This is a genomic window from Streptomyces sp. NPDC041970 (assembly GCF_055588985.1).
Map to the genome: position 1 here is coordinate 1 of NZ_JBVJCD010000024.1, position 89,476 is coordinate 89,476.

General features: G+C 71.4%; 40 protein-coding genes, 1 tRNA gene and 2 pseudogenes. 21 read left to right on the top strand and 22 right to left on the bottom strand.

The window, feature by feature from the left end; genetic code table 11:
- Nucleotides 1-133 precede the first annotated feature (133 nt).
- Nucleotides 134-2,320 carry an alpha/beta fold hydrolase gene (locus ACZ6EJ_RS14385; RefSeq protein WP_469267240.1) on the bottom strand — a complete coding sequence of 729 codons (2,187 nt, stop codon included), beginning with the start codon at nt 2,318-2,320 and terminating at the stop codon, nt 134-136.
- A 291-nt stretch (nt 2,321-2,611) separates the two neighbouring features.
- Here ACZ6EJ_RS14385 and ACZ6EJ_RS14390 point away from each other — a divergent pair.
- A pseudogene (locus tag ACZ6EJ_RS14390) lies at nt 2,612-2,903 on the top strand (transposase); the annotation flags it as partial.
- Between the two features lie 21 nt (nt 2,904-2,924).
- Here ACZ6EJ_RS14390 and ACZ6EJ_RS14395 read toward each other — a convergent pair.
- The 12 genes from ACZ6EJ_RS14395 to eccD all read right to left on the bottom strand — a co-directional run bounded on the left by ACZ6EJ_RS14395 (nt 2,925) and on the right by eccD (nt 31,396).
- Entirely contained in the window at nt 2,925-3,725 is an 801-nt protein-coding gene (locus tag ACZ6EJ_RS14395) for an SAM-dependent methyltransferase (RefSeq protein ID WP_469267241.1), read from the bottom strand.
- Between the two features lie 150 nt (nt 3,726-3,875).
- A complete protein-coding gene (locus ACZ6EJ_RS14400; protein ID WP_469267242.1) occupies nt 3,876-5,579 on the bottom strand; it encodes a hypothetical protein in 1,704 nt (567 codons plus the stop codon).
- 98 nt (nt 5,580-5,677) lie between these two features.
- Nucleotides 5,678-23,389 (bottom strand): glycosyltransferase, encoded by a 17,712-nt coding sequence (locus ACZ6EJ_RS14405; protein WP_469267243.1) that lies wholly within the window; start codon nt 23,387-23,389, stop codon nt 5,678-5,680.
- A 33-nt stretch (nt 23,390-23,422) separates the two neighbouring features.
- Complete coding sequence (locus ACZ6EJ_RS14410) at nt 23,423-23,734, bottom strand: hypothetical protein (protein WP_469267244.1); 312 nt, start codon at nt 23,732-23,734, stop codon at nt 23,423-23,425.
- Complete coding sequence (locus tag ACZ6EJ_RS14415; RefSeq protein ID WP_469267245.1) at nt 23,727-24,191, bottom strand: YbaB/EbfC family nucleoid-associated protein; 465 nt, start codon at nt 24,189-24,191, stop codon at nt 23,727-23,729. The genes ACZ6EJ_RS14410 and ACZ6EJ_RS14415 overlap by 8 nt, the downstream gene beginning before the upstream one ends.
- Nucleotides 24,191-24,835: a type VII secretion system-associated protein gene (locus ACZ6EJ_RS14420; protein ID WP_469267246.1), complete on the bottom strand. Its 645-nt coding sequence runs from the start codon at nt 24,833-24,835 to the stop codon at nt 24,191-24,193. Before ACZ6EJ_RS14420 ends, ACZ6EJ_RS14415 begins: the two co-directional genes overlap by 1 nt.
- Nucleotides 24,832-27,102, bottom strand: coding sequence for a hypothetical protein (locus ACZ6EJ_RS14425; protein ID WP_469267247.1), 2,271 nt, complete (start codon nt 27,100-27,102; stop codon nt 24,832-24,834). The genes ACZ6EJ_RS14420 and ACZ6EJ_RS14425 overlap by 4 nt, the downstream gene beginning before the upstream one ends.
- 4 nt (nt 27,103-27,106) lie before the next feature.
- A complete protein-coding gene (locus tag ACZ6EJ_RS14430; RefSeq protein WP_469267249.1) occupies nt 27,107-27,484 on the bottom strand; it encodes a hypothetical protein in 378 nt (125 codons plus the stop codon).
- A gap of 34 nt (nt 27,485-27,518) precedes the next feature.
- A complete protein-coding gene (locus tag ACZ6EJ_RS14435) occupies nt 27,519-27,818 on the bottom strand; it encodes a hypothetical protein (RefSeq protein ID WP_468700321.1) in 300 nt (99 codons plus the stop codon).
- A gap of 64 nt (nt 27,819-27,882) precedes the next feature.
- Complete coding sequence (locus tag ACZ6EJ_RS14440; protein ID WP_469267251.1) at nt 27,883-28,233, bottom strand: hypothetical protein; 351 nt, start codon at nt 28,231-28,233, stop codon at nt 27,883-27,885.
- A 256-nt stretch (nt 28,234-28,489) separates the two neighbouring features.
- On the bottom strand, nt 28,490-29,935 hold the full coding sequence (gene eccB / locus ACZ6EJ_RS14445) for a type VII secretion protein EccB (RefSeq protein WP_469267253.1): 1,446 nt from the start codon (nt 29,933-29,935) through the stop codon (nt 28,490-28,492).
- Nucleotides 29,936-30,013: 78 nt separating this feature from the next.
- Complete coding sequence (gene eccD / locus ACZ6EJ_RS14450) at nt 30,014-31,396, bottom strand: type VII secretion integral membrane protein EccD (protein ID WP_469267254.1); 1,383 nt, start codon at nt 31,394-31,396, stop codon at nt 30,014-30,016.
- A 265-nt stretch (nt 31,397-31,661) separates the two neighbouring features.
- On the opposite strand from eccD, the gene eccCa reads away from it, so the two are divergent.
- Nucleotides 31,662-35,588 (top strand): type VII secretion protein EccCa, encoded by a 3,927-nt coding sequence (eccCa, locus tag ACZ6EJ_RS14455; protein ID WP_469267255.1) that lies wholly within the window; start codon nt 31,662-31,664, stop codon nt 35,586-35,588.
- Between the two features lie 366 nt (nt 35,589-35,954).
- Here the strand turns inward: eccCa and ACZ6EJ_RS14460 are convergent, their stop codons facing one another.
- Entirely contained in the window at nt 35,955-37,238 is a 1,284-nt protein-coding gene (locus ACZ6EJ_RS14460) for a S8 family serine peptidase (protein ID WP_469267256.1), read from the bottom strand.
- A 191-nt stretch (nt 37,239-37,429) separates the two neighbouring features.
- On the opposite strand from ACZ6EJ_RS14460, the gene ACZ6EJ_RS14465 reads away from it, so the two are divergent.
- Nucleotides 37,430-40,729, top strand: a complete 3,300-nt coding sequence (locus tag ACZ6EJ_RS14465) for a right-handed parallel beta-helix repeat-containing protein (RefSeq protein ID WP_469267290.1) — start codon at nt 37,430-37,432, stop codon at nt 40,727-40,729.
- 46 nt (nt 40,730-40,775) lie between these two features.
- Here the strand turns inward: ACZ6EJ_RS14465 and ACZ6EJ_RS14470 are convergent, their stop codons facing one another.
- A complete protein-coding gene (locus tag ACZ6EJ_RS14470; RefSeq protein ID WP_469267257.1) occupies nt 40,776-41,663 on the bottom strand; it encodes a LysR family transcriptional regulator in 888 nt (295 codons plus the stop codon).
- A 96-nt stretch (nt 41,664-41,759) separates the two neighbouring features.
- On the opposite strand from ACZ6EJ_RS14470, the gene ACZ6EJ_RS14475 reads away from it, so the two are divergent.
- From ACZ6EJ_RS14475 to ACZ6EJ_RS14485, 3 genes are all read left to right on the top strand, one after another.
- Entirely contained in the window at nt 41,760-42,125 is a 366-nt protein-coding gene (locus ACZ6EJ_RS14475) for a YybH family protein (protein ID WP_469267259.1), read from the top strand.
- 260 nt (nt 42,126-42,385) lie between these two features.
- Complete coding sequence (locus ACZ6EJ_RS14480; protein WP_469267260.1) at nt 42,386-43,615, top strand: hypothetical protein; 1,230 nt, start codon at nt 42,386-42,388, stop codon at nt 43,613-43,615.
- The gene (locus tag ACZ6EJ_RS14485) at nt 43,599-44,369 is read left to right on the top strand and encodes an alpha-ketoglutarate-dependent dioxygenase AlkB (protein WP_469267261.1); all 771 of its coding nucleotides are present in this window, start codon (nt 43,599-43,601) and stop codon (nt 44,367-44,369) included. Before ACZ6EJ_RS14480 ends, ACZ6EJ_RS14485 begins: the two co-directional genes overlap by 17 nt.
- A 208-nt stretch (nt 44,370-44,577) precedes the next feature.
- Here ACZ6EJ_RS14485 and ACZ6EJ_RS14490 read toward each other — a convergent pair.
- Nucleotides 44,578-44,696, bottom strand: a pseudogene (locus ACZ6EJ_RS14490) (IS110 family transposase); the annotation flags it as partial.
- Between the two features lie 365 nt (nt 44,697-45,061).
- On the opposite strand from ACZ6EJ_RS14490, the gene ACZ6EJ_RS14495 reads away from it, so the two are divergent.
- The 3 genes from ACZ6EJ_RS14495 to ACZ6EJ_RS14505 all read left to right on the top strand — a co-directional run bounded on the left by ACZ6EJ_RS14495 (nt 45,062) and on the right by ACZ6EJ_RS14505 (nt 50,717).
- Entirely contained in the window at nt 45,062-45,478 is a 417-nt protein-coding gene (locus ACZ6EJ_RS14495) for an effector-associated constant component EACC1 (protein WP_469267262.1), read from the top strand.
- 5 nt (nt 45,479-45,483) lie between these two features.
- Nucleotides 45,484-48,522: a caspase, EACC1-associated type gene (locus tag ACZ6EJ_RS14500; RefSeq protein WP_469267264.1), complete on the top strand. Its 3,039-nt coding sequence runs from the start codon at nt 45,484-45,486 to the stop codon at nt 48,520-48,522.
- A gap of 1,340 nt (nt 48,523-49,862) precedes the next feature.
- Nucleotides 49,863-50,717: a tyrosine-type recombinase/integrase gene (locus ACZ6EJ_RS14505; RefSeq protein ID WP_469267265.1), complete on the top strand. Its 855-nt coding sequence runs from the start codon at nt 49,863-49,865 to the stop codon at nt 50,715-50,717.
- Nucleotides 50,718-50,730: 13 nt separating this feature from the next.
- Here ACZ6EJ_RS14505 and ACZ6EJ_RS14510 read toward each other — a convergent pair whose 3' ends face one another.
- Together ACZ6EJ_RS14510 and ACZ6EJ_RS14515 are read right to left on the bottom strand one after the other, a co-directional pair.
- A complete protein-coding gene (locus ACZ6EJ_RS14510; RefSeq protein ID WP_469267267.1) occupies nt 50,731-51,873 on the bottom strand; it encodes a Fic family protein in 1,143 nt (380 codons plus the stop codon).
- Between the two features lie 149 nt (nt 51,874-52,022).
- Entirely contained in the window at nt 52,023-52,994 is a 972-nt protein-coding gene (locus tag ACZ6EJ_RS14515; protein ID WP_469267269.1) for a serine/threonine-protein kinase, read from the bottom strand.
- A 245-nt stretch (nt 52,995-53,239) separates the two neighbouring features.
- Here ACZ6EJ_RS14515 and ACZ6EJ_RS14520 point away from each other — a divergent pair, with 245 nt between their 5' ends.
- The 4 genes from ACZ6EJ_RS14520 to ACZ6EJ_RS14535 all read left to right on the top strand — a co-directional run bounded on the left by ACZ6EJ_RS14520 (nt 53,240) and on the right by ACZ6EJ_RS14535 (nt 66,136).
- A complete protein-coding gene (locus tag ACZ6EJ_RS14520) occupies nt 53,240-58,513 on the top strand; it encodes a DEAD/DEAH box helicase (protein ID WP_469267270.1) in 5,274 nt (1,757 codons plus the stop codon).
- A 100-nt stretch (nt 58,514-58,613) separates the two neighbouring features.
- Nucleotides 58,614-61,577 carry a helicase-related protein gene (locus tag ACZ6EJ_RS14525; RefSeq protein WP_469267271.1) on the top strand — a complete coding sequence of 988 codons (2,964 nt, stop codon included), beginning with the start codon at nt 58,614-58,616 and terminating at the stop codon, nt 61,575-61,577.
- Nucleotides 61,574-65,731, top strand: a complete 4,158-nt coding sequence (locus tag ACZ6EJ_RS14530; RefSeq protein ID WP_469267273.1) for an Eco57I restriction-modification methylase domain-containing protein — start codon at nt 61,574-61,576, stop codon at nt 65,729-65,731. Before ACZ6EJ_RS14525 ends, ACZ6EJ_RS14530 begins: the two co-directional genes overlap by 4 nt.
- 150 nt (nt 65,732-65,881) lie before the next feature.
- Nucleotides 65,882-66,136 (top strand): ATP-binding protein, encoded by a 255-nt coding sequence (locus ACZ6EJ_RS14535; RefSeq protein WP_469267274.1) that lies wholly within the window; start codon nt 65,882-65,884, stop codon nt 66,134-66,136.
- 19 nt (nt 66,137-66,155) lie between these two features.
- On the opposite strand, the gene ACZ6EJ_RS14540 is transcribed toward ACZ6EJ_RS14535, so the two are convergent.
- A complete protein-coding gene (locus ACZ6EJ_RS14540) occupies nt 66,156-66,635 on the bottom strand; it encodes an ASCH domain-containing protein (RefSeq protein ID WP_469267276.1) in 480 nt (159 codons plus the stop codon).
- The gene (locus tag ACZ6EJ_RS14545) at nt 66,632-68,689 is read right to left on the bottom strand and encodes a GNAT family N-acetyltransferase (RefSeq protein ID WP_469267277.1); all 2,058 of its coding nucleotides are present in this window, start codon (nt 68,687-68,689) and stop codon (nt 66,632-66,634) included. The genes ACZ6EJ_RS14540 and ACZ6EJ_RS14545 overlap by 4 nt, the downstream gene beginning before the upstream one ends.
- Nucleotides 68,690-68,864: 175 nt before the next feature.
- Between ACZ6EJ_RS14545 and ACZ6EJ_RS14550 the strand changes: the two genes are divergently transcribed.
- Both ACZ6EJ_RS14550 and ACZ6EJ_RS14555 read left to right on the top strand, forming a co-directional pair.
- On the top strand, nt 68,865-71,045 hold the full coding sequence (locus ACZ6EJ_RS14550; protein WP_469267279.1) for a UvrD-helicase domain-containing protein: 2,181 nt from the start codon (nt 68,865-68,867) through the stop codon (nt 71,043-71,045).
- Between the two features lie 143 nt (nt 71,046-71,188).
- Nucleotides 71,189-73,210 carry an HsdM family class I SAM-dependent methyltransferase gene (locus tag ACZ6EJ_RS14555; protein ID WP_469267280.1) on the top strand — a complete coding sequence of 674 codons (2,022 nt, stop codon included), beginning with the start codon at nt 71,189-71,191 and terminating at the stop codon, nt 73,208-73,210.
- A gap of 31 nt (nt 73,211-73,241) precedes the next feature.
- On the opposite strand, the gene ACZ6EJ_RS14560 is transcribed toward ACZ6EJ_RS14555, so the two are convergent.
- A complete protein-coding gene (locus ACZ6EJ_RS14560; RefSeq protein ID WP_469267282.1) occupies nt 73,242-74,807 on the bottom strand; it encodes a serine/threonine-protein kinase in 1,566 nt (521 codons plus the stop codon).
- Between the two features lie 215 nt (nt 74,808-75,022).
- On the opposite strand from ACZ6EJ_RS14560, the gene ACZ6EJ_RS14565 reads away from it, so the two are divergent.
- The 4 genes from ACZ6EJ_RS14565 (at nt 75,023) to ACZ6EJ_RS14580 (ending at nt 84,967) form a co-directional block, all read left to right on the top strand.
- A complete protein-coding gene (locus ACZ6EJ_RS14565) occupies nt 75,023-76,801 on the top strand; it encodes a PD-(D/E)XK nuclease family protein (protein WP_469267284.1) in 1,779 nt (592 codons plus the stop codon).
- A complete protein-coding gene (locus tag ACZ6EJ_RS14570; RefSeq protein WP_469267285.1) occupies nt 76,794-78,065 on the top strand; it encodes a pPIWI_RE_Y domain-containing protein in 1,272 nt (423 codons plus the stop codon). Before ACZ6EJ_RS14565 ends, ACZ6EJ_RS14570 begins: the two co-directional genes overlap by 8 nt.
- On the top strand, nt 78,058-81,816 hold the full coding sequence (locus ACZ6EJ_RS14575; protein WP_469267286.1) for a pPIWI_RE_Z domain-containing protein: 3,759 nt from the start codon (nt 78,058-78,060) through the stop codon (nt 81,814-81,816). Before ACZ6EJ_RS14570 ends, ACZ6EJ_RS14575 begins: the two co-directional genes overlap by 8 nt.
- Before the next feature lie 82 nt (nt 81,817-81,898).
- Nucleotides 81,899-84,967, top strand: coding sequence for a pPIWI_RE module domain-containing protein (locus ACZ6EJ_RS14580; protein WP_469267287.1), 3,069 nt, complete (start codon nt 81,899-81,901; stop codon nt 84,965-84,967).
- A gap of 401 nt (nt 84,968-85,368) precedes the next feature.
- Here ACZ6EJ_RS14580 and ACZ6EJ_RS14585 read toward each other — a convergent pair.
- Nucleotides 85,369-85,441: transfer RNA gene (locus ACZ6EJ_RS14585), tRNA-Arg, on the bottom strand.
- Nucleotides 85,442-85,743: 302 nt separating this feature from the next.
- On the opposite strand from ACZ6EJ_RS14585, the gene ACZ6EJ_RS14590 reads away from it, so the two are divergent.
- A complete protein-coding gene (locus tag ACZ6EJ_RS14590; RefSeq protein WP_469267288.1) occupies nt 85,744-87,387 on the top strand; it encodes a dynamin family protein in 1,644 nt (547 codons plus the stop codon).
- Nucleotides 87,384-89,285, top strand: coding sequence for a GTPase (locus ACZ6EJ_RS14595; protein ID WP_469267289.1), 1,902 nt, complete (start codon nt 87,384-87,386; stop codon nt 89,283-89,285). The genes ACZ6EJ_RS14590 and ACZ6EJ_RS14595 overlap by 4 nt, the downstream gene beginning before the upstream one ends.
- The last annotated feature ends 191 nt before the right edge of the window (nt 89,286-89,476 follow it).

The window sequence follows — 89,476 nt, forward strand, 5'->3', positions numbered from 1 at the left end:
TCGGGCTGGTGGTGTCTCGCCGCAACACAAAGCCGGTTAGGATCCCCCCTCCCCCCCCCCCCCCCCCCCCCCTCCTCTCCCCTCCCCCCCCCCCCCCCCGCCCCCCCCCCCCCCGGGAGGGGACCGGATCGGGTCAGGGCTTGGGCAGGGTGCATCCCTGGCGCTCGAGGTCGACGGTGTTGCCGGCGCCGATGCATCCGGTGATCGCCGCGGTCTGGGTGGCGTATCCGCGTCCCCGGTGGACCGTGGTGCCCGTCTCGTCGATCTCGCACGGATTGTTCAGTTCGCACGTCCCGCCGTCACGGTTGCTGGTGCTGTTCACCGCGACGAGCTCCCCGGTCTCGGTATCGACGACGGCTGAACCCGAGCTGCCAGGCTGAGTGTTGCACTCCTTCGCGTACCGGATCGCATGGGTCGATGTGTAGTCGCCTTCCTTGAGCGTCGGAACCACGGCCTCGGCCCGGCACGACCAGACACTCTCCAGGTGACTCGACGCCACCTTGATCCCCTGCCCGGCGACAGGGCCGGTCGAAGCCAACGGGAACGCCTCGATCCCGTACTTCTGCCGGATGTCCGCGTACGTGGCATCCAGCTCTGCCAGCGCGATGTCGGTTCCGGTCATCGTCGCGTAGACGACCCGCCCCGTCACCGGCCCGAGTTCGCGGCCCGCCGGGCTCATCACGCTGCCTTCGATCGGGGCGCCCGGTCCGGTGATCACCTCACCCGGCTTCGGCCGTCCCTCGGGGTGGCAGTGCCCGTTCGTGAGCAGCAGCGCCTTGTCCTCGTCGCGGGCGGTGCGGGGGCGGACCAGCGAAGCGGAGCAGTTCGGGAGCTTCACGGTCCCCGCCAGATTGCCGGCAGGTCCGGGGGGACCGGTCTCCTCGGCGGGGAAACCGGGGCAGCTCCCCTTCGCCGGCGTGCCGTCCCGGAAGAAGTCCACCACCTTGGAGCCACATGCGAGTTCGTTGGACTTCATGGTGGAATGCGTCGCATCCGTGACGGTCAGCAGCGATCCGCCGATCTTCTTGTGCATCATCTTCGCCCACACGTAGGGTGTGACGGTTTCGAACTCGTGGCCGGACATCTGCAGTCGGCTCTTGCCGGGCTTCAGGTCCCACGGCTTGCCCGCCGGCCAGCCGGCGCAGTACGTGATGGGCTGGTCGTTGAAGTCCGCAGAGAACGGGTACTTCGCCTGCCGCTCCTTCCTCATCCTGACGAGATCGGCATAGGTCCGGCCGTCGGCGCTCGCATTGCACATGAAGGCGTCATGGGTGAAACCGTAATTGTGCCCCATCTCTCCGAGGCCGAAGGACTTCCGCTTCCCGTCCTTCTGCTGGGGGACGGCCTTGCCTGCCCCCTCATTCCGCAGTTCCAGCAGCTTTGCGGCGGATCGCTCCCACCGGTCCGGTATGGCTTCCAGGTTGGGGTCGAGGAAGGTGGCGAACTCGTCCCTTCCCACCTTCGTCTGCAACGCCTTCAGCGCGGATTCGACCTTCTTGGGCGAGTTCCCGAAGTGGTACGTCGCATCCTTGCCGGCCAGCCATGCGAAGAACTGCCGGTACCCGGCATGGTAGTGCGCGACCTCTGCGGTGACCGCTGCGTTCTGGCCGACCGGGGACATGATCGAGTCCAGCCACATCCGGTCGACACGGCTGTCGAACATGGAGCGGTAGACCGCGCCCAGCGCCGTTCCGCCGGAATTGCCGTAGAAGTTCATCGTGCGGAAGCCCAGCACCTGCCGGACGCGGTCCATGTCTCGGGACGCGTTTTCCATGCTGATGGAGAGCGCCAGCTCCCGGTCCTTGGCGATGCATTGGCGCTTCGCGTCCGCCTCACGCTCGAAGGCCTCCCTCTCGCTCTCCCCCTCCCGGAAATCGGGCGTGTCGCAGGAGATCTGGGCGCTGTAGCCCGTACCCCGCGTATCGATACCGATGAAGTCCCATTCCTTGTTCATCGGCGCCAGCCGGCTGCTGAGCAGACCGTACGGGGACGGCGTGCCGGCCAGGCCGGGTCCCCCGGGGTTGCCGAACAGGGCCCCCGTGCGCTTTCCGGTGGCCTTGATCCTGCTCACCGCGATGGTGATCTTCCTGCCCGCAGGCTTGGCGTAGTCCACCGGAACGGGAATGAGCGCGCATTCGCTGCGGCTGTCGTCGCGATTCCAGTCCGCCGCCGCGTCCCGGCAGAGCTCCCACTTCACGCGTTCCGGGGTGGCACTTGGAGCCGCAGCGGCGGGAACGGCTGCCAGGGACATCAGCGAGGCGGCGACGCTGATTCCGACGGCAATCGATGGGACGGTCACATACCGCAAGATGATCTGCACCTCTTCGGTGGGAAACGGCGACTTCGTCTGTCATGGAAGCGACCCAGCAGACATCTCGTCGTGCCGGCGCCTCCTCACACAGGCGGCAGACAGGAGACGACTCCCCCTGCGCCGCTGCTGGACAAGACTCGCCGCCGAAGGTCGCAGCCGTCCGTCGATGATGTTTCAACCAGCACGCGGTGGAGTTCGAAAAGCACGGCAGGCCACGGGAAATGGCGCGACCCGCCCGCACGAGGTGGTGTTGCGGTGCGCAGCCTTGCCCGAGTGAACCGGGACCGTGCGCATCGTGGTCTGCCGCCGCCGGCTCCCGACACCCGTCCGGCCGCTCCTGATCTGCCGATCGGTGGATACGGCCCGTACCCGGAGCGGTTGAGTAAGCAGGTCGAAGGCGTGATCCGGCGGTTCCGCTCCAGTCATCACTGGCGGGAGACGCCGGCCGAGTGAGGCCCTGGGCCACCGTCCACAGACGCTTCCGCCTCTGGCGGGACCGTGGTGGAGTCCAAGTTGACCAGCGACAGATCAGCCCTCCTGCTCCTGCGCCGGAGTCTTCACCGCCCTGCTGGAGGGCCTGACCGCCCAAGGGCCGTCGCCGCAAGGGGCGCGGTCAGGGCTTGCGCGCCACCGCTCCGTACATGGCGATGGCCCCGTCGTCGATGCCGGCCTGCTCGGGACCGGGCCGCCACTTGTGGACCTGCGCCACGCCGGGGCCGACCAGCTCCAGCCCGTCGAAGAGCGAGGTGGCCGTGGCCAGGTCGCGCAGGACCATGGGCATCCCCTGGCGCTCGTACTCCTCGGCCACCCGGCCGACCTCCGCCGGTGCGAAGTCCGCCGTGCCGACGGTCATGGCGAGATGGCTGCCCGACGGCAGGGGGTCCAGGAGTCGCCGCACCAGGTGCCGGTCGTCCGGCTCCAGGATGAAGTGCAGAATTCCGATGATCATCAACCCGACCGGCTCGCCGAGATCGATCAGGGAGCGGAACTGCTCGCTGTCCAGGATGGCGTCGGGGTCGTGCATGTCGGCGTCCACGTACGCGGTCGCCCCCTCCGGCGAGCTCTGGAGGAGGGCGCGGGCGTGGGCGAGGACGATCGGGTCGTTGTCGACGTACACCACGTGGGAGGACGGGATCTCGCGCTGGACCACCTCGTGGAGGTTGGGAGCGGTCGGCAGCCCCGTCCCGATGTCCAGGTACTGGCGGATGCCCCGCTCCCGCGCCAGATAGCGGCCGGCCCGGTGCATGAACCGCCGGTTCTCCTTCATGTGGACGGGCAGCGCCGGCCAGTGCCGGCACATGGCGTCACCGGCCTCCGCGTCCACGGGGTAGTGGTCCTTGCCGCCGAGGATGTAGTCGTACACCCGCGCCGAGTGGGCCGTGGACGTGTCGATCCGACCGGACGCGCCGTGCATGTTCCGCTCCGTCTTCCGTGGTTCTGGCTGGTCGTTCCAGGTGGGTGCCGGGGCCCGGCCCGCCCGCGGCCCCTCCGCCGTGTGCACGGGGGAGGGGCGCGGGCGGGCCGGACCGCCGGCCGGGTTCTCCGGGGCGCCCGTACCGGCTGCTCAGCCGGTGCAGGTCACCTTGAGCGCGGAGATCGCGTGGTGCTCGTAGTTGCTGTCCTGGCCCCGGTCGTGCAGCCGTACGGAGAGCTTCTTGGCGTCGACCGGGAAGGTGCCCGGCACGTTGTACCACGTGCCCTTGCGGTTCTGCTGGTTGACGTAGTAGGAGCCGACCAGGTTGCTCGTCCGGGGCAGGAAGCGGTCGTACACGGTGTAGTAGCTCGGGTTGCCGCCGACCCGCACGATGTTGGAACTGCCCGGCACATGAACGGAGATGCTGCACTTGCGGGCGCTGGCCGGCAGGTCGAACAGCCAGGTCGCCGATCCGCCCGAGTCCTTGGAGGAGTAGCCGGACATGGGCATGGACAGGTACTTCCCCGCACAGCCGTAACCACCGAAGCCGCCGCTGTGGGTGGCCCACCCCTCCTTGCCGTCGCTGTAGTAACCCGACTTCTGGAAGCGCTGGGTGGGGCACTCCGGTCCGGACACGCCGCTGTACACCACGGTGGGCGTCGACTTGGGCGCCGAGTCGGCCGCGGGGGCCTTCGTCGGGGTCTTCGAGCCGGTGTCGGCGGGGGGCTTGGCGCCGGAACCGCTCTTGTCCGCCGTGCCGGGCGCTCCCGCGGTGCTGTCCTTGGCGCCGTCCCGCGTGCCGCCGGGGGTCCTGGTGTCCTTGGCGCCCTTGGTCCCGACCTCGGTCGACCCGTTCGCGGGCTTCTTCCCGTCCTTCGTCTCCGCGGGCCTGCGCTCGCCGCCGGCGTCCGCGCGCACGTGGTTGGCGGGGCCCTTGTCGCCGCGGGGCGCGGTGGCGCCGGCCCCCGACTTGCCGCCGCCGACGGGCCGTACGCCCTGGGGGCGGTCGGGGTCGGTGCCGGGGACGTAACCGCCCTCCTGGCCCGCCTCCTTCCACGCCGCAGCCGCCTCGCGGCGCTCCGGCCCGGCCTCGTCCCCCTGGGCCCCCGCCACGACGAACGGCGCGCCGAGGAGCAGCGCTCCGGCGAAGGCGGCCGCCACCACCATGGGGCGCGAGACCCGGCCGGGGCGCTCCGGGGCCCCGCCCTCCGTGGCCGTGGCGCTGCCGGGCGGGCCGGCCGACGCCGTGGCGGAGACGGTGGCCGTGGCGGTGGTGGCGGCACCGGCCGTGGCGGCGGCGGCCGGTTCGGCCGCGCTCCCGGTGGAGGCGGCGGCCGCGGCCGCCGCCTCCGCGGAAGCCGTCGTCCCGGACGCGGCGGACGGCGGCGTGCTCGGCGCGGCGGCGGTCTCCGTCGCGCCGGAAGGGGCCGCGGAGGCGTCGTCCGCCGCGGCCGTGGCGGCGGTGGTGGTGGCGGCCACCGAGGCCGTGCCGGACGCCGGAGCCGCCTCGTCGCGGGCGACCGCCGTTTCCTCGCCGTCCGGCCCGCTCTCGGGCTCGGCGGTGGTCCTGCCGATGGAGACCCCGACCGCGTGCGCCGACGCCGGGGCCCCGGCCGCCCGCTCCCCGGCCTCCGCCGGGCCGGAGGCGGACGAGGTCGGCGTCCGGGCGCCGCCGTCCCCGTCGCCGGTCACCGACGTGTCCCCGCCCTGCGTCGCCGTCCGGGACGACGGCGCGGACGGAGCGCCTATGCTCCCCGGACCCGCGCCCTGCGCGCCGTCCGGAGCCGTCTCCCCCGAGGCCGCGCCCCGGCCGTCGCCGGGCTCACTCTCCCCGCTGGACCGCTGTTGCTTCACGGATCGCCCCTCTTTCCCTGCCATGGACTCTCTTCGTCCTCTTCGATTGCCGCGGGGCGGGTTCGGTTCCCCCCTGCGCCGAGCAATATGACGTGGCGTCACGGCTGCTCGTAGGCCTGGTTCTCGCTCTCGGGCGTCAGCCAGTCCAGGGTTTCGTGGAAGCGCCTCCCCTGGCCCTGGAAGTAGGCGAACTCGCCGCGCGCCGGGGCCTCCACCCCGAACTCCTTGAGCAGGTGATCGCTGAGCACCTGGAGCAGGGGGAACGGCCCCGAGGCCGCCGCGCCCGCGTACTTCATCTCCTCGGCGTCCGTGAGCAGGGGGAGTCTGTCGACGACCTTCTTGATGAGCCGGTCGATGAAGGACGCGTCCTTCTGCGCGACGATGAAGTGGTTGCCGTAACCGCCGGTGTCGAGCAGGTGGTCGACCGCTCGGCGGACCCGCTCCTCGGCCGTCGTCGCCTGGGTGGCGCCATCCTCCGCCGCGACCTCCTTGAGGACCGCGTCCAGCCCCTTCTGGTCACGGAGGAGCGGGCCGAGCACCGGCACGTCGTTCTGCCGGAGCCGGGGGGCTTCCTGGGCCGAGAACTCGAAGCTTCCGGGGCCCAGGTCCACGTCGGCGTACACCCCGCCGTGCTCCTTCAGGATGCTGTACCGCGCCAGGTCGGAGGCGAACGGATACGCCTGGACGTCGCCCGCGGGGTCGGTGGCGATCTCGAAGGCGTCCTTGAGGTCCCCATGGATGACGGGCTCGAGCGGCATCCGTATGAGCCCCCTCGTGAACTTGATCTTCAACAGCGTCGTGGGGCTCAGCTTCGTCCGGGAGTCCGTCCACAGGTTCACCGTCCAGTTGGCCTTGTGGGCCTTGGCGGCCCACAGGGTGATGTTCGTCAGCGCGGCCGCGGGGAGGTCCTTGCCGAGCCAGATGAAGTGGAGCTGCCTCGGGACGGGGGGAGCGGCGTCGATGGACGCCATCAACTCGGTCTCGAGCGCCCGCAGATCCGCCAGGTAGGGCGGCGGAGGGGTCAACGCCTCCAACCGGTGCAGCATGAGCCGCATCGCGTCGTAGTCCCTCTTGACATGCGAGGTGATGATGTACGCGCGCACCCCCTGGGCGTCGTCGGCGCCCAGCTCCCGCAGGGTCGCGCCGGCTCCGTCGCCCTCCTTGAAGGTGATGTTCAGCGGTCGTCCGAGGGCCGGCTGGACGACGGGCGCCTCGGCCTGCGCGGGTGGCGCGGGTTCCGTCTGCTCGGTCTCCGCGTCGCTCGGAGCCAGGTGGTCGGCGACCGCCTGCTCCGCGCTGCTGGACGAGGCGGAGTTGAGGGTGGCGAAGATCATGTCCGAGAACGAGACGGTGTGCGGCTCCGCTTCCGTCCGCGGGGCGGGGGGCGAAGCGGCGTCCGTCTCCACCCCGTCGTCCGCCGGGGCCCGCGCGCCGCCCCGCTGTGCGACGGGGCCGTCGTCGGCCTGGCGTGCCGCCGGGTCGTCGCTCAGGGAGTTGACCCGTGTGCGCATGGGGCGGAAGCGGGTTCTGTCCTCGCCGCCCTGCGTACCGAAGGCGTCCTTCACATAGGAGTTGAAGAGGATGACCTGGAGGTCGCGTTCGTAGACCTCGTCCAGTGCCCGCTTCTGCTCCTCGTCGATCTTCCGCTGCTTCGTCCTCCATTCGTCGGTGTCGGGCACCCTGGGGAGGTTGTCGAAGTCTGCCTGGGTCCGCACCGTGTACGTCTTCACGTGCTTCAGCCCGTTGCGCGTCTCACCGGGAGCCGCCGTGTAGACGAGGACGTCCAGGCTGCCGATCCTGCCCTCTTCGATCCGCTTCTTGGCCTCGGGCCACTCCGTGGTGGTGAGGACGCTGCTGTCGTGGATTCCGTCCAGCACGTGCGCGGTGACCCGGTGCGTGAGGCCCTGGGCGTAGGTACGGGACAACTGGTGCCACAGTTCGCCCATGGTCGGGGAGTCGTCCCAGCGGGGGAGCCCGAAGGCGAGGCCGTTGAAGATGTAGCCCTGGACCGACGATTCCAAGGTCACGCCGGCTCCGACGTAGCCTGCGCTGACCGCTTCGGCCGCGCCCATCTTCGACCAGATCTGGCCGTGTTCGGCCGCGGCCGCGGCGCGCGTCGCCACAATGTCCCCGAACCCCGCTGTGTCCTGCTGCTGGATGAACCACATGTAGTTCAGTTGGTGGCCCAGCACCTCATCGGACTGGAAGCCCTTCATGATCGCGGCGACGGCGGACCGGTCGACCTCGTTCCTGCCCTTGTGCCCGGCCAGGGCCATGTCCAGGTCCGCCTCGACGGTCCTCAGCCAGGAAGCCACGCCCTGACGGAACTCCTCGTTCCCGGCCAACGGCCTGATGCCGTTGATCCGGTTCCAGAGTTCTTCCCTCTGCTGGTGGAAGTCCTCTCTCGCTTTCAGCGCGACCTCTTCGTCCGCTTGCCTGGACGACGTGGACGCGTCCTGGGGGGCCGCGTGGGACACGCCGGTCGCCTCCGCCACGGGCGACGGTCCGGCGGGCGGCTGGTTCGTCAGCAGCTCGTCCGGGCTCCGCAGCGGGTCGGGGCCGTTCAGAGGCTTCGTCACGCCGCCGGCGACCGCGTCGCCGTCCTCGGCTCCCTGCTTGAGCAGGGCGTCCAGTGCGTCGGTCTCGAACGCGGTCACCCACTGGCCCTGGCGTCCGGTCGTCCGGTCCTGGAGCAGGGCCAGTACGCCGGTGGCCCCGCCCGCGGCTCCGGCCGGCGGCATCGCGTGGCCGACCGCGACGTCGGGGGCGTACCAGCGGCGCCCCGGCACCGCCCGTGCGGCGTCCTTGATGACGCTCCCGCCGTCCGTGGCGCGGGTGGCCGCGGTGTCGCAGGCCACGAGGACCACCGGGGCGGGGGGCTGGTCCGGGTCCGTGAGCGTTTCCATGAACCGCGCGAACTGGGCGCCGTCCACCTCCAGGGGGAGGCCGCCGTCCACGTGGAGCTTGACGCCGTGCTGGGAGCCGTGGGCGTCGAAGAAGATCGGCTTGGGCGTCTGCTGCCCGGTCGGGGCCCCGGCGCCGGCGCCGGCCCGCCAGGGCACGGTGCGGGGTGCCGCCGCGTCCTCGGGCACGGGGACGAACGTCTTCTCGCCCGCCGCCCGGTAGGCCCGGTAGGAGGTCTGGTCGGCCCGGTAGTTCGCGTAGAAGTCCCGGCGCGGCGCCCAGTCCTTGTCACTGTGCGACGCGTATCCGATGACCTCGCCCTTGGCGTCCTTGATGGTCCGCAGGCTCCGCCGCATCTCCTCGTAGGAGACCTTCCGGCCGTCCCTGCCGACGAGTTCGTCCTTCGGCGCGCCGCCGGGCTGCTCCAGCCCGTCGACCACCGGGTCGAAGCCGGCCAGCAGGGTCCCGTCGTTCGACAGCAGACCGCTGCTCGAGCCGGACCTGCCGCTGCCCCACCGGATGGACCCCTTCAGATTCTTTACGGAGTCGCCCAGGCGTTTGGTCAGCGTCGCCTTTCGGGCCGGGGCGGATGCCGTCGCTGGGGCCTCCTGGTTCTCGCTCTCGGGGGTCACCCATTCCAGACGCGTCCAGTCCGCCCACTTGTCCAACGGAACGCGGTACTTGTTGGGCGGCGGCGCCAGGGCGCCCTTCTTCGCGGTCCCCGGAATCGCGGGCGGGAAGTTCTTGGCGTGCTCGTCGAACTGCCGCACGAGGAAGTTCGGGCCTGTGTAGCCGGCCACGTTCTTCGACTGCATGGCCGCCAGGAGGAGGCCCTTGGCCAGCTTGTCCTTGACGGTGGCGTCCGGCAGGTTGTCGAGAACCTGTCTCAGGAAGCGGCTGCGGGGGTGCGCGACGATGAAGTGGTTGCCGAACTCCCCCTGCCCGTAGACGTTCACGGCGGCCTGATGGATTTGCTCCTGGGAGGGCTTGGGCGCGGTCTCCGGGAGGCGGAGAGCCTTGCGCACGCTGCCCTCGTCCTGGAGCAGAGGTCCGAACATCGGCAGGGTGTCGTCACCCTGCGGCATCCGCACGCCCTCGGGACGCAGCACTACCTCGCCCGGACCGAGGTCGACGTCGAGGTAGACCCCGCCGTGCTGGTAGAGGAGGGCGTAGCGGGCGACGTCGGAGGCCATCGCGTAACTGCTCTCCTTGAGGGCGGTGTCGAACAGCTTCTTCACCCTGGAGGGGATCTGCGCCGCCTCGTCCGTCTTCTTGCTCTTGGTGAACAGGCCGCCCTTCTTGTCGCTGGTGAACAGGCTGTCGACGTGGCCGTGCTCCAGGACGCCCGCGGTCTCCATCTTCTGCAGGAACGCCTCATTGGCCTGCCGGCCGCCGTCGTCCGTCCAGATCTTCAGCTTCCACTGCGACGTCTGCGCCTTGTCCGCCCACGCCGTGATGTTGTTGAGGGCGTCGTCCTTGAGTTCTCCGCCCAGCCAGATGAAGTTGAGCTGCTTGGGCACCGTGGCGTCCTGGCCGGTGCCGGCGCCGAAGTAGTAGGTCGCGCCTTCACCGCGCTCCTTGAGGAGCCGCGCGGCCAAGACGCTCTGCTCGGGGACCGGCTGGACCGGGTGCTCGGTGATCTCGGACTGGACCGGGTGCTCGGTGATCTCGGACTGGACCGGGTGCTCGGTGATCTTGGAGGAGTTCTGCGGGGCGTCCTCCGTGTCGGCGTTGAGCAGCAGGTCGTCCGTGGCGGAGGGCACGGCCAGCCGGTACCGGTCGTCCGCGCGGTGCAGCACCACGTCCGACCGGGCGCCCGCCGCCGCGTCCGTGCCGGGAGGGACGAACGTCAGGTGGTTCAGGTCCGACTGGACCACGGTGACCGGCACGCCGAGGACGCGGGCCGCGAGCAGGGCGGCCAGGTCTCCGGCGGAGTGGTTCCAGCCCGCGTCCTTGCGGTCGCCGATCTGCTGGTCCCCGGAGCGCAGCAGGGTGGTCCGGGCCAGCTCCATGCGCTGGTCGACGGTCAGCCGGGCGGCCACGGTGTCCGGGAGGCGGTGGCGCGAGGCGGTGTGCTCGGCGGCCTCCGCCGGGCTGAGCACGATGCCGGCGTCGGCCAGCTCCCGTGCGGTGAACCGCTCTTGGGGGTCGATCGCGAGGAACGGGGCGAGCTCGTCGCGGTCCGCCGCCAGGCGGTCGGCCAGGCGCTGCTTGAGGTGCTGGACGTCGGCGGCGGAGAGGTCCCGGCCCCGCGCGTGGAGCCCCAACTCGGCGAGGAGCCCCGGATGGGCGCGCCGGACCGCGTCGAGGAGGGCCCGGTGGAAGCTCGTGCCGAGATCGACGTGCACGGGCCCCGTGGACGGCGGGTCCAGGAGTTCGAGGACACGGCCGTCCGGCGACTTCAGGGAGACCGGCCGCCCCTCGGCGTCCTCGCCCTGGGAGGTGTACGGGTCCGGGGCGGTGGTCGCGTCGGCCGGCCGGACGTAGCCCTCGGGTTCCGGCACGGGGTGCCAGGGGGCGACGACCAGGGGGGCGCTGCCCTCGGTCCGCGGGGCGGTGGTCCGGGGCTGGGCCTGGGTCTGGCTCTGGGCCTGCGCTTGGACCTGGGGCTGCGCCTGCGCTTGGGTCTGTGCCTGCGCCTGGGTCTGCGCCTGTGCCTGTGTCTGCGCTTGGGCCTGGGCTTGGGTCTGCGCCTGCGCTTGGGTCTGCGCGTGCCGCGCCGCCGCGTCCACCGCCGAGAAGTTCGTCTGCACCAGGCCGAGTTCGCGGTAGTGCGCGGTGAGGTCCGCCACCGCCTTGTCGTACGCCGACCGCGCGTCGCGGACGGCGGTGTCGACCGCGTCGAACCGCCCCGAGGTCGCCTTCCGCGCTCGGGCCTCCCGGAGCTGGGCGGCGTCCAGGTCGTTCCGGGCGGCCCGGACGGTCTCCAGCGACGCCCGGTAGGCGGCGTCCGCCGTCCGCAGGCGCTGCGCCCAACCCGCCGCCTTGGCCTGTTCCCGGCGTACGGCGTCCGTCTCCGACAGCGGCGCCGTGTCGTGCAGCCAGAACTCCGTGCGGGCGTGGACGTCCTCCGGCGTGAACAGGTGCGACGGCCCGGCGAGGTCGTCGGCGGGGGCCGCGTGGGGCTCCGCGCCGTCGAGGAGGTCGGCGAGCGGCGGGTAGCCGGTGACCGTGTCGGGCGCCTCGCCTGTGGTCGTGGTCGTGGTCGCGGGCGGCTCGGTCCACGGGACCGGCGGCGTGCCGGAGGGGCGGTCGCCGGTGATCGTGTAGTACTCGACCGCCTTCCAGGCCGCCTCGGAGGCCCCCGCGAGGCGCCCCTCGGCGGTGGCGAGGTCGCGGCGGTGGTTGACCAGGTCCTGGTGGGCCTCGGCGTACCGGGTGCGGGCCGAGGCCAGCCGCTGCCGCGCCGCGGCCACGTCCGCGGCGCTGGACTCCGCGGTCTCCAGCAGGTGCTGGAGCTCCGTCCGGGAGGAGGAGACCTCGGCGTCGAGCGCGCGCAGGCGCCGCTCGGTCGCCTCTGCCTTCTGGGCGGCCGCGGTGTACTTCTTGGTCTGCGCCTTGACGACGTCCGCGGCGGCCTCGACCTCGGGGGGCAGCAGTCCGTGCTCGCGGGCGACGTCGAACGACACCCACATGGTCACGCCGTCCCGCACGGTGTGCTCGACGGTGGCCGGCGTCCGGGAGCCGGACTGGAACGCGGAGGGGACGAACGGGAGGTCCCCGATGCGGTGGGTGGCCTTCGCCGTCTGGACCACGTGCAGCGGCGCCTGGATGAGCACCGCGCCCCCGGCGAAGGGCTTGAGCGTGGTCAGGGCGGAGGTCCTGCGGTCGGCCGCGCCGCCCGCCGCGTCCGAGTCCGCCCAGCCCGGCACGGCCGCCGTGGACTGGACCACGGGCTGTGCGTGGAAGCCCGGACCCGCGGTGATGCCGGGCGTGTGGGAGTCGGTCGTGTCGCCCGTGTACGTGTCGTTGTCCGAGGTCCGCCGGCTGCCGCCGAGCCCCGCCTGCGGGTCCACCGCCAGCAGGCGGGCCTGGGACAGGTCGACGTCCGCGGTGATCTTCAGGGTCGCGTCCGTCCCGCCGACCGTCGAGGCGGTGTCGTGCAGCGTGACGGTCAGGCTGTCGCGGATCATCTGCGGCAGGTAGGCGCTCAGCACGTCGGTGCTGACGCCTCCCTTCAGGGCCTCGCCGGCCGGGGTGCCGGGCTTCGTCAGCGCGGTCTTCCGCACGTAGCGGCCCCGGCTGTCGGTGGGCATGGCCGTGGCGGGGCCGCCCTTGGCGCCGCGCCCCTTGACGGCGACGTCGACGGCGTACGCGGCGGCGTCCCGCAGGGCGGTGATGCCGCCGACCGTGGTGACGACGACGCTCTCCGGGCCGGCGGCGAACAGCTTCTTGCCCGCCGTGCCGCGCTCCCGCAGCGCCATGGCCTGCTGCTGGTCCGGCGGGAGCAGCATCGGGCGCGCCGTCTGCCCGGGCGCCTGCCGCGGGGCGGTGGCCGGCTGCGCGGTCGTCTCCGGTCGGGCGAGGCTCAGGGGCAGCACCACCTCGGCGTCGCCGACCGGGTACGTGTGCGTCACCACCGTGCCGTCGGGCAGCTCCAGGGTGAAGGTGACGTCGAACGTCGTACGGCTGGAGACCACCGGCCCCTCGAAGGCCACCTGGGCGCTGACGGCGTCGGTGACCGCGTGGGCCAGGGAGGACGAACGGGCGGACCCGACCCGGTCGTCGAAGGTGACGCCGCCGTTGCGGACCACGGGCTGGTTCTGGGTCATGGGCATGACGCCGACCCGGTACCCGGCCTCGTACCCCCGTGCCAGCTTCTCCGTGACGGTCTCCGCCGTGGACGTGGGCCGGGTGATCGTGGGCTTCACGTCGTGGCGCAGCGCGCCGGGGGTGGAGCCGGACCGGCTCAGGGTCACGGTGAGGCTGGCGTCCTTGGACGGGCCGATCTTGTTCCGGGCCAGGCGCAGGGAGGCGCCGCCGTTCTCCATGCCCGTCTGGAGCGCGCGCATACCGGACGGGGACAGCGCGGTCATCTGCCGCGCCAGGCCGCCGAGCTGGTCGGCGAGCAGGCTCTTGGGGCCGAGCCAGCTCTTGTGCTGGGGCAGAGCCTTCAGCAGGCGGTCGGTGAAGGCCTTGACCGCCGGGGCCATGTCGATGCGGCCGACCGTGAGCGTGCCGTGGGCGGCCGCGCCGGTGGGGTTGAAGAGCTGCGAGGCCGGCGGCGGGGTGAGGCCGTCGTCGAAGAGCCCGGCCTTCCTGGCCTCGGCGAGCGGCACCCATACGAGCACGCCGTCGGGGATTTCCACGATCCGGCCCTGCGGCGCCCGCCCGCGCGCCAGTTCCATGGGCCCCTGGAGCAGCCCGGAGGGCTGGGAGCGGGCCGCGAGGTGCCAGGCCACGTCGGCGCTGACCAGGGCCATCGGCCCGGTGTACTGCACGGTGTGCGCCGGGTTCGCGGAGAAGGTCTCGGCCTCGGTTTTGGTCGAGGTGCGCTGGAACGGCGTCCAGGTGAGGCCGTAGGTGCCCGCCGTCTCGTACGCGTCGGTGTGCTTGGCCCGGAACGCGCCCAGCAGGGAGAAGGTGTGGCTGCGGACCTGGGCGACCGAGTGCCCGGCCCCGCTGGTGCCCGAACCGATGTGGGAGAGGGCCAGGTCGCTGGAGTCGACGACGGCGACGACGCGCGGCCGGCGCATCTCGGGCCAGGCGCTGACCGACGCGGTGATGTCGGTGACGGCCGTCCGCCCGAAGAGGTCGCTGACGTGCTTGCCCGTCTGCGCCGCGTCGCTGAAGTCCGCCTCGTTGCGGCCGACGGCGAACGCCTCGGCCAGGGCGCCGGAGGCGGGCGTCCCGTCGGTCCCGTAGACCCAGGAGTTGCCGGAGACGGAGGCGAGCAGTTCCTTGAGGTGGTGCTGCACGAGCTGGGGCGAGGTGACGCTCTGCACGGAGTGCAGCCCGTCGAAGAGCGCGTGGGGCGTCCACGCGTCGGTGGGGACGGGCTTGCCGGAGGAGAGCAGCTCGGCCGTGGCCGGGTCCATCGGCACGAACGCCGGGAGGGTCGCCGGCCGGGTGACGGGCAGGGCGGACGGCACGGACAGCGACGCGGGCACGGCGAGGGTGACCCGGCCGGTGACGGGGGCCTGCGCGGCCGCCCCGCCGTCCTGCTGCCCGGTGTTCAGGACGTCGACGCTCCCGGCGGTCTGCTTCACGAACCACCGGGTGCTGAGCAGTTCGCCGGTCAGGGTCCGCGCGATCTGGCGCGGCCGGGTGAAGCTGGTGGCCTCCGCGGTGAAGGCCAGGTCGTACGACCACAGGTGCTGCGACCCGGTGCTGGTGAGGCCGCCGTCCGGGGTCACCGTCGGGCCGTACGTCATGCCGTAGGCGGTCTGCTTGCCGTACCGGTAGCCGACGGTGCCGGCGCCGCCGAAGCGCTCCAGCCCGGTCAGCCCCACGTCGACCCCGGCCGTCCAGCCGTGCGTCCGGGTCGTCGCGCTGTCCGCGCGGCGGGTCGACAGGACGTTGTTGGCCAGGCCCAGGTCGTGGTGGGTGCCCATGAACCGGCGGTCCGTCGCCCGGGCGCGCACGGTGACCACGACGTACCGCTTGTTGACGGTGTCGAGCCGTTCCAACTGGATGCGCAGTCCGGTGCTGGTCAGGCGGTCGAGCGAGCCCTCCAGCACGGTGCGGGTGAGCGCCTGCCGCAGGAGGTGGGTGTTGCGCACCGCGTTGTTGTACGTCCGGTCGCTGCCGCGGTCGCCGGTGGCCGCGGCGTCCGACCGGGGCGGGAGCACGAGGTCGGGGTAGGCCCGGTGCAGGCCCTCCTGGATGCGGTCGACCAGGTGGTCCGCGAGCGAGGTGTGGGGCTGGGCCGCCTGCGTGTCGCCGGTCGGCGCGAGGTCCACGACCGCGTGCAGGCCGAACGTCGCCGGGTTCGACGGGGTCAGGTATGCCGGGGCGGGGGGCGCCTCGGCGTCCGGCAGGGGCGTGATGCCGTCGTCCCAGCCCGCCAGCCTGCGGGCGTCGGCCCGCGGGAGCTGCACGGTGGCGGTGAGGAACGAGCCGTTCCCGGCCGGGGGGTTCCCGCCGGTCTGCTGCCCGGTCTGCCCGGTCGTCTGCGCCGGGACCGGCGCGGGCGACTCCCAGGCGCCGCCCTGCCGGCGCAGCTCCAGGCGGAAGCGGACGTCGTAGAGCCCCGAGTGGCCGCGGCTGTTGAGCGTCCGCACGGACTCGGCCGTGTTGCCGCTGTAGCTGCTCTCCGCGCGCTGGGTCGTCAGACCGCCCGCCGCGGCCACCTGGAGGTTCAGGGAGCCCGTGGTCGGGAGCAGCGAGAACTGGGGGCCGACCGTGAGCCCGACCCCGGCGCCCTGGGTGTTCTTCTTCTCCGTGGTGCCGGTGGAGCGCTGGGCGTCGGCCTTCTTGACCTCGGTCTTGTCGGACGCCTGGACCAGGGTGGCGTCGATGGGGGTCAGCCGCAGCTCGACGGAGCCCAGTGACCGGCCGCCCAGGCCGGCGAAGAGCGGTGCGGTGACCACCGTCTCCCCGGAGCTCTGCGCGATCATGGTGCGCAGGCTCTCGTCCCCGAACAGGTCGGCCAGTTGGCGGCGGAGGAAGCTGCCGGGGACCGCCTCGGGGAAGTTCCTGAGCGCCCAGTCCAGCAGCCGGGTCTCCGTGCTGACGCTCAGCGGTGCGAACAGGTGCGGCCGGGCGCCGGGAGCGAAGGTGAAGGCGGTGGGCAGCCGGTCCGGGATCGCCGGGTCGGTGACGCTGTCCGGGACCCGCCAGGTGACGCCGTCCTGGATGCGGAAGCGCGTCCGGTCGGCGGCCCGGGGCTGCTGCTGGTTCGCGGGCCGCTCGCGGCCCTTCTTGTCCCAGACGCGCGACGACTCGACGACGACGTGCAGGTCGCTCGCGTGGAGGTGGCTGCCGTCCTTGCCGACCGCCGTCACGCTGCTCTGGGCGCGGTTCTCCTGGGTGTACGTGTAGGCGGCCTCCATGCGCTTCCCGCTGAGGGTCACCGACCCGAACGCGCCGACGGGCGTCCCGGCGGGACCGATCGGGACCGCCAGCCCGAAGGCACGGGAGGTGGAGAGGGTCTTGGTCTCCGTCGCGCCGGGGCGGGTGCGGAGTTCGGTCTCGACCTTGACGGGTGCGTCGGTGGCCTTGGCCTTGGCCTCGGTCTTCGTCTTGGCCGTGGACGCGTCCTTCGCGGAGGTGTCGGTGGCGGGCGCGTCGGTCTTCGCGGCGTCCTTCGCCGGCGCGTCCTTCGCCGGCGCGTCCTTCGCCGGCGCGTCGGTCGCGGGCGCGTCCGTCGTGGCCGGCACGGTCGTGGAGGTGTCGGGCGCGGCCCCGGTCGTCTTCGGCGTGCCGGTCTTCGGCGCGGTGGTGTCGGGCGCGTCGGTCTTGGGGGCGGTCGTGGAGCCCTCCGTCTGCGGGTCCGTCGCCTTCGGCGTGGTCGGGACGTCCCCGTTCTTGGCGGCGTCCTTGCCGCCGTCCTTCGCCGGTACGGCCTCCGTCGCGTCGTCCTCGGGGGCCAGCGGCGCGGGCTCGGCGAAGCGACGCCAGTTCCCGTAGCTCTCCAGCGAGAGGGATATCTCGCGGTGGCCGCCGTCCAGGGTCGGCAGGACGAAGGTGCGCGGGGTCAGCAGGGTGTGCGGGCTCTGGGTGAGGACGAGCTTCACCTGGTCGAGCCCGTCGGGGTGCAGGCGCCACCGCATCATGAGGGAGTCGGCCAGCCGGTCGACGCCGCGCAGGGTGATCCGGCCGTGCCCGTGCCCCTGCATGGACGTGGGCAGCATCGCGTTGTCGTCGAACGTGACGAACGCGTCGGACCGCGGCGCGGGCAGCGGCTCCACGCCCTCGCTCAGCAGCGGAGGGGCGAGGGCCACCACCTTCTCCACCTTCACGCCGGGGTTCTCGATCCGGCGGTACACCTCGTCGCGCAGGGCCTCCTGGGTCGTCAGGTCCGGGCGGTCCCGGCGCACGCGGTACATCCGCCGCTCGAACTCGTCCGCCGAGAGGGCGTTGAGCGCCTTGTCACGGGCCGAGAGCTGCTGCTGCGCGTCCGACGGACCGGCCGGCTGGTCGCCGCCACCGGCCGGGCCGTCCTTGGCCGGGTCGTCCTTCGGCTCGTCGCTCTCCTTGGCGGGGTCGTCCTTCGGCTCGTCGCTCTCCTTGGCGGGGCCGTCCTTCGGCTCGTCGCTCTCCTTGGCGGGGCCGTCCTTCGGCTCGTCGCTCTCCTTGGCCGGGTCGTCCTTCGGCTTGTCGCTCTCCTTGGCCGGGCTCGCGGCGTCATGGGGGACGGAGACCACGGAATCGGCGTCGTCGTCCGTCGTCCGGTCGGACGCGGCGTCCGTGTCGCGGTCGCCGCCCTGGCCGGTCCCGTCGTCGGACGAGTGGTCGGACGAGTCGTCCGACGAGTGGTCGGACGGCTCGTCGGCCTTCGGCCCGGCGGTCTTGTCGGAGGCGTCATCGGACATGCGAGGGGCCTCGCCGGCCGGTTCGGAATCCACAGGCGTACGGGTGTCGTCCCCGGTCTCCGTGCGTACGCGACGACGCTCCGACGACGGCAGGTCGTCGCGGTCCCGTCCGGGGCCGCCGCCGTCCTTCTCCTGGGACTTCGCCGCGTCGTTCCGTTGCCGCGGAGCCTCCAGCACCTGCTCGCCCGGTGCCGCCGGGGCGCGCCGGTCCCGTTCGGGACCGGTCGGGCGCGGGGTCTTCCCCGCGTCGCCAGCGCCCTGGTCGGCGTTGGTCTTGGGGGCCGGGGCCGGGGCCGGGGCCGGTGCCGGGGCCGGGTGCGGCCCGGCGGTCGGCGGTCCGGTCTTCGCGGGGCCGGATGCGTCGGCCAGGTCGGTGTCCGGCGCGTCCGCGCCCTTCTCCGGCACGGCGTCGTCCGTCGTGGGCGCGTCGGCCCCCTCGGAGCCGGCGGCCAGGCTCCGCAGGCGCTCCACGAGGGTACGGGCGTCCCGAGCGGCCTGGGCGCGCGTCTCCTCGGGCAGCTTGTCGAGCGAGCGGTCGATACGCCGGTCGAGGTCGCGCAGGCGGTCCGGAGCGCGCAGTTCCTGCTCCAGGCGCTCCCGTCCCTCACGCCGCAGCTCCGCCGTCTCCGCGTCGTAGTCGTCGAGGACCCGGTCGACGGCCTGCGGGTCGTCCCCGGCCTCGTCCAGCCTGCTCTGCCACGCCGCGCGGCGCTCCGGGCTGCGCCGCGCCCCCTCGGGGCCGCCCTCCGAGACGGCCGTCAGGCGGCGGTCGCGCTCCACTTGCGCCATCCGCTCGGCGTGTTCCCGCTCGACGGCCCGCTTCGCCGCGTCGTCCTCGGCCCGCGCGTGCCGGTCCGCCCACTGCTGCTGTTCCTCGCGCGACAGCCCGGTGTGGTCCGTGCCCTCGTGCAGCTTCTCCAGCCGGTCCTCCAGGGACGCCGGGGCGTTCTCCGCGTCGGAGTCGCCCGACCGGTCGCCGGCGGGGGCGTCGTCGGCGTCGGAGCCGTTCCGCGGCGGGGGCGGCGGCTGCGGGGCGTCCGGCTGGGGGCCGCCCGCGCCCAGGTCGTCCAACCTCTGCTGGAGGGCGGCCAGATCCGCCTCGCCACTGAGGGTCTTCGTACGGCGCTCGTACTGGGCGTCCAGGTCGCTTCCGCGCTCCGGCCCCTCGAACCGGGCCTTCCAGGCCGCCAGTTCCTTGTCGGACGCCCCCAACTCCCGCAATGTCGTGAGCCGCTGCGCCGTCTCCAGCTCCGCCTGGTAGCCGGCCAGCACCTCCCGCAACTCTTCGGTGGTCGCCGCCCGGTCCCGGCGGTCCTCCCATGCGAGGAACCGCTCGCGGTCCATGCCCGCCGCCTCGGCGTCGTCCCACCGGCTGTCGGCGAGCCGCTTGCGCATCGCCTCGGGGGAGTTGTCGGCGCTGGTCCTCAGCTCGGCCCCGAGGGCGCCGAGGCGGTGCTCGAAATCGTCCAGCAACTGGGTCGTACGCCGCGGGTCGCCGCCCAGGGCCGCCTCCTCGATGGCGAGGGCGTGGCGCAGCCACTCCGTACGGCGCATCCCCAACTGCGCGGCGCGCTGCTCGTATCCGCCGTCCATGTGGCGGCGGAACTGCTGGAGGCGTTCACCGAGGCCGTGCAGGGCGACGAGGTCGCTCAGCTCCCGCAGGCCCTCGGCGGCCTCGGCGTGCCGGCCGGCCCGTGCGTCGTCCTGGATCCGCTGGCTCAGCCGCTGCCGCGTCTCCTGGTCGACGCCCACCCGCCGCGCGTCCGACAGCAGGGCGTCGGTCTCCCGCTGCACATCCCTGACCAGCTTGCGCTGCTCGGCGGAGGTCAGGGCCTCGGGCACGTCGGGCAGGTCCCGCAGCAGCGGGTCGTCGGCGAGGGCGCTCGCTTCCTCCAGGCGCGCCAGCAGCGCGTCGAGGTCGTCGCCGTCGTCGAAGCCGTCGCGGAAGGGCAGCTCGTCCAGCGACTCGGTACGGGGAGGGGCCGGCGAGTCGTCCGTGACCGGTGCCTGCCCGTCGCCCTCGCTCTCGGTCCGCGCCGCGTCCGGCACGTCGCCGGGCCGCCCCTGCGGGACGTCCGGGAGCACCAGGTCCGACGCGTCCCCGGTGTGGGGCTGCGCGCCGGGCCTGTGCCGGGGGACGTCGGGCAGGTCGAGGTCCGTCTCGCCCCCGGCGAGCGGCCGGCTGCCGGGAGGACCCTGCGGGACGTCGGGATAGGGCGTGCCGGGTCCGTCCGGGTTCCTGCCCGCGGGGGAGTGCGGTCGCGAACCGGCGGGGGCGTTGGTGGAGTTCGGGGCCGTGGAGAGGGTCGGCACGGGGCGCGGCGGAGCCGCCGCGCCGCCCGCGACGCTGTGCGGGAGCGCGGCCCCGTCGCCGTCGGAATCCGTCGCCGTGGCGTCGGACTTCGAGGGGGCCAGGCCCTCCTCCACCAGGGCGGCGCGGTACTGCTCCCGGAGTTCGTCGACCCGTGCGGGCCTGCCGTGGTCGTCGGAGCCGCCCTCGCGCAGCTTCGCCAGCCGGGCGGCGAGGTCGGAGTCCGAGACGCCGGAGTCCTGCCGGCTCTTGAGCCGGTCCAGGCGGTCCTGGAGGCGGCGGTCGGGGTCGTTCGGGGCCCGGTTCGCCTGCTCCGAGTCGCCGGAGCGGCTGGACGGCGTCGTCGCCGATCCGTCGTCCGGCGTCTGCGTGAGGTCGTGGCGCGGCACCGGGGGGAGGTCCGAGAGAAGCCGCTCGACGTCCGGCGTGAGCACGGGGCCCAGCGGGGTGTCGGGGACCGGGGGCGCGTCCGCGAGCAGTTGCTCCGCGTCCGGTGACGGCTTGGGGCCGAGCGGGGAGTCGGGCAGCGGGGGCAGGTTCGCGAGGTCCGCGAGCAGTTGCTCCGCGTCCGGTGACGGCTTGGAGCCGAGCGGGGAGTCGGGCAGCGGGGGCAGGTTCGCGAGGTCCGCGAGCAGTTGCTCCGCGTCCGGTGACGGCTTGGAGCCGAGCGGGGAGTCCGGCAGCGGAGGCAGATGCGTCAGGGGGGAGTCCGGGGCCGCGAGGTCCTGCGGCGCGTTCTCGTGGACCTGGTCCAGGGGAGGCAGCGGGTCCGGCACGTCCGGCAGCCTGTTCCACAGCAGGTCCGTCTCGGACAGCGCGTCCGGCGGCACGGGGGGCTCGGGCGTGGGGGGCACGGGGACCGGGTCGGGGGAGCCGGTGGCGGTGTCGGTGCTGCCGGAGCGGTCGGTGGTGTTCGGGCCGGTGGCCCCGTTCGGGTTGGTCGTGGTGCCGTCGCCGTCGGGGGTCCTGCCGTTGCTCGGGGCGTCGCCGTTGCTCGGGAGGTCCGACCCGCCCGAGCTGGTGGCGAAGGAGGGGGCGGACGCCGTGGGCACGTCGTACGGGGCGGCGTTCCCGTCCCCGTCGTCGCCCCCGTACAGCGTCCCGCTGTCCGAGAGGTCGTCCACGTCCAGGTAGTACAGGCTGTCGCCGTCCGAGGCGTCGTCGCCCCGCAGCGACGCGCTGTCCGTAAGGGAGTCCGTGAGCGTGCGGCCGTCGGTGTCGGACTTCGGGTCGGAGCCGTCGCGCACCGTCGTGCTCGACTCGGTGCTGGGCCTCGGCGCGGCGGTCGGCGGGGCCGGGGCGTCGGACGAGAAGGCCGGGGGGCGCGGCGGCGCGGCGGCCGGGGGACCCTGGACCATGTTGTGCACGGACTGGAAGCCGTAGGCCACCCCGCGGCCCAGGACGCCGCCAGCCGCGCCCGCGGCCGCCGTCCAGCCGCTGACCGTGAACTGGTGCTCGGGCCCGAAGATCAGGTTGTACATGCCCTCGGTGACCACGGCGTGGGCCGAATCGCCGGCGACCTCGCCGACGAAGTTGCCGATGTGGAAGCCCATGTTCCCGCCGACGGTCCGGACGAACGAGCCGGGCAGGTCGTGGGAGAGCGCCCGTACGCCGTTCTCCCCCAGCTCCTTCGCGAACGGCTTGACCGCGTCGTCCAGCGCGTGGGTCAGCCCCTGCCAGTCGGCCTTGCCGGCCCAGTTCTTGACCAGTGCCTCGCCGTACTCGCGGCCCAGGTTCCGAGCGGTCTCATTGCCGAGGGCCTCCCCGAGGCTCTTCTCGAAGGCGTTCGCGAAGTCCTTGACGACCTCCCGGCCGACCGCCCCGGCGGCCGCGCCGCGCGCGCCGTCCGCCCCCAGGTGGTTCAGGGACTCGTTGGTCCGGCCCATGATGTTGCCCAGGCGCTCGCCGAGCTCGCGCGCGGACCCCTCGGAGATCGTGTTGCCCGCCGCGCCCGCTCCGGTCCGCCCGCCGGCTCCGACCACCCCGTCGCCCGCGCCGCTGACGCCCTTGCCGAGACCCGCGCCCGCGCCACCGGTGCCGACGTCGCCGGCGGTCCCGAGCCCCTTGCCGAGCCCCGTACCGGCACTGCCTGCGCCCTTGCCCGCGCCTGCTCCTGCGCCTGCGCCCGCGCCTTTGCCCGCGCCGGCTCCTGCGCCGCCCGCGCCTTTGCCCGCGCCGGCTCCTGCGCCGCCGGCGCCTTTGCCCGCGCCGGCTCCTGCGCCGCCGGCGCCTTTGCCCGCGCCTGCTCCCGCGCCGCCTGCGCCCTTGCCCGCGCCTGCTCCCGCGCCCCTGCCGAGGCCGCCCGCGCCCTTGCCGGCGCCCGCTCCCGCGCCGCCCGCGCCCTTGCCACCCCCGGCCAGACCCTTGGCCAGCACGTTCCCCGCGTCGTTGCCGAGCAACTTGCCCAGCGCCTTGCCGCCCAGGGTGCCGAGCAGCTTGCCGAACGCGCCGCCCAGCAGAGCGAACGGGCCGCCGAGCACACCGCCGATGACCGCGAACTTGGCCGCGTCCGCGGTGAAGTTCGTGTTCCACTCCGTACGGTCGCCCCGACCCATCTGGGTGAGCTGGAGGATGGAGTCGAGCAGCAGGCCGCCGGCGAGGCCGGTGATGGTCTGCATGATGATCTGGCCCAGCAGGAACTTGAGGATCAGCATCGCCATGGCGCGGAACGCGGAGATCGCCGCGGCCGCCCAGATCTCCGACAGCCCGGCGGTCACCGGCATGAGCGCCTGGGCCAGGGCTATCTGCGCGACGAGCAGGGCCAGTTGGCCGAAGATCATCCACTTGGTGTACTCGATGTCCGCGGCGGTCTTGTGGGCGTTCTTCGACAGCTTCATGGCGTCCTCGTGCGCCCTGTCGAGAATGCTCTGGTTGCCGTTGGTCCGCTCGACGAACTGCCGCGCGTACGCCACGAACTTCGTCGCCGTCTCGCCCTCGAAGTCCTCGTCGACGCGGCTGACGACCTGCCGCAGAAGTTCCTCCACCTCTTGGAACTTCTCGGCCATCTGGCGATATTCGTCACTGACCAGCCGCAGGGTGTCCTCGTTCGCCTGCGGGAAGGGCATCCCGGTCAGGGTCTTGAGGAGTTTCCCCCACCCTTCGGAAACCTCGATCGCCATGGTGTGGTGCCGCGTCTTCGGAGTACGGCCGGCTCAGCCGGCGGCGATGTGGTTGGCGTCGTCCTCGGCGTCGTTCAGGATGACCGAGGCCTTGTTGCCGCTGATGCCGACCATTTCGAGCAGCTCGGAAAGCCCTTCGAGGCCGTAGGTGAGCCCCTTGCCCGTCGAGTCGACGAACTTGTGGTACTCCTTCGCGTACACGTCGTCCGTGCCGCCCGCGGTCCGGTTGGCCACGTTGATACGGTCGTTGAGCGTCCCCAGCTCGTTGACGATCCGGGAGATGTCGCCGAACTGGGTGAACCGCCGCGGAAGGTCGCCCGGCACGGACAGGATGCCGTCAGCCATAGAACTCGTCCTCCTCGCCGCGCTTCGCGGACGTCTTGCGCCCACCGCCGAGCACCGTCTCCGTCAGCCCCTCGGGCTGCATCGCGCGCAGGGGGGCGAGCAGGTCGTCCAACTCGCTGCCACCCCCTCCGAAGAACCCGTCCGCCAACTCCTCCTGCGCGCCCATCAACGGCCGCACGGTGCCGCTGACCTTGGAACTCATCTCCGCGCGCGCCGCGTTGACCGTGGTCTTCAGCACCTCGGCGAGCTGGGCCGCCGGCATCGTGCGGTAGCCCTCGGTGTGGAACTTGAAGGAGACGATCTCCCCGTGGGCGTTGACCGACGCCGTCACCATCCGGTCCTTGGAGGTCGCCGAGGCGGAGGCCCTCGCCAACTCCTCCTGGACCTGCTGGATCTTCTTCGTCTGCTCGGCGAGGCCGGCCATGGCCTCCGCGAGCTGTTCCTGGAACGACGCCATCAGTCCTGCTCCTCCTCGGCTGCTGATTCCGCGGCCGCTTCCAGTACGTCGACCGCGCGGGACAGGTCGTCCTCGGACAACCGCAGGGCGACGGGGCCCGTCGGGTTGAGGTAGAGGTCCTGGCCCTCCGGCACGAGGGCGAACGCCTCGGAGACCGGCAGCACCCGATGGGCGAGCGCCCCCGCCCGCCGGAGATGGTCGGGCGAGGTGAACACCGGGACGACCGGGTCGCCCTCCGGAGTGCAGGCGCTGACCGCGCCCCCGTCGGGAGCGGTCAGCACGGCCAGTTCGGCCGTGACCACGGCCAGGGCGACGCCCTCCAACGGGCCGTAACCGGTCGCCGCGAGCTGCATGGCGGCGTCCACGTCGTCGGTCGGTTCGGGCCAGCCGAGCATACCGGGGGACGGCCGGTACTCCTCGTTGCGCTGCCACTCGACGATCTCGCCGCGGGCGTCGGAGCGCCACTGCCCGATCACCGCCCACAGCGGCGGCTCGCCCTCACCGCGCCAGGCGGGGTCCACCGTGCCGAACCAGTGCTCGGGCGCGGTCCGCGCGGCCGCGCGGATGTCGTCCGGCACCGGCGGCATGGCGGTGTCCACCGCCCCGGCGGGTGCGCCGCCCGCTGTCGCCCCTGGGGAACTCATCGTCCGATCACGCCCGTTCCGGCGCCGGGCTCGGTGCCCCACACCTCCTCGTCCTCCGACAGCCATACGTTGCGCTGCCGGTCCCCGCCGTTGCCGCCGCCTCCCGGAGCGCCGCCGCCACCGCCCATGCCCATCGGCGGCATGAAGGGCATCCCGCTCCCCGTGCCGCCGCCCACTCCGCTCCGCCCGAGGGCGTTGACCGACTGGGTGGCCAACGTGCCCTGCGTCGGAGCGGCGGGGACCGCGGGCAGCCCCATGGCGAGGCGGGCGCGGCTGCTGAGACCGGAGGTCCCGGAGGTCGGCTCGAAGACCTTGTTGCCGTTGCCGTCGACCCTGCGCAGCATCTCGTTGCCCGCCTTCGAGTTGCCGAAGAGGTCGCCGGAGCCCTTCAGGTTGTTGAAGAGGTCGCCGGTTCCCTTCGAGTTGCCGAAGAGGTCGCTGTTCCATGTGAGCGGTGTGCGCTGACCGGTCGGCAGGTCGTACGACGTCCTGGGGACCTGCACCTTCAGCTTGTCGCTGGTTTCGGTGATGTGCTTGCCCTGCGGGTCGCTGATGGTCCCGTCGGCGTTGATGCGGGAACCGGGCGGCACGGTCAGTTTGCCCCCGTACGCGTTGGTCAGGGGCTTGCCGTCCGCGCCGATCAGGTTGCCCTTGGCGTCCACCGTGGTGCCCTTGGGGACGACGACGTTGCCTTCGGAGTCGACCTGGTAGCCGCGCAGCGAGTCCCCGACGCTGTTGCCGTTCGGCAACGACGGCAGCTTCGGGCCGCTGTTCGGAGGCGGGACGATCCTGCCTCCGGGGCCGATCGTGGAGCCCGGCGGCACGATGAGGGGCTTGCCGTCGGGGCCCATGACCGCCTTGCCCTTGGAGTCGGTGACGGCGCCGGTCTTGGGGTCGACGCGCGAACCGGCCGGGACCGTAAGGGAGTTGCCGCCCGTGCCGTTGTTGGGACCGGTGGCCGGAGGCGGGGTGAGGCCGAAGTCGGTCTTCGGCAGGGTGGTGCCGCCCTTGCCGCCGTTGGGGCTGCTGACCGGCGGCGGGGTGAGCGCGAAGTTGCTGGTCTTCGGGGGGTTGGAGCCGCCCGTGCCGCCGTTGGGGCCCGTCACCGGAGGCGGGGCGCCGAGGTCGATGTCGTTGCCGCCGCCCTTGCCGCCCGTGCCGTCACCGCCGCCGTTGAACATCTCCTTGAACTTGTTGAAGAAGTCGTCGGTCCCGCCCGCTCCGCCGTCGCCGGTGCCCGAGGAACCGTAGAACTCCTTCTGCTCGTCCGCGGTCAGCGAGATGGTGAACGTCGGCTTCACGATGCTGTTGGCGTCGGACAGTTTCGTGGCCGCCCCCTCGTAGGCCTGCGCCAGCTTCGCCATCGTGCTCGCGGACGCCTCGTCGAGCCCCTTCTCGACCTGAGTGATCCAGCTCTTCTTGGCATTGCCCTCGATGGCGGCCCAGTCCAGCCAACTGTCGTCCTTGGTGAAGTCCGAGGTGGGGATCCTGGCGCTCATCGCCTTCAGGAACTCGGCGTTGAGGTGCGTGAACGCCATGGCGACGGAGCCGGCCTCCCGCTTCTCGACCTCCGAGCCCCCCACGACCTCCTTCGTGTCGAACCACTTCCACGCGTTGTTGCGCAATTGGTTGATGGTGTCCGTCAACTGGGTGCTGACCGTTTCGAGCTGCCTCTGAATGTCCCCGTTGAGGTAATAGGAGTACGTCTCCTGCAACCCGCGCTTCACCGCCAGGAGAGTCGCTTCGAAGAGCTCGGCGGTCTCCCCCTTCAGTTGGTCCTTACCGCTGCCGACGTTTTCCGCCCAGGTGTTGAACTGGGTGATCCAGCCGTCGGTCCAGTCGTCCATGTTGTTGAGGATGGTGGCCGCTTTGCCCGACGACAGCGGATTGGCGTCCTTGTTCTTCCCGGAGAGCACCGATTCCAGGATCGGGGCGGTCGCTCCGGTGAATTCAGCCAGTGCCCCGCCGTTGTTCCCGAAGTCGGTCCAGTTGTAGCCGAAGCCGAACAACAGGCGATCCGTGCGGGTCGGGAACGAGAACGCGTACCAGCCGTCCAGTTGCCATCCCTTGGCCTCCGTCGCGGGATCGCCGTCGATCCATTCACCGCTGACCGTCTTGGTGATCCACTGCTTGGAACCCGGACCCGCCACCGCGTTCCGGTCCGGGAGCTTGGTGACGCCGTCGTGAAACATGGCGAGGATTTCCTCCCACTTGGCCGGCATCCCGTCAGGCACCTGGACGGGCGCCTCGGGGGTCACCTCAGCCATGGTTTCACTTTCCCTTCGGGGTCAGGATCGCGGAGAACTCGTCGGCGAGAGTGCCGGCGACGGCGTCGGAGTCGTCCTCGGCTTCCCGGTGCTTGATCTCCACGTCCCGCAGGCCGGTCGAGAGGTTGTTCAGCAGCGTGATCGCCGTGTCGTACCGGTTGCGCATGTTGGTGCGGTAGGTCTCGAACTGGGCGTCCAGTGCCTTGGCCTGCAGGCTCAGCTCGGTGCGCCCGAGGCCGAGGGGAATCTTCGATCCCATGCTGACGTAGTGCGGGTTGACCGTGAGATGACGGCGGAAGGTGGGGAGCTTCTCGTTCGCGTAGTTGAGGTAGACGCCTTCGGTCGACTGGTAGATGTCGCCCGGGATGTCGCCTTCGGCCATGCGCGCGCCTCCAAGTCGGTGCGGTCGGTCGTGGTCAGCTTCCCTGGGCGTTCTTCACGGTGCGGCCGCCGTCCTGGTCTCCCTGGATCTGCCGGGCGTGCATCTGCTGAAGAGTCGTCTGCGCGGTGCCGTACTGCTCGTTGAGCTTGGTCTTGAGCTGCCCCAACTCGGTCTGGAAACCCTCCCAGGCGACACGGGTCTCACCGGTCAGGGTCTCGCGCAGCGCGCCGAAGTTCTTCTCCATCCAGACGAGCGCTTCCTGCATCTCCGTCTGGGCGGCGCCCATGTTCCTGATGGCTTCCTGAAGCGCTTGGTGGCTGATCGCTACGGACATGAGAGAACTCCTCGGGGAACGGTGGCGGGAGGGGGAGGAAAAGCGGGAGGCGGGCCGGTGCCGATTACTTGGGAGGGTTGATCGTGCCGGCCATGTGGAGGGCGTAGGTGTTCGACTGGTCCTCGGCGTCCTCGAGGAGGTTCTTGGCCATCTTGGTGCCTTCGAGGAAGAACCGGGTGCGCTCCATGATGCGGGCGTGCGTCCGGAGCCAGTCGTCGATGCCCGCCGCGTGGGTCGCCGAGGACCGGGCCCGGTAGGCCTCGCTGACCTGGCCCTGGATCTTCCTGACCGTCTGGCCCGCCGTTTCCATGTCGCCGAGGTGCTTGTCCAGCGTCTGCAGCGTCTGCAGCATCGCCGTCTCGTCATTGGACAGACCGTCGGACGAGTTGATGTTGAAGCCGGAGACATCGAACATGGGAGTCCTCCTGGACGCTGCGGGAACACGGCGGCACCACGGGTGCACGGGGGGCCGACCGCGCCGGGAATGGCACCCTCCGGGGGTCGGTGACCATCAGATTAATACGCGCCAGGGCGACTTGGAACCAAAGGGCCCCACTTATCTGAGAGTTCACCTTCGATACGCGTGTGAGCTGCGGAAATGCCGGGAAGCAGTGTGCTTCCCGGCCTTCTTTCCTCAAAGGAACCTCAATTGTTCTGAGCCATGCGAGCGCTTATCCGGGCGTGGTGTTCCGCGACGCTTCCACCAGTCCCCGCGCCAGCAGGGCCGTGTCGTCCAGCGCCGGTCCCGACGCGAGCATTCCGAGGACGCCCGAGGGGACGGGCACGGACTGGTCGGCCCGGTATCCGAGCCGCTGGAGCCCCTTCTCGCCGCCGGGGATCGGGTACTTGGCGCCCGATTCGGTGACCAGGTGGTAGGCCGTACCGGTGCCCGCCGAGGAGAGCGCAGTGACGAGCGCGCCGCCCTCCGGCCGTACGGCGAACAGGTCGGCGGTCCCGGAACCCGCGTGGATGCCGGGCTGGTTGGAGACCGGCCGGCCCGTCACCGCTCCCGCGCGGGGCAGCACCACCGAGACCGTCGGCCGGCCGTCCGCGGTGCCGACGACGGCGCAGACGCCCTCGCCCGCGCGGACCGGTCCGGGCTCGGGAAGCCCGGTCGGGACCGTGCCGCCCCCGGTCCCCACGAGCCGGCCCGCCTGGGCGTCCTGGTGGTGAGCCAGGTCGTCCGGGCCGATCTTCCGCAGGGTGACGGCCTCTCCCGCGTACGCGGTCCGCTGGGTGCGCGGGTCGCCCTTCAGCAGCGCCTCCTCCAACGCGGTGACCCTGGCCAGGCCGCGCGCCGTCAGCAGGTAGTGGCCGCCCGGTCCGTCGAAGAGCTGCCCGATCCGGGTGGGCAGACCGGCCAGCGAGGGGCCCGCCTTGCCGCGCCCCGCCACCTCCGGCACCGCCAGGTCCGGGCCCGGCGGCAGCGCGTTGAGGAACGCCTCCGGGACCGGGAACGCCGCGCTCCCGTCGTACCCCAGCGCCTGGACCGCGTAGTTGGCGGTGTCCAGCCGCATACGGGTGCCGTGCCACAGGAGGTAGGTCGCGTCGCCCGGAGCGGTGCGCACCAGGGTGGCCCGGTCCGACGTGACGGGGCGGCCCTCGGCGGTCAGGCCGACGGCCAGTGTGAGGAGCGGATCGGCGGCGGCGTCGGGCCGGGTGGCGCACACCGACCAGGCGTCCCGGCTCAGCGAACCCGGCTGCGGCAGCGGGTCCGGCGCGCCGACGATGCCGAGGGTCGCGCCGCGCGGCGCGTCCTCGATGGAGGCGGGTTCGACGCTCACCACCTTCATCCGGTCGCCGGCCAGCAGCTTGGCCGAGGTCTCGTTGAGGACGGGGTGGAGGACGCCGCCGACGGTGAGGTAGCGGGCGCCCGAGCGCTCGTCGAGCACCAGCGTGCCGGTGGCCTTCCACGCGTTGGAACCGCCGGGCACCACCAGCCCGTACACCGTCACGACGAGCGCGGCCAGAACGGCGACCGCGAGGCCGATCACGAACCCCTTCGTGGTCCGCCGGTGCGCGGACTCGGGGGCGTCCGGGTCGTCCCGGAGCATTCCCAGCGACAGCCGGCTCATGACGAACATGTGCGCGTGGACCTGGTCCCGCCTGGACTGCATTCCTTGCCTTTCCGGCCGGGTACCGCCCCGGCGCGCGAGGGCCCGTGCGCCGGGGCCTTCGGCCACCGGTCGCCGGGCTCAGCTGTTGAGGCCCCGCAGGTATCCGTAGAGACCGGTGACGAGCAGGGCCAGCGGGACGAGGGCGATGGCGAAGAGCAGGTGGAGCAGGTCGACCGCGCGCCCCCAGTAGGGCACCAGGCGCCGGCCGGGCAGCGTCCATCCGGTGATGGCGAGCACGGCCGCGGCGGCCAGCAGGCCGGCGAGCAGCAGCGGCCGGGACCCGGCGTCCGTCCGCAGGACCCACTGCACCGTCAGCAGGACGGAACCGTACGCCGCCGGCAGGACGACGGCGAGCCGCTGCCAGGCGCCGCCGATGCCCCGCGCGTGGGTGAACATCAGCGCGCACAGGACCGCGGCCAGCGTGAGCGGCGCCCAGGACCGCTCGAACGCCAGGACCGTGAGGCAGCCCGCGGACACCAGTCCGGTGGCGCCGTAGAGGGCCGTGAGGTAGCTGTCGGCGATGGCGCCGCGGGCGGCGATCCGCTCGTCCGGCGTGGGGTCGATGCCCTCCTGGAGCTGGTCCGTGTTGGTGGGCAGCAACGGCACCTTCAGCCCCGACAGGCGGAACGCCAGGGACGGCAGGAAGTTCCCCAGCAGGACGACCGCCAGGATCAGCGGGGCGGCCGTGCCGGGGGCGGAGACGCCGAAGAGCATCACGGCTCCGCCGATCGCCCCCAGGACCGCGGTCAGGGCGGCGGCCAGGAAGAGCGGGGCGCACGCGCCCACCGCGGCCAGGGCGAGTACGGCGGCGCCGGCCGCCGCGGAGCAGCCCGCGAGCAGCCGGGCGCCCAGGTCCGCGTCGGACGCGGCGCCCTCGGGCACCAGGGAGCCGGCCAGGGCGAGATAGGGGACGGCCGCCGCGCCGAGCGAGGCGCCCGCGCCGACGTCGCCGACCGCGCGGGAGGCCGCCGCGGCGCCGGCCAGCAGGAGGATCGCGGTCACCGCCGCGCAGACCGCCCTGAGCCCGGTGGGGCCGGGCTGCAGCAGGAGCAGCAGGCCGGTCGCCAGGGTGGACAGGGCGAGCCCGGTCATGAGGTGGTGCGACCACACGGGCCGCCAGGAGTCGGCGCGTTCCCGCAGCCGGCTGGAGAGCCCGTCGACGAGGTCGTCGTAGTGGATCTCGGGGAGGGCGTCCCCGCGCAGGCGCAGATGCACCGTCTCGCCGTCGTGCAGGCCGAGGTCGCCGAGCGTCTTCTCGTCGTCGAGGGGCTCCCGGCCGAGGCGCTGGAGCATCCAGCCGCCCGCCTGCGCGCCCCGCTCGTAGAGGTCGCTGCCCCCGTGGTCGACGATGGTCGGCAACAGATCGGCGAGCACGATGTCGGACGGTACGGCGAGTTCGACGGAGCGGTCGGGCGTCATCACCGTGAGGCGGCACAGGGGTGCCGCGGATATGTCGGTCAAGCGCGTTTCATCGCCTTCCAGGACAGTGGTCGACGCGGTCAGATTGATCACATTAACTTGTGCGTGCAGTCTGTACGTTGTGGGGTGCCGCCGGGATCGGCGGCCCCGCCCCCGCCCACCAGCCGGCGCCGCCGGCCGTATCGTCGGCGTTCGGCGTCCGGTCATCCCGCAGACGCGTCACGGCCACCCCCGGCACCATTCAGGAAGGCGATTCCCTTTGAGCGTGGTCCTCTTCAAGAGGCCTCCCCGGCGTCTTGGCCCCGAGATGCCCCAAGGCGAACTGAGTCTCCAGGAACCGCCCACGGTGCCGGAGACGCAGAGCGCGATGGGCAACATGATCACGTACATGCCGATGGCGCTCAGCTCCCTCGGCATGGTGCTCATCTTCCTGCGCCCCGGCAGCGGCGGCGGCCCCATGATGTACGTCGCCATCGGCCTGATGGCGCTGTCGGCCATCGGGATGCTGGTCTCGCAGATCATCCGGGCCTCCGGGGACCGCAAGCGGGCGCTGCTCGGCGAGCGGCGCGACTACATGCGGTACCTGTCGATCAGCCGCCGGCGCATCCGCAAGGTGATCAACCAGCAGCGGGAGGCGCAGGCGTGGTCGCACCCGGACCCCGAGGCCCTGTGGAGCCTGGTGCCCACCAGCCGGCTGTGGGAGCGGCGGGCGGCCCACGCGGACTTCGCCGAGGTGCGGATCGCGGTGGGCGAGCAGCAGTTGGCGACGAAGCTGACCCCGCTGAGCACCAAGCCGGTGGAGGACCTGGAACCGCTGTCCGCGCACGCCCTGCGCCGTTTCATCAAGGCGTACGGCACCGTCCCCGACCAGCCGGTCGCCCTGTACCTGCGCACCTACGCGCGCGTGCTGCTCCAGTCCGACGACGAGGAGGCCGCGCGGGCGATGGTGCGGGCGCTGCTGGCCCAGGCGAGCGTGTTCCACGCGCCGCAGGACCTGCGGGTCGTGGTGCTGGCGGACCATGACCGCCGGGACGCCTGGGAGTGGGTGAAGTGGCTGCCGCACAACCAGCACCCGACGGACGTCGACGGCGGGGGCCCCGTACGGCTGGTCACCGACTCCGTCCTGGGCCTGGAGACGCTGCTCGGCGACGAGCTGACCGGCCGGCCCGCGTTCGAGCCGGACGCCGCGCCCAGCACCGAGGAGCCGTACTGCGTCGTGGTGCTGGACAGCGCGCGGACGCCCGCCGACTCCCGGCTGGCCACCGACGGCTACCGCAACACCGTGACGCTGGACGTGTCCGCCTCCCTGCCCTGGCGCCCGTCCCGCCACACGCTGCGGCTGCGGATCGCCGGGCGGCGGTTGGAGCTGGTGAGCACCGACCGGTCGGGGAAGGAGACCGCCTCCCCGCTCGGCCGGCCCGACGCGCTGGGCCCCCGGCGGGCCAGGGCGCTGGCCACCGTGATGTCCCCGTACCGGATGGGCGTCACCACGGACAACGGCGAGGCCCTCACCACCGACGTCCAGTTGACCACCCTGCTCGGCCTGCCCGACCTGCACACCGTCGACCTGGACGCCGTGCGCGCCGAACGCAGCGATCGCGCCAGGCTGCGGGTGCCGCTGGGGCTCGCCGCCGACGGCTCCCCGGTGGAACTGGACATCAAGGAGGCGGCGCAGGGCGGCATGGGCCCGCACGGCGTGCTGATCGGCGCGACGGGCTCCGGCAAGTCGGAGCTGCTGCGCACTTTGGTCCTGGCGCTCGCGCTCACCCACTCCTCGGAGAAGCTGAACTTCGTCCTGGTCGACTTCAAGGGCGGCGCCACCTTCCTCGGCCTGGAGGAACTGCCGCACACCTCCGCCGTCATCACCAACCTCGCCGACGAGTCCTCCCTGGTGGACCGGATGCAGGACGCCCTGCACGGCGAGCTGATGCGCCGTCAGGAGCTGCTGCGGAGCGCCGGGAACTACACGTCGGCGTACGAGTACGAGACGGCGCGGGCGGCGGGGACCGACCTGGAGCCGCTGCCCACGCTCTTCGTCGTCGTCGACGAGTTCAGCGAGCTGCTCTCCGCCCACCGCGACTTCATGGACCTGTTCGTGATGGTCGGGCGGCTGGGCCGCAGCCTCGGCGTGCACCTGCTGCTCGCCTCGCAGCGGCTGGACGAGGGCCGGATGACCCAGTTGGAGTCCCACCTGTCGTACCGGATCGCCCTGCGCACGTTCTCCTCGATGGAGAGCCGCGGCGTCCTGGGCGTGCCGGACGCCTACCAACTGCCCTCCGTCCCCGGCAGCGGCATCCTGAAGAAGGACACCGGGACCCTGGTCCGGTTCAAGGCCGCCTACGTCTCCGGGCCCTACCAGGGCGTCCGCAGGGTCGGCGCGTCGGTCGCCGCCGGCCAGGTCGTCCCGTACCGCACGGAGTGGATCGAGCCCCGGCTCCCCGCGCCCGTGCCGGAGCCGGAGGCGCAGGAGGAGACGAGCGAGGAGACCCTGCTCGCGCTGGCCGTGTCCCGGATGCGGGAGGGCGGCCGGCCCGCGCACCAGGTCTGGCTGCCCCCGCTGGACACCCCGCTGTCGCTGGACGTCCTGCTGATGGGCGTGGCGCCGCACGCCGAGCGCGGCCTCACCGCCCTCGACACCGGCCTGCACGGCCGGCTGACGGTGCCGGTCGGCATCATCGACCGGCCCTTCGACCAGTCCCGCGAACCCCTGATCGCCGAGCTGTCCGGCGCGGGCGGGCACGTCGGCATCGCGGGCGGTCCGCAGAGCGGCAAGTCCACCCTCGTACGCGACCTGATCATGTCGCTGGCGCTCACCCACACGCCGCGCGAGGTCCAGTTCTACTGCCTGGACTTCGGCGGCGGCTCCCTCGGCGCGCTGCGCGACCTGCCGCACGTGGGCGGGGTGACGGGCCGACTGGACCTGGAGCGGGTGCACCGCACCCTGGCCGAGGTCCACTCGCTGGTGGCCAGGCGCGAGAAGCAGTTCGCCGACCTGGGCATCGACTCCATGGCCACGCTGCGCGCCCGCCGGGCCGCCGGCGACCTGGCGGACGACCCCTACGGCGACGTGTTCCTCGTCGTCGACGGCTGGGGCACGGTCCGCCAGGACTTCATGGAGATGATGGACGCCTTCACGGCGTTGGCGGCACGGGGCCTCAACTACGGGGTGCACCTCATCCTGGCGGCCAGCCGCTGGTCGGAGATCCCCACCGCGCTGCGCGACCAGCTCGGCACCCGTTTCGAGCTGCGGCTCGGCGACAGCATGGACTCCATGATCAACATGCGGGCCGCCGCGACCATCCCCAAGGCCCCCGGCCGCGGCATGACCGAGACCAAGCACCACTTCCTCACCGCCCTGCCCCGGTTGGACGGCGGCGAGAGCGCCTCCGACCTCGGGGAGGGCGTCGCCGACGCGGTGGCACGGGTGGCCACCCACTGGCAGGGCCCGCCCGCGCCCCCGGTGCGCACGCTGCCCGCGATCCTGGAGCCCGCCGAGCTGCCCGACGCCGAGGTCGGCCCGGACGGCGACCTGCGGGTGCCGCTCGGCCTGGAGGGCAACCACCTCGACGTCATGTGGCACGACTTCGCGCAGACCGCGCACCTGGTCGTGGTGGGCGACGCGGAGACCGGGAAGACCAACATGCTGCGCTCGGTCTGCCGGGCGATCACCGACCGCTACACCCCCGACGAGGCGCGCATCCTCCTGATCGACTACCGCCGCGGCCTGCTGGAGAGCGTCCCCGAGTCGCACCGGCTGGGGTACGCGGTCTCCGTCGACGTGCTCAAGCAGGCGGTGGACGGCGTCGCGCGGGCCATGAAGGAGCGCCTGCCCGGCGCGGACGTCTCGCCCGCCCAACTCAAGCGGCGGGACTGGTGGGCCGGCCCGCGGGTCTTCCTCGTCGTGGACGACTACGACATGGTGTCCAGCGGCAACATGAGCAACCACTTCGGGCCGCTGCTCGACTTCCTCGCCCAAGGCGCGGAGATCGGTCTGCACCTGATCGTGGCCCGCAGCGCCAACGGTGCGGCCCGTGCGATGAGCGACTCGCTGCTGCGGCGGCTGATGGAGGTCAACACGCCTGCCGCGCTGCTCTCCTGCCCGCCCTCGGAGGGGTACCTGTTCAACGACACCAAGCCGAAGCAACTGCCGCCGGGCCGTGCGCAGTTGATCACCCGCAGGGGTGTGGTGCAGGTGCAGACCCCGCTGCTGCCGGAACCGGCGGCCTCGGCGTAGCGGTCGTACCGCCCGGCCGCCCGCCCGGACCTCGGACGGGCGGCCGCGCGGGCTCTCCCTGCGGCCGGGGCGGCGGGGGCCGCCGGTCGCGCGGGCTCTCCGCCCGCGCGACGGGCGCGGGCCCGGCGGGGAGGCGCGCGCCGCCCTCCCCGGCCGCCGTCGTACGCGGTGGGCGGCCGGGGGATGCGCGCGCCGCCCGTTCCCGGCCGCGTACGCCGCGCGCGACGCGCGTGGGCAAAAGCGCCGGACCGGCAGAGGAGAACCGCGAAAGCCCGACGAGCCGCCCGGCAGCCGCGGGCCGGGGAGCGGGCCGCCGTACGCCGGCGCCCCGGCCCGCGGGTCACCGGCTGAGGGGCGCCGCCGGGGTCACTCCGCCCCTGCCACCGGCCCCCCGGCCCGGCCCGCCCGCCATCCCCGGCGGCGCCCTCGGGGCAGCGTGAACGCGAGGAAGGCGATGAGCAGCGTGACCCCGACCGCCCCGCCCGCCACGGCCAGCGCGTGATCGCGCGCCTCCGGCGGGTTGAGCGCCGGGACGGCCGGGGCCGAGGCCCGGCGCGTTCCGGCCGGGGCCCCCGCCCGCTCCTCGGGGAGCACGGCGGAGAGCGCCCGCACCGGGTCGACGACGCCCAGCCCGACGCCGGGGTCGGGCGCGTCGCCCACGGCCCCGTAGGCGGTGGACTCCAGTCGGTGCGCGACCTGCTCGGCGGTCAGCCGGGGGTGGTAGGAGAGGACCAGCGCCGCCGTACCGGCCACGAACGCGCCGGCCACCGCGTCGCCCCGGCCGGTGAACTGGCCGCCGCCGCCCGGCCCCGGCCCCGTCACCGAGACGCCGGGGGCGCTCAGCCTCGGCTGCGTACGCCGCCCCTTCGCCGCGGCCGGGGCCTCCGGCGCGCCGCCCGGACCCACCGAGGAGACGGCGAGCACACCGGGCAGCGCCGCCGGGTAGGCGGGCCCGTCCACCGCCTGCGACGCGGCCGCGCCGCCCTCCCACTCCCGCGCCGAGGCGGGCGCCACCACCAGCGCCCCGGCCCGCTGCGCGGCGGCGACGGCGTCCTTCAACGACTTCGGCGCGGAGGGGACGGCCAGCGCCGCGTGGATGACCCGCGCCCCGGACGCGGTGGCCGCCCTGATCCCCTCGGCCAGCTCCTCGGGCGTCGTCGCGCCCTGCCGGTCGGTGGCCCGGACGGCGACGACCTCGGCCTCCGGGGCGACCCCGGCGGCGCGCAGCCCCTGCTGCCTCCGGCCCGCGACGATGCCGGCGAGGAACGTCCCGTATCCGACGCAGTCGTCCGACACCGTCCCGCCGGCCACCGTGTCCGGGCCCGAGACGACCCCGCCCGCCAGCGCGGGCACCCGGCGCAGGTCCGCGCCGGTGCTGACGACGGCGACCTTCACCCCCGCGCCCCGGCTGAGCTCCCAGGCCCGGTCGACCCCCAGGAAGCTCTGCGCCCAGGGGAGTCGGGTCGACTTCTTGGCCGACGCCGGGGTGCACGGGCGGCCGTCGGAGAGCGTGGCGGGCACCCCCGGCAACGAGGGGCTGTCCGCGTGCGGCGCCGCGCCCGCGGGGGCCGCCGCGCCGGGTATCAGCAGCAGGGCGGCCAGCGCCGCCGGTCCGAGGGCGAGGGACACCGGGGACCTCGAAGATCGCATACGCCGATGGTATCGACGCTCCCGCGCCCCCGGTACCTGCCCCGGCCCCCGGAACCCCCGACCGCGATGGCGGACGACCTGCGGCAACAGGCATGATGGGAACAGCAGTTTCCCCTCGCCCTACATGTCGCGCGTCTCCGCCCCGTAACCACGGCGCAGGGGGTTCGGGAGGTCAGAACGTGTCACGCCAGATGCTCATCGTCGCCGCCGACGGGACGGGCGACCACCGCACCGTCGCGGAGGCCGTCGCACGGGCCCGTGCCGGAGCGGTCGTCAGCATCGCTCCGGGACGGTACGAGGAGAGCCTGACGGTCTCCGCGGCGATCACCCTGGTCGCCTCCGAGGGGTCCGGGACGGTCGAACTGGCGCCCCGGCGCGGTACGGCGCTGACGCTCCTCGGGGACGCGGTGATGGTCAGGGACCTCGTGCTGCGCGGGCACGACGACGAACTGCCCGTGGTCGACGCGCCCCGCGGCGAGCTCGCCATGGACCGCTGCGACATCCACGGCTCGGCCTGGTCGGCGCTGTACGCGCGCGAGGGCGGGGCGCTCGTGCTGCGGCAGTGCCGGATCAGCAACCCGGTCGGCGCCGGCGTGGTGACCACCTCGACGGTCGAGAGCTTCCTGGAGAACTGCGTCGTCGAACACCTCGGGACGTCCGCCGTGGTGGCGGGGGAGCGGGGGAGGATCACCGCGCGCCTCAGCCGGCTCAGGGACACCAAGGGCAACGGCGTCCTCGCCAACGGCCAGGCGCACGTCCTCCTGGAGGACTGCGCGATCTCGGCGACCGGCAAGCCGGGCGTCGCCGTCGAGGAGGAGAGCTCGGTCCGGATGGCGCGCGGCACCGTCCGCAAGTCCGTCGTCGGCGTCTTCGTGAACAGCACCGGACCGGTCGTCCTGGAGGACGTCGCCGTCAGCGACACCAGCGGGCACGGGTTCGTCCTGGGCGGCGGCGGCTCGCCGACGCTGAACCGCTGCACCGCCGAACGGACCGGAGGCCACGGCCTGTTGGTCGCCGAGCGCAGTCGGGGCACGTTCGAGTCGTGCGCGTTCACCGCCGCCGAGGAACCGGCCGTACGGGTCACCGGCTTCTCCTCGCCGACGCTGACGGACACCGTCGTCCGGGACGCCAAGGGGACGGGCGTCCTGCTCGACGAGGACTCGTCGGCCGAGTTCAACCGCCTGGAGGTGCGCGACAGCGCCGGGTCCGGCATCCTCATCCGCACCGGCGCCAACCCGCTGCTGCTGCGGGCCTCGGTCGTCGGGGCGGGCGGACACGGCGTGGAGGTCGTCAAGGACGGCCGGGGCCGGTTGGAGGAGTGCGCCGTCGAGCGGTCGGGCGACTCGGCGGTCCATGTCTCCGGCCACGGCAACCTGTTCGTGGGCAAGGGCCGGCTGCGCGCCTCCACGGGGGCCGGCATCCACCTCGGGGCGCTCGGCACGCTCACGCTGCGGGACACCGAGGTGACGGAGTCCGGCAAGGCGGGCATCCACGTCGAGGCCGAGGGCGACCTGGCGGCCGTGCGCGCCGTGGTGACGGACGCCGCCGAGTGCGGCGTCCTGGTGGCGGCGGGCGCCCGCGCCTCCCTCAACGGCTGCGAGGTGACGGGCTCGGGCGCCGACGGCATCCGCGTCGAGGGAGACGACGCCGTCTCGCTGGCCGGCTGCACCGTCCGCTCCAACCGGGGCAGCGGGGTGCGCCAGACGGTGGCCGGCGACCGGCTCTCCGTCGAGGGGCTGGCCAGTGCGCAGAACGGGTCCCCGGACGCCTGGGGCACCGCCGAGGACGCGGAGGCGGCGGGCGACGGGCGGCTGCCCGGCGGAGCGGCCCCGGCCGGGTCCGCCGCCCCCTCCGACTCGGGCCCGGTGGCCGAACTGGAGTCGCTGATCGGCCTCGACGAGGTCAAGCAGCAGGTGCTGACGCTGATCAACCTCAACCGCATGGCGCAGCGCAGGGCGAGCATCGGGATGCCCGCGCCGCCGATGAGCCGCCACCTGATCTTCGCGGGCCCGCCCGGCACCGGCAAGACCACCGTCGCCCGGCTGTACGGCTCCATCCTCGCCTCGCTCGGCGTGCTGCGCTCCGGGCACCTGGTGGAGGTGTCCCGCGCCGACCTGGTGGCGCAGATCATCGGCGGCACGGCCATCAAGACCACCGAGGCGTTCACCAAGGCGCTGGGCGGCGTGCTGTTCATCGACGAGGCGTACACCCTGCTCTCCGACAGCGGCGGCAACGGCGCCGACTTCGGGCGCGAGGCGATCGACACCCTGGTGAAGCTGATGGAGGACCACCGCGAGGACGTGGTGGTGGTGGCGGCCGGATACCCCAAGGAGATGACGGACTTCCTGGCGTCCAATCCGGGTCTCGCCTCGCGGTTCACCCGCAGCGTCGAGTTCAGCGACTACACCTCGGAGGAGCTGGTCACGATCGTCGAGCGGATGTGCACCGGCCACCGCTACGAACTGGACCCGGCGGCGCGGACCGTCCTGCTCACCCGCTTCGAGCGGATCCCCCGCGACGCGGGCTTCGGCAACGGCCGTACCGCCCGCAAGGTCTTCGAGGAGATGGTGGACCGGCAGGCGTCCCGGCTGGCCGCCCTGCCGGAGGCCGACGAGCGGCAGTTGGCCGTGCTGACCGCCGAGGACGTGGGCGCCCCGGAGGGCGGCGCGCCGAAGGAGGGGCAGGACGAGGACCCGCTGCTGCGGCTGGAGTCCCTGATCGGCCTCGCCTCCGTCAAGCGGGAGGTGGGCGACCTGGTCAACCTGCTCGCCACCGCGCGCCGGAGGAAGGAGGCCGGCCTGCCCGCGCCCCGGATCAGCAACCACCTGATCTTCTCCGGCCCGCCCGGCACCGGCAAGACGACCGTGGCCCGGCTCTACGGCGAGATACTGGCCCACCTGGGCGTGCTGCCGCGCGGCCAGCTCGTCGAGGTCTCCCGGGCGGACCTGGTGGGCCGGTACGTCGGGCACACCGCGCAGTTGACCCGCGAGGCGTTCGAACGGGCGCTGGGCGGCGTGCTGTTCATCGACGAGGCGTACACCCTGACGCCGCGCTCGGGCCCCGGCTCCTCGGACTACGGCCAGGAGGCGGTGGACACCCTGCTGAAGCTGATGGAGGACCACCGCGACGAGGTGGTGGTGATCGCGGCGGGGTACACCGCCGAGATGCACCGGTTCCTGGACTCCAATCCGGGCCTCGACTCACGCTTCCCGCGCCGCATCGAGTTCCCCGACTACTCCTCGGACGAACTGGTCACGATCGTCTCCCTGCACGCGGCCGACAACGGCTACGAGTGCGCGCCCGGCACGGCCGAGGCGCTGCGGGCCCACTTCGACTCCCTCCCCAGGGGGGCGGCGTTCGGCAACGCCCGGTTGGCCCGCCAGACGCTGGAGCAGATGATGACCCAGCAGGCGGGACGGCTGAGCACCGTCGCGCTGCCGAGCCTGGACGACCTGCGGCTGCTCCTGCCGGAGGACCTCTCCCCGCGCTGACGCGCCCGGCGCCGAGGCGCTCGGTCGCTCCCGCGGGGACGCCGTCCTACGCGGGGGCGGGCGCCGCGAAGGCCCGTCGGCCGTGCACCAGCAGCTCGCGGAGCGCGGGGCCGGGCGTGCTCCTCCAGACGAGGGCGAGCAGGGCGGGCGTTTCGGCGTCGTCGATGGGCCGGGCGACGACCCGGTCGCGGTAGTGCGCCGCCATCGAGTCGCTGAGGACGGCGACGCCGAGGCCGCGGGCGGCGAGGTCGGCGACGGCGTCCGGGGCGCTGGCCTGCAGCGCGATCGCGGGGCGCAGGCCCTGCGCGGCGCAGGCGCGGTCGAACACCGCGCGCAGACCGGTGCCGGGCGGCATACACACGATCGGGTGGGCGACCAGGTCGCGCAGGGTGACCCGCCGCCGCTCCGCCAGCGGGTGCCCGGCCGGAACCGCCGCGACCAGCGACTCGCTGATGATCGTCAGCGTCTCCAGCCCCTCGGGGGCGGCGGTGGTCCCGATGAGAGCCAGGTCGACCGCGCCGGCGCGCACCCCCTCCACGAGCCGGTCGGAATGGTCCTCCAGCAGGGTGATCTCCACGCCGGGGTGCGCCTGGTGGAAGGCGGAGAGAGCGTCGAACAGCGGCGTCACCGTGCAGCCGATGACCATCCCGACCGTGAGCCGCCCCCGGATCAGACCGGTCACCTCGCTCACCGCCTGGCCCATCGCCTCGGCCGCGGCGAGCGCCGCGCGGGCGTGTTCGAGCGCGGCCTCGCCCGCGACGGTGAGGGTGGCGGTGCGCGCCGACCGGTCGAACAGCTCGGCGCCGAGCTCCCGTTCCAACTGGCGGATCTGAGCGCTGACGCCGGACTGGCTGATGTGCATCCGCTCGGCCGCCCGCGTGAAGTTCCGCTCCTCGGCGACCGCGACGAAGTACGCCAACTGCCTCAGCTCCATGACTGGGGATTCTAGTTGCCATGAGAATCATCTGTTGGACTTCTGATCAGGGCCCGAGCAGGCTGGGAGGCGTCGAAGCCGAGCGAGGAGGAAGCCATGCCGGAGCACGAGAAGGCCATGCGCCCCGAGGACATCACCCGCCTGTTCGTCGAGCGGTCCAACGCCGGTGACGCGGCCGGGGTCGCCGCCCTCTACGAAGAGGACGCGGTGCTGGCCTACCCGCCCGGCGAGCGGACGGTGGGCCGGGAGGCGATCCGCGTGCTGTGGGAGAAGGTGCTGGCCGGCAATCCCCGGTTCGAGCTGGAGGATTCGCTGCCGACGCTGGTCAGCGGCGACATCGCCCTCACCTCGACCCCGCCGCGGGACGGGTCGGGCGCTCGGGCCCAGGTCGTCCGGCGCCAGGCGGACGGCAGTTGGCTGCGCCTGCTCGACCAGCCGGAGTTCACCCCTCCCACCCGCTGAGACCGGCGGTCGGGCCGCTCGGCGCACGTCGAGCGGCCTTGCCGGCGCAGGCCCCGCCGAGCGGCCCGGCGTACCGCCCGTACGGCGCGTACCGCCGCCGCCAGAACCCCGTTGCCCGCCGCAGGGCCCCGTGAGAGCATCGAATCCCCCTGGTCCGACACCCTTCGCCGCGGTGCGTCACGCGGACGGAGGGGCCGGGCCGTTGCCATGTCCACCGGTGTGAGCCGCGCACCGCGATACGCGAACGGCGAGTGGTACCGATGCGCACGACAGAGCTGACGGAAGCCCGCATCGAGGATGCGGACAACCTCCTGGTCGCGCCGTCGACCCTGCGGGGCGACGCGGTGGTGCGGGACTTCTTCGGGACGGTGCTCACGCCGGAGGACCTCGCCTCCGGCGCGCCCGACCTCACGGGGAGGACCGTCTACCTGTGCGGCGACCTGTCCGGGGCCGACCGCGGCCGACTGGCGGCGGCCGACCGGGTGTTCGTCGTCCGGGAGCTGTCCCGCGGCTACCGCGAGGACGCCGACGAGCCGTGGACCGTCGTCGGCGTCGGCCGCGTCCCCCTCCGCGTCCACGGCGTCGGCGTGCACTACCGCCGCTTCTTCGAACGCGACGCGGACCACTTCGGACGGATCCGCGCGGAGCACGCGTTCCAGTCCCTGACGGAGTCCACCAAGCCGGGAACGGCCCACCGCAGCGGGATCTACCTGACGCCCGTCACCCGCAGCGGCGACGCACTGAGCTTCCGCCTGCTCCGCTGCTCCACGAACCTCTCGGGGCCGACCGAGAACTTCCGCCCCACGGACACGTACATCGTGGACGCCCTCAACCGCGAGGCCGCCGCCGTCTTCCGCGACCAGGCGCCGCTGAACCACGTCCTCGCGCAGACCTACCACAACACCCGTGCCACGGCGGAGCGCAAGCAGTCCAAGGCGAGGATCTCGGCCCACGCCGACAAGACCAAGGACATGCCGGCCAACGGCGTCATGGCCTTCTGCACCTTCTACGACCGGCTCGACGGGCTGGAGCCCCTGGCCGAGGACGCCTTCGACTACGGGATGAAGGGCGTCAGCGCGCTGACCCGGCTGCGCTTCCGCCTCAAGGAGCCGGCCCAGGAACACGCCGGGGCCCCGCTCCCCCCTCATTTCACCGTGACCCTCCACCCCGGCTCGGTGTTCTTCATGCCGCTGTCCACCAACCGCCTGTACACGCACGAGATCCGGCCCTCGGCACTGGACGCCGACGTGCTGCCGACCCGCCTGGGGTACGTGGTGCGCTGTTCGAGCGCCGAAGCCGTGCACAGGAACGGCCGCACGTTCCTCAGGACGGCAGAGGGCCCGGTGGAGTTGGGGCCGCCCACACCGGACGGCGTGGCGGAGCTGCGCAGGCTGTACGCCGAGGAGAACAAGACCTCGTCCTTCATCGACTACGGCGACGCGTTCCCCTTCAGCATGAACACCGGAGACTACGTTGCCCCTCGGGTCTAGGCTCCCGGACGGCGTCCTCTCGTTCGCCCTGCCGGCCGAGGAGGACTCCTTCACGGAGCTGTCCGCGGCGACGCTTCTGGAAGACGTCGGGAAGGGCCGGCGGGGCGCCGTGCTCACCAGGATCGACGGGACGGGCGGTGTGCCTCTCGTCCGTACCACCACGCGCTACGGCAACCCGGCGCAGCGCTTCCGGCCGGTGCACGAACGGCTGGCGCGGCGGGTGCGGGAGCGCGCGGCGCTTCCGGCGGGCTTCGACAACGCTCTCGTCGAGTGCTACACGAACGCCTACAGGAATATGGGCGGCCATTCCGACCAGGCCCTCGATCTGGCCGACGACTCGTTCATCGCCGTCTTCTCCTGCTACGCCCGTCCCGAGGCGAGCCCGTCGAGAAAGCTGGTCTTCGAGACGAAGGAGCCCGGTGGCGAGACGTTCGCGATCCCTCTCGCCCACGACAGCGTCGTCGCGTTCTCCCTCGCCGCGAACCGGCGGCTCAGGCACCGCATCGTCTGGGACGCGCCCGTCGAGGCGGCGGACAACCCGTGGTTGGGGGTGACGCTGCGCACGTCGAAGACCGTCGTGCGCTTCCACGACGGAGAGGTACGCCTGCCGGGCGGCGCGCGCCTGACGGTGGCCGACGAGGAGCAGAGGCAGGAGTTCTACGCACTCCGGCGCCGCGAGAACAGGGAGACGGACTTCCGCTACCCCCTGCTGACGTACACCGTCAGCGAGAGCGACCTGCTGCCACCCGTCTGACCCGCACACGGGCGCCCGGCGCGTACCTTCCAGGCGGCGGGACCAGTGCAGGTGGGCGAACGCGATCCCCGCGCCCCAGCGTTGGGTGCCGAACCCGGAGCCGTGCTCGGCGCCCACGGGCGGTCTGCGGCTGCACGCCGAGAGCCGGGACCAGGCGGCGGTACTCGTCGTGGTCGCAGCCGCGGTCGGCCGGTGCCGTGGCCGGCCGTTTGGGCTCGCTTTCGGGCAGCGGCTCGTCGAAGGCGTTCTTCCCGGACGACGTCAGACCGTGACCGTGGTGCGTGCTCCTGCCGACATCCGGGCCAAGGGACACGCCACGTCTTGGATCTCGAAATTGTGCCGCCTACCGGGCGTTTACGGTGCCGGCCTCGGCTCGTGTGGTGTGCTCGCGCGCGGGTCCCCTTGTTCTGGTGGCTGCGCCGACATGGATACCGCCGGTTGCATCCTCACACGAGGGATGAGATCGGGCCACTTTGACGCACATCTATTGCCGATGAATCGCCACCCAGGCCTGAAACGATCGTCATGAGGTAACGCTACGAGCGTGAATCCGCAAGTCACCTCGTGCGCAACTGTTCTCCCGCTAATGTTGGCTCTCCGGCAAGGCATCTGAGTGGGCACAGCGACAGCGCTGTCTTCGCCTGCGGATGGACCTGGCCGTCATGCTCTACGGATTGCAGGGGGAGCGAAGAATGAACGTGACAGTCGCGATCACGGCAGCAGGAATGGCGGATGAGCTGCGTTCCCTGCATGAGTGGCTGAATGTCGAGGGGGAGCTCCGGGGCCGGGTGCGGCTGATGCAATCGCCGCCGCCGGCCGGTGCTCTTGGTGCGGTCCCGGAAATGCTCGCCATCGCCCTGGCCCCGGGCGGGGTGTCGGCGGTGCTGGCCAGTGCCGTCATCGCGTGGATGCGGCATCGCACCGGTGAGGTGACGTGCAAACTGACCCGGCAGGACGGGACCAGCGTGGAGGTCTCGGCCCAACGGGTGCGTGGAACGGACGTGGCAGAGGTGCGGGAGCTGGTCTCCGAGTTGGCCCGGACACTGGAGGGCGGCCCCGCCACCGTCGTGGGCGATGAGGTCGAGCCGGCTGTGTCGCCTCGACAGTAGTCTCGATGACCAGTTTGAGCGCGCCCGGTACGCGAGTGCTTCTGATCGGTACCAGTTCGCACAGCGAAACTTCCGGCCTGCCGCCGGTGCCGGCAGTGACGGGCACCTTGGCCGATCTGGGGCAGGTGCTGGTCGAGCGCTGCGGACTGGCTGAGGAGAACCTGCGCGTGATCCGCGACCCGGCGAACCCGACGGAGCTGGGGATCGCCATCGCCCAGGAGGCCGAACGTGCTGAGGGCGTGCTGTGGATCTACTACGTGGGCCACGGGCTGGTCAATCCCGCCGGCGAGCTGTATCTGGCCACCGTCGCTACTGACGCACGCCCAGGCTGGGTGGCCTACACGGCGCTGGCCTACACAGCGGTGCGTGCGTCCCTGCTGCAGACGGGCGCGCGCTCCATCATCGTCGTGCTCGACTGCTGCTTTTCGGGGCGGGCCGTGGGCGTCCTGGGAAGCACCGAAGATCAGGAGGTGGACCTGGCTCGGGTTCACGGCGGGTACGTCCTGGCCGCGGCGGCCAGGGACGAGCTGGCGCTGGCCACACCGGGGGCCCCGCACACCGCCTTCACGGGTGAGTTCATCCGCCTGCTCTCCGAGGGCGACCCGGAGGGCACGCAACAGTTGACGCTACGTCACGCCTACCGTTACCTGGACCGAATGCTTCCCGCGCGGGGCTTTCCCCGCCCCCGTCACCGCGCGAGCGAGTGGATCGACGACTTGGTGTTGTGTCCGAACCCCGCCTACCGGCCGCCTCTTCCGCCGCCCGTCCTGCCGGTGCCGGTCCGCGCTCGTGAGGATGTGACACCGCAGACGTGCCCCTACCCGGGTCTGGCCGCGTTCGGTCCTAGCCAGGCGCAGTGGTTCTTCGGTCGAGAACACGTGGTCACCGAGCTGGCCGGGAGGCTGGCTGGGTGTATGGACGCCACCGACCCGCTGGTCCTCATGGGTCCCTCCGGGGCCGGCAAATCCTCCTTGCTGGGCGCGGGTCTGCTGCCCGCTCTGAGCAAGGGGGCGATGCCGGCACCCGGATCCAGAACGTGGCCGCACTTGCTCATGACCCCGACCGAGCACCCGTTGACGGAAGTGGCCACCCGTCTGGAGCGGCTCGGCGGAGGTCCGGGCGCATTGCTGCGCGAAGAGCTCGAAAGGGACCCGCTTCGCCTCGCCGCGGTCATCCGCGAGATGCTGCGGGCCCGAGCCGGCCGGACGGCGATCACCGGATCACGCCTGGTGCTGGTGGTGGACCAGTTCGAGGAAGTCTTCACCCAGTGCGTCGACAGACGCGAACGCCAGCTATTCGTCAGTGCTCTGTGTGCCGCCGCCGGCGGAGGTGGAGACGAGCCGCCCGCACTGGTGGTCCTGGGCCTGCGATCGGACTTCTCCGACCACTGCGCCGCCTACCCTGAACTGCGGCGCGCTGTACGCGACAACCCCTTCTTCCTCGGGGCGATGACCTCCCACGAATTGCGAGAGGCCATTTCGGAGCCTGCTCGGGTCGCCGGACTGGAACTGCAACCGGGGCTGGCTGAGATCCTGCTGCGCGATCTTGGTGTCGACGACACGGCGCAAGGCTCCGACCCGGAGTCGCTGCCGCTTCTCTCCCACGTTCTGCGTGCCACCTGGCAGCATCGCGAGGGACGCTCCCTGACCGTGGCCGGATACGCGGCCGCAGGCTATGTTCGCAACTCGGTCGAGAACACCGCTGAGGCGATCTACGGTCACTTCGACTCCACCGACCAGCAAATAGCCCGGTCCTTGCTACTGCAGTTGGTCCACATCGGAGAAGGCACCCAGGACACCCGCCGTCGAGCCAATCGCGTCCGGCTGTTCCACGACTCGACCCGTCCGGAGAACGCGGCTGAGGTTCTGGAGCGCCTGGTCGACGCCCAGTTGGTCACCGTCGAGGCGGGAACCGTCTGCATCACCCACGAGGTGTTGCTTCACGCCTGGCCGCGGATGCGCCAGTGGATCAACGATGACCGGTCCGGACTGCGTATTCACCAACGGCTCGCACAAGACGCCGACGTCTGGGATCGGAACGACCGTAACCCTGCTCACCTGTATCGCGGGTCGCGCCTCGGTCTGGCCCAGGAATGGGCCGCGAGCTCCACCCGGCACAGCCACCCCACGCCCCTGCAGAGCAAGTTCCTGAACGCCAGCACCCAAGCCGCCCGCCGACGGAACAAAGCAATGGGCCTGCCTGCTGTCGCCCTGGGCTCGGTCCTGCTGCTCACGGCCGGCTGGCTCGCATGGGACGGCGAGTCCAGGGGCGAGTCAGAAGCGTGGAAGGTCTCGCACCCTCTGTTGCGCATCGGCATCCAGGGGGATCAACCCGGCCTGAGTGTGTATGACCACAAGACGAAACGTTTGTCGGGCTTCGAAGTCGATATGGCCCGCCAGATCGCCCGAAGAATGGGATACGGAAACGCCGAGGTCGAATTTTCCCCTGTGTCGAGCGGTAATCGGAGCAGCGCGTTGCGCTCCGGGCAGGTTGACCTCGTCATCGCTTCCTATTCCATCACGGGTGACCGAAGTCGGGGCATCCACTTCGCCGGCCCGTACTACGAGGCGGGCCGAAGCTTCCTGGTCCGCGAGGAAACGGGCAAGTACACGATCAACGACTCCAGCGCCCTGCGTTCCCTGGGCCTTGGCGTGTGCACCGTACGTGGCTCCACGTACGAGATGGAGCTGCCGAAGCAAGCTTTCACCCTGGCGAAGTCACAGCCCACCCTCCAGAACTGCGTGGACGAGCTGGTGGACCCGAAGTCCGATGTGTACGCGGTGGCATCGGACGACATCCTCCTCGCCGGGTACGAGAGGGCCAACCCGGGCAAGGTGCGGCGGCTGGAGAATCTGGAGGGCGTGGGGAACTACGGCGTGGCCATGCGTCCCGAGAAGCCGTCTTTGAAAGTCGAGGTGTGCTCGGCGCTTCGGAAGATCATGGCCGGTGGCGACTGGCAGGAGATGTACAGGAAACACCTGTCCGGTCTGATGGCGGTCGAACACGCGCCGGCGCCGCCGGAGCTGACGGAGTGTCAAGGCTGATCGCGCACGCTTCTTGTCGTGGGGTCGGGCAGGTGGGTCGTTGGCCCGGTCCTGGGTGACTGCTCCTCGCTGCCAGTCCCTGCCGGCCCGTCGAAGAGTGCTTCGCGAGGCCCAGAGGACACGCTCGGGCCGGTGACCGCGCTGCGCACGCCTCTGCCGGTCCACTTCGAACCGGTGAGGGTTTGCGCGGCACTGCGCGAATGCACGCGTGCACGACCTGCGGCACGCCTGCTGGCGACCTGGCTCAACAGCGGCCTCCCGCGGGCCCGGGTTGCCGCATGGGCCGGCAGCGGCGTGCCCGTCCTTGTGCCGGCGTCGAGAGCGGCCCCTGAGCCTTGCGCAGGGCGGGTTCCGGGGCGGCTTCGCCGAGCATGGGGAGCGTCTGGAGGGGCTTCCCGGGGCCCTGAGCTTGTGGGACGCGCGGGGGGACCCGTAGAACGCCGGTTCCGGCGGGCGCCAGCCGGACTCGGCCCCCAGCGGCGGGGAAGGGCCCGGTGTGCCTCGGAAAGCCATCAGGCGCAGTCTGACCTGCGGAAACGTCGCTCAGTTGCTGCGGCGTCGGTGGCGCCCCCGGCAGGACTCGAACCTGCGGCCAAGCGCTTAGAAGGCACTTATTCTAACGTTATCTCTACCGTCCTGACCTGGCATTTTATAGCTCAGTGACGCATCGTCAGCTGTTTTGGGGGACGCATTTGGGACGATCTTGCTTGCTGACTGGTGGTGGGATCATGGAGGGAGAGTCCGTAGCGATTCAGGAACCCGTTTCCTTGACTACGGGCGCCACGGGCGAGACCTGATCGAGGCGCTGACCATGGATACCACCTTTGACGTAAGGGTCTGGCAGATCGAACGGGGCTCCGGGAAGCTGCGCGAGTCCTACGGGGTCCGCTGGTCCGTCGGTGGAAAGCGCCATCGCAAGACGTTCCAGACGTTCGCGCTGGCCGACGGTTTCCGAGCGGAGCTGGTGACCGCGACGCACGCCGGAGAGCCGTTCAGCATGTCGACCGGCTTGCCGGACCGGCATGAGCCGAGAGCTTCCTCGGTCGGCTGGTATCAATTCGCCGTCCAGTTCACGGACGCCCAGTGGCCGCGTGTGTCGGCGAATCACCGGAAGAACACGGCTCGCACGCTGATGATCGTCACCACTGCGCTGATGGACCGGGATCCACCGGGCGTCCCTTCCCGCCGGGTCCGTACGGCCCTGAGCGATTGGGCGTTCAATACCAAACGCCGCGGCGAGGCCCCGGATGACGTGGTCGCAGTGCTCGGCTGGGTGCGACGGCACACTCCGACCATGGACGCCTGGACCGATCCGCTCATTGTCCAGGACGTGTCTACTGGTGCTGGGGACGCTGCTGGACGGGAGACGGGCGGCCGCTTCGTCCGTGAAGCGGCATCGACGGGTCCTGCATCTGTTGATGAGGTATGCGATCGTCCGCGGCATTCTGATGGCCGACCCTGTTCCCGAGTCGCGGAACCTCACACAGCGGTCTGCCAGTGCGATCGACCGACGCCGTCTGCTGAACGAGCGGCAGGCGGCGCAGCTGCTCGACTGGATCCGCGGCAGGCCGCGCAGCGGGCAAAGACTGCAAGCATTCTTCGCCACGTTGTACTTCACGGGGCTACGTCCAGAAGAAGCGGTCGCGCTGCGTGTCTCGGACCTTGTCCTGCCTGCCTCGGAGGTAGGGCGGTGGGCCGACATCGTGGTCCACACCGCAGAGCCCGAGATCGGGCGCACGTGGACCGACAGTGGAACCCGGCACGATCAGCGACGTCTGAAAGCCAGAGCAGAGGGTGAAACGCGCATAGTGCCGTGCCCTCCGACCTTGTCCACCCTCTTGCGGGCGCGTATCCAGGAGGCGAGCCTGCTCCCCGACGATCGGCTCGTTCCCGGGGAACGCGGCGGAGTTCTCGCCGGTTCTGTCTACCGCCGTATGTGGGATCACGCCCGTAGGGCAACTCTGCCACCCCACGTATACGCGTCACCGACAGGACAACGCGTGTACGACCTGCGGCACACCAGGCTGACGATGTGGCTGAACAACGGCATTCCGCCTGCTCAGGTGGCCGAGTGGGCCGGCACCAGCGTTGCCATGCTGTTCGCCACGTACGCCCAATGCATCAGTGGTCAAGAGCAAGATCTGCGGCAGCGACTCGACGAGATGCCGGACGTCTCGACCACCCTGATCGCGTGATCGTCGGTGAGGGTCACCGCTCCCGCCGGTAGGGGTCGGTGTACGGCTCCATGGACTGGCGGACCTCGTCCCGGACTGGCTCCATGAGGGGCCCGGGGGCGTAGTAGCGGGCGCGGGCCTTGCCGTGGGGGACGAGCCAACCACGGGCCACGAGCTCACGGATATCGCGGATGGCTTGCTGGTCGCTGAGATCGGCGTCCTGCTGGTAGACGGTGCGGCGCACCTTCGCGTCCGAGAACGCGGGCAGCAGGGCATAGACCACCCGCTCGTCCAAACCGGCGGCCTCGACACCTTCGACCAGACGGGTCCAGGCTTGCGACATGACGTCGAAGCGGCGCTGGGCCTGCTGGGCCTGGCGATGGTGGGCGGTCAGGCAGAACCGGATCCAGGGGCGGGTATCCCGCTCGGGGCTCCAGTGCGGGCCGCCCACGTCCTCCAGGATCTGGTAGTAGGCGTACGTGTTCTGTCCCCGGCCGAGCCATTCCTCGATGGAGGAGAATTCGGGCGGCATCAGAGCCTCGCGGGAGAACACCAGAGTGGACAGGGCGCGGGACATGCGCCCGTTGCCGTCCTTCCACGGATGGATCTTGACGAGGTTGAGGTGCGCCATGGAGGCGCGGACGTGGACGGGTGCGTCGAGGTCGCCCTCGTTAAGCCAGTCGATGAACTCCGCCATAAGGGCGGGGACGTCCGCCTGGTCCGGTGCGGTGTAGGCGGGAACCAGGGGGTCATCGGGGCTGGTGACGTAGACGGGTCCGTCGCGCCAGCGGCCGGGGCGCTTGTCGAGGTGGTGGCCCTGGAGCATGAAGTGCAGCCCGTTGAGCAGGCCGGCGTCGTACCGGAAGTCGTCTCCGGCGTCGGCGAGGGCCTGGATGTAAGTCATGCCGCGCTGGTAGCCCTCCAGCTCGGCACGCGTCCTATCCCCGGTCTCCAGTGGTTCCTCACCGGACATGAGGGCTTCTACGTCGTCGACCGTCGCCGCGTACCCCTCGATGGTGTTCGATCCGGCGATCGCGCGGGCGGTGAGGTTGCGGCGCAGCTGGCGGGTCCAGCGTGGGGTGGCACGGAGCATGTGGCGCAGGGAGCGGCGCATGCTCTCGATCTCGTCGAGGGCGCAGCGGTCGTCGGCGTCCAGGGAGGGCGTTACGTACAGCATGACTTCATGACACGATAATTATGTCATGGAGTCAACCTGGCGCTGATGTGATTCCTTGTCCTTGCCCGCAGCTCCGTCGCTGCTGTGGGCTTTTTGGCCGTGACGTGCAGCCTCCCGCTCTTCCGCAGCGCAGCTGGTGGGTGCAGGTATCAGCCCGGCCGCCCCGGTCGTGAAGGTCTCGCCCATGAGCGGACCGGGCGTGCATCCGGTCCCATCGGGTGCCGGAAGGGGCGCAGTGGGTCGACCTCGGCCCAGGGGGTGAGTGCAGCTGCCGGGTCGCCGCGTTCGGGGAGCCAGGCGGCGAGCCGCCGCCAGACCTCGCCGGCGTGGGCCGGGCGGTCGTTCGGTGCCTTTGAGAGGAGTTCAAGCACGAGGGTTTCCAGGTCCGAGGGGGTGTCGGGACGCAGGTCGCGCAGAGGGGTCGGCGGGTGGTCGAGGATCAGGCCGGGGAGCATGAGTTCCGAGCGATGCTCGAAGACGGGTTCGCCGGTGAGCATCTTATGGAGCAGGCAGCCGAGCGCGTACAGGTCCGTGCGGTGGTCGACGGGTTTGCCCAGGATCTGTTCGGGTGTCATGCATTCCAGGCTCCCCGGCCGCTCGCCCGTAGTGGTCAGCTTGGCGGTGCCGGGTTCCAGGAAAGCGGCGACGCCGAAGTCGAGGACCTTGACCACGCCGTCGGTGCGGATGATGACGTTGCGGCCCTTGAGATCGCGGTGGACCACGTCGCGAGCGTGTACGGAGCCGAGGACGGAGGCGATCTGCACCCCAACCGAAGCGGCTTCCTCGATGCTCAGTCGCTCCTGCTCGGCGATCCGGTCCTCAAGGTCGATGCCGGTCACGTACTGCATGACCAGGAAACGTGTGCCGCGTTCCTCGCCGAGGTCGTAGACAGTCGCGATGCCCGTGTGGTCGAGGCGCGCGGCGGCGCGGGCCTCGCGTCGGAAGCGTTCGGCGTCCCGGGCACGCTGGTCCTGAGTCAGGCCAGGGAGAGTGTTCATGGTCTTGAGTGCGACGTCGCGGCCGAGGTGTTCATCGTGGGCGAGCCAGACGACCCCCATGCCGCCGGAGCCGATCTCCCGCTTGATCCGGTAGCGCTTGGCGATCACAGGTCCGATGTCCATGTGCGGGGCGACTCCGTCCGCGTCCGTCTTCGAGGCTCGACGCGCCTGCACGGGCGGGCGCGTCGGACAGAGTGTGGCATGGGCGCGTCGTTCCGTGAACTGACATCTTCGTAACTGAGATTCATTGACTAAGTTCACAGTCGCGTGTTGTGATGTGCGACGTACGATTAAGGGGAGTGTGGCGCACCGCGGTCGGCGGGTGGCTACCGTTGCTCCGTACCGCCTCGGGAACAAGTGGGGAACACGTGGACGTCTTCAAGGTGCACCAGCGGCTCATCCGGGACTACAAGGAGTACACATCCGGATCGGTGGTGATCGACGACGCCCGCATCGACGCCCAGGTGGCGAAGTCGCTCGCCGACGGAGACCAGTGGCCCGACCCTTATCTCTCCCTCAACCCGAGCTTCGCGTCTGGTGGTTCGGTCGAGGATCTCGCGCGGCCGGGGGGGCTGCTGCACCCCGCGTGCGCGGACATCTTCCGTACGGGCAAGGACGAGCGGGGCGCCTCCGTCCGTCCGATCCGCTTCCACCAGCACCAGCTTGAGGCGATCGAGGCGGCCGGCTCCAGGGAGTCGTACGTCCTGACCACCGGTACCGGCTCCGGTAAGAGCCTCGGCTACATCGTGCCGATCGTCGACCGGGTGCTGCGCGAGAAGGAGGCCGGCGCCGCGCCCGGCATCAAGGCGATCATCGTCTACCCGATGAACGCCCTCGCCAATAGCCAGGAGCGTGAGCTGGCGAAGTTCCTCACCGCCGGATACGGCGAGGGGAACGAGCCGGTCACCTATGCCCGCTACACCGGTCAGGAGAGGGAGGGCGAGAAGGAGGCCATCCGCGAGTCCAAGCCGGACATTCTGCTCACCAACTACGTGATGCTGGAGCTGATGCTCACCCGGCCCAAGGAGCGCGAGAAGCTCATCGGGGCTGCCAAGGGCCTGCGCTTCCTCGTCCTCGACGAGCTGCACACCTACCGGGGGCGGCAGGGAGCCGACGTCGCCGTGCTGGTGCGGCGCGTACGCGAGGCATGCGAGTCACCCAGCATGCAGTGCGTGGGCACGTCCGCGACGATGGCCACCGAGGGCACCCCCACCGCGCGCCGCAGCGAGGTCGCCCGTGTCGCCTCCACTCTCTTCGACACGGAGATCTCCCCGGATAGGGTGGTCGGCGAGACCCTGGTGCGGGCGACTGGCGACGCCGTGCCCACACCATCCGAACTCTCCGCGCGGGTGAGGGAGAACAACCCTCCGGCTGAGTACGGGCGGCTGGCCGCCGATCCGCTGGCCCGCTGGATCGAGACCGCCTTTGGCCTGGTCGAGACCGAGGACGAGGACGGCAGCACGCTTCTGGTCCGCGCCGAACCGCTCACCGTGGAGGCCGCTGCGGTGCGTCTGCGCTCCGAGGCGTTCGGTATCGAGGAAGACGACCCGGAGGAACGTTGGTACGCGGCGTGCGCTGAGGCCATCCGGGCCACCCTCCAGGCGGGAGTGGCCGCCCGCGGCGCGGAGGATAACCGCCCGTTGTTCGCCTTCAGGCTGCACCAGTTCCTGTCTAAGGGCGGATCGGTCTACGTCTCCCTGGAGGGAGAGGCCGACCGCCACATCACCCGTACCTATCAGCAGCGCGTCCCGAACGCTCCTGAGAAGCTGCTGCTGCCGCTGTCCTTCTGCCGTGAATGTGGGCAGGAGTACCTGATGGTCGCCCGCGACGAGCGGGACGACGGTTCTGTCGCCTTCCGCACGCGCGAGGACGAGGACGACGAGCAGGGGTATCTGTACATCTCGGCCGTCAACCCGTGGCCGGAGCAGGTCGGCGACGCCATCGAGCAGCGGCGCTTCCCCGACAGCTGGCTCACCTTCGACGAGCGCAAGGGCGCCCCGGTGCTCACCGCGAGCCGTAGGAAGCGGGCGCCGCAGCCGGTGTGGGTGCGCCCGGACGGCACCGGGGGCGGAAGGGTGAACGGCGGCATCTATGCGGCTTACCTGCCTGCTCCGTTCCTCTTCTGCCTGGAATGCGGCGTCGGCTATGAGCAGGTCAAGGAGCGGGACTTCGCCAAGCTGATGACCCTCGACCAGGAGGGTCGCTCGACCGCCACCTCCGTCGTCAGTGCCTCGATCGTGCGTCACCTCAAGAGTATTCCCGAGGGTGAACTCGGTAAGGATGCACGGAAGTTGCTGACCTTTGTCGACAACCGGCAGGACGCGAGTCTGCAGTCGGGCCACTTCAACGACTTCGTCATGGTCACGCAGCTGCGCGGTGCCCTGTACCGGGCGATGGTCGCCGCCAGTGACAAGGGTCTGCGCTGGAAGCGGCTCGGCGAGGACGTGGTGGCGGTGATGGGGCTCTCCCCGCACGAGTACGCGGCCAAGCCCACCGAGATCGAGGAGCTGGCGGAGAGCACGCTGGAGGCGCTGTCCGCGGTCGCCGAATACCGTCTCTTCCTCGACCTGGAACGCGGCTGGCGCGTCACCATGCCCAACCTGGAACAGACCGGGCTGCTCGGTCTGGAGTACGGGGGGCTCGACGCCATCGCCGGCGACGAGGACCGGTGGCGGGACACCGTGGGTCCGCTGCGCACGGCCACTCCCGAGGCACGCCACCGGCTCTCCAAGGTCCTCATGGACGAACTGCGGCGCCAACGGGCCGTGGACACGCCCTACTTCACCGAGGCCAAGTTCGCCGAGCTCCGCAAGGAGTCGGCGCGGCTCAACGACGCGTGGGGGATCGCCGACACGGAGGCGGCACCGCCGCCGGCCAGGTTCGCCGTGGCCCGTCCCGGCCGTCCCGGCCGCACCGGGCGCGGCCGCAGCGAGCTGAACCTGACCGGCCGCACCGCGTTCGGCCGCCATGTCCGCAAGGACACCACCTTCCCCGACTGGGGACAGGGGCTCTCCCTCGACGAGGCCCAGGACGTCATCCGCGACCTGCTCCGTGTGCTGGCCGACGGCGGAGTCCTGGCCGAGGTCTCCCAGGGGCGGGGCGAGGAGCCCGGCTACCGGATCAACCACACCGTCATCCGCTGGCACGCCCGCGACGACGACCACGGTGCCGTGGACCGCCTGCGCCGTACCTACCGTGGCGAGCGTGGCCCTCGCGTCAACGCCTTCTTCAAGCGGCTCTACCAGGACATCGCCGCCACCTTCGCCGGTCTGCACGCCGCCGAGCACACGGCTCAGGTCCACCCCGACGTCCGCCAAGAACGCGAGGATCTGTTCGGCGAGGGCACCCGGCTTCCCCTCCTGTACTGCTCGCCGACGATGGAACTCGGCGTCGACATCAAGAACCTCAACGCCGTCAACCTGCGCAACGTGCCGCCGACCCCTGCCAACTACGCGCAGCGCTCCGGCCGCGCGGGCCGCAGCGGCCAGCCCGCGCTCGTGACCACGTACTGCGCGACCGGCAACAGTCACGACCAGTACTACTTCACCCGGCGCCAGCAGATGGTGGCCGGCCGGGTCGCCCCGCCCCGGCTCGACCTGGCCAACGAGGATCTGCTCGCCTCCCACGTGCACGCGATCTGGCTCGCCGAGACCCGGCTCGATCTCGGCACCAGCATGGCTCGGCTGATCGATGCCGACGGCGACCACCCCTCGCTGGAACTGGCGTCGTCGGTGGCCACGGCCATCGAGGAGCCGGCTGCCCGCCGCCGCGCCCTGGCGCGCGCCCGTACTGTCCTGGACGGCTGTGGCGATCTGCTGCGCACCACGTCCTGGTGGCACGAGCGGTGGCTGGAGCAGACCGTCGAGGCCGCGCCGGGCAGCTTCCGCAAGGCGTGCGGGCGCTGGAAGAACCTCTTCAGGCAAGCCCTCGAAGAACGCGAGATCCAGCACCGCAACATCCTCAACCGCACCGCCACGGGCCGCTCCAAGGACCAGGCCAAGCGCCGCCGCGCGCAGGCCGAGAGCCAACTCTCGCTGCTGCGCAACGAACAGGGCGGCGAGCGGACCGTGATGTCCGACTTCTTCCCCTACCGCTACTTCGCCTCCGAGGGCTTCCTGCCGGGCTACTCCTTCCCCAGGCTGCCGCTCGCCGCGTACATCCCGGGCACCGGCCGCACCAGCCGTGGCGGCTACGACGGCGACTACCTGCAGCGCTCCCGGTTCATCGCGATCCGCGAGTTCGGGCCCGGCGCGCTCATCTACCACGAGGGCAGCCGCTACAAGGTGGACCGGGTGCAGCTGCCGCCGGACACCGCGGGTGAGCTGACCACCGAGAGCGCGAAGGTGTGCGGGGCCTGCGGCTATCTGTCCCCGGAGGAGCAGCACGAGGACGTCTGCACGGGCTGCGGCAGCGGCCTCGGTGACGCGCGGACCGGTCTGCTGCACCTGCACACCGTCTTCACCCACCGCCGAGACCGGATCTCCTCCGACGAGGAGGAGCGCCAGCGCACCGGTTACAAGGTGGAGATCTCGTACCGCTTCAAGAAGCACGAGGACGGTCGCGACGGATCACTGCGTGCCATGGCGCAGACTGCCTCCGGCCGCGCCCTCGCCGAGCTGGCGTACGGAGACAGCGCTACCATCCGGCTCACCAACCTCGGCTACCGTCGTTCCGTCGCCAAGGGCGAGATCGGCTTCTGGATGGACCCGATGACGGGGGAGTGGCTCGCGGGCGGCGCGGCCAAGAAGGGTGGCAGGGAGACTCCCCAGGAGCAGGAAGGACTCGCGGACGCCGAGAAGGCCCACCGCAAGATGCCGGTGATCCCGTACGTGCAGGACACCCGGAACATTCTCGTCCTCCACTTGGCCGAGCCGGTCGACCGGGACACCGCCGTCACCCTTCAGTACGCCCTGGAGCGGGGCATCGAGGCAGAGTTCCAGTTGGAGGACTCCGAACTCGACACCGAGGAGCTGCCGCCGCACGACGGGCCGCGTGAACGCCTCCTGCTCATCGAGAGCGCGGAGGGCGGCGCGGGTGTCCTGCGGCGTCTGCAGGCCGAGCCCGGAGCTCTGGCGCGCGCCGCGCGCAAGGCTCTGGAGATCGCCCACTTCGACCAGCTGGGGCGTGACCGCGGCGACGAGAAGACCAACGGCGACCCGTGTGAGAAGGGTTGCTACGACTGTCTGCTGTCCTTCGCCAACCAGCGTCACCACCGCGTTATCGACCGGCAGCTCGTGCGCGACCTGCTCCAGGCGTTCGCGGACGGCACAGTCGGCGAGTCCACCCCGGGCCGTTCGCGCGACGAGCACGCCGACGTGCTGCGCCAGGGCGCCGACTCCACCCTGGAGGAGCGTTTCGTCGAGTACCTGAGGTCGCACGGCCACCGGCTCCCGGACCACCAGCAGATTAAGGTGCGCGAGGCGCTGTCCAAGCCGGACTTCGTGTACGACACCGGGTTCGGCCCGATCGCGGTCTTCGTCGATGGCCCGCACCACGACCACGACGACATCGTGCTGCGCGACGAGGAGGCGGAGGAACGGCTGAAGGACTTCGGCTGGGAAGTGGTCCGAGTCCGCTACGACGACGACTGGTCCAAGAAAGTTGCCGAGTACCCTCAGGTGTTCGGCGAACCCCGCCGCTGACCTGCGACCGGACGCCTCGCCCAGCAGCGTCGGCCGATGGCCTCCTCCTCCTCGCCCCGTGCGTACGCCAAGCACGCCCGCACCCACCCGGAAGGCCCGTATGACCACCGCCGCCGCGCCGGCCCCGAAGTACGCCGTCGGCTCTCTCGTCCATGCCCGGGGCCGTGAATGGGTGGTGCTGCCGGACTCCACCGAAGACCTCCTCGTGCTGCGCCCGCTGGGCGGCGCCGATGTCGACATCGCGGGGGTGCTGCCGGGCCTGGAGACCGTGGTGCCTGCCACGTTCGCCCCGCCCACGCCCGGTGACCTCGGCGACCAGCACACCGCCGGTCTGCTGCGCACCGCCCTGCGGATCGGGTTCCGCGCAGGGGCGGGCCCCTTCCGGTCGCTCGCCTCGATCGCCGTGGACCCACGCCCGTACCAGCTGGTGCCGCTGATGATGGCGCTGCGCCAGGACACGGTGCGGCTGCTGATCGCCGACGACGTGGGCATCGGCAAGACTGTCGAGGCCGGCCTCATCGCGGCAGAACTGCTTGCCCAGGGCGATGCCCGCGGTCTGGTCGTGCTGTGCTCCCCGGCGCTAGCCGAACAGTGGCGGGCCGAGCTGCGCGGCAAGTTCGGTATCGACGCGCGGCTGGTACTGCCCGCCACTATCGGCCGCCTTGAGCGCGAGACGCCGTACGGGCATTCTGTGTTCCGCTCCGACGGCGCCTACGTCGTCTCCACAGACTTCATCAAGTCGCCCCGCTACCGCGAGGACTTCCTGAACAACTGCCCCGACCTGGTGATCGTCGACGAGGCGCACACCTGTGTCGCGGACTCCACGGCGCAGGTCTCGGCGCGCACGTCGCAGCAGCGCTACGGACTGTTGCGCGCGCTCGCCGACGTCCCCGACCGCCACCTCCTCCTGGTCACCGCGACCCCGCACAGCGGCAAGGAGGAGCCCTTCCGAAGGCTGCTCGGGCTACTTGACGCCCGCCTCGCCACCGTGGGCTTCGAATCCCGCGCGGGCCGTGAGCTGCTAGCCCAGTTCTTCGTGCAGCGCCGCCGCGCCGACATCCGTGAGGACTTCCAGGACGGCGCACACTTCCCCTCCAGCCGGGACACCGCCGAGGTCTCCTACGCCCTGCACCGCGACTACCGCGCCCTGCTCGCCGAGGTCCTCGCATACGCCCGCGAGACGGTGCGCTCCGCCGACGGGGCGTTGCAGCAGCGGCAGCGCTGGTGGTCGACTCTGGCGCTGCTGCGCACCCTGTCCTCCTCGCCCGCCGCCGCCGTACGGTCGCTGAACACCAGGGCCGGTGTCCAGGAGGCGGACAGCCCTGACGAGGTGGACCGTACCGGGCAGGTGACCGTCTCGGACCCGGCGGACACCGACAGCGCTCAGTCCGCGGACGAGGTACCGGGCAGCCTGCTGCCCACCGCCACGTCCACGACCGAAGAGACCGGCCCCGACGATCTCGACGCCGAGGAGAAGGCCCGTCTCGTCGCCATGGCCGAGGCCGCGGGCAAACTCGCCGGTCCCACCCGCGACACCAAGCTGAAGAAGCTGGTGGCGACGGTGACCGATCTCCTCGATTCCGGGTACCGGCCGATCGTGTTCTGCCGTTACATCGCCACGTCCGACTACGTCGCCGACCACCTGAAGAAGGTGCTCAACAGGAGAGGCACCGAACACCCGGTAGCGGTGGCCTCCGTCACTGGCGAACTCTCGCCCGACATGCGCCTGAACCGCATCGCCGATCTCACCGGCGCGGACGAGCACGGAGAGCCCGCCCCCGAGCGACGGGTCCTGGTGGCCACCGACTGCCTGTCCGAAGGCGTCAACCTCCAGGAGTCTTTCGACGCCGTCATCCACTATGACCTGGCTTGGAACCCGACCCGCCACGAGCAGCGCGAGGGTCGCGTCGACCGCTTCGGGCAGCGTACCGACACAGTGAAGGCGCTGACCCTGTACGGGGCGGACAACCCGGTCGACGACATCGTCCTGAAGGTGCTGCTGCGCAAGCACGAGCGCATCCGCCGCGCCATCGGCATCTCCGTCCCCGTGCCGCAGCAGGCGGAGAGCGCCATGCAGGCGGTGTTCGAAGAGTTGATCCTGCGCAGCGACACCCCTTCCTTCGAGCAGGAGGGGCTGTTCGAGCGGGAACAGCTGCCCGCCGCTGAGCAGTTGGAGCTCGCCTGGGAGTCCTCCGCCGAGCGCGAGAAGGCGTCCCGGTCCCTCTACGCCCAGAACCGGATCAAGAAGGAGGACGTGGCCACCGAGGTCGCCGAGATCCGTGCCGCACTTGGCACCGGGGAGGAGGTCAGGGAGTTCACCCGCCGCGCGCTCGGCGCACTGCGTGGGGTGCCCGCAGACCGTAAGCAGGGCGGATTCACCGCCCACACCGACGCGCTTCCGCAGGGCCTGCGCGACGCCGTGACCGCGGCGCTCGGCCCCCGCCACCCGCGCCCGGTCGTCTTCCACGACGCGCCGAGCGCTCCGCGCGGCGAGGTGGCGCTGACCCGCACCGACCCGGTGGTGGCCGCGACTGCTCGCTTCGTCCTGGACACCGCCCTGGACGAGAAGTTCCCGGCCTGGCAGCGCCCGGCCCGCCGCTGCGGCGTGATCCGTACGAACGCCGTGGGACGGCCCACCACCATGCTCCTCGTACGCCACCGCTTCCAGCTCAGCCTGCCCACCCGCGACGGCGAAATTCGCCCCCAACTTGCCGAGGAGGCAAGGGTGGTGGCCTTCCAGGGCAGACCCGAAGCCCCGCAGTGGCTGCCGGACGAGGAGGCGCTGGCCCTCCTGGAGGCCCGCGCCACCGGAAACTCCGACCCGGGCTTCGCCACCGACCACATCGCGTCGATCCTCGCCGCCTTGGACACCGGCCTCATGGACGAACTGCGAGTGCGCTCCGAGGCGGCCGCGACGGAGCTGGAAGCCTCGCACCACCGGGTCCGCACCGCGGCCCGGGCCCGTCTCGCCGGCCTGAAGGCCGTCCCGCAGGGCGATCCGGACGTCCTCGGTGTCTTTCTCTACCGTCCGGCCGCCACGATCCAGCTGGGAGCCGACGCGTGAGCACCGCGAGAACCCTGGTCACCGACACCGTCGCCACCGTCGGCGGTCTGCTGCCCTACGACCTTCTCGTCCGTATCAAGGAAGGCAAGGAGCAGTCCGGCTCGAAGCCCGCCGACTACCGGCTGTTCGCCAAGGGCGAGTCCGTACGGGACGCCGCCGAGCGCTCCTGGGGCTATCTGTGCGGTGTCTGGGCCGCCTACCAGGACGCCCTCGCACGCGACGGGGCGGACGACGACGCCGGTGTGCACGCGGTGGGGCTCACCACCGAGCGCTGGTTGCTGCCCCTGTTCGAGCAGCTCGGCTTCGGCGCGCTGTCCGCCGTGCCGGAGCCCGGCCTGCCCGCCCACGACGACACGAAGGACTTCCCGGTCAGTCATGCGTGGGCGCACGTGCCCGTGCACCTCACCGGCTGGAACGTCCCGCTGGACGTCCGCACCCCGCACGTGGCGCCGCAGGCCCCGCAGTCCATGGTGCAGGAGTATCTCAACCGCTCCGGCGACAAGGCCCTGTGGGGTGTCCTGTCCAACGGCCGCCAGCTGCGGTTGCTGCGCGAGTCCGCGTCGCTGACCGGCGCCGCGTTCATCGAGTTCGACCTCCAGGCAATCTTCGAGGGCAAGCGGTCCGACGACTTCGTCCTCCTGTGGCGCCTGCTGCACCGCACCCGCTTCGAGGGTGACACCGCCGCCTCCTGCCCGCTGGAGAAGTGGCGCACCGAGGCCATCGACTCCGGCACCCGCGCTCTCAAGGAGCTCCGCAAGGGTGTCGAGAAAGCCCTCACGGTGATCGGCGGCGGACTCATCGCACACCCCGACAACGCGAAGCTGCGCGAGGCCCTGCACTCCCGCAGGCTCACCGTCCGTGACCTGCACCCCGCCCTGCTGCGGCTCGTCTACAGGCTGCTGTTCCTCTTCGTCACCGAGGACCGCGGCCTGCTCCTGCACCCGGAGGCCGACAAGACCGTACGCGACCGCTACGAGAAGTACTTCTCCACCGGCCGCCTGCGCCGCCTCGCCCGCCGCTCCGGCAGCCCGCACGGCGACCAGTGGGAGGCCCTCACCCTCGTCATCAAGGGCCTCGGCAAGCCCGGCGGGCGCCCCGAACTGGGCCTGCCCGCTCTCGGCGGCCTCTTCGAACCCACTACTGTGGACGAGCGGCTGGACGGTCTCGCCCTCACCAACGAGTCCCTGTACGAGGCGGTGCGAGCCCTCGCCGTCATCTTCGACGCCAAGCTCGGCCGACCCCGCAAGGTCGACTACCGGCACCTTGGCGCGGACGAACTCGGCTCGGTCTACGAGTCGCTCCTCGAACTCGAACCCCGCCAGGAAGAGGACGGCTCGTACGTTCTGGCGAAGCTGGACGGCAACGATCGCAAGACCTCAGGCTCGTACTACACACCCTCGCCGCTGATCGACTGCCTCCTGGACTCCACCCTCGACCCGGTCATCGAGCGGGCCGTACGCTCTGGCACGACGAAGCAGGAACGGAAGGCGGCGCTGCTCGCCCTGACCGTGTGCGACCCGGCCTGCGGCAGTGGCCACTTCCTGGTCGCGGCGGCCCGCCGCATGGCCCGCCGGCTCGCCGAGATCGAGACCGACGACCCGGAGCCGACCGCCGAGGCCGTACGGGATGCCCTGCGCGAGGTCATCAGCCGCTGCGTGTACGGCGTCGACCTCAACCCGATGGCCGTGGAGCTGGCCAAGGTCTCCCTATGGATCGAGGCCATGAAACCTGGCCGCCCGCTCACCTTCCTCGACGCGCACATCAAGCACGGCAACGGCCTGCTCGGCACGACACCGAAACTCCTCGCGGGCGGTCTGTCCGACGAGGCGTTCAAGGTCCTGGAGGGCGATGAGTCCAAAGCCGTCAGGAACCTGAAGTCTCGCAACGCGAGCGAGCGCGAGCGGTGGCTGGCAGCGGTCCGTAAGGGCGTGGACCAGGGTGCCCTGTTCTCCAGGGAGTACGCCATCGCCGTGTCCAACGCACCTTTCACCAAGGCCACTTCCGCGATCACGGATGCCCGGTCGACGGAACTGGAGGACGTTCAGGAACAGATCCGCGCTTACCACGAACTGACGACGTCCAAGGACTACATCAGGGCCCGCAGGCTCGCCGACGCCTGGTGTGCGGCGTTCGTGTGGAGGAAGGTCGAGGCGGCCTCACCGCCCGCCCTCACGACCGACTCCCTCCTCGCTCTCCACTCGGCCGATGGCGACACGGAAATCGAGATCGACGCCAACGCGCACCTGCCCGGCGGCACCGCGCGCACCGTGCGAGAGCTGCGCGAGGAGTACCGCTTCTTCCACTGGCATCTGGAGTTCCCGGAGGTGTTCCGGGTGCCGGCCGATCCGGCGGCGCCGGGCGTGGACGAGCGGACCGGTTGGAAGGGCGGGTTCAGCTGTGTGCTGGGGAACCCACCGTGGGAGCGGGTCAAGCTCCAGGAGCAGGAGTTCTTCGCCACCCGTGACGCCTCGGTCGCGAAAGCCGCGAACAAGGCCGCCCGCGAGCGCCGGATCGCAGCGCTGGCCACCAGCGATGAGGAGGCCGACCGGGCCCTGCACGCCGAGTTCATCGCGGCGCGGCGCCTCTCCGAGGGCGTCAGCCACCTGCTGCGTGGGTCGGGACGCTTCCCGCTCGCCGGACGCGGCGACGTCAACACGTACGCGGTCTTCGCCGAGGCCGCCTCACTCGGCATCGCACCCACTGGGCGCTTCGGCCTCGTCCTGCCGACCGGTATCGCTACCGACGCGACGACCGCGCCGTTCTTCTCCGACCTGGTGCGCACCTCACGGCTTGCCTCCTTCCTGGACTTCGAGAACGAGGCGTTCATCCTCAGCCGGGACGTGCACCACTCGGTCCGCTTCTCCCTGCTGACCGTCACCGGCCGGGGTGAGCGGGTGGATTCCGCGTCCTTCGCCTTCGGCACCCGGTACATGGCGGACCTCGACGAGCGGCGCTTCGCGATGCCGCCCGAGGAGATTCTCTTGGTCAACCCCAACACTGGCACGCTGCCGGTCTTCCGCACCCGCAGGGACGCGGAGATCACGCTGGGGATCTACCGGCGGGTCCCGGTCCTCCGGCGGGAACCGGACGCGGACGGCAAGGGCGGCACGGACCCGTGGGGCCTGACCTTCATGACCATGTTCCACATGTCCAATGACTCGCATTTGTTCCGGGGCAAGGCGGAGCTGGAGGGCGAGGGCTGGAAGCTGAAGGGCAACATCTTCACGCACCCGTCCGACGGGCGCCGCTATCTGCCGCTGTACGAGGCGAAGATGCTCCACCACTTCGACCACCGGCTGGGCACGTACGAGGGGCAGACCCAGGCGCAGGCGAATGTGGGAACGCTGCCGCGGGTGACGCCGGAACAGCATGATGATCCGGAGTTCGCGCCGATGCCCCGGTATTGGGTGCCGGAGTTCGACGTGGACTCGGGGAAGCGGGACAACAAGGGCAACCGGATCATGTGGCCGGGGGTGGCCTCGCGGCTCGCGGAGCGGGAGTGGGAGAACGGGTGGTTGATGGGGTGGCGGGATGTTGCCCGCTCCACAGACACCAGGACGGTGATCAGCACGTCTCTTCCCGCATACGGCGTGGGTCACAAGTTTCCGCTGATGTTCGTCGGGGTCGGGGCGGCGGCCTTGAGCGGCATTCTGGCGTCGTACGTCTTCGACTACGTGGCACGGCAGAAGGTTGCCGGAACATCAATGACCTACGGCTACGTGATGCAGTTCCCTGTTCTGGCGCGGGAGGCTGCCTTGCCGTTTACCACAGCGGAGGAGGGGAGCTTCGCGGACTGGATCACCCCTCGTGTGCTGGAGCTGTCATACACGTCCAGGGACATGGCGCCCTTCGCCAGGAGTCACGGGGATGAAGGAGCCCCGTTCCGCTGGAAAGCGGACCGCCGTGAACTGCTGCGTGCCGAGCTGGACGCCGCCCTATTCCACGCGTACGGGCTCAACCGCGATGACGTGGACTACGTGATGGAGACGTTTCCCACGGTCAAGAAGAGGGAGGAGGCCCTAGGCGGCACCTACCGCACCAAGGACCTCATCCTTGACCTCTACGACCGCATGGCGGAAGCCCGCGAAACCGGTCGCGCGTACCGGACCGTTCTGGACCCGCCGCCGGGCAAGGGTCCCCGCCACGAGGGCTGAACCAGGAAGTTGCTGACGGAGTCGGTCAGTTGAAGCGGCTCTGTCCGGCCTCGGCGTGCTCGCCGTACGCCACGCCGCCGAGGACCTGCTGGCGACGCACCTGTCGCCGGGCGGGACTCCCGAGAAGGCGACCTGATCACCACGGCCACCGTGTTCATCGCCGAACCGACAGCGAACGCGGCCCTGCACGGTCGGGTACGCGGCCAGCAAACCCGCCTCGCCGTCCGCCTGGACGCAGGCGGACGGCGGGCCGAGGTCACCGACGCCCGCGGCGACAGCTGCCCGAAGCCACAACACGGCAGCAACGAGAGCGAGTCGGGGCGCGGCCTGCTCCTCGCCGACGACTGGGGCGTACGCCCGCACCACCCCGGCGGCAAGACGGTGTGGGCCGTGTGCCGCCGGTGAGCCGGTGGTCGCGGACCGTTCAGGCACGGGCGAGCTCGCTCAGCGAGTCGCGCAGGGCCGCGCCACCGTCCGGTGCGGCCACCAGTACCTTCCGCAGGCTGTCTCTCGTCAAGTACCGGTAGCTCTGCGGTGGATGGAACGGCCCGGCAGCTCGCAGGGACGCCAGTGGCACCGGAGCATCGAAGGCCACGGGTGCTTCCAGCGAGAGCCCACTCGCCTGGATCGCCCCGCTCATGTACTCGTCATACTCGCGTCGACTGATTCCGGCCTTCGTCCGACTGGCGGTCCAGACCTCGCGGGGAGAGGCCACCCGGACCGAGGCGATGCGCGCGAGGCCCACGATGGCCATGGTGGGGGCGGTCGCGTAGAGCAGGACGGGAGTTCCGGGCGGGGCGGCGACGCGCTGGCGGCGGACCTCCACCGTCTTTGTCCCGGCCAGGATCGCCGTGGCGAACCGGGGGTGGACGGACAGCAGCATCGTGCGCTCCGGATCGTTCACGGTGTTCGGTGCCCCTCTTCATAAACAGCCTGGAACAGCGCGTTGCTGATCTTCGACAGTGACGTCAGCGGCAACGGTAGCCGCAGCTTCCCGGCCAATGTGGTCAACCGGATATGCGTCACATGTGCGGGGAAGAGCTCCGTGTCGGAGAACCTCAGGGCCATGGCCTTTCCCGAGCCGTCGGCTGTCGCGCGCACGTCGGCACGACCATATACGCCCAGGTGTTCGAATTTTGAGAAGAGGGTGTCGGGCTCGTCGATGATCACCTCGTCCAGGCGCGAGCAGCCGATCACCATCTTCCCCTGCTGCCTGGAGCCGCTCCCGCTGACGTACCAGAGGATCCGGGCGGGGACTGACTCCCCTCGGCCCCCTGGTGACCGGTAGTAGACGTGCTCGCGGCTGATGCCGAGCACGTCAGCCCGGGGGACGAGCATGGCCGGAACGTCGAACAGCTCCGTCGACCAACGCGGTCTGATGGGGGCGATGAAGGACGGCAGTGCCGAATCGATGAGCTTCACCGGCCACCACACCCGCTCGGCCACGCTCGCGATTTCCGGCGGCACCCGAGGATCCAGGGCCGGCATCACGCGCCCCAGGCGGTTTCCGATCTCGGCGGCCACCGCAGAGACGGCGGCGGCGGGGCCGCACACATCGACGAGGACCGCGGTGAAGCCGCTCTCGTCGGCGATGAAGCCGTCGCTGCCGGCCGCCGCCTTGGCGGCCGCGGACATGTACGGATCCGCGATGCGGACCGCCTGTGCGCCTCTCTCCCGGGCGAGCTTCTTCAGCATGAAGAGCAATTGCCTCGCGAGTGTCTCCTCCAGGGGGTGCGAGGCCGTACGCAGGAAGGCGACGTTGAGTGTGCGGCCGTCCATCGCCCAGACGTTCAGAGCCACGGGGTGTCCCGCTCCGTCCCGCAGCAGTTCCCTGTGCCACAGCACACCGTCCCTGGCGAGGGATCTCAATCGCTCCGCGAAGGCGGAACCCCTGTCGCCGTCGGCTTGGTCGAAGAAGGCGACCAGCTCGCCTTCGGTGCCGGGTGTGACCGCCTCGGCGGAGAAGGCGGTACCCATGAGATCGGCCGGCCGGTACACCTGGGCCTGGTGCAGTTCATCGACATGCAGGGTGACCACTGCGGGGGAGACGACCTTGACGCGCGCTACGCCCCAGGCGACATCAGCCAGGGCGGCGAGTTCGGGATCGCGGGTCGCCAGTACCTGAAGGCCGGCGCAGGACGTCTCGGCCACATACTGCAGGCGAGCGCGCTGCCCGGAGGTGAGTGGTGCGTCGGGCGACTCTTTCCGTATGGCCGCGACCAACTCCGTCAGGCGGACCGAGACTGCGGCGGTGTCGGGGGACAGCGACCGCAGTCCGGCCAAGCCGGTGCGCTGATGCTGCCGCTCTTCGGCCTTCTCCACGTCGCGTACGGCGTGCAGCAGCTGCGGTGTGTAAGCGAGTTCGATCAGGTCGGCGAGCCACCCCGCTTCGAGGGCCCGCGACTCCTTGACCGCTTGTTCCGACCCCGTGCCGCGGAGCCCGGCGAAGACGCTGTGGTCGACGGTCACCACGAGCAGAGCCTCGCTCCGAGCCTCGGTGAACAGATCCTCATGGCCGAGGTCGAGCCACCAGGTGTCCAGGATCTCCCTGTCCTTGCCCCGGCCCACGCTCTCGCCCTTGGGGACGAAGCCGAGGCCCGCCCACATGCCGCTGAGGCCGTAGTCGCGACGGCACTTGGCCCGGATTCCGAGCCGGTGCGCGTGTCGCTCCCGAATGGCCTCGATCAGGCGGCGTGCGATTCCCTTCTTCCGGTGCTCCTGGGCCACACACAAGTGGGCAAGGCGCACGTGGAGATTCCGTTTCGGGAGCCCGAAGAGCGCGTAGCCGACGACTTCCCCGTCTTCCACGGCCGCGAGCAGGCCGCCGTCCTCTGCGTGCTTGTGGTACGCGGGCGGCGTGAGCAGGCCCAGATACCTCGTGTACCTGTCGCCTAGGGCGATGACCGGGGCCATCAGCTCCGACCCCTCCCCGGACACCGGCAGCACTTCGATCGCCATGTTCCCCCTCCGTGGCCACTTGTCCGGCCGGACAACGTCCCGAGTGAATCTTGCCAAGCGAAGCCAGCTACAGACCATGGATTGATCAAATGAGGCCGCATCCAACATGCGGCATTGTAAACTCAGTCAATGCTTGATGTTGAAGCGGGGCTTGGCGGAGGAAGGCGAGGCGCGTATGCCGCAGATCGCGATCACCAACACCTTCTGGGAAGGAGTGGACCGGCTCGACAAGCCGTCTCGCGCCCGGGTCCACAAGGCGATGGGGAAGTTTCAGCAGCTGACGGTGCACCAGTTGCACGCGGACAAGGGCTTGCACCTGGAGTCCGTGGTCGGCTCCCGTGATCCGCGTATGCGCACCATTCGGGTCGACGGCGGGCAGCGCATCGTGCTGCTCGCGCCCGACGACGGCAGTGACGTGTTCGTCTTCGTCCATGTCGTCTCGCACGACAAGGCGTACTCCTGGGCCAAGCGGCGGCTGTACTCGGTCAACGCGGTCACACGCTGTCTTGAAGTGCGTGATCTGACCGCCATGGAGCAGATCACCCCGCTCTTCGCCCAAGAGGCCGAGGCTGCGTCGGAGCTCCTGTTCGCCCGGTGGTCGGACACCGTGCTGCGCCACCTTGGCGTCGACGACGTCACGCTGCGCGCCGCCCGCGTCATCACCGGCAAGGCGCAGTTGGAGGCATTCGGGTCGCTGATGCCGGAGGACCAGTTCGAGGCGCTGTGGCTGCTCGCGGAAGAGTTCGGGCCCGAGGACATCTACCGTGACCTCGTCGCGGCGCGGCAGGCGGCCGCCGTCGAGGAGGTCGAGGGCAAGCAGGGCAAGCAGGGCAAGCAGGGCAAGCTGGCCGCCGCCGTCAGCCGTACGCGCAGTCGGATCGCCCTGGTCACCGGGCCCGAAAAGCTCACCGACATCCTCGCCAAGCCCTTCGACGCATGGCGGATCTTCCTGCATCCCACTCAGCGGAGGGTCGCCTATCGTCCCGCGTACACGGGCCCCGCCCAGATGACCGGCGGCCCCGGTACCGGCAAGACCGTGGTCGCCCTGCACCGCGTCAAGCACATGCTCGGGCGCTCACCCGCCACCCGCGTCTTGCTCACCACGTACACCGGCGCGCTCGCCCGCTCGCTGCGCTCCGGGCTCGCCCTGCTCCTCGACCACGACCAGGCGCTCCTCGACAGGGTCACCGTCACCACGGTCGACTCCATCGCCCACCGCATCGTGCGCGAGCTGCACGGGAACCCGGGGGATGTCCTCGGCGACAAGGACGAGCGGCAGCGCTGGAAGCGTCTGGCACGCCGACTCGAACTGCCGTGGACCGACGCCTTCCTGGCCCAGGAGTACCGGCACGTGCTGCTCGCCCAGGACCTGTGCACCCGCGAGGAGTACGAGAAGTGCCTGCGGCGCGGGCGCGGCAGCAAGCTGGCGGCCGGGCAGCGTCCGCGGCTGTGGCAGGCGATGGCCCGATTCGAGGAGGAACTCACCCGTGACCGCGCCTGCACCTGGCTGCAGCTGTGCGCCAGAGCCGCCCGGCTGCTGGAGGACAAGCCGGGCGACGCCCTCCGTTTCGACCATGTGGTGGTGGACGAGGCGCAGGACCTGCATCCCGCCCAATGGCGGCTGCTGCGGGCACTGGTTCCCGAAGGGCCCGACGACCTGTTCCTCACCGGCGACCCGCACCAGCGGATCTACGACTCCCGGGTCTCGCTGCGCTCCCTGGGCATCTCCGTCGCGGGACGGGGCGCGCGACTGCGTCTCAACTACCGCTCCACGGAGGAGATCCTGCGCTGGTCGCGTTCGCTGCTCGACGGCGAGCCGGTGGCGGACCTGACCGGTGACGCCCCGGACTCGCTCTCCGGGTACCGGTCCCTGCTGCACGGGGAGCGGCCTGTGTGCGAGGGACACGGCACGGAAGCGGCCGAGGCAGACGCCGTCGTGCTCACGGTGAGCGCGTGGGTGGCGACCGGCGTCGCGCCGTCCGAGATCGCGGTCTGCGCCCGGTTCAACACACAAGCCGCGATGATCAGCGACCGCCTCGCCCGGGCCGGGCTGCCCGTGGTGCGGGTCAAGGACGGGCAGTCCGACGATGCGGCCGGGGTGCGGGTGTCGAGCCTGCACAGCCTGAAGGGTCTTGAGTTCCGCTGCGTGGCCGTGGCAGGGGTGACCGCGTCGGCGTTCCCGTTCGCGGCGGCGGTGACACCCGCCGACGTCGACCTGTTGCAGAACGCGACCGATCTCGCGGCCGAACGGTGCCTGCTGTTCGTCGCGAGCACCCGGGCGAGAGAGGCGCTGTACATGTCGTACAGCGGGCGGCCGAGTAACTTCCTCGACGGCGTGAGGCGGCAGGAAGAGTGACGTTCTGTTGCCCTGTGAACTCTGTCAATGCTTGCAGTGAGCGTAGTAGTCTGCGGGACGCGCGGGAGGGAAAAAGTGGCTTGATCACGCGCCTTTAGGCGGGGGAGCATCCGCATTCATTGAGAAACATCCAGGGAGTTCAGATGTCCACGCCGCGTGCCGTACCCGTGTCCCTAGCGGAAATCGCTCGTCTCGCGGGCGTCGGGCGGGCCGCCGTCAGCAACTGGCGGCGGCGTCATCCGTCGTTCCCCGTCCGGATCGCTGGCACGGACGTCAATCCCCAGTTCTCCCTTACCGACATCGAGAACTGGCTGCGCGAGAACAAGAAGCTCAAGAAGTCCGCCGAGCGCGAATGGCTCTGGCCCCGCTTCGAAGCGCTCGGCGGACGGGACGAGACGGGGGCGGCGATCGCCGAGGTGGGCAGACGGCTCGCCGGGCGAGACGGGGCAGGGCAGTCCGCGTGCCCGAAAGAGACGGCGGCCCTGATCGAACGGGCCGTGGACCTCGGGCGGCGTGAAGGAGGCCCGGAGACCTTCGCCTTCCTGCTGCGCCGCTGGCTCGACGTCCACGTACGCCAGATCGCCACGACCCCTGAGCCGCTTGCCGCGCTCATGGCGGACATCGCCACCCACGTGGCGGCCGTCGACGGCCGCCTGACGGCGATGGACCCCGCCTGCGGCACCGGCCACCTCCTGATGGCCGTGACCAAGACGGCCACGAGGGCGGTCGGAGGAGCGCTCACTCTGCTCGGTGGCGACCGTGACCCCGTACTCGCAGCACTCGCCGAAGCCCGCCTGACCCTCGCCGGGGAGGTGCCGCAGAGGGAGCCCGCACGTATCGACGTACGCGGCGGGGACTCGCTGCGAGACGACCCGTTCGCCGACGCGCCCGCCGACATCGTGCTGTGCAACCCGCCGTTCAACGAACGGGACTGGGGGTACGAGGAGCTGGCCACGGACGCCCGCTGGAGCCACGGGTTGCCGCCGCGTACTGAGCCCGAACTCGCCTGGGTCCAGCACTGTCTGGCGGGACTGCGGGCGGGAGGCGCGGCCGTGCTGCTGCTGCCCCCCGCTGTGGCGGCGCGCAAGGCCGGCCGGCGCATCCGTGGGTCCCTGCTGCGCACCGGCCAGCTGAAGGCCGTCGTTGCGCTGCCGCCGGGGTGCGCCGCGCCGCACAGCGTCGCCCTGCACCTGTGGGTGCTACGGGCGCCCGTGGCAGGTGAGGAGCCACCTGTGGGCGGTCACCTGATGGTGGCCGACGGAGTGTCCCGCTTCCCCCGGGCCCCGGGCCGTGAATGGGCCCCCGACTGGGCAGCGATCGGTGACTTCCTGCGCGAGGCCGTGGGGGGGACGGACCCGGCGGAGGGGTCTGCCTATGTGCGGCGCGTACCCGTCATCGAGCTGCTCGACGACGAGGTCGACCTCACTCCGGGACGCCACATCACCCCGTCCCCGACGGACAGTGCGCCCCGACTGGCGGCTTCTTGGCGGGAGTTCGAGGACCTCACCGCCAAGGTGACCAAGTCCGCGCGGCTGCTCGCGGCGCTCGAACTCGCCTCTGCCGCGCAGGACAGACCCACGGCCACCACCGTCGCCGAACTGGCGCGGGCGGGGGCCCTCACCCTGCGCGGCGGCCAGCAGCCAGCAGAGACGGCGGTCCGCACCGGGACGCCGTCCGCCGAGGACATTCCGCTCCTGACGGTTCCCGACCTCCTGTCGGGAGGCGCACCCAGGGGACACCTCGCCGGCGACGACCCGGCACTGCGTGAAGCCGTGATCGCCGAACCCGGAGACATCGTCGTGGTGGGAGTGGCGCGGGCCTTCTCCGCCTGGGTCCACGAAGGAGCACCCACCGCGCTGGGCGCTCAACTGCACGCTGTGCGGGTGCAGCCCGAGCAGCTGGACGCCTGGTTCCTCGCCGGTTCGCTGCGCGCCCCGGCCAACGTCCGCCAGGCCGGGACCCATGCGACGAGCTCTTCCCGCATCGATGTCCGCCGCCTCCAGGTCCGCCAGGTGCCGCTGCGCGAACAGCAGCGCTACGGCGAGGCGTTCCGTGAGCTCGCCGCCTTCGAACAGCTGGCGCGACGCACCGCCGAGCTCGGTGCGGACCTCGTCCACGATCTCGGTGACGAACTGGCGGCCGGGCGGCTCGCGGGCGGGTCGTAGCGCGTTCGACGGTGTGAGGAGGCGGAGCGTGTCACGGCGCCTCGCCGTCCGTCCGGACCTGCGAGGCGTCATGACGGTCCGCGTCCGCGAGCCGGGCCGAGAGCTGGGCGTCGACCTCACGCCGTACGGACTCGACCTGTACGGCGTGCTCGAGAGGCAGGCCCGCAGCCGTGCGGCCTGCGGCGCCGACCGTGGCGACGGCGGCCTCCAGTTCACCGAAGGCGAGTCGGCATTCGGCCAGCCGCAGCCGGATCACCGCGCGCTCCGCCCGTTCGGCCGGACCATCACCGTGCAGGAGAGCGTCGTCGATCCCCTCGTAGAGACGAGCCGCGGAGCCGAAGTCCCCGGCCAGACGGAGCCCGTCCGCCGCTCCCCGCCACACGCGGTGCACCAGTGGGCGGCGCGCTCCCCACTCCCCGCGCACCCGTTCCGTCAGCGCGCTCAGACGACCGATCGCGTCACCGGGTTCACCGGTGGCGATCTCCGACTCGGCCCGCCCGCAGAGCAGTTCCACCGCGCGGGCGTCGAGCCACTCCGCCTCGCCCTCCGCCAAGGACGGGACAGGGGACGCGGCGGGAGCGCGGCGTGCGGGTACGGCCCGGTCCGCAGGCCGGCGAAGCGGCGCCGTGGCGTCGGGGTGGGTGCGCGGACGGGGCCCGGGGTCACCGGGCTGCGGACCGAGCGGTTCGAGGACCGCCAGGACGTCGTCCACAGGCGGTCGCTGTCCGGGCTGCTTGGCGAGCAAGCGCAGTACGAGATTGTCGATCGCCTCGGGGATGCCCGCAGCGTACACACTTGGCGGCAGCGGCTCCTCGTAGAGATGCCTTTCGGTCAGCCCGGAGTCCGCGCCTAGCGGGAACGGCGGGCGCCCGGTGAGCAGTTCGTAGAAGACGCAGCCGAAGCAGTACACGTCCGTCCGCGCGGTGGGCTCGCGCTCCAGCAGCTGCTCGGGCGCGAGATAACCGCGGGTGCCGAGGGTGGAGCCGTGCGCCGTGTACCGGGTGGCGTCGGACCGCAGCGGCTTGGCGATGCCGAAGTCGATCAGGACGACTGCCCCCTCGTCGCCGATCATGATGTTGGCCGGCTTGAGGTCCCGGTGCACGACGGGCAGCGTGTGCGCGCAGGCCAGCGCTCCCGCCATCTGCACGGCGACCGCGATCGCCGTTGCCAGCGGCAGTGGTGTGTGCTCGTCGAGGAAGGTTCGCAGGCTCACCCCGGTCACCAGTCGCATGGCGATGTACGGCACGCCCCGGTGCGTTCCGCTGCCGTACAGCTCCGTGATGCCTGGGTGGTCGAGCGTGCCCAGAAGCGTGGCCTCGCGCCGGAACCGAGCGTTTCTGACAGCGAGTTCGGCTTCCCTTTCCTCGGGGTCCAGGGCGTACAGGGCCTCAGAGTCGTGGCGCAGGAACTTCACCGCGACCTCGCGACCCGCTGACGTCGCGCGACCTTCGGAAGCCTCGCTGTCCGTGGAGACCTCGCGGGCCTGCCAGACGTGGGCCATCCCGCCCTTGCCGAGCGACTCCGTCAACTCGTAGCGCCCGTCGATCAGGTCACCCGTGCCGGGCCTGTACATCTCCGCGTACGAATCCACGTCCACGCCGCGCCGCCCCTTCGTCCTTCCGCACCATCCGGCACAACAGACTAGCGTGAAGTGACTGCTCTTTCAGATCTTCATGGACTCAGTTCACAGATGTATGACATGCTGGATCGCGTCCGGGGCCCCGTTCATAGCCTGCCAGGCCCCTTGGCCCTGGACGTCCACTTTGCCCTTTCCGCCTTGCAACGGGGGTCACCATGCAAAACCCATCGGGTGTGGCCGGAGAGGACTGGCTGATCAAGGCGAGCCCCCGGATGGCTCGGCCCGACGCCGCGGCCTGCCCCACGCACCGCCGCATCGCGATGCGGCCCCAGCTCGTCGCCGAACCGACCGTGCCGTTCCTGTCCACGCCGTACGAGGAGTTCGGATTCGGCCCGCTCTTTACGGCGCTCGATCGTGTGGAGCATGACGGCCGGTCAGTCGAGCAGGTGCGCGAGGAGCTGCGAAACACCCGCGGACCGTTCCGAGGCAGGGGTGCCCCGGTCCACCCCGTACATCTCGCATGGGCCGCGCACGCCCTGGAGCGGTACGTCGCGGCCCGCGCCAGGGAGCAGGCCGCCGCCGCGGAAGCAGGGCTACCGCCCACCCTGGCGGTCAAGCAGCCGTGGACGTGGCGCACCCGCCGACTGCACGCACCCGATGCGCGCGGTGCCCGGCAGTACGAGCACACCCTGTGGGGCCGCATGTACGCTTCTGCCGACGGGACGGTGCGCGACCTCTGGCTGCCGTCCCTGGGCCGGGCCAAGACCGGCCGCCCCGGTGCCGAACTCGGTGTCGTGGCACAGGTGATGGCTCATGGAGCGCCCACGCCCCGGCGCAGGGCACGGGACGAGCCCCCGGCCGGGGCGACCGACGCAAGCCGATTGCCCGCTTTGGTGCGTGTCTTCGACGTCGGGTGCGCTGATGGTTCGGTGGAACCGCTGCTCGGCGCGGCACCGTCGTTCGGTGAGGGACCCGTCGAGGCGAGGAACCGGTTCGCGGGTGACGCCGTGCCGGCGCTCCTCTCCGCCGCGACCGCGACAGGCACCAGGCCCGGTGAGAGTTGCGTCGAGTGCAAGGCCATCGCCGGCTGTACGGATCTGAAGCGCACCCCGAGCCTGTGGGGAGGGCGACTCGCGCCTGTCGCACGCAAGCGCCGTTCTGTCTCCGCCTGGGATCTGCGCCTGTATGCGGAGTGTCCTGCGCAGTATCACCTCGTGCGGCGTCTGCATCTCAACGACTTGTCAGGCGAGAGCGACGGGGCCCGGCGTGGCAGGGTCGTCGACTCCTGGCTGGACGCGCTCCACGGTGAACGGCCGGGGCGTGGCTGCCGGGAGCGTGTGGCCCCCGATCCGGACGCGCTGCGGTCCGAAACCGGTCTGGACGAGGCGTCCGCGCGCGAGGCCGCAGGAATGCTGGCCGGGCACCGGTTGCTGTGCCCGCTCGATGGACTCGGCGCCGACGAGCGCGTCCTCGTGCAGCAGCGGGTGACCGCCTACGTTCCCGAACTCGATGTTGTCGTCCTTGCCGTACCCGATCTGGTGTACACCCACCGTGGCCGGTGGATCTGGCGCGAGACGAAGACATCCTCCCGCCCGCTGTGGGAGCGGGATTCGCTACTGCGTACGTATCCGCAACTGGCGCTCGGCGTACTGCTGTTCCACGCGGGGGCGCTGGGTGACGACCCGCGCCGCTCCTGGGTCGAGCTGGAGCACCTGCGCGAGGGCCGCGGGGAGAGCAGGCTCGAACGTGTCGATCCCGGGCGCACCGAGATCGTCGACGAAGCCCGACACGTGATCGCCGGTCTTGCCCAGCCGCTCCTTGAGGACACCACGTACGAACCGAAGATCGGGCGCCACTGCCACGGCTGCCTGGCGCGCACCTGGTGCCGTCCCGGCAGCGCCTACGCCGCCGATCATCCGCTGCCGCACGGCCCCGGTGCGTCCTCGTCCGCCGACAGGTCCGGTCCGAGCGCCAAACTGACACCGCGAGGGGGTGTGTCGTCCGGTGACTGAGCAACAGGCTGCCCCAGACTGGCTGTTCAACCGGGACGTCGTTCTGCTGAGGGACGTGGCCACGGCCGTCCTTCACCTGGCGGCTGTCGACGACCTGGACGCCTTCGCCCTGCCCTATCCGGCCGGCGCGCAGCGGGCTCTGGACGCCCTGACCCTCCAGTGTCTGCGCAACGGAGCCACGCCCCCGGCCGGCGTGCCCGAGATGGTCCGCTGGGCCCGCGCCCGGCCGCTCAGCAGTTGGCCTCTCGACCAGCTGCCCGCCGACCTGTTCGACGCCGCGGACCGGCTGATCGACGAGGGCTCGGGAGAACCCTCCCAGCTCTGCCACGAACTTTCTGTGCGCGGACATGGCGACAGCACCGGGCGACAGTACGACCGCATGGTCATTCACGAGGCCCTGCGGGTCTGCCGTGCGATGTCGGCGCCCGAGTCGTACACGGCCTTCCGCCGCCTCCTGGTCACCCGGCCCGTGCTCACGGAGGACGACTGGGCCGAGATCAGCTGCGACCTTTTCCTCGACCCGGTCCGGTTCCTCGTCGAGGAGATCTACGCTCCCGTCCCTGCCGGGTTCCGGCGCGATGGTTCGTATCTGTGCTGTCACCGCTGCCTGACTCTGTTGCACCCGGTGTCCGACACCGAGTGGTGGTGCGAGCGGGATCAGTGCCGCCACCAGGGCCCCGCACCGCACGGCCGGGCGCTCGTCGCGGCAGAGACCGGAGAGCTGCGCCAACTGCGCAAAGCCTTGCGGTTGTTCGTCACCGGGCCCGGACAGGCGGAGACCTCCCTGGAGGGTGAGCTGCGGGCGCTGGGGCTCACCGTCGAGATGTGGCCCAACTTCGACTCGTACGACGTACGGGTCATCTTCCCCGACGGTCACGTGTGGGCCGTGGACGTCAAGGACTGGGCGCATCCCGCCTTCCTCGGCCGCAGTGCGACCGTGGTGCGGGCCGAACCGCCCTACGACGAGGCGTGCTGGGTCGTACCGGAGTTCAGGGTCCGCGCACGCCGCGACTATCTCGACAGCTACGCCAAGGAGCGGGGCGCTCAGGCGGACGGACTCAGGCTCCTGACGGATGGCCAACTTGTGCGGGCAGCCCGGTTGCGACTGGCCGGTGACCGAGGGCCGGATGCCTTCGTCGGTCCGTTTCGCGGCGGTGCGGACGAACCGCCGCGAAACGGCCGAGGGACCGCCGGACATCGCCTCATGGACAACAAGGCCCCGGCCGAGGGCGCCGGGCAAGAGGACGGAGTGGACGATGCGTGACCGCAGCAGTTGGTACCAGCCGGTCGTGGCCGCGCTCGGGCCCTGGCCCGAGGAACACGCCAGGACCCGTCCCGCACTGCTCTGCCAGGTCGAGCTCGCCCTGCGGCTGATGGAGACCGTGGCGCCCGGCCACGCCGCCGAGGGGGCGTGGACGCTCCTGGGCGGCTACGGCCCCGCCTTCGCACGCGCCGCGAAGCTGCCCGTGGGCGCCGCAGAGCAGGCAGCACTGGCCGCCGCCCGGCACTTGCTGTGGCCGATGCGCCGCGGCCGGATGTGGCGGCAGTCCCTGAACACGTACCTGGAACTGCCGGAACGGCTGCGGGCCTACCGCGTCCCGGCAGACGGGGAGGCGGCATACCGGGTTGCTCCCATGGTCGCCGCCGACCGCTTCGCCGTGTACGACGAGGCGCTGGCGAGCCTGCCGGGCTTCGCCGTCAAACCGATGGATCAGGCGGAGGCGGGCGAGCATCGCTTCATGGACCGCCGCCGGCGGACCTCCGTGACTATCCCGGCCGACCTCGTACGGGACCCCCTCCCGGGCCACCCCCTCACCGCCGGACGTCCGGCCACCGCGGGACCTCTGGAGGTACCGCTCGACGAACTCGCCGACGTGGCGAAGTGGATGGACGAGGAGGAACGGCGGCGCGGCCGCAAGGCAGGTAACTGGGCCCAGCGCCTCGACGACCTCGATCTCGACACCCGTACCCCCGACGGAACCGCCTTCGCGTCGGCCTCCGCGCTGCCACTGGACCGGCTTACCCACCTCGTCGGCATGGTCGGCGCGGGTAAATCAACCCTGATGACGCTGCTCGCCGTCTGGGCGCACCACGATGGCCTGCGCACCACACTCGTCGTCGGTGATGTGGCCGAACAGCTCACCCTGACCGAACTCTTCCGCGGACTCGGTCTGAGCGCCGCTTTGATCCAGGGCGGTACCACGCGACCCCAGCACACCCAGCGGCTGCACCGCAGGCTCGCCGCGCGCGGAGCGCACTCACTACTCGCCCATACTGACGCGACCTTCAGACACCTCAGCACTGCCTGCCCACTGGACGCGCTGCGCGCACTCGACACATCAGAGCCGCTGCGTTATAACGACGCACCGTGCGGCGGCCTGCACCCCGTGCGGAGGGCCGCAGCCGACGAGGGTGGGGACGAGGCGGCGGCCGAGAACGCCCTGCGCGCACTCGAACGCGCCCGCGGCGCTGCCGACAGGCAGACTCCTGAGGACGGCGCCGGGGAAGAGGAGGAATGGGGCACCCCGCACGCTTGCCCGCTGTGGAGCGCCTGCCCCCGGCACTCCGCCGCGCGCGACCTCGTCGACGCGCTCATCTGGGTGGCGAACCCCGCCAGCCTCGTCCAGACAGCCGTTCCGCGCCAGCTCAACGCCGAACGCCTGCGCTACCTGGAACTGGCCTGTCTGCGCAGCGACATCGTGATCGTCGACGAGGCCGACCGCGTACAGATGCAGCTGGACCAGATGTTCGCGCCGTCGGCCACACTCGTCACCACCGGTGTCTCCGATTCCTGGCTCGACCAGTTGCAGACCCATGAGATCGCCGAACTCGCCCGGCGGGGACGACTGCCGCTCTCCGACCAGGACGTGGAGCGGTGGTCCGCCGCCCTGGACATCGTCGGCACCGCGGCGGACCGGCTGTACGCCATGCTCATCGACGACGAGGGGCTGCGGAACTGGGCACAGATCGACTACTTCAGCGCATGGACTCTTCAGGAAAAACTGCTGAACGCCTGGTATCCGCTGACGTCCGGCCGGTCCGTCCGACGTCCGGACGTCACGGAGGCGGGGGACGTCGAGGACGAGACTGCGCTGTACGAGGACGAGGAGGACGGCGAGAGGGACGGCGCGGACGGCCCGGGAGAGGCGGATCTCCCTGAGTCGGAGGCGCCCTGGGCGCACCGCCGCAGTGAGATCACCGGATTTTTCGACATGTTCCGGGACGATCCGCTGGGCGGGCGGGGCCCCTACCTGACGCTCGCCGACGAGCTCACCGCCCTCGCCCACGACGTTCTGCACACCCTCGACGAGAAGCGGACGCGCGCTCGGGTCCGCGCGCTCCTCGATTCCTTCCTCGTCGGAGCGCCGGGGCCCCAGCAGCGGCCGCCGTCCACCGTCCGTCAGAACAGGGAACCGGCGCGCGAGGAGGTGCCGCTCACCGAGGAGTGGCGCGAACTGAACGCACGGAGATTGGAGTTCACCCTTGTGCTCGCCGCGCTGCACCAGCGCCTGGACCGGGTGACCTTCCTGTGGCCGCAGGTGGAGGCGGCGCTGCGGCTCGACGCGGCGAGCCATGAACTGACCCGTCGGCCGCCGCTCGACTACGCGCCGCTCCTGCCCGAGGCGCCCATGGGCAACGTCCTCGGCTTCCAGTACCTCATCGACGAACGGGCGGCCGCCCGTGACAAGGACGGTCGTCGCACCGGAACCCTGCGCTTCTTCCGCTGCGCGGGGGTGGGCCGCGAACTGCTCCTCGGCCTCCCCCAGCTCGGCGCCGATCCCGCCCGGGGAGAGGCCGGCCCGCACGTTCTGCTGATGTCCGGCACCAGTTGGGCCGGCACGTCCACCCGCGCCCATGTCCTCGCTCCCGTCCGAGCGGTCCTGAAACCGCAGAGCAAGGCGCTGCGGTCCATCCGGAACACCGTGTTCCGCACCGAGTTCCTCTACGACGCGGCCGGGCAGCCGATCCGCCTCTCCGGGCAGGACCCTGACAAACGCGAGGACGTCCTTCGCCTGATGATCGACCGTCTGGCCCGTCCCCGCAGGGACGGAACCACCTCTCCGCTGCAGAGCGAACTTGCACAGATCCCCGACCAGCGCCGCAGGCGCGCCCTGCTTCTGGTGGGCAGCTACGCAGAGGCCGGGGTGGCTGCCACGGCCCTGGACGAGATCCCGCGCTGGCGCGGCCGGGTACGCGTCCTGGCCGCCGACGACGCGGAGCTCGAAGCCGCGGTCGACGGCACCGCGCCGGGCGGGAGCCTGACACGGAGCACCGGAGCGGTGCGGCGCGGTGACCTTGCCTCTTTCGCTGAGGACCCGGACGCCGAACTGCTCGTCGCTCCTCTGCTCGCCGTCGAGCGCGGGCACAACATCCTCACCACCCCGCAGCGTCCCGGTGAGGAAAGGGTGGCGGCGTTCGGAACGGTGTTCTTCCTGGTCCGTCCCCACCCCCGTCCCGATGACCTGTCCCTGGCTGTGTTCGCCATCAACGACTGGGCGAGCCGGTTCGTACGAGGTCAACTGACTAGCGAGGGGGCGACGTTCGATGATCTGGTGGCGGAAGCCGACGGTCTCGACTCGGCAGGCGGCACCTTCCGCACCGTCGCCCGCCGCGTCTGGCGGCACGTGCTGTCCCGTCCCTACATCTACTCCTCGCTCTCCGACGACGAGAAGGAGTCCTTCGTCTGGGACCAGCTCGTCACCATCTGGCAGGTCATCGGCCGCCTTGTCCGCGGTGGTGTGCCGGCCCGCGTCGTGTTCGTCGACGCGGCCTTCGCGCCGCGGCTGGCCGCGGCACAGGCACCCGTCGCAGGCAGAAACAGGCGGTCCCGTACCAGTGACCCGGGACTGCTGGTACGCCTCCGGGACGTTCTCGCCCCGTACTTCAGCGGCACCGAGAACACTGCCGGAGGGCCCGACCCTGCCGACATCGAACTCGTCAAGCTGCTCTACCGGCCGCTGTACGAAGCGCTGTGCGGCCTTGGCGCTCCGTCCGCGCCGAGCGGCACCGACTGACACACCGGGACGCCGCCGCTGCCAAGGCTGTCGAAGACACGCCGCTCCACCGACCACGTACGACATCGCAGGGAGAACGGACATGTACCAGCACATCCGCCGATCCGCGTACCACCTCGCCGAGAGCAGCGCCCCCTGGACCGAGGACTACCGCGCCCTCGCCTTTCCCGAACACTGGCACGCGGACCTTCTCGAACTGCACAACCACGGGCGCGACGAGGAGAAGAGGCAGCTGACCCTGCCCACGCGCCGGCTCGACGGCGTCCTGCAGACCCTCGCTCCCGACGTGATCGTGCGCCCCCGTCCACGTGTCCCCGTCGAGCCGGGGCCGAAGCAGCGCTCCCCGACCGCCGAGGACTTCTGGATGTACGTCCCCGCTTCGGCGACCGACCCCCTCCCGGAGCGCTCCCTGCGGCAGCTTCTGGACGCATGGCTGCGCACACTCGGTCCCAAGGGCGCGGGGCAGGAGCCCGCGTTCCGTTCACTGCTGCTTGCGAGCAGTGCCGACCTCAAGCGGAACCTGCCCGAGTGGCAGCCGGTCACCGGCGTCGACCTGCTCACCGGCCCCGTCACTCCCGGCGGGACCGCCGCCCCCGACCCCCGGCAGTTCCAGCTCGCCACCGACGCGTTGGCCCGCCGCATCCTGTCTCTCGACCCCTACCGCTTCGAAGGAGGAGAGCTGCGCTTTCGGGCGGTACCTCGCGGGCCTCGCGACCAGGGGGCCGAGCTCATGTCGCAGCCCCTGCTCCGGACGGTCAAGCGCAAGGAGTGGTGGTTCTCCGTCATACTTAACATCTCCCTGCACACCACGCCGTTCGATGCCAGGCCGCGTCTGCACCTGCACTGGGGCGTACGACGATGGGCGACGCATCCGCGGGTCACCACCAAACGCCTCAACCTCTCCTATCGGGAAGCCACCACGGTCTACTTGAGGCCCACCATCCCTTGGCTTCCCGGAGCGCCGGCCACCGAGCGCTACGCGCTCGCCCGACTGCGCCGGGACCGGGCAGCGGACACCTTCGCCTGGTCCGAGAACGACACGGCCGGCATCCTGCGCGGACTCAGCCTTGCTGGCAATTTCCCCGACCCCGAACAACTCCTCGCCGAACCGGGCTCCTGGATCGGCGAGGGTGGAGGGGTCCGCGCCGCAGTGGTGCACAGCACCCGGATGGGAAACCACGAGATCGGCACCGGCTTCATGCCCAACCAGCGCGCCCAGCTGACCGAATGGGCCGAACAGGCCCTTCCGGAGCCCGTGGTGCGGGTATCCGATCTGAAGCGGGGGCGCGGCAAGGGCATCGGCGCCCCCGGGAACCGGCGGCCCAAACCGAGGACCGACGAGGCCAAGAAGACCGAGCTGCTGCGCGAGACTCGGGCGCGCAGGGCGAGTCTCGCGGCGCAGGCACAGATCGCTGGCCTGGCCCAGCAGCACAGTGGTCCACCGCTGGTGGAGGTCCGATTGCTGTGGCAGTCACCAGAGGTACGCAAGGAGGCAGTGGCCCAGTTCGCGCACGCCCTGGGTCTTGACGGTGACGGCGGCGCCTCCGCAGCCGCGATCACGGACCGGCACTTCGACGAAGCCCGGCCTGGGGCACCAGTCGTCCTCGAATGGCAGACGGAGGAACTCATCCTGCGGCTGCGGTGCCTGCCCCTGGCCGACGGACTCGGAGACCGGCTGGTGCCTGACCCGGCCGTCAAAGGCAAGGGAGCGGCCATCTCGACGGCCATTGTCGAGCGCCGCAAAGCCCTGGACTCATGGCTCCGCGCGGACGGTGCGGACCCCGGTTGTCCTGAACTCGCCTTGGTGGAGGTCGCCCACCGCAGCACCTTCCGCCCGTCGACGACGGACCCCAAATTCACCATTCGGCTGGGGTGCGCCGACGCGGGCGTACTGACCCAGTTCGTCGTGACTCCGTCCACTGACCGGCAGATCGACAATGCGGACAGCATCGGGCATCGCACCCACAGCTCCTGGCTCGATGGGCTGCGTCAGCTCGGCGTCCGCGTACTGCCGCAGCACACCCTCGGCGCCGACCTGCCCGATGGGCTTCAGTACGCCGCCGTTTGGATGGTGAAGCGCCGCAAGGACGGCCCGACCCGGCTGCCCAAGCATCTGCCCGTGGCCGTCCTGGCCACCCCGCTGCCACACGCGACGGGTCAGGCCGCCGTACGAGGTTGGGACGACGCCGCAGGGGAGTGGGTGCCGTATCCGCGCTTCCTCCTTGGCCTGGTGAAACAGGCCGAGATCGATCCCGAGGCATGCGCGGAGCCCGACCCGCAGAACGGCGGCCCGCAGTCAAGTGTCCCCCGTGTGACCGGCAAGCAGTGGCGTACCAACCTCGCCCAGCAGCGCAAGGAGACCGCGGCATTCCTCCAGCGCGTACTGCACTCGCTCCGCGGCCAGCCCACCGCGCTGATCACACACGCACAGAACAGCCGGCTGCATTGGCCATGGCTGCAGGACGGCCGGATCGCGCGGGATCTGATCCGGACGGGCCACGCCCCCGCGGGCCGGCTCGACGACGAACTCCGCCTTGTACGCGTCCGAGGGTGCGGCGGGCGGGAGGCCGCGCAGTGGTGGGGCCTGGCGGAGCCCGGTAAGCCGCACGGCCAGCCGGCCGGCTTCTGGGCCCAGGCCATCCCGTCGCAGGGCAGGGCCTCATCGGGGGACCGGGTCTTCTACAGCACCACGGAACGCCCCGGTACCCACGCCGTGTCGCCCGCTCTCGACCGCCTGGCCACCAGGGTCAACGCCGCGGGCAACCTCGCCTCGCAGGCGGGCACCAGCGCCTGGAACCCGACCTTGCTCGAGATCGCGGTGCTCGGCTGTCACACGGACGACGACCCGGGCGCCCTTGCCCTGGGAAAGCCGGACGAGGCCGAGGCTCTGGCCCTCGCCGTACACCAACTGCGCCAGGCACCGGACTATGCGGCGGCGCTGTCCCTGCCGCTCCCGCTTCACCTGGCCGGACTGGCCCAGGCATACGTCCTCCCGATGCTCGTACAGAGTGATGAGGCTTCAACAGGAGCGACGGCGGGGCCAACTGCGGAGCAGGAGCAGGCGAGCACGACGGACAACGATTCGGACCCGGACCTCATGGACGCGGCGGGGCTGACCACGGAACCCGAAGGGGGAGACGACGAGGGGTGAGGCTCGTCTCCGGCGGGGCCCTGGGACGAAGCGGTTCTCCGGGTCAGCGGCCGATGCACAGCCGCTGGCTCCGCGATCTGCGTGGTTCGGTGGCGGTGCCACGTCGGGTGGTTGCGCCGAGACGGAGCAGCTTGAGTCAGCAGCCACGAACAGGGCAGGCGCCGCTTTGGCGCTCGCTCTGTGTGTGCCCGATGGGCCATCAGAATGGCTCTGACCAGGTATTACTCTCTCGCGGCTGGAGGCTGACCGTGGAATGTCCCCCGAAGTGGGGGACGTATGTGGGACGGGCAGCTCAAAACTAGGGTATAAAACTGGGCAAAATGTGCTCCGAGGCAATGAAAGAGCCCTCCACAAGTGATCTTGCGGAGGGCTTAAAACCGTCTCTGACCTGCATAAGCGTGCGCCCCCGGCAGGACTCGAACCTGCGGCCAAGCGCTTAGAAGGCGCCTGCTCTATCCACTGAGCTACGGGGGCCGGGAGCCCTGAGTGGTTCCGTGGCCATGCCGGGTCAAGGATAGGGCTCCGATCGCCTGGACCCGGTTGCTTCACCTGCGTGGCACGATGTGGAGGTTCGGTGAAGCGAACCGATAATCGCAGGTAAGTGCGATTCCTGCACCGCTTTTGGCCTCTCGCGCGCCGGGTGTTGTGCACTCGTTATGCCTGCGCCCCACTCGTCCCCTCTGTCTGGCTCTGTCCCCAGGAGGGAACCGCCGCGCAGAGGGGTCTATACGCTTCAAAAACACTTCAAAATTGGGCATTCTTCACATGTGGTGACCATGGACGTACGGCCTCAGCTCATCGACGCACTTTCCGCCCTGCGCGACCGTGTCGCCGCCGTGCGCCTCCCCCTTCCGCTGCGGGGGGCCGAACGCGCCCGGCAGACCAGAGCCGAACTCCTCGACCAGCTCGACGACTACCTGCTGCCCCGCCTCAAGGACCCCGAGGCCCCCCTGCTCGTCGTGATCGGCGGGTCCACCGGGGCCGGGAAGTCCACGCTCGTCAACTCGCTGGTGGGGTGCCGGGTCAGCGAGGCCGGAGTGCTCCGCCCCACCACGCGGACCCCGGTGCTCGTGTGCCACCCGGACGACCACCACTGGTTCTCCGGGGCTCGGGTGCTGCCGCGCCTCACACGGGTCTGGCTCCCACCCGGCCAGGCGGCCGACCCGGACGGGCTGGACGCCTTCGCGGCCCGCCGCGACGAGGGGGAGACCGTGCTGCGGGTCGAGACCGCGGTCAGCCTGCCCCGAGGCCTCGCCCTCCTGGACGCCCCCGACATCGACTCGCTCGTCGTCCGCAACCGGGTCCTCGCCGCCGAACTGATCTGCGCCGCCGACGTCTGGGTCATGGTCACCACGGCCTCGCGCTACGCCGACGCGGTCCCCTGGCACCTGCTGCGTACCGCGAAGGAGTACGACGCCGCCCTGGTCACCGTCCTCGACCGGGTGCCCCACCAGGTGATCGCCGAGGTGTCCCGGCAGTACGCGGCGCTGCTGACGCGGGCCGGACTCGGCGACGTGCCCCGCTTCACCATCCCCGAACTGCCCGAGTCCGCGGGCGGCGGCAGCGGGCTGCTCCCCACCACCGCCGTCGCCCCGCTGCGCGCCTGGCTCGCCCACCGGGCCCAGGACCCCGCGGCCCGGCAGCAGGCGGTGGGGCGCACCGCGTCCGGCGTCATCCAGTCGCTGAACGCGCGGATGCCCGAGCTGGCCGGAGCCGTCGCCGCCCAGTACGCCGCGTCCGTACGCCTGACCGGAGTGGTCCAGGACGCGTACCGCAAGGAGGCGGCCCGGATCACGCGCCGCCTCCAGAGCGGGGCGGTGCTCTCCGGGGACGCGCGGACCCGGTGGCGCGGCTACCCGCTCTACAGCTCGCCCGACGAACTGCTCGACGCGCTCGTGGACAGCCTGGTGGCCCTGCTCCAGTGCTCCGTCGCCGCCGCCGACGAGCAGATCCGCGCCCAGTGGGGCCGCGAACCGGCCGCCGACGTCTTCCGGTTCGAGCACGCGGACCGGGAGGCCGGGGGATGGGGGCCCGCCGAGGACGTCGAGGGCCGGATCGCCGTCGCCGTACGCCGCTGGCGGCGGGTCCTGGAGGAACTGGCCGAGGAGGAGGTGCGCCGGCTCGACCGCCAAGCCGCCCCCGACCCCGAGACCGTCGCCGCCCTCCTCGCGGCCGCCCTCCTGGGCGGGCGGCGCGCCCGCACGGCGGGGGAGCAGCTGGCCGAACGCATCGGCGCCCAGGGCGCACTGCGCCTCCGCGACAAGGGCGGGGAGCTGCTGACGGCCTATCTCGACCAGGTCCTCGGCGGCGAACGCGACCGCCGCCTCGCCCCCCTCGACGCCCTCGACGTCGCCCCCGAACCCCAGGCCGAGCTGATCGCCGCGCTTTCCGTACTGCAGAAGGAGAGGTGGCAGCGATGACTGCCGTCACGGACGAGGACCAGGGCAACGACGGCGCGCGGACCGGCGCGTACGCGGACGGGTGCGCCGGGCGCGAGGCCGGGAGTTGGGACGACGGGCTCATCGCCCGGCGCGCCGCGGCCGCCGACAGCCGCCGGACCGAGGAGGACGGCGACCTCGGCGACCTCTCCGCACCGCCCTCGTCCGCCGCCCCGGACGAGGACGGCGCCGGGCCGCAGGTCGAGGCGTACGTCCCCTCGGGCGGGCCGCTGCCGGCCCGTCTGGACGCCCTGCGCGAACTCGTCGGGCTCTCCCGCGCCCGCCTCGACCGGGACACCCTCGCGGAGGCCGGGCGCGTGCTGGACGAGGCCGCGGCCCGGCAGCGGCTCTCCTCCCGGCACACCGTCGTCGCCGTCGCGGGGGCCACCGGGAGCGGCAAGTCCACCCTCTTCAACGCGCTGGCCGGGGCCCAGATCTCCGACACCGGGCTGCGCCGCCCCACCACCGCCCAGCCCATCGCGTGCAGTTGGACCGACGGGGCCGCGGGGCTGCTGGACCGCCTCGCCATCCCCGGACGGCTGCGGCGCAGGCCGCACCCCGGCCCCCCGGCGACCGACGAGGCGCTCCAGGGACTCGTCCTGGTCGACCTGCCCGACCACGACTCCGCGGCCACCGAGCACCGCGTCCAGGTGGACCGGGTGCTGGCCCTGGTGGACGCGGTGATCTGGGTCGTCGACCCGGAGAAGTACGCCGACGCCGCCCTGCACGAGCGCTACCTGCGCCCCTTGGCCGGGCACGCGGAGGTCACCTTCGTCGTCCTCAACCAGACCGACCGGCTTCCCGGCGACGCCCTCGACATGGTCCTGGACGACCTGCGCCGCCTCCTGGACGAGGACGGCATCGCCCTCGGCGAGCACGGCGAACCCGGCGCGACCGTCATGTCCCTGTCCGCGCTCACCGGCGACGGGGTGCCCGAGCTGCGCGAGGTGATCGGCCGGTTCGTCCAGGAGCGCACGGCCGCCACGCGCCGGCTCTCCGCCGACGTCGACGCCGCCGCCGCCCGGCTGCGCCCGGTGTACGTGGCGCGGGGGCGGCCCGGCCTCGGGGAACGGGCGCGCGAGGAGTTCACCGACCGGCTGGCCGAGGCGGTCGGGGCCGCCGCCGCCGGGCAGGCCGCCGAGCGGGAGTGGCGCAGGAACGCCGGCCGCGCCTGCGGGACGCCGTGGCTGCGCCTGTGGCGGTGGTACGAGTCGCGGGGCCTGCCGGGGAGCCCGGACCGGGCGGGCCACACGCCGGCCCCGCCCGAGGAGGAGCCGACCGCCCGGCAACGGGTCGAGCAGGCGGTCCGGATCGTCGCGGACGACGCCGCCGACGGGCTGCCCGCCCCCTGGGCGCAGGCGGTGCGCGAGGCCGCGTTCACCGGGGCGCGGGGGCTGTCCGAGGCGCTGGACGAGCTGGCGGTCAGGGGCGGCGCCTCACCGGCGACCGGACGCGGCGGGACCGCAGGGCCGGACGGCTCCGCCGGGGCCCCGCCCCCGAGCCGGGCGACCAGGCCGCCCCGGCCCGCGTGGTGGCCGGCCGCCGTGCTGGTCCAGGCCTCGATGACGCTGCTCCAGGTCTTCGGCGGCCTGTGGCTGGTCGGCCAGATCGTCGGCGTCCTGGAACCGGGGCTCGTCACCCCCGCCCTGATCATGCTGGCCGGCGTCGTGGGCGGCCCGCTCGTGGAGTGGTCCTGCGCGGCGGCGATCAGGGGGCCCGCCCGGCGGTACGGGCAGGACGCCGAACGGCGGCTGCGCGAGGCGGCGGCCGGGTGCGGCCGGGCCAGGGTGCTGGACCCCGTCGCGGCCGAGCTGGTGCGCTACCGCGAAGTGCGCGAGCGGTACGCGACGGTGACGGAGTTGTCCACAACCGGCGGGTAGTCCACAGGCCCCGGCGCGTTTCCTCTCCGGCGTCCACCATGAAGTCGGTGAAGCCGCCGCCGGACGGCTCACCGCCGCTCGCGCGGCGGCGGTGAGCCGTTTGGAGGTGGCGCGAAAAAGAAAAGGGGGGAAAGGAAAGAACAAAAACCCAGTTACACCGGTGGGAAAAACAACAACAATCGGTGGGGTTC

Coding starts and splice junctions, on each gene's coding strand:
- ACZ6EJ_RS14395 (WP_469267241.1), bottom strand. CDS start 3,725: ATGCACGGCGCGTCCGGTCGGATCGACACGTCCACGGCCCACTCGGCG.
- ACZ6EJ_RS14405 (WP_469267243.1), bottom strand. CDS start 23,389: ATGGCGATCGAGGTTTCCGAAGGGTGGGGGAAACTCCTCAAGACCCTG.
- ACZ6EJ_RS14410 (WP_469267244.1), bottom strand. CDS start 23,734: ATGGCTGACGGCATCCTGTCCGTGCCGGGCGACCTTCCGCGGCGGTTC.
- ACZ6EJ_RS14415 (WP_469267245.1), bottom strand. CDS start 24,191: ATGGCGTCGTTCCAGGAACAGCTCGCGGAGGCCATGGCCGGCCTCGCC.
- ACZ6EJ_RS14420 (WP_469267246.1), bottom strand. CDS start 24,835: ATGAGTTCCCCAGGGGCGACAGCGGGCGGCGCACCCGCCGGGGCGGTG.
- ACZ6EJ_RS14425 (WP_469267247.1), bottom strand. CDS start 27,102: ATGGCTGAGGTGACCCCCGAGGCGCCCGTCCAGGTGCCTGACGGGATG.
- ACZ6EJ_RS14430 (WP_469267249.1), bottom strand. CDS start 27,484: ATGGCCGAAGGCGACATCCCGGGCGACATCTACCAGTCGACCGAAGGC.
- ACZ6EJ_RS14435 (WP_468700321.1), bottom strand. CDS start 27,818: ATGTCCGTAGCGATCAGCCACCAAGCGCTTCAGGAAGCCATCAGGAAC.
- ACZ6EJ_RS14440 (WP_469267251.1), bottom strand. CDS start 28,233: ATGTTCGATGTCTCCGGCTTCAACATCAACTCGTCCGACGGTCTGTCC.
- eccB (WP_469267253.1), bottom strand. CDS start 29,935: ATGCAGTCCAGGCGGGACCAGGTCCACGCGCACATGTTCGTCATGAGC.
- eccCa (WP_469267255.1), top strand. CDS start 31,662: ATGCCCCAAGGCGAACTGAGTCTCCAGGAACCGCCCACGGTGCCGGAG.
- ACZ6EJ_RS14460 (WP_469267256.1), bottom strand. CDS start 37,238: ATGCGATCTTCGAGGTCCCCGGTGTCCCTCGCCCTCGGACCGGCGGCG.
- ACZ6EJ_RS14465 (WP_469267290.1), top strand. CDS start 37,430: ATGCTCATCGTCGCCGCCGACGGGACGGGCGACCACCGCACCGTCGCG.
- ACZ6EJ_RS14470 (WP_469267257.1), bottom strand. CDS start 41,663: ATGGAGCTGAGGCAGTTGGCGTACTTCGTCGCGGTCGCCGAGGAGCGG.
- ACZ6EJ_RS14475 (WP_469267259.1), top strand. CDS start 41,760: ATGCCGGAGCACGAGAAGGCCATGCGCCCCGAGGACATCACCCGCCTG.
- ACZ6EJ_RS14480 (WP_469267260.1), top strand. CDS start 42,386: ATGCGCACGACAGAGCTGACGGAAGCCCGCATCGAGGATGCGGACAAC.
- ACZ6EJ_RS14495 (WP_469267262.1), top strand. CDS start 45,062: ATGAACGTGACAGTCGCGATCACGGCAGCAGGAATGGCGGATGAGCTG.
- ACZ6EJ_RS14500 (WP_469267264.1), top strand. CDS start 45,484: ATGACCAGTTTGAGCGCGCCCGGTACGCGAGTGCTTCTGATCGGTACC.
- ACZ6EJ_RS14510 (WP_469267267.1), bottom strand. CDS start 51,873: ATGCTGTACGTAACGCCCTCCCTGGACGCCGACGACCGCTGCGCCCTC.
- ACZ6EJ_RS14515 (WP_469267269.1), bottom strand. CDS start 52,994: ATGGACATCGGACCTGTGATCGCCAAGCGCTACCGGATCAAGCGGGAG.
- ACZ6EJ_RS14525 (WP_469267271.1), top strand. CDS start 58,614: ATGACCACCGCCGCCGCGCCGGCCCCGAAGTACGCCGTCGGCTCTCTC.
- ACZ6EJ_RS14545 (WP_469267277.1), bottom strand. CDS start 68,689: ATGGCGATCGAAGTGCTGCCGGTGTCCGGGGAGGGGTCGGAGCTGATG.
- ACZ6EJ_RS14550 (WP_469267279.1), top strand. CDS start 68,865: ATGCCGCAGATCGCGATCACCAACACCTTCTGGGAAGGAGTGGACCGG.
- ACZ6EJ_RS14555 (WP_469267280.1), top strand. CDS start 71,189: ATGTCCACGCCGCGTGCCGTACCCGTGTCCCTAGCGGAAATCGCTCGT.
- ACZ6EJ_RS14575 (WP_469267286.1), top strand. CDS start 78,058: ATGCGTGACCGCAGCAGTTGGTACCAGCCGGTCGTGGCCGCGCTCGGG.
- ACZ6EJ_RS14580 (WP_469267287.1), top strand. CDS start 81,899: ATGTACCAGCACATCCGCCGATCCGCGTACCACCTCGCCGAGAGCAGC.
- ACZ6EJ_RS14590 (WP_469267288.1), top strand. CDS start 85,744: ATGGACGTACGGCCTCAGCTCATCGACGCACTTTCCGCCCTGCGCGAC.
- ACZ6EJ_RS14595 (WP_469267289.1), top strand. CDS start 87,384: ATGACTGCCGTCACGGACGAGGACCAGGGCAACGACGGCGCGCGGACC.